The following is a 115,343-nucleotide window of genomic DNA, read 5'->3' as shown; positions in this document are numbered from 1 at the left end:
GATGGACTCTCAGGGGCTCGAACCCTGGACAAATAGATTAAGAGTCTACTGCTCTACCAACTGAGCTAAGAGTCCATATGAAATTTGGTGGAGCCAAGGGGGATCGAACCCCTGACCTCATCGCTGCCAGCGATGCGCTCTCCCAGCTGAGCTATGGCCCCATGTGGCTGATTTAGAACTACAACTATGTATTCTAAAATCCGGACTGAGCTGTTAGCTCCCATCGCTTCGTCATGTTTAAGTTCCGTAGGCGACTTCTATATAATATAAAAAATCGCCTTCGGTGTCAACACTTTTTCAAAAAAAGTTTTTGGGGGTGCAAATTGCTTCTACAACCCCTCAAACTCCTCGGTGTTTTTAGAGAGCAGTCCCTTCAGTTCCTTCATAAACATGTTGATATCCTTGAACTGGCGGTACACGGAGGCGAAGCGGACGTAAGCGACCTCATCGACAGGGTAGAGCTGCTCCATAACCAGCTCGCCAATCTGGCGGCTCTCCACTTCGGCTAAGGCGATGCCACGCAATGACTTCTCCACCTCGGAGACAATAGACTCCAGACGCTCTACGGAGACGGGACGTTTCTCGCAGGCACGGATAAGGCCGCGCAGGATTTTGTCGCGGCTGAATTCTTCGCGGCTGCCGTCTTTTTTGATCACGATCAGCGGAGTTTCTTCAATCATCTCAAAGGTTGTAAACCGCTTGCTGCAGCGCTCACATTCCCGCCTGCGCCGGATGGACTTATTCTCGTTGGCCGGACGCGAGTCAAGCACTTTCGTATTCGTGTGATCGCAGTAAGGGCATTTCATAAGCCTCAAGTCACTTCCTTTTGTATTAATGGTCGCTTTCCGGTCCGGCAATACGCCGGCTACCAGTAGCTCTTTTTTCCAGAAAACACCGTTTATTTGTTGTTATGAATATGCCATGTCCAGCACATAATACTGTTACCAACCGATAGGAGGTGAACAGCAATGAGCCAAAACAACAGCTCCAATAACCTGGTAGCTCCAAATTCACGCGGTGCCTTGGAACAACTGAAATATGAAGTTGCCCAAGAACTAGGTATCACGCTCTCCCCAGATGGATACCAAGGCAATAAAACTTCTTACGAAAACGGTTCGATCGGTGGTTACATCACTAAACGTCTTGTAACCCTGGCTGAGCAATCACTGGCAGGTCAATACAAATAACCTGTCCCCATAAGCTTGCCTAAAGAAGTATTAAACGGCCCTCAAGGCTGTTTAATGCTTCTTTTTCGTACAAATACAGTCTCAGTCTTCTCCCTTAGAACTCGCTGTAAATCTCCGTGTACTGGTCGTAGTAATAAATGACTCGCTGCACATAATGCCGGGTCTCGCCAAACGGGATATCCTTCACGGAAGCCGCTGTACCGTCCCAATTGCCTTTTTCCAGCCAGCTCTTCACTTTCCCGGGGCCTGCGTTATAGGCTGCGATCACAGCGGTACGGTTGCCATCAAACTGGCGGGAAAGTGATGACAAATACCAGGTTCCAAGCTCAATGTTGGCCGATGGCTCCCTCTTCAATTGTTGCAGCGAGACATCCGGAAGCTTGGCCTTTTCAAGTGCCCACTTCGCCGTATCCGGCATCAGCTGCATGAGTCCCAATGCGCCTTTTTTGGACTCCCGGCCGGTCTTATAGTTCGTTTCCACCCGGATGATGGCTGCCACAAGGAACGGGTCCATATCGTAGGTAATACTGTGCTCACGAATTTCTGCTTTATAATAAATCGGATAAAACCAGGACATCCAGTTGGTACTCAAGAACAGGATTGCAGTGAATCCAACGAATAACAGGAGCAGCACTCTTTTTTTACGCAGCCATTTCATCATAGGCCCAGCCTGTCCCACAATACGGCAACCTGCTGCTCAGTCTGGGCAAGAGTACCGCTGTTGTCGATGATGTAGTCCGCTCTGCGGCGCTTCAGTTCAATATCCAACTGGGCATCCAGTCTTCCTTGGGCCTGCTCCAGAGACAGCCCGTTGCGCTCCATCAGCCGGTCCAACTGGACCTCCCGGGGAACATAGACGACCACAATTTGCCCGAAAAGGTTGTCCAGCCCCGATTCATACAGCAGAGGGATATCTACAATAGTCAATCGCTGCGGGTCTTCTTGTTCCATTGTGTTCATACGTTTTTTGATTTCCTGGCGAATCGCCGGATGCGTCAACTGATTCAGTACCTGCAGGGCTTCCGGATCATGAAAAACGATCTCCCCCAGCTTGGTGCGGTTCAGTGTTCCATCCGGCAGCAAGATTCCTTCCCCAAAATGCAGCACAGCTGCAGCCAGCACCGGATGTCCCGGGAGCATGACTTCTCTGGCGATGGCATCAGCGTCCACGAGTCTTGCTCCCTTTTCCACAAACAGTGCGGACACGGTGCTTTTTCCGGAAGCAATGCCTCCGGTTAAGCCCATAATCATGTACTCACCTCATAATAGCTTCATTATTCCCATTGCAATTAACATTAACGCAGGCAGTACAGCAGCATGCTTCATCCAGTAACGACCAGACAGCTTAAGGCCTGTTCTCATGCCCAGCAGCAGAAAGGTTCCGCTGAACAGGGCGATCATAAGCGAGGTGGATACCGGACTGAATCCCAGCAGTGCAGCCCCGAGACCTGCTCCGAAAGCATCCAGCGACAGTGCTATTCCGAGCAGCATCGCTTCCATGGAGGAAATGCTCCCGGAGGCGTCCATATCGGCCGAAGACGGCGTACGGAGAATCTGGATGACCACCCCGAGATGGCGGAGCTCCAGTGAAAAGACTGCCAACTTCTGCGCATCTTTTTCGATCTCACTCACACAATCCGCAGTCGTATCTGCAAGGTCAGCAGTTGCAGCCTTCCCCATGGAAGCCACACCCGGCAGCAGTACCGCTCCTGTCTCCCGCCCTCGCGGATTGTGCTCCTTCTCCTTCTGGATCAACATCTGGACGAGGGACCAGCAGCCCATCAGGACCAGAATAATTGCGCCGATGCTTGAAGCGGCCTGCGGTGAAATCACCTTCGCCAGCAGCACACCGACCTGCATAGAGACACAAATGACTACCCCCGAGCAGAGCGAGATAATCATAATGGAGAGCAGCGGTATTTTCATTTTGCGGAGTCCATATGTAATGCCTACACCAAAACCGTCCAAGCTCAGGGCAAAAGCCAGCAGCAGCAATGAAAACAAGGGGCTGAGCACCCGCAATCCCTCCCGTGAAGAACCGGCAGCCCGTGCGGAACGTTCCGCGGGCTCCGTTCGCTTTATTGAGCATTCTTCACACAGTATATGGGCGGGACAGACTGTCGGTGCCTTACTTTTGCAGCAGCATGAACAGCAGAGGTGTATAATGCCTGTAAATCATCTCTTGCTCTAGTGCAATGCCCTACTTAACTGCCGCAGCCAAAAGGCTGGCAGCTTGGGCAAATATGAGTGCCCCGGCCGCCTACAACACTCTTCTCGATAAGAGTGCCGCAGGTCGCGCAGGGCTGGTCCTTACGTCCGTAAATGAGCAATTGCTGCTGGTAGCTGCCGCTTTCTCCCTGGCCGTTGACATACGACTTCACAGAGGAGCCTCCGGCATTCACCGCCTCAGTCAGCGTTGCCACAATCGCATGATGCAGCTTGTTCAACTGCTCTTCCGTAAGCGCCTTCGCGCTCACCTCAGGGTGAATTCCGGCGCGGTGCAGCGCCTCATCTACATAAATATTACCGATGCCGACCACATATTCCTGATTCAGCAGCAGCGGCTTGATTTTGGTGTTTCTGCCGGAGACAATTTCCTTGAACCTCTCCACTGTAAAGGAAGGATCAAGCGGCTCCTGCCCCAGCTTACTCAGCGGCTTAAGGAGAAGATCCTCACCCGGCTGGAACAAATGCATGGTACCAAATTGACGCACATCCGTGTAACGCAGCTCGGTGCCGTCGGTGAAATGGAAGATGACATGTGTATGCTTGTCCAGCGGCTCATCACCCTGGAAAAGACCGTACCGGCCCTCCATCCGCAGATGGGAGACCATTACCAAACCGTCAAATACAAAACGCAGAAACTTGCCTCTGCGCTCCACATGAACCACGCTATGGCCTGCCAGCATATGGGCAAAAGCCTGAGTATCGTCCGGACGCTGGATAATCCGCGGCAACCGGACGGTGACATTCTGTATCTGCTTGCCTTTAATTAATTCATTAAGTGTTCTCTTGACTGTTTCTACTTCCGGCAATTCCGGCATAATAGCTCACCTCTCCTCCATTATACCGGAATTGCCGGGGCTGCGGGGAGTCTATTTCGCCTCATACCAGTTACTTCCATAACTTACCTCTGCCTTCAGCGGCACAGAGAGCGTGAGCGCGCCGGCCATAACCTCGGGCAGCAGTTCCTTCATCAGCTCAAGCTCATCTTCCGGCACCTCGAAGACAAGTTCATCGTGCACCTGCAGCAGCATGCGGCTCTTCAGCCCGCGCTCATACAGCGCCTTATCCATATGGACCATGGCCAGCTTGATAATGTCCGCAGCCGTCCCTTGAATTGGGGTATTCATCGCCGTACGTTCGGCAAAGGAGCGCAGATTAAAGTTCTTCGCATTGATCTCCGGCAGATAGCGGCGGCGTTCCAGCAGCGTGGTTACATAACCCTGCTTGCGGGCATCAAGCACGATATCGTCCATGTAGCGGCGTACACCCTCATATACTTCAAAGTACTGCTCAATAAAATGTGATGCTTCCTTGCGGGAAATCCCCAGGTTCTGCGACAGTCCGTAGTCACTGATGCCGTACACAATGCCGAAGTTAACCGCCTTGGCGGACCGGCGCATGTTGCTGTCGACCTGGTCGGCCGTGACTCCGAACACATCCATCGCTGTCTTGGTGTGAATATCCATATCATGCAGAAAAGCTTCCTTCATCCGCTCGTCACCGGAAATATGTGCCAGCACGCGGAGTTCGATCTGCGAGTAATCTGCCGCCAGAATGGACCAGCCCGGTTCGGACGGTACAAAGACCTTGCGGATCTTGCGGCCTTCCTCCAGCCGGATCGGAATGTTCTGCAGGTTCGGAAATTGGCTGCTAAGCCTTCCAGTTGCGGCAATGGTCTGCCGGTAAAAGGTATGCACCTTGCCGGTCACCTCGGAGACTTCCTTGAGCAGCCCCTCAACATAGGTGGACTGGAGCTTGGCGATCGAGCGGTATTGCAGGATCAGACGCACCACATCATGATATGGGGCCAGTTTCTCCAGCACCTCGGCATCGGTGGAATATCCTGTTTTGGTCTTCTTGACGACAGGCAGGCCCAGCTTCACAAACAGAATTTCCCCGAGCTGCTTAGGCGAATTGAGGTTGAACTCGGTTCCGCATATCTCGTAGATTTCAGCAACCAGCTTGGAAATCTGGGCTTCGAATTCTTTCCCCAGCTCTTTAAGATCTTCTTTATTGACGGCAATTCCCTGTTTTTCCATATCGGCAAGAATGCGCGACAGCGGCATCTCGAGATCTTCGAACAGTCCGGTCATTGCTGTCTCGGTCAGCTCCTGCTGCTGCTTCTCGACGATACCAAGCACGGTAGCGCTTTTGCGCGCCACATGATTGCCGAGGATTTCAAGCTCCGGTATTTTATATTTGGCGCCTTTGCCGAACACCTCTTCATCTGGTGATAAGCGGGGCAGGCCGTATTTGGCGGTAAGATCATTCAAGTTCTGATTCGCTTCTGTCGGGTCCAGCAGATAAGCAGCAAGCTGCACATCATTGGCTGCTCCTGCAAAAGGAATCCCCTGCCAATGCAGCGCCAGATCGGCGCGGTGCAGATCGTAACCGCTCTTCGGTGCCTTGCTGTCTCCCAGCCAGGCCCGCAGCGGAGCTGCGGCATGGCTCTGCAGCAGTGCAAACGGCACGAAGTAATGCCGCTCCGGCGAAGACAACCCAAGGCCAATCACTTCTGCTCGGTGCGGGTTCTCACCGTTTGATTCCACATGCAGCGCGGAAATACCCGGGAGAGCGGAGATCAAGTCCTCCAGTTCACTTTCACCGACGATGGTAATATCCAGGACGGCAGCTTCAACCGCTTCTACAGCTCCATCACTGCTGGACGAATAAGCGCTCAGCGACAGACGCTCAAGCAGGGATTTGAATTCCAGCTTGGCGAGTGCCGGGCCGGCAGTATCCCCTTTAATTCCGGCGAACTCCATATCCTCCCAGGCATGCTCCAGCGGAACCTCGCGGTAAATCGTCGCCAGCTTCTTGCTCATCACGGCACTGTCCGCATGTTCCTCCAGCTTCTCTTTCATCTTGCCCTTCAGCTCGCCGGTTCCGGCCAACACACCTTCGACCGAACCGAACTGGTGCAGCAGCTTAAGTGCAGTCTTCTCGCCTACGCCAGGCACTCCGGGGATGTTATCACTGGCATCGCCCATCAGCCCCTTAAGGTCAATGATCTGCTCCGGCGTCAGATCGTATTTCTCGCGGATTTGCTGCGGTCCGTACAGCTCGACTTCTGTAACTCCCTTACGGACCAGTGCCACCGTCGTATACTCCGAGGCCAGCTGCAGCATGTCCTTGTCCCCGGACACGATCATTACCTGGCGTCCGGCTTCATCAGCCTCACGCGAGATGCTGCCGATAATATCGTCAGCTTCGTAACCGGAAATCTCAAACTGCGGCACCCCCATATCACGCAGCAGGTCCTTCAGCATCGGAAACTGCTCGGAGAGCTCCGGCGGTGTCTTTTGACGGCCGCCCTTATAATCTTCATACCCTTCATGCCGGAATGTAATCTTCCCGGCATCGAATGCAACGATCAGATGACTAGGCTTATGCTCCTCTATTAGACGCAGCAGCATCGTCGTAAATCCGTATACCGCATTTGTCTGCTGCCCCGCCGTATTCGTCAGCGGCGGCATGGCGAAAAATGCGCGATAAATGATGTTATTTCCATCGATTAGTATCAACTTGTCCACTATAGCACCTCGCCTTTATCTTGCTTACTCCCTACATAGTAACATATGCCCCGCTCAAAAAAGAACCAGGACATCTGAAATGAACTGCGGATTCTAACGGTAAAGCAAGTTCCTGCCCGCTAATTAGCGGAAGCGCCGTATTAATGTATTTAATGTAGGATTTCCATTCTTCCCCTTGCTAAAACCGCTTAGCTTCTAAATAAAAATGAAAAAAAGCAGCAAGCCTCCAGTACAGGAGCTTGCTGCTTAGTAGGTACACGCGAATTTCATCCGGGGCTGATGTACAAGGTCAGCCAGCACCGGATATATCGTGCCATCGTTATTGATTCAGATCCGGGCGCTTGCCTGTTACGAGATATACCACGCTTTCGCCGATGTTGGTGGCGTGATCGGCAATCCGCTCGATATAGCGTCCAACCAGCGTCAACAGCATCGCCTGATTCAGCGATTCCGGCTTTTCGACCATATAAGTGTACAGCTCATTAATCGTTGCGCTGTACAAATGATCGACCTGGTCATCATCCTGAGCCATCTTGTATGCCAGATCGGTGTTCTCATCCAGATAGGATTGAATCGCCTCGTCGATCATGACGGCCACAATTTCAGCCATCCGCGGGATATCCACCAGCGGTTTGATCAATTGCTGGCCCTGAATGCGCAGCGTAACCTTCGCTACATCCAGTGCCAAATCGCCCATACGCTCCAGATCGCTGGATATTTTGAACGCAACAATAATTCGGCGCAGGTCCTTGGCTACGGGCTGCTGGGTGATAATCAGCCGCGAACCGATTTCCATTATTCTGTCTTCCATGGCATTCAGCCGTAAATCGGCTTTGACGATTTCTTGTGCACGTACGATGTCAAGAGTCTGCAAAGCTACAATTGCACCTTCCAGAGCATCCGTTACATGCTCGCCCATCTGCTGCAGCAGACTGCGCAGCTCTTCCAGATCTTTATCGAATTCTTTTCTGCGAATCATAATAAAAGCGTTCCTCCTCAAAACGTATGGTCTGCTAGTCAGTTCCAAGAAACGGGTCCCTGCGGGGGATTAGCCGAAGCGGCCGGATATATAGTCTTCTGTGCGGGAGTCCTTTGGATTGGAGAACAACAGTTCCGTATCTGCAGCTTCTACAATTACACCATTCAGGAAAAACACGGTTTTGCCCGAAACCCGGGCCGCCTGATGCATATTATGTGTGACCATAACAATGGTGTACTTATCGCGCAGCTCCTGCACCAGTTCCTCAATCTTCAGTGTGGATACCGGGTCAAGCGCGGAGGTTGCCTCATCCATCAGCAGAATATCCGGTTGTACCGCAAGCGCTCTGGCAATGCAAAGACGCTGCTGCTGTCCACCGGACAGGCTAAGTGCAGATTTCTTCAGAAAATCCTTAACTTCCTCCCAAAGCGCGGATTGCCGCAGACTTTGTTCTACGAGTTCGTCCAGCTCCGCTTTGGCGCGGACACCATGGAGACGGGGGCCGTAGGCCACATTGTCGTAGATCGACTTGGGAAATGGATTAGGCTGCTGGAATACCATGCCGACCTGCTTTCGCAGGCTCTCCACCTCAACCTCGTCGCTGTAAATATTTTTGCCGCTGATGTTCACTTTACCTTCAATACGTGTTCCGGGAATCATGTCGTTCATACGGTTTAGTGTGCGCAGTAGTGTAGATTTACCACAGCCGGAGGGACCGATAAAAGCTGTCACCTGTTTCTCCGGAATCTGCAGATCCACAGCCTTCAGTGCATGAAAAGACTCATAGTAGAGATCAAGTTTCTCTATGTCAATGATGGATTTCATTAGTTTTTGCGTCTCCTTCTCATCATCTTCGTTCCCCATGATAAGCTTTCAGTGTAAATACAGTTGAAGAGAATTGTTAACGCAGTGTAAAATCGGTGGCGATCGTCCCGTGTTCACGAAATGCCGATGAGCTTATTATTTCAATTCTTTGTGTATTTTAAAAAAAGAACACCGTCATTTCAAATGACAGGCGCTCTTTTCTTGCTAACTACCAGTTTGTAACCTACACCGCGAATCGAATCAATATGGACCGATTCCGGATCAAGCTCCAGTTTCTTGCGCAGTGAGCTGACGTGGACATCCACCGTCCGCTGTCCGCCGATATAATCAAAGCCCCATACGGCATTCATCAAATCGTCGCGCGTCAGTACCACACCCGGCTTGCGAGCTAGATACAGCAGCACTTCAAATTCCTTCGGCCGCAGATTAATACTGACTCCGCCCAGAGAAACCTCATACCGTTCAGGGTAAATCTCCAGCTGTCCCAGAATAATCGTCGATGCCGATACAACAGCTTCCGGCTGGACTTCTTCGGCAAGTCCGGAGATCCGCCGGAGTACTGCGCTGACCCGGGCAAGCAATTCCGATACACCAAAAGGTTTGGTTATATAATCATCAGCACCGGATTTCAGGCCGCGGACTACATCCTCTTCGGCATTTTTGGCAGTCAGCACGATAACAGGCGTACGGATGCCTTGTCCGCGCAGTTTATCAAGAATATCAATCCCGTTCATTCCCGGAAGCATGAGGTCCAGTACGATCAGGTCAAAAGGTTCTCTAGTCGCACGGTCATATCCTGCCGTTCCATGATCCTCCACCGTCACTTCATAACCTTCCTGCGTCAAATTATAGGACAGCAGCCGTGCCAGCGTCGGTTCGTCTTCAATGACAAGCAATCGTTGTGCCATAGGTTCCCCCGTCTTCATATGTTTTTAAATTTACAAATCAGTTCGCAAGCCCATCATATCACCGGAATGTTAACTCGGTGTAAAATCTCAAAGACTTCTGAATTATTAAAAAGAATTCAATTCCATAGTAAACCTTGAAGGCCTCACTAGCAAATTTGAAAACGCACTTCCGGGAGTGTGTCCAGCTGTAAACGGGGCCTCATCCTATTCTGCCTGCTCCTGCAGCAACGGCAATTCCAGAATAAACGAGCTGCCGATGCCGAGATCACTCTCCACCGTAATCGAACCGCGATGCAGCTCCACCAGATGCTTCACGATTGACAATCCGAGGCCGGTTCCGCCGGAGCTTCTCGATCTTGCCTTATCCACCCGGTAAAAGCGTTCAAAAATCCGCGGCAAATCCTTGCGGGGAATGCCCATGCCGGTATCGCTGACGGTAAAGACAACCGTTTCCGTGCCGTCCGGTTTATGGCCGTTGACGACGGTTACTTTCACACTTCCCCCATCATGCGTGTAATTGATTGCATTGGAGAGCAGATTCATAAAGATCTGGCGCAGCTTGTCTTCGTCACCCTCCACGAACAGCTCATTCGGCACATTTGCACTGAGGCTGATTTTTTTCTTCTCTGCCACTTTGCTGAGCGTCCCCAGTACGGAATCAAAAAATTCAATTAAATGGACAGGAGAGCATTCGAGCTGCACGCGCTTTGATTCGATTTTGGACAATTCCAGAATATCTCCGATTAACCGGTTCAACCGTTCATTCTCATCATAAATAATCTGCAGGAAAGAACGTGCCGTCTTCTCATCCGTAACGCCGCCTCCAAGCAGGGTCTCGGCAAACCCTTTTACCGCAGCCACAGGTGTCTTCAGCTCATGTGAGACGTTGGCCACGAACTCACTGCGCATCTTCTCCAGACGGCGGATTTCCGTCACCTCCTGCAGCAGGAACAGCATGCCCCGGTAAGAGCCATCCTGCATCATCGGCACACCGTCAAGCCGGACGATCCGCTCAGCCGGGTTATAAATGCTCCGCTCCTCGTGGATCGCCTCCTTACGGGTAACTCCCTCGTCAATCAATCGGGTAAGCTCATAATGATGCTTAATTTCCTTGTAGGAATAACCGGCCATTTCACTGTTCTTCACATCCAGCAGACGTTCCGATGCCCGGTTCAGCAGCGCGATCTCGCCCTCCGCATTGATCATCACAATGCCGCCGGTCATATTATCCAGCACGCTCTGCAGCAAATCCTCGTTATCACGGATCGTCTTCAGCTGGGTCTGCAGGCTGTCGGCCATCGCATTGATTGCTGTAGCAAGCTGACCGATCTCATCCTTGCGCTTCATCGGCACCCGGGCATCATAATCCAGGTCGGTAATACGCCGGGCCACTCGCGTAATCTGCTCCAGCGGAGAGGTCATACTTGAAGCCACCTTATAGCTCACTAGGGTTGCTGCAATAAACAGCAGAACCAGCCCCCCTGCCATAATCAGCCAAGCCCGGCTGAGTCCTTCCGTCACAGCGTTCAGCTCCATAGAGAGCCGGATATAACCGTCGAACCCCTGATCAGAGACCACAGCTCCGGCTACATACAGCATTTGCCGGTCGAGTGTATCACTATAACGGATCGCCCGTCCGATTCCTTCCTTGGCGGCCAGCACTTCCTCCTCGCGGGTGGAGTGATTATCCATTTGCAGCGGATCCTTCTCCGAATCGCCGATAACCTTGCCGTCCTTGGTAATGAAGGTGATCCGGGAATTGGTCAGCTTAGAGATATGCTTGGCCTGGTCCGTATAGAAATTCAATGCGCCGGAGCTGTTCATATCGACAAACTGAAGAGTTCCGGAGAGCAGTTTTATTTCCCGGGACATGTTTTCCTCCAGGGCCGCAATATGGGAATCCTTAAACAATTGGGCCATGGTAAGTCCGGCACCGATCATGGAAATCCCGATCATAGTCATCAGTATAAAGGTAAGCCGGATACGAAACGGTTTCATGTAAAAATCCTCTTCCTTATCATTATGTCATTGAGAACATCCTACCTCCATTTTCGCTAAAACACCAGTTCTCCAGGCAATTATCAACGCAGTGTAAAAATAGGACAGCATGTGCTGCCAGCAGAGACGTAAAACATTAAGGCTCCACCCGATTTATGGTATTATCATTACAAAACCTGTTAAATTCGAAAGGGAAATCTAATGAAAGTAACGATTTCGGATGTTGCAAAAGCCGCCAATGTTGCCAAGTCCACTGTCTCCAAGGTACTGAACGATTCTCCCAAAATTTCGCAGGACACCAAACGCAGAGTCCGTGAAATTATGAAGCAAATGAACTATACCCCGAGCAGTATCGCCACCGGACTTGCCAGACAAAGCAGTAATACCGTGGGGCTGCTGGTTGACATGTCCAAAGGAAGTGAATTTCTGAATCAATTCTTCTATAACATTATAGGTGGAATAGAGAGCGTGATCGGTCCGCTGAAATATGAGCTGACTCTCTGCAATGTGCAGCATAATGATGAAGAGGGAGATTTCCTGAACAGACTGGTTTACAATCAGCGCGTCGACGGAATTATCGCCAACAATTCAGTGCTGACGGAAGAACTGTCCGCGCAGCTCGATCAGCTTGAATTTCCCTACATCTCCATAGGCGAAAGCAACGATCCGGCCAGCTGGGTCGATTTCGATAATGAAGCCGGCGGCAGAATACTGACACGCCACCTGCTGGAGCAGGGTTACTCCCAGCCCGCTTTCATTGGCGGAGAGCCGCATGAGCGAATCTTCACTTCCCGCTTAAACGGCTATCTTAAGGCTTTGAACCAGGCAGGCGGGTCCGCCCCGGAAAGATTAATTGTGAATGGGCAAGCCGACGAGTATGAAGGCTACCGCGCCGCCATGCAGCTTCTGCAGGGTAGTGACCGGCCCGACTGCATCGTATGTATGACCAATTATGTTGCCTTCGGCGTGCTAAGAGCCGCCCGCGAGCTGGACATCGAAATCCCCGCACAGCTCGGTGTGGCCGCTTTTGATGAATATCCTTTCTCCCGATACACTACACCTCCCCTGACCTCATTGAATATAGATACCTTCAAGCTTGGGGTAACCTCCGGCCAATGGCTGATGGATCTTATCCAGGGCAAAAATACGGGATCACGGCAGCTGCTGCTGGAGCCGGAGCTTATTGCCCGGGAATCCACGTTAAGACATGTTGTCCGGAATTAGCCTAGCCATGAACTGTTCTGAGCTTAAGTTTGCGGAACTTAAAACAAGGAGCGGCCTCCCGGGGAGCCGCTCCTTGTTTATAAACATCCATTTGGAAACCAATTAGTGTGGCACAGATTTAATGGCTGCTATTGATCCTTCCAGCGCTGCACAGTCAGCGTGACTGTCTGCGCTCCGCCTGCCGGTGTCAGTGTCCGGTTGGCGATGTCCGTACCGCCTGAGGCGGTTTCTACGGCCGCCCAGCTTCCGCGGGTCAGCTTATACTGCACAGCAGTTCCTGCAGGCAGGCTGAGCGTAATCGAATATACTCCGTCGCTTCCTTTGGTCAGCTGGTAAGCAGGGTCCGCCGCGTTCCAGCTGTTAAAGGAGCCGGTCAGATACACCGGTCCGCTTGCAGGCGTAGTACCCGGCACACTGACCCGGAACGTCACGCTGTCGGCCTGCGGTTCTCCGGCCGTCAGGCTGCCGTTCACCAGACTCGAGCTACCCGCACCAAAGTGATAATTGTTGCCGCCGTTGCTGTCCCATGTGCCGCTGCCATTATTAAAAGCAGCGGTCAGACCCGCCGCATTGCCCAGCGGAACCTCTAGTACTTTATAACCCGCATAGGAGGATGACTCCATCTGCACGCCTGGCGTGGTCGTCCAGGTCGTTGAACCGTCCAGCTTGTAATGGATATAGGAATTGCTGAAAGCTGCATTCTTGTAATAGATCGTTGCCGTATTGCCCACAGGTGTCGCTGTTGGTGTCACCGTTGCTGTTGGCGTTGCTGTTGCTGTTGCAGTCGGCGTTGGTGTTGGCGTCACCGTCGGTGTGGCTGTTGGTGTGGCTGTTGGTGTTGCTGTTGGTGTGGCTGTTGGTGTTGCTGTTGGCGTTCCTGTTGGTGTTGCTGTTGGCGTCACTGGTCCGCCGGATTGGATATTTCCGGTCGGCGTATAGGTCCAGGTGCCGGTGCCGAAGAAATAATTGCTGCCACCGTTGCTGTCCCATGTGCCGCTTCCGTTGTTGAAGACAGCCTCAAGCTGGGTGGCAGCGCCGATATTGACCGTTATTTTGTTGTAGCCTGCCACCTCGGCTGCTGGTATGGCTACACCAGGTGCCGTCGTCCAGGTCCCTCCGACCGGACGGTAATGGATATACGGTGTGGCATAGCCCTGCTTATAGTAGATCGTCACATTGTTCCCCGCAGGTGTAACAACAAGAGCGGCTAAGCTGAATCCCGAAAGGTTGGATGCGGCATCAAAAGCTTTTATTGTATAAGAATAGCTGGTATTACCCGCTAACCCGTTATCCGTATAAGAAGGGGTAGTAGTAGTCCCAACCTTGACCCCATTGCGGTAAACCTCATATCCGGCTACCCCAACATTGTCCGTGGACGCTGTCCAGCTTACCAGTACACTGGAAGCATTTTGCACAGTCGCTGTCACATTGGTTGGCACAGACGGAGGTTCGTTTTCTGAAACAGGCTGTGTTTTGGAGTAGACTTTGGCTGTATTTGCGCCCACAGTTACTGTGATTTGCTTGCCCGTTACTCCTCCCGCTTGCACTGTCACTTTGTCAGCCGTATTGAACTGGTTCAGCAGAACCGTTCCAGCAGTCAATGTGCTTTCAGCGCGCAGCGGGATAGTGATGGTCTGCGAACCGTTCGAGGCATTGCTGAATACAGAGATGACCTCCTGGCCGACATTGGCTCCGGTGTCAATGCGGCGCGAGAACGCGTACAGGTTCTGGGCAGACCACATTTCACGCTGGGTGCCGGTGCGCAGGGCCGGGTTATTTTTGCGGATTTCATTCAGCTTGGCGATATGCTTGAAGGTACTCGCGTCTTCATTAAAATAGTTCTGAATCACATTGCCGCCTGCATCCCGCTTCACCATCGACCAGCGGTTCCAGGTATCGGCGATTCCCCCGGTCATAATCTGGCCGTTGCCGTTGCCCTTATTCTGCTCTGTGCCCTGGAAGACCACCGGGGTTCCGCGAACAGTGAAAATAAAGGACAATGCATTTTGCAGCTTCTCGACGTTTCCTCCGGCTTCCGTCAGGAAACGGTTGCGGTCATGATTATCTATAAAGGTGACCATATGGTTGGCATTTCCATTGTAAAGGGAATCGAGCGCCAGCGTGCTTTTGATGTTGGACTCGAAAGACTGACCGTAGGCGAAGCTGTTCAGCACGGAGAAAAATAACGGGAAGTCGAGCATCCCCCATTCCTTGCTGCTGCCTACCCAGCGGGAGACAAATTCGGCATTGCCGTCAAAGTTCTCGCCGAAGGTATTGACGCCAAGCAAATCCTCCAGCTCTCCAATGTCCGTAGGCTTTATCAGCTTGGCTGCATCGACACGGGCGCCATCCGCTCCGGTATAATCAAACCAGCCCTTGATAGAATTGAACACAGCCTGCTTGGCCGCCGGAACATCGAAATCGATATCATCCAGCCCGCCGAGATCATGATTCTCCAGGTAGTCCTGAGCCCACTGATCATATCTTCCGTCGGCCAGCGACCAGTTGATATCCCCGTTATGATGATACCAGGATGTATTATTAAAAGGGGCGGCCGGCTGCAATGCCGGTATATCATAATACGCCTGACTGCCAAGCATGTAGTCCCCAATATGGTTCGGCACAACATCAATAATCACTTTTATTCCCAGAGCATGGGCACTGTCCACAAGCTCCTTAAGTTTTTCTTTAGTCCCGAAATACGGGTTGGCAGCATTCGGGTTTTTCACGTTGTATCCATGGTAGGCCGTGTTTTTCCCGGTGCCGTTGTTCTCGCGGTTCGTCATTTGTGGTTCAGCGACCGGAGAAATCCAGATTGCCGTATATCCCATGTTATGAATATAGGGAAGCTTGTCGATAACCCCCTGCCAGTCGCCCCCCTTCATGTATCGGAAATCTTCATCCGAGTTCTCCCCGTAACGGATTGCTGCACCGGTGGCATTATTGGATGTATCCCCATCATTAAAGCGGTCAACCATAATCTGATAAATCGTATCATTCTCGGTGACGGTGCCTATGCTTGCTGCTTCAACCTTCGACGGCGGGACCACAAATAAATTCATCGTGATCGAAAGAACAATGGACGTGATTAGAACGGGAATAAGCCATGGTTTACGTTTCATTCTCATCTCCCTCTCATAAAAGCGTTTACATACCTGTGTTAGACTGTAATTGCATTTCCATCACTTGCCTCACTGCAATGCAGTTTGGGAAACCGGTTTCCTCCTAGAAGAAATTACCATGCAAACGCATGCGTTGTCAAGAACTTTAAATTTCTTCGTTTTTTCTCCTTAATTCTTCTGAACATCGGCAAAAAAAGAAGCCTCGCTCCAGAGTGAAAATGAAGGTCGGCTTCTGTTATTGTGGCCTTTATCTCCTGATGACTTATTTGAACACAGGTTCGCGGAACTGGGCCAGCTTGGCTGCAGAATCCTTCTCCACATCAGCATGCAGGCTGTTGCCGTGCGAATCCATCGTTACGATTGCCGCAAAGCCGTCTACCTGCAAATGCCACATCGCCTCAGGGATTCCGAATTCCATAAAGTCAACTGCACTTACCTTCTTGATACATTCGGCATAATATTGCGCGGCTCCGCCGATAGCGTTGAGATATACGCCGCCATGCTCCTGCAGAGCCTTCAGCGTTTTGGGGCCCATTCCGCCTTTGCCGATCACGGCGCGGATGCCGAATTTCTTAATAATATCCCCTTGGTACGGTTCTTCGCGAATGCTTGTAGTCGGCCCTGCCGCTTTTACATGCCAGCCTTCCTCATCCTTCAGCATGACCGGACCGCAGTGATAAATGACTGCACCGTTCAGATCAACCGGCGTTTCGTGGTCCATCAGGTATTTATGCAGCGCATCGCGGCCGGTGTGCATTTCCCCGGACAGGATTACCACATCGCCAACCCGCAGGCTGCGGATATCCTCCTCGCTGATCGGCGTCGTCAGCCGGACCTCGCGCGATCCGCCGGCCGTTGCAGGTTGCCCTGCTCCTTCAGCAGCTTCAGCGGCCGGCAAAACAGCCGGAGCCCCTGGAATCGTGGCATCCTCGGGAACGACACCGGACCCGGCAGCTCCTGCGGCATGTACAGCTACCGGCTCGGGCGAAGGTACTCCAGCATCATCAACGGAAATCCCCGTGCCGCTCTCATACAGCCATTCCCTGATCTTGCCGGTCGCAGGATCAACCAACACGCCCTGGCGGCGAAAGGCCCAGCAATTATAGGCCACCGAGACAAAGAAGCTGGCCGGAAGCCGGTTCATTACTCCCACCTTGCAGCCCAGCAGCGTGACTTCGCCGCCGAAACCCATCGTGCCGATGCCCAGCTTGTTGGCATTCTCCATAATATAATTTTCCAGCTTGCCCAGATCCTCTACCGGGTTGATATCCTCCACCTTACGGAACAGCTGCTTCTTGGCCAGCTCATAGCCTGTCGTGCGGTCTCCTCCGATGCCCACACCGATGAAGCCCGCGCTGCAGCCCTGTCCCTGTGCCTGATAGACGGCATGGAGAATACATTTGCGGATGCCGTCGAGGTCACGGCCAGCTTTGCCCAGTCCTTCCAGCTCTGCCGGAAGGCTGTATTGGATATTCTTGTTCTCGCAGCCGCCGCCCTTCAGGATGAGCCGGACATCTACGCCCTCTTCTTCCCATTGTTCGAAATGGATTACCGGTGTCCCGGCGCCGAGATTGTCTCCGCTGTTTTCACCGGTAAGCGAATCTACCGAATTGGGACGCAGCTTGCCGTTTTGGGTCGCCCGGACAATGGCGCTGTGTATATCTTTTTTCATTTCTATCTGGTTAACGCCTACAGGTGTATGAATAATAAACGTCGGCATCCCCGTATCCTGACAGATCGGTGATACCTGAAGCTCAGCCATTCCGATATTCTGTGCAATCGTGGTCAAAGCAAGTCCCGAGCGGGTCGCCCTGTCTTCCAGCGCGCGCCCCTTCGCTACTGCCCTGCGCACATCGCCCGGCAAATTTGTGGAGGTCTCTACGATCAGATTATAAATGCTGTCTTCAAAATGCTGCATCTTCATTCAGGACTCCTCTCCATCAGTTCCAGGTTGTCTAAACTCTGTTACAATTAGTTATTATAATATCATATTAATCGGCTCATGAAAGGGGTTACTTAAAAATTGAACTACCATTTTTCAGCCTATTTGTATCGTCTTCAATATATTCAGCGCTGGAGCCTGATGCGCAGCACCGCCCCGGAGAACGTGGCGCAGCATTCATTCCAGGTAGCTTTGCTGGCCCATATGCTGTGCTCGATCGGCAACGCTCATTTCGGGCGGTCGCTAAATGCCGACCGTGCTGCCGTGATGGCGCTGTTCCACGACGCCTCCGAGGTATTCACCGGCGATATCGCTACGCCGGTGAAACATAACAACCCGCGGCTGCTGTCCAGCTTCCGCGACATGGAGCGGGTCGCCGCCGAACGTCTGGCGGCGATGATTCCGCCGGAGCTAAGTGCGGTCTACGCGCCGCTCCTGCAGCCGCAGGACAGCCCGCCCGGCTCAGAGGATGCCGGGCTGCTGCGCTATGTCAAAGCAGCGGACGTGCTGGACGCCTACCTGAAATGCGTCTGGGAGGTCGCTGCAGGCAACCGCGAGTTCGCTGCTGCCAAAGAGCAGACCGCGACGAAGCTGCGCGTACTGGAACTGCCGGAGATGGATTATTTCCTGGCCCATATGGCTCCAGGGTTTGAAATGTCGCTGGACGAGCTGTCCGCTGGCATGAGCAGTGAGACCGGGGCAGATTCGGCAGATTGAATGCAGCAATTTGATCGCTTTTTATTAATGCAGCGAGTCCACCTGATGGGGCAGTGTAATCTTTGGTGAATGGAGCGGCTCTGTCAGGATATCCCAGTCTTTGAATACCGGCTGCAGTCCCTTGGCATACAGCATTTCTGTAATTTCATGCACTTTGCGGCCATCCGAGATTTCAAACTGCGGGGTTCCGCCTTCAAGGGTATGCCCGCCTACCTCGGTGGATACTCCTGCGGACATTTTAGTGATGCCGAGATGGACCAGATGATCGCGCAAAGCTGCCGGTTCCCGCGTGGACAATGAAATGCCCGCACGGGGCAAAAACAGTCGGTAAGCCAGTATGATCTGCACCAGCGCACGGTCGGTTACATCACTTGCCGGATTGAATTCTCCGAGATACGGGCGAAAGCGGGGAATCGACAAGCCGATTTCGCACTCCGGGTACTTATCCTGCAAGTATCTCGCATGCAGGGCAGTGGCCAGAGCTTCCTGGCGCCAATCGTACATCCCCAGCAGGGCACCAATATTCACAGATCGAAACCCGGCGCGGCAGCCGCGTTCGGGCGCATCCAGACGGTTGCGGTAGACTCTCTTCGGACCCTTCACATGCAGCTTCCCATAGGTCTCCTGATGGTAGACCTCCTGATACAAGGTAAGACCGTCTACCCCTGCCAGCCTCAGTTCATTGTATTCTTCCGTAGAGAGCGGATTAACCTCAATGCTGACAGAAGAAAAATAGTCACGGAGCACCTTCACGCACTCCCTCACATAAGCGGCCGGACTTTCACTCCGGGATTCGCCAGTCAAAATAAGAATGTGGCGCAGGCCTGTATCGGCGATGGTTTCTGCTTCCTGCCTGACCTCCTCCAGTGTCAATTTTTTGCGCGGAAAGTCATAAATCGAGCTAAAGCTGCAATAAGTGCAATGATTCACGCAAAAATCGGCCAAATACATCGGCGTAAACAGCTGCATCACATGCCCGAAGTGCGTACGTGTCAATCTTTGCGCTTTCTGCGCCATTTCCTCCAGGTAAGGCTCCGCCGCCGGAGACAGCAGTGCCATCAGCCCGTCTTCGTCCAGATGCTCCAAACGAAGCGCCCGCTTCACATCCACGGCAGTATACTGCTTCCATAATGTCTCGTAAGGAAGCTGCTCCAGCCGGGTCAGCGTATCATAAAAGCTCATGCTCTTCCTCCCTCCTTCTCTCCATTGGCTAGAACAAAAAGCCGGTCAGCGGCGAAGAGGCCGTTGCCGCCTCCTCCACCGGCCCCAGTCCGGCCAGATAAGCCTTGCGCCCTGCCGATACCGCCTCACGGAATGCCTCCGCCATTAGAAGCGGATCACGCGCAGTAGCAATTGCCGTATTCAGCAGCACGGCGGATGCGCCCATTTCCATCGCCTCAGCAGCCTCGGAAGGTCTGCCAATACCGGCGTCAACAATCACCGGAAGATCCACTTCTGCGATCAGAATCCGCAGCAGCTCCTTGGTCTGCAGGCCGCGGTTCGAGCCGATGGGCGCACCCAGCGGCATAACAGCGGCAGCTCCGGCTGCCTTGAGCCGGATAGCTGCCGAAAGATCGGGGCTCATATACGGCAGTACAACGAAACCCTCTGCAGCCAATATTTCCGTGGCTTTAACCGTCTCCATATTGTCAGGCAGCAAATATTTCTGATCATTAATCACCTCGATCTTCACCCAATTGCCCAGCCCTGCCGCCCTGGCCAGTCTGGCAATACGCACCGCTTCTTCGGCTGTGCGCGCACCGGAGGTATTGGGCAGCAGCGTCATATGGGAGGGAATATGAGTAACAATGTTGTCGTTGCTCTCCGTATCAACCCGGCGCAGAGCCACAGTAATGACCTGTGAACCCGAGCGTGCAATCACTTCGGGAATAAGGGTATTGCGGCTGTATTTCCCGGTTCCGATAAACAGCCTGCTGGATAAAGGAATTCCGCCGATAACGAAAGAATCTTGCATACAATCGCCTCCTGAGATAGTGGCTCCGCTTAAATGCGGTGCTTCTGTTGCTGATACACTGAGTTTTGATCTTACCTCTTATGTCTTACCTTTAACTCTTGATTCTTACGTCTTACGTCTTACGTCTTACGTCTTACGTCTTACGTCTTACGTCTTACGTCTTACGTCTTACGTCTTACTTCCTACGTCTTACGTCTTACGTCTTACCTCTTGCTTCTTGCCTCTTACTGCTTTCATCCGGCAACACGCACCGGCTTCAGCCCCCGCCGACAAAATGGACCAGCTCTACGCGGTCACCTTCGCTCAGCAGCGTATCTTCGTAAACGTCCTTGCCGACGATCTCACCATTCAGCTCCACGATAACCAGTCTCCCGGCCCACTCTGACCGGCTTAGCAGATCAGCTACAGTCCGGCAGCTCTCTTCATAGGCCCCGCCTTTTCCATTCACGATCAAATTCATGCTTGCTCACCTCCTTTAACTGGTGCAGGAGCATTATTCATGGCTTCAGGCTTAGGGTACGGCCTGAACTGCTGATCTGTAGGCTGTAGCGGCGGCCACAGGATCTCCCGCACTGCATATTCCGGACATTACGGCAATTCCGGCAGCACCCGTTGCCAGAACCTTACCGGCATTACCCGGCTCAATTCCGCCTATGGCGATCAGCGGAATGCTGCTGCAGCGGACAGCCGCAGCCAGCTGCTGCAATCCGCGTTCCCGCTGCCCCGGCTTGCAGGCCGAGGGAAACACATGCCCGAACAGGCAGAAGTCCGCTCCCTGCCGGCCGGATTCGGCCGCCTCCTCCGGGGAATGCACCGACCTTCCCAATCGCAGGCCCGGTGCTATGCCGCGTGCTGCGGCAGGCGGCAGGCTGTGCCAAGCCAATTGGACCCCGCCCGTCCCTGCGGCCAGCGCAACGTCTACCCGGTCGTTGATCACCAGCTTGGAAGGCGGAACCCCTGCTATGATCAGCTGCTCCGTCAGAGCCATGAGCTCCCGTACAGACATTGCCTTTTCCCGGAGATGGATATAATCCACTATGAAATGCACAGCCGCAGCCAGTTGAACAAACTGCGCCGGATTTTGCTTTCCATCCGAGATCAAATGTATCTCTTTCAACATGTTCACCTTCTCCTGTTCTTTTGCATTACCGGCAAACACAAAAAAGACCACCCCCGTAAAGGAGGCAGTCTGGAATATATACAGGAATACCGGGCCATTCAGCCCCGCTGCAGTTATTCGTTCTCCACTTCCCTACGCTGGTATAAACCAGATCAGGTTCAAAGGGTCCGAACGGGTATGTTCGTCTCAGCCTTGCGGCACCCCTAGTGACAAATCCATATTCAATTACGCTTAACGTTTCATATACTAACATATTATTCCTTGAAGAGCCATCCTTTAAAAGAGGCCTGCATCAAAAAGAGCGGAACCCAAGATTCCGCTCCAGACTCTAATTATGCATAGCAATGGAATCAGCAACCGCATTTAGCCGTTTACGACCTCGCCGCCGTTCACATGCATTACCTGTCCGCTTACATAAGATGAATCGTCGGAAGCCAGATATACATAGGCTGGAGCCAGCTCCTCCGGTTGTCCCGGGCGTTTCATTGGCTGCGTGCCGCCGAATTCACTGACTTTCTTCGCGTCAAAGGTCGACGGAATAAGCGGTGTCCAGATTGGACCCGGCGCTACGGCATTAACCCGGATGCCTTTGTCCGCCAGGTTCATCGACAGAGAACGGGTAAAGCTGAGAATCGCCCCTTTGGTGGACGAATAGTCCAGCAGCTGCGGGCTGCCCCGGTAGGCTGTGATCGAAGTCGTGTTGATGATCGTGGACCCTTTTTTCAGGTGGGGCATGGCTGCCTTGGTCAAATAGAACATCGAAAAAATATTCGTGCGGAATGTCCGCTCTAACTGCTCAGAGGTAATATCCTCAATTTTCTCCTGCGGATGCTGCTCGGCCGCATTATTAATCAGGATGTCCAGCTTGCCGAGTCCTTCCACTGTCTTATTGATCAGATCCTGGCAGAACGCCTCCACGCCGATATCGCCGGCGATCAGAATGCACTTCCTTCCCTCTTGCTCTACCTGGCGTTTAGTCTCTTCGGCATCGGAATGCTCATTGAGGTAGGAAATAACGACATCCGCACCCTCCTTCGCAAAATGAACGGCAACCGCCCGGCCAATACCGCTGTCTCCTCCTGTAATCAGAGCCGCCTTGCCCAGCAGCTTGCCCGCCGCCTTATAGGCTGAGGTCTCGAATTCCGGCAGCGGATTCATTTCACTTTCAATTCCGGGCTGGCGGTCCTGCACCTGCGGAGGTAATGTTTTTTTGGTTTGCGTGTTGTCTGGCATGATCCATTCTCCTTTCGCTGTGTACCTGTTGGTTACTCATCGTTTTAGGGTTGGCTCAGGGTGTCTGGTTTATGCACCTGCAGATCATCTCTTTATTTGCTTTACGTTATGTTACTTACCACACCTTGGGCGCGGTCAAACTAAAATGTCAGTTGTTTTTGCCGGGGAAGGCGATATACTTTACAGAGAAAGCACTAATCCAGCAATGGAGTTGCAGATATATGCAGACTGTGACTGCGGCATGGCTGGGTGGTACCCGATAGACTTGTCCTGAAGTAATGTCTGCACCCAAAAGCCCGCTCTCCATGTCAATCCGGAGGCGGGCTTTCTGTAGTCTTTCTATGAAGGAAGTCTTAAATAATGCTGTTGTACACCATAAAAAACACCATCAGCACCAGCGCCACCATGAGCAGCAGGCTCAAGGTACGGATTTTGCCTGTCTCTGCGGATACGTCACGGTTCTCGCGCATGCCGGCTGCGGCAAGACGCAATGGTTTGCTGATGATGCCGCCGAGTGCAAACATAGCAAGCAGCAGAACAACCACCACGATCATCCACGGTACCGAATATTCACCCTTCGTCATCATATAGCCGCCAGTCAGCAGTTGGATGACCAGACCGTACTGGGCGAAGCGGTTGAAGCCGCCGATAGCGCTAAGCGTTCCTTCTCTCGCAGGGACGCTCAGCTTCTGGACACGCCCGAGAACAAACGGCAGCACCAGATAAAAGCCCAGCGCCAATGTACCGATCATATGTAGAAAAAACAAAAAGTGACCCATAACATACCTCCTCTAATGTTTTCAGTGATTTTAGTTACACTTCAATTATACCTAACCAACAAATAGAAGAAAAGAAAACCCCCATTATAATTTCTAAAATGGGGGCTCCCGCAGGTTACTGCTTAAATCCTAACTACCGAAGTAACGGCACGTACCGAATCTGCCGACTTATCCAAAGCCGCTTTCTCCTCTGCCGTAAGCTCCAGTTCATATACCTTCTCAATGCCGTCCGCACCCAGCAGCGCCGGAATGCCCATGAACAGCCCATCATAACCGTATTCACCTTCAAGCAGGGCGATTACCGGGATAATCCGCTTCTTGTCCTTCAGGATCGCTTCAGTCATCTGGACCAAGGAAGCCGCTGGCGCGTAATAAGCGCTGCCGTTGCCGAGCAGGCTGACAATCTCGCCGCCGCCGGCTCGTGTACGCTGTACAATCTCCGCAATTCGCTCTGCGGAAATCAGCGTATCAATCGGAATGCCGCCTACGCTGGAATAGCGTACGAGCGGTACCATATCATCGCCATGTCCACCCAGCACAAAGCCGCGTACATCTTCAACCGAAACGTTAAGCTCTTGGGCGATAAAAGTACAGTAGCGGGCCGTATCCAGCACACCGGATTGTCCGATTACCCGGTTTTTGGGGAAGCCTAGTGCATTGTAAGCCACATAAGTCATCGCATCTACCGGATTGCTCAATATAATTACGATGGATTCCGGAGCGACACGTTTCACATTTTCGCAGACCGATTTCACAATTCCCGCATTGGTATTCACCAGATCATCGCGGCTCATGCCAGGCTTGCGGGCGATGCCTGCCGTAATAATCACGATATCCGAATCCGCAGCATCCTCATAGCTTGAGGTTCCCGTAATCTGGCTGTCGAACTTCTGCACAGGACCGGCTTCCAGCATGTCAAGCGCCTTGCCTTTGGTCGGGTTCTCGAGCTGCGGAATATCCAGCAGCACCACGTTGCCGAGTTCCTTCTGGGCAAGCATAAGCGCCGTGGTAGCGCCAGTGAAGCCGGCACCCACGACTGTAATTTTATAACGTTTGATGGCCAAGAGATACCCTCCTACAAGACTACAGATTATTGATAATTTCGTCGGCAAACGCGGAGCATTTCAGCTCTGTTGCGCCTTCCATTTGACGGGCAAAATCATAAGTCACTGTTTTGTTGTTAATGGCGGTACTCATTCCTTTGTAGATAAGGTCAGCCGCTTCCTGCCAGCCCAAATGCTCCAGCAGCATTACTCCGGAAAGAATGACCGAACCCGGGTTCACAACGTCCTTATCGGCATATTTCGGAGCCGTACCATGTGTTGCTTCAAAGATAGCATGCCCTGTTAAATAGTTAATGTTCGCTCCCGGAGCGATGCCGATGCCGCCGATTTGAGCAGCAAGCGCGTCGGACAAGTAGTCACCGTTCAAGTTCAGCGTAGCAATCACGTCGAAATCGGTCGGACGGGTCAATACCTGCTGCAGAGCGATGTCGGCAATTGCATCCTTGATGATGATTTTTCCGGCAGCTTCCGCTTCCTTCTGGGCAGCATTGGCCGCAGCTTCACCATCACGTTCCTTGATGACATCATATTGGTTCCAGGTGAATACTTGGTCGCCGAACTCCTGCTCAGCCACTTCGTAACCCCAGTTCTTAAACGCACCTTCGGTAAATTTCATGATATTGCCCTTATGCACAAGCGTTACGCTCTTCCGTCCATGCTTGATCGCATATTCAACTGCAGCGCGCACCAGGCGCTTCGAGCCTTCGGAAGATACTGGCTTGATGCCGATTCCGGAGGTTTCCGGGAAGCGGATTTTGTTCACACCCATTTCCTTCTGCAGGAATTCAATTACTTTCTTGACAGCCTCGGAGCCTTCCTGGTACTCGATACCCGCATAAATGTCTTCTGTATTCTCACGGAAGATAACCATGTCCACCAGCTCCGGATGTTTCACCGGTGAAGGCACTCCATCGAAATAACGCACTGGACGCAAACATACATACAGGTCCAGTTCCTGGCGCAACGCCACATTCAAAGAACGGATTCCGCCGCCGATTGGAGTAGTAAGCGGGCCTTTAATAGCTACAATATATTCACGAATGGCTTCCAGCGTATCATTAGGCAGCCATTCACCATATGTATTGAAGGCCTTTTCGCCGGCAAATACTTCATACCAGGCAATTTTTTTTGCACCGCCGTAAGCTTTGGCTACAGCTTCATCAAGCACCCGTTTAGAGGCTTTCCAAATGTCGCGGCCAGTGCCGTCACCCTCAATAAAAGGAATAATCGGATGATTCGGAACCACCAGTTTGCCGTCTTCAATCGTGATTTGTTCGCCTTCTGTCGGCAGATCGTATTTTTCTAGTTTCAACATTTGTGGGGAATCCTCCTAAAAAGTTTAGTTTGGTTTGGTTAGCACATGCGTACATTCATTCTACTAGAGGGGTGGAGCGGCCCGCAAGGGCCGCCTTTATCTCTCGTCAACGGGAACGTATTTCTGTTCGGACATCCCAGTGTATTCTGCACGCGGGCGGATGATGCGGTTGTCTACATATTGCTCCAGAATATGCGCTGTCCATCCCGAAGCGCGGCTGATGGCAAAAATAGGCGTGAACAGCTCCCGCTCAATACCAAGCTGCGTGTATACCGAAGCCGAGTAGAAATCCACGTTTGGCTTCAGTCCCTTCTGCCCGGTGATCAGCTCCTCAATCTTGACGGACATCTCGTAGAGTGTGGTGTCATTCTTCATGGTGCCCAACTCACGGGACATCTTCATCAGATGTTTGGCACGCGGATCCCCATTCTTATAGACACGGTGTCCGAAGCCCATAATTTTCTCACGGCGCTCCAGCTTCCCGCGTATATAGGGCTCCACTGCATCCAGACTGCCGATCTCCTCCAGCATCTTCATTACGGCCTCATTCGCTCCGCCATGCAGCGGACCCTTAAGGGCACCAATCGCAGACGTCACACCGGAATACATATCGGAGAGCGTAGCCACAGTCACGCGGCTGGCAAATGTGGAGGCATTCAGCTCATGGTCCGCATGCAGCACCAGTGCAGCATCCAGCGCCTTGACGGATACGACATCCGGCTGTTTGCCCCATAGCATATAGAGAAAATTTTCCGCGATGGACAAGCCTTCTTTGGGTGCAATGGGCTCCAGACCTTTGCGGATACGCGCCAGCGCAGCGACTATGGTCGGAATCTGCGCCTGAAGCTTTACTGCCTTGATTTCATTAGCTTCACGGCTCATATCATCCGCCGCTTCATCATAGAGCGCGAGACTTGATACGGCGGAGCGCAGGGCAGCCATCGTGTTCGCTTCTTTGGGATACAGCTTCATTTGTGCAATGACCTGCTCCGGAATCGGTGCAAATGCGCTGAGATCACGTCGCAGAGCTTGCAGCTCAGGCGTAGTAGGTAGATTGCCAAACCACAGCAAATAAGCGGTTTCTTCAAAGGTGGCATTCTCCGCAAGATCGTCAATATCAAATCCGCGGTAAGTGAGGACGCCATCCACAATCGAGCTGATTGAGGAAGTCGTGGCGACGATGCCTTCCAGGCCTTTAGTAGCTGTCATAGTATCTCTCTCCTTTGCGAACAAGGGTTTAAAAGCCATTTCTAACATCGTGAAAACATTTACATTTTAAAGGTTTAAAAACATAAAAAGAAGGGCGATAAGACATCCTTAAAGATTGCAACCAACTTTCAGGGTAGAACCTTTAATAATCATACCGGATTTTGACGGTTATGTGAACAACGTGGAAGCTTTGACACGCATCAAATGATTTTATCGGAGAGATAGAAAAAAACTTCCGATCTTCCTGTTTCATGATTGCGCTTTCAGGTTATAGAGTCTGCCATGTTTTATGCTTTATGACTTTTGATAGTCTGTAAAATCAATCTATGAATATACATAAGACGAGCAGTTATTTTCTTGCGGGAGCAGCAATAGTGGGGGGATGAACGATGGACACGCTAGTGTTAAAAAGAGTGCTGCGCGGCCTTTGGGTTGTTCTCGCCGCTGCGGGGCTGATGTTCGCCATCTATGTATTGCTTCCGCTGCTCTATCCGCTCCTCCTGGCCTGGCTGCTCGCCTATATCATTCATCCGCTGGTGATGATCCTGAAAAGCTTTAAGCTTCCGGGCTGGCTCGCCGTCTCGCTCTCGCTGCTGTTCTATATCGGAGGTACGGCCCTTGTACTGACTGCGCTGATTACCCGGCTGGTGAAAGAGCTGATTGTGCTGCTGCAGACCTTAGATCTCCATACCGACCAATGGCGCGAGCTGCTGCTGTCACTGGGCCGCAATGCCAGCATTCAGAATATTATTAACCAAATCAACCAGTTTTACCACGACAACCCGGACTATCATGCCACTATCGACAGCAACATCAGCCGGACTACCGAAACCGTGGGCCACGCCATGACCCAACTCATCACCGGTTTTTTTAATATGATTCTGAAGCTGATTTCCGCGCTGCCAAGCATGGGAACCATCCTTATTGTGATCGTGCTGGCCGCCTTTTTCCTCAGCACCGGCTGGGATCACCATAATGCAAAATTAACTTCATTGCTGCCGGCGCCTCTGCTTAGACCGGTCTCCGAGATTTGGAGTGATTTGCGCAAAGCGCTGTCCGGCTATTTGCGGGCCCAGTTAGTGCTGATTTCTGTTACCGGGGTTATCGTCATTATCGGTCTCCTGCTGCTGGGCGTAGACTCCGCCTTTGCCATCGGTCTGACGGTCGGCATCGTTGATTTGGTCCCTTACCTTGGCGTCGGTGTTATATTGCTCCCTTGGGCGCTGTATTCCTATATGACCGGCAACCTGGCTTTGGCCATCGGATTGCTGGTGCTCTATGGGATCATTCTCGTGACCCGCCAGGTGCTTGAGCCCAAGGTGCTCGCCAGCAGCATCGGGCTGGACCCGCTTACCCTGCTGGTTGGCATGTTCGCCGGCCTGCAGCTGTTCGGCATGCTCGGTCTTCTACTGGGTCCTGTTATTCTGGTCATCCTTGACGCCTTCCACCGTGCCGGCGTGTTCCGGGCGCTGCACAGCTATATTGTGAGCGGACGCCTGCATTAGTCCAACTAGGTGTATGAAATACAGCGGGAAATGTAAAGCAGCCCCTTATAACGAAACAGAGCGGAATCCGTCTAAGTAGACAGCTTCCGCTCTGTTTTCGTTTCCTAGGTTCATGCTATTCGTCTGGTACACATAGCAGCGCATAGACAGGTTTCTGTTACCTCCGGTAAAAGGTGAAGGTGCCATTTTTCATTTTCTTCTCAATCCATCTAAGCAGAAAAACCCGGTACAGCGGCCGGGTCAGCGGAAACACCAAAGAAAAGCCGATTAAATCCGTTACAAAGCCGGGCAGAATCAGCAGCAGACCGCCGAAAAAAATGCACAAGCCGTCCAGCATCGTCCGTCCGGGCACTTTGCCTTCCTGCATTTGTATTTTGCTGTCCTGCAGTACCTTTTTGCCTTCGAACCGCATCATGAGCAGTCCGATCACTGAAGTTGCCAGAATGAGCAGCAGCGTTTTGGGCGCTCCAAGATAACCAGCGACATAGATGAACCCGAATAATTCCACGGCCGGGATAATAAACAAGGCAGCCCACAGCCATTTGTTCCTGATCATACTGCTCCTCCTTCTTCTTCCCTGAGCGCCCCGGTTATCGCTTGATACAGCTCCGGCAGCGCCCGGTCCAGCCTTACCGGCTTCCAGTCCTTGTTCAGCCAGACATGACTGGTAGAACCGCTAACCAGAAGCTCACCCGGAAGAGTCTGGGCAGCAGTCAGCGCTGAAAGCGCTCCATGTTCCGCAGAACCTTCGCCGCCACGTTCCCCATCCTTCTCAATCCGGCGCACCTCATATTCATATACAACTCTCAAAGCTGAAAAAACCTTAAGCCGCGCATACACGGCGATAAGATCATCATATCGCGCCGGACTTTTAAATTGCAAATCTGCCGCAGTCACAGGAAGAAGCACTCCCATGTTCTCCAGTGAACGGTAGGCGAAGCCGAGCTCGCGGAACATCTCGGTGCGCCCGCTCTCGAACCAGCTTAAATAATTGGCGTGGTACACCACACCCATTTGATCGGTTTCCTGGTAACGCACGCGGAAAGCCGTGCTGTGCCAGCAGCTGGAAAGCACCCGATTACGTGATTCCATAACTTATGCTCCTTTCTGTATTTACTTGAGGAAGCGGCAGCTATACGCCAATTCCGCCCGAGGACATCGTCTTCGGAACGCTGCTCCTTGAGCTTTTGGCTACATAGAAGAGCAGTACCGCCCCTACGGCAGAACTTATCATGCAAGACACATTCATCAGCCCGACACCGCCCTGACTAAGCAGAAATCCATTCAGCAAATTGCCCAGAATTCCCGCAAAACCGGAAAATACGATATTGAAGACACTTTGGCCTGTTGCCTGCATCTCGGATGAAGTAATCTGCGACACGTATTCAACAGCAGCAATATAAAAGAGCCCGAATGACAGACCGTGCAGCACCTGCACGCCGATCATCACCGAAGGATGGGGAAAGGCCACCTGAATCCCCCAGCGCAGCACATAGATCAGCGCACCCAGCAGCAGCGTGCGCTCCCGTCCCAGCTTACGGATAACTTTTGAGGCATACAGCATGGAGGGGACGTTCGTCACAGAGGCAAGAAAAAGCGCAATTCCGGCATACCCTGTGGAGCCGCCGACAGATTGAAAGGCCACTACAAAATAAGTGCCGAAAGCTGTCATCGTCTGGTTCACCAGGAAGCTGCCGCCCAGAAAGGCCAGGAAGATGCGGTTGCCGAGCAATTTTTTGACCCCTTGAGCCAGCGATTGGCTCATCATATGATTCTCTTCCGCCTGTCTGGGCAAGGTCAAGGCAAAAATAACGGCAACTGAATTTAAGAGCAGGAACGGAAGCCATATCGTAGAGACTGAAAATCTCTCAACATACTGGCCACCGGCATAGGCCCCTACAGCCGCTCCTATGCTCATCATCAGCCGGATGCTGCCATAGGTGGATCCGGCTCTGTTCGCCGCCGCAATGGCGTAAGAATCGGCGATAGGGGCCTGTGTGGACGAGAAGATCGTGGACACCGTGTATACCAGCAGAAGAACAATGAAATATTCCGAACGGTAGAATACGGCCAGCACCGCCGGTACAGCCACACTTAGAATAAGTACAAGGCGCGCCTGGTTATACCTGTCGGAGATAAGACCCCATACAGGCTGAATACATATGGCAATAAGTGTTCCTACCGCCATCATCATACCAATTTGACTGACATCCATTCCGTTATACTTCAGCAACAGCGTCAGATAGGAACCAAACGAGCCGCCGGCAAGTCCCAGGAAGAGATAAAAGCCGCGCAGCTTCAGTAGTTTTTCCATTTGTGCTATATTTCCTCTCCAATCCTTTTTAACAGAATACCCAACCTTTACAAGACTACGCCGCATTAAATAGAGCAGAACCTAATAGAGGCGGTGAACAAGTGAGCACAGTTTATAAATTAAAGCGCGGTCGGCCTTGTCTCACGGACAAAACCAACAAAGGAAGAGCTCAAAGCACAGGCTTCGGCTGGACCTCCAGCAACTGGAGCGGATATGCCATCACAGGTAAAAAAGGAGCCTTCCGGAGAATCTCCGGCGAGTGGGTTGTCCCTTATGTCAAACCCTCTTCCAAAGCTAGCTATTCCTCGGCCTGGATTGGAATCGACGGCTTCAAAAACAGCAATCTGATTCAGACCGGCACCGCACATGAATCTATAAATGGAGTCGTCCGCTACTATCCCTGGTGGGAAATACTGCCGGCAATGGAGACGGTTATACATCTCCCGGTCTCTCCCGGAGACCGCATGCGGGCAACGATCGCCAAGATCAGCCGCGGAAAATGGCGTATAACCCTGCGGAATCTCAGCAAGAACTGGATTTTCCGCACCATACAGCATTACACCGGCCCGGAGTCCTCCGCTGAATGGATCATGGAAGCCCCTCAAGTCGGCGGAACTATAGGCGCGCTAGCCCGGGTAACACCCACAAGGTTCAGCCGCTGCACGATCAACGGCAAAAGCCCTAAGCTCACTCCAGCCGATGGAGGTATTATGGTGCAGAACAAAACCGCAGTTGCCGTCCCTTCAAGCCCCAATTCCGCCGGAGATACTTTTGTAGTTAAACGTGTATATCATAAGGGCTCGCCTCTCGTTAACACAAGAAACCCTATTCTCATACGTTCCTAGTGTTCATTTTGCCCGAAACTCTCAATCCAATATATACATTTGACCCTCGTATATCAAGCAAAAAAAAGCAATGGTGGAATCCACCATTGCTTTTTATGAATAGAACGATCTGCGTTATAGAAGACTCCTAAGCTTAGTCAGCTGGAATGGTGTCTACTTTCACAAGGTTTGTAGAACCGGAACGTCCCAGTGGGATACCCGCTGTAATTACAACAAGATCGCCTGCTTTAACCAGACCGGAATCTTTACCGCCTTTAAGGGCAGTTTGCAGCAATTCGTCTGTCGACGTAGCTTCTTTACCGAATACAGGAGTTACGCCCCATACGAGTGCCAATTGACGCATAGTTCTTTCTTGAGTAGTCACGGCAATAATTTGCGATTTAGGACGGTATTTGGAAACCACGCGTGCAGTGTGGCCAGTTACAGTCGAAGAAATGATAGCTTTAGCGTTCAGGTCCAGAGCGGAAATCGCTACGGATTGGCTGATCGCTTCAGTAACCGTTGTTTCTTGAGCAATTTGTTGCTTCATGAAAATTTCACGGTGGTTCAGGGCAGATTCAGCTTTCTCAGCAATGCGGGACATTGTGAGAACGGACTCTACCGGATATTTCCCGGCAGCAGTTTCACCGGACAGCATGATTGCATCTGTTCCGTCGAAGATAGCGTTCGCAACGTCACTTGCTTCAGCGCGGGTAGGACGCGGGTTGCGCTGCATAGAATCCAGCATTTGGGTAGCTGTGATTACCGGTTTGCCAGCAATGTTACATTTTTCGATCATCAGCTTTTGAGCCAAAGGCACATCTTCAGCAGGGATTTCCACACCAAGGTCGCCGCGGGCAACCATCAGGCCGTCGGAAGCTGCCAAAATTTCATCAAGGTTGTCAACACCTTGTTGGTTTTCGATTTTGGAGATGATTTGAATATGGGAAGCATTGTGCTTCTCAAGCAGTGCACGGATTTCCAGAACGTCGCTAGCTTTGCGAACGAAGGAAGCGGCGATAAAATCGATGTCCTGTCCGATCCCAAAAACGATATCGTTGGTGTCTTTTTCCGTAATACCCGGCAGGGAGATGGCAACTCCTGGTACGTTAACGCCTTTCTTGCTCTTGATCGTACCGCCGTTAACAATACGGGTCTTGATTTCTGTGCCTTGAATGTCGACAACGGTAAGTCCGATAAGGCCGTCATCGATCAGGATGGTCGAGCCTACTTGAACATCATTAGGCAGGTCGCTGTAAGTGATGGAGATACGGTTTTGGTCGCCAAGGATCTCTTCCGTAGTCAATGTCAGATACTCGTCCTGAACCAGTTCAATCGGTTCTACTTCCAGCTTGCCTGTGCGAATCTCCGGTCCTTTGGTGTCGAGCAGGATGGCAACAGTTTTGCCCAGTTCTTTAGATGCCTGACGGATCGTCTTGATCCGGTTGCCGTGCTCTTCAAAATCGCCGTGGGAGAAGTTCAGACGGGCCACATTCATACCAGCCAAGATCAATTTTTTGATATTCTCCAACGATTCACTAGCAGGACCGATCGTACATACAATTTTACTTTTCCGCATTAGGTTTTCCTCCGTTTTTTCGTTCTCTCTGTCTCACTTTTTCCAACTACAAAATCTACTATAAGGCTCTCTGTTTGTATAGGAACTTTATCACATGTACCTTTTACTGCGCCCTAATGAATATTACTGCAACTTGGACACAAAATCAATGTTATAGCCTTCTTTTGCTGTAAATTTAAGTCGAATACATGAAGTTTCAGGGCAAAATAAAAATAACCCTGCGAATGCCGCAGGATTATTTCAATGGTAATAAATGTTTATTTAGGCCAGTCCATATTTTGGACCTGCTGATAGTACTATATGTCTGAAAGTGCAAATGAAACCGGGAGTTTTACTCCACGTTCTGCACTTCTTCTTCCGGGTTAACGGCTTCCTGCTGGGCTTCGGAAAATTCGCCGATTTTGCGGAATTTGCGGTAGCGGTCTTCTTTAAGTTCCGCAAAATCAAAGCTCGACAGCTCCTGCAAATGGCGCCATATGGCATCCTTGAGCGCAGCGGCAGTAGACTCGTAATCACGGTGTGCGCCGCCCCGCGGTTCAGGAACAATTTCCTCAATCACTTCCATCTCCAGCAGATCGGCGGCTGTGATCTTCATCGCTTCTGCGGCTTGTTCCGCCTTCGAGGCATCCTTCCAGAGTATGGACGCCGCGCCGTTCGGGGAGATCGCTGAATAGATGGCATGCTCCAGCATCAGAACACGGTTACCTACAGCCATCGCCAACGCTCCGCCGCTTCCGCCTTCACCAATGATGATGCAGATAACCGGCACGCCAAGCTGAGACATCTCATACAGGCTGCTGGCAATCGCTTCGGACTGGCCTCTCTCCTCCGCCGTATTGCCAGGGTAAGCCCCTTTGGTATCGACAAAGGTAACGATCGGACGGCCAAACTTCTCCGCCTGCTTCATCAGGCGTATCGCCTTGCGGAAGCCTTCGGGATGCGCGCTGCCGAAGAAACGCAGAATGTTCTCCTTCGTATCCTTGCCGCGCTGCTGGCCGATCACGGTAACCGGGACGCCGTTGAGCTTGCCGATTCCGCCTACTACAGCCAGATCGTCGCCGTACAGACGGTCACCGTGCAGCTCAATAAAATCAGTAAAGATCAGCCCTATAAGATCAAGCGAAGTTGGACGTCCATGATGCCGGGCCAGATGCATCTTCTGTGAAGCAGAAATATCGGTATAAATTTCTTCCTCAAGTACGCGGTAACGTTCCTCAAGCCGGGCAATCTCATCGCTGAAATCAATACCCTTCTCTTCACCGAACTGCTTCAGTTCGGCAATCTTCTTACGCATTTCTACCAGAGGCATTTCAAAAGGCAACTCTCCCGCCAACCTATAAGCCCCCTTTCACGTCGTGCAAATCCAAAAGCTTGGTTAGCGTGGACCGTAATTCCTTGCGGTGTACGACCAGATCAAGCTGACCATGCTGAAGGTTGAATTCAGCAGTCTGAAAATCATCCGGAAGCTTCTGCCGGATGGTCTGCTCAATGACGATTCTTCCGGCAAAACCGAATACTGCTCCAGGCTCGGCAATAATAATATCGCCAAGACTGGCAAAACTGGCGGATACTCCGCCCGTTGTCGGGTCTGTTATGACAGAGATATAGAGCCCTCCTGCTTCGCCAAACCGGGCCAGCGCTGCGCTCGTCTTCGCCATCTGCATCAGACTGAGGATACTCTCCTGCATCCGTGCTCCGCCCGAAGTCGAAAAGATCAGCATCGGAAGCTTCTTCTCCGTAGCTTCTTCTACAGCCCGGGTAATCTTCTCTCCTACAACCGAGCCCATACTGCCGGTGAAGAACTCAAAATTCATCACGGCAACAATCACCGGATGACCGCCAATGGTTCCCTGGCCTGTAAGCACGGCTTCAACCTGTCCAGTTTTGGACTGCTGTTGTTCCAGCTTGGAGGCATAGCCCGGAAACTGCAGCGGGTCTACGGATGCCATTTCACTGTCGAACTCGATAAAGCCTTCCGGATCAAGGATCATTGCGATCCGTTCCGACGCGTTTAGCCGCATATGATAACCACACGAAGGGCATACTTTCAGATTCTTCTCCAGCTCCTTGCTGTACTGGATCGTTCCGCATTTGCTGCATTTGCTCATTAAGCCCTCGGGAATCTCCCGTTTGGGGCGTTCGCCTTCTACCGGTCCGCCGCTCCGCTCCAGACGTTCTGAAGGAATAGTCGCGTACTTCCGTTTTTTCTGAAATAAATCTTTGAACAAGGGTCGCACCTCTTCAGCCGTTTATTTGCGCATATAGCAGCTTGCCGCTGTCATGAATGCCATCTTGATGTCTATTCAGGGATGTAAAATTAGATTAAGGACTTCCTGCACTTCCTCCAGTTCTCCCGAAGGAACCAGAATCTCGAACTGCTGCTTGGACATATTGACCGGACGGCACTTTACCATAAATCCTTCTTCCGTAAGCTTGCTCTGAATCATATCCGCCACTCTGGCGGTTGGCGCAATATAGATTACCGTCCACATGCCCTGCAAAGCCTCCCTAATCTCAATTCCCAGCCGTATCCCGTATAATGGAATCATGATAACACAGTTTTCTTTTTTCCCGCAACAGGAGTAAGGCGCAGAAAGCAAGACCAGGGAGCATTATTCACCAAATAATGGGGGTTAATTATTCCGTACCGCTGACATGGGGATACACCTTGGCCCCTTCATGCCGGTGCGCAATTCTGGCGGATGCCGCCGCCGCAATTCCCGCGACAAGATCGTCCAGAAATACATGAATCCCCTGCTCATCATCATTCAGCTTGCCGATGATGCCGAGCTTTATTTTATCCAGATAGCCGAAACCTGTCAGCCCGATCATTCCGTATACACCGGTGATGCCAAGCGCCAGAGTCTCGTCCGCTCCGTAGAGTGATTCATCCGCCTCCATCACCGCCTGCAGAGGCTGCGGCAGCAGGCCTTTTTCAGCCAATTCATCCAGCGCAACACCTGTCATCAGCGTGTACTGCACCTCTCTTTTACCCAGCACCGATTTAACGCTCGATAAACACTCTTCTTTGGTTAAATCCGGATAATACGCCGACTGCAAAATATATACGATCTCAGCGATGGACGTTAGCGTGACTCCCCTGCGCTCCAGCAGCTCTTTTGCCATTTGATAGGACATGATGTGATTCCCCTTTCCGCACGGGACAGTTCCCTGTGGTTTCCTAATGTATGCAGAAAAAGGCGGAAATGTTCTTATTTTATTCGAACTGTACCTGCTCCAAGCATCCCCTCGATCGCTGCGAACAGCTCCTCAGACGGCTTGATCCGGTAGCCGTCGCTGAGCGCGAGCAGCCTCTGGTCACGCTCGTAGAACAGCAGGGTGGCTGCAGGGCCGGGATGGGTCTGCAGCAGCGCCTGCAGGCGCGAGAGCAGCGCCGGGTTCTCGGAGTCCGGCGTGATCTTGATAAAGACACGCTGGCCGCTCCCCGCTGCGCCGGAACTCCGGCCAGCGGACTCCACAGCGTCTGCGGCTGCAGGACGCTGGCCTGCCGGTCCCGGCGCTGCGGAGCGCGGGGCTTCCTGTCGCGCCGCTGCTTGCGCGGCAGCGGGCCTTGCGGGCGCAGGCGCGGTAACGCCGCCTGCGGTGCTGCGGGCGGCGCCAGGGCCGCCTGCGCCCGCCCGGGAGGCAGACGCACCTCCGGGCGCGCCTGCCGTCTGGGTGCGGCCCGCGGCGGACGCGCGGGCGGCAGCTGCGCTGCGGCGCTGCAGCAGGCTGCGAATCGTGTCGGCGCCAAGCGGCGCGACCTCTTCGGCCAGCAGCTTGAAGCCCTCGTCCTCCTGCTGCACCTTGGCGCGCAGGGCCAAGAGCGCACCCTTCTCGATCAGGCTGCGGCTCCGCTTCCACACCTCAGGAAACAGCACGACCTCGCAGCGCTCGATCTGGTCCTCCCATTCGACAAAAGCCATCGCTTTGCCGGATTTTGTCGTAATTTCCTTGAGCGACACCACCATGCCTGCCGTCACGATCTGGCTCTCATCCTCAGCCTCGCCGAGATCCATCAGCCGCTGCATGCCCGGCTCCTCCAGCAGCTCCGCGCTGTCGTCCAGCGGATGGCCGGACAGATACAGCCCGAGCAGCTCGCGTTCCAGCTCCAGCTGCTGGCCGATGGTAAATTTCGGGATATCCGGATAGCGGATTTCCCAGTTCGGCATTTCTATCAGGTCGTCGAACAGCTGGATCTGCAGCTCGTCACGCTCCTTTCGCCATTTCAGCGCGGCATCGACTGTCTCATCCAGCATCGCAAGCAGCTGCGCCCGGTGGCCTTGCAGACGGTCGAAAGCGCCGGCCTGCAGCAGCGATTCTATCACGCGCTTGTTGCAGACCCGGAGATCAACGCGGCGGCAGAAATCCAGCAGGCTGTCGAACGGCCGCTCCTTGCGGACGGCGATGATGTTCTCCACAGCCAGTGTGCCGACATTCTTGACCGCAGCCAGGCCAAAACGGATATGGCCGCTGCCTTCTCCCGGCACAGGCGTAAACAACACGCCGCTCTCGTTGACATCCGGCGGCAATACGCCGATGCCCGTGCGGCGGCATTCCAGTACATATTCAGCCACCTTGCGGTGTGTACCCATTACTGCTGTCAGCATCGCCGACATAAACTGCACAGGATAATGTGCCTTCAGATAGGCTGTCTGGAAGGCCAGCACGCCGTAAGCTGCGGCATGGGCGCGCGGGAAGCCGTAATCGGCAAACCGCACAATCATATCATAGACAGCGTTGGCATCGGTCTCCAGATAGCCCAGTTTCAAGCTGCCCTCTACGAAGTGACTCCGCTCTTTATCCAGTGTCTCGCGTTTCTTCTTCGACACCGCGCGGCGCAGCAGATCGGCTTCACCGAGCGAGAACCCGGCCATCCGTGAAGCGATTTGCATAATCTGTTCCTGATATACGATGATCCCGTAAGTATCGGCAAGGATCGGCGTCAGGTCGGCATGAGGATACTCCACTTCAATTTCGCCGTGCTTACCAGCAATAAACTTAGGAATAAACTCCATCGGACCCGGGCGGTACAGCGCCACCACGGAGACAATGTCCTCGAACCCTGAAGGCTTCAGATCCTTCAACACGCGTCTTACCCCCGCCGACTCCAATTGAAAGACGCCGGTCGTTTCACCTGCACCAAGCATCTCATAGGTTAGCGGATCATCGTCGGGAATGCTGCGGAAATCGGGTGTACTGCCGCTCATTTCCTTGATCCAGTTCATGCAGCGTTCAATAATCGACAAGGTCCGCAGCCCCAGAAAGTCCATCTTGAGCAGTCCGACACTCTCCAGATGCTCCATGGAGTACTGGGTGAGCGCGGTGCTCTCGTTGCCGGCCTGAAGCGGCACCGCATCGGTCAGCGGACCTTTGGAGATGACGACCCCTGCAGCATGCGTGGAAGCATGCCGGGGCATTCCCTCGACCTTCATCGCCATGTCCAGCAGACCTCTGGTCTTCGGATTGCCTTCATACAGCGCCTTAAGATCAGGGCTGCTCTCCAGCGCCCGGGCAATGCTAATGCCGAGCTGGCCGGGAATCAGCTTCGCAGCCTTGTCCACCTCGTTATAGGGCAGGTTCAGTGCCCGGCCTACGTCACGCACCGCCGCCCGCGCCGCCATCGTTCCGAAGGTGATGATCTGCGCCACATGCTCCTGGCCGTATTTATCAACGACATAAGCGATGACCTCATCGCGCCGCTCGTCGCTGAAGTCGATATCAATATCCGGCATCGTGATCCGCTCGGGATTCAGGAAACGCTCGAAGAGCAGATTGTACTTCAGCGGATCAACATCGGTAATCCGCAGACTGTACGCGGTCAGGCTTCCTGCGGAAGATCCGCGGCCCGGTCCGGTGGCAATGCCCTGCCGGTGGCAATAAGCGATAAAGTCCCAGACGATCAGAAAGTAATCGCTGAAGCCCATGCTCTCAATGACTCCCAGCTCATAGTCAAGCCGGTTCTCGGCTGTTGCCTTTTGCTCCGGCGAAGCCCACAGCGGTGTATCCGCATAACGCTCCTCCAGCCCGCTGCGGCACAGCTCACGCAAGTAAGCTGCCGCATCCAGCCCTTCCGGCAGCGGGGAATATTCCGGCAGAATATGACCCCCGAACGTCAGCTCCAGATTGCATTTCCCGGCAATGGCCTCGGTGTTGAGGATGGCTTCCGGCACATGCGGGAACAGTGCCGCCATTTGCTCGCCGCTTTTGAAAAAGAGCTGGTCTGTCCCGATCTTGAGCCGTTCCTCATCATCCACCGTCTTGCCGGTGCCGATACAGATCAGCACATCCTGTACCTCGGCATCCTCCTTGGCCAGATAGTGCACATCGTTCGTGGCGACCAGCGGAATATCACATTCGGCGGCAAGGGCGATCAGCTTCGGGTTCACCCGCTTTTGCTCCGGAATGCCATGATCCTGCAGCTCCAGATAGAAGTCCCCGCCAAAAATCTCTTTATATCTCAGCGCCGCCCGGCGCGCTTCGTCATCCCGCCCATGCAGCAGATGCTGCGGCACCTCGCCCCCCAGGCAGGCGCTGAGGCAGATGATGCCTTCAGCATGCGCGGCCAGGGATTCCATATCAATGCGGGGCTTGTAATGCTGGCCTTCCAGATGGCCGATCGAGATCAGCTTCATCAAATTTTTGTAGCCGGTTTCATCCTTGGCAAGCAGGATCAGGTGGTAGATCGGCTGATCCTTGCGGCTGCCCCGCTCACGCCGCGAGCCCGCAGTCAAATAAGCTTCACAGCCGATGATCGGCTTAATGCCATTAGCCTTGCAAGCTTTATAGAAGGGGATTGCCCCGTACATCACGCCATGATCGGTCAGCGCCAGCGATTTCATGCCGTATTCGCCGGCCCGGCGCACGAGATCGGTAATGCGCGCCGCCCCGTCCAGTAAACTGTATTCGCTGTGCACATGCAAATGCACGTAAGGGCTCATATCCCCACTTCCCTTCAGTCAACAATCAAAACATAAGATGAAACTATTTTATCATATTAGAGGGGGAACCGCCCATAGAATGGAGTAAGAGCACAAGGACAGGCTGAGCTGACGAACAGGCCTGGTCCGGAAAGGGGCCTTGTATGAACGTGTTTTTGAGCAAAGCCGTCCTAGACTTCTTTATTGCCTGCGGCATCGTACTGGGTGGAGCCATGCTGGGCGGGATCGGTGCGGTAGTCTCCCTGCAGCCGCCTACACAGACTATGCTGGATATCGCGGACCGGATTAAAATCTGGGCGCTTGCCGCCGCTGTCGGCGGAACGATTGACCCGATGCGGGTCATTGAGAGCAACATGCTGGGAGGCAACCTCTCCCCAGCCATCAAGCAAATTCTCTATCTAGTATTTGCCTTCCTGGGCGCTCATATGGGCAGCGAGCTGGTCAAATGGGTGTGCGGCAAGGGGTGATGCCGGAATGAGAATCCCCCCGTTCCACCGCTACCGCCGCTTCTCGCAGATTTCCGCCGTCTTTGTACTCGGTATGGTCGCAGGAGCTGTCGCGTACAACGCTATTTTTCACATGGGGTATAATGTGCTCTGGCTGAACAATCAGGATCTTCGTGTGCAGATCGAGCAATACCGGAAGGATATCCAGACACTCAAAAAATACAACAACACCTCTACCGTCATCCGGGAGATCAAGCTGCGCACAGAGGATAGCAAGGTCAAGGACGGCGCTGCGGCTCTGGACCCAGTAACTACCAAAGAAATTATCAGCAAAATGGTCTCCGACCTTGAACCGATGCGCGGACGCAGCATGTTCGAAATCGACACGGACGGCAAGCTGGCCCGGCTGCTTCTGGACGGTAAAATATACATCGTGCGCGAAAAGGAATATGCGGTTAAAATCCGCACCATGCTCGTCATGGAGGGAGTACTGCAAATCTGGGTGGAAATTAATCCGTATAAGCGCAGCTGAGGCCAATCATGCTACAATAGTGGACAGGTGATATACGGATACATCAGAGGCAAAACTATCATTTTCCACTACGTTGATAAAGGAGCTGCCTATCCATGATTCTGCTCATCAAGTACGTGCTGTTTGTCCTGCTGGTGATTTGTATGACCGGTGCCGCCTTATACAGCTTATCCTCGCGCAGAGCGCCAGATCCGATGGAGAAAGGCCGCAAGCGCGCTATTATGAATGTGCTGCTCGGCGCCATGCTGGTGACGCTGTCGCTGATGTCGATGTTCCTCTTCCGCGGTTCCACGGTCAATGTCATTGTGGAGGCGGTTTTCCTGGTGATCGGCGCCTTCAACATCTTCTCCGGACTGCGCAGCCACGGATACTACAGCCGGAACAGGAATGAAAATCATTTTACCCGCCAGTAGTCTGGCTGCATTACCGGCATCCTCAGCATCCTTAAGTGAAACCGGTGCTATCAGAAGACAACCGCTGTATCGTATATGCGTAAAAGACTATCCCGGCGGGATAGTCTTTTTGGTAGGATAAGAAGGTTCAGCCGTGGTCGATCGACTGCAGCATCAGCACCGCTTTGGCAACTATTGTGTCATTGTGGGAGATCTCAATTTCCAGCTTGCAGGTCCGGCGGCTGATCTCCAGCAGCCTCGGCAAGACGATAACCGAATGCTCAATCTGCACCGGGCGGATAAAATATGTTGACATATTGTCCAGCACGTAGTCGTTCCCGGTAATGTCCTTAGCCGCCTTGAATGCGGAAAGCGTCATCAGCGTGGATAACACACCTTCGGAGATGGTACCCAGATCGGTCGCCATTTGCGGTGTGATGAAGCCGTGGAAGAACAGCTTTCCTTCCTCGTCCCGCTCTTCGGCAAAGCCGTTCCAAATCAAGTGGTCGAAAGTCTCCCCGAGCTGCGGCTGATTGCTGACATCACGCAGGCTCTGCAGTACCTCCCGGCGGGTCAGCGAGCCCACAAGCTTGCGGTTGCGGTCCACGATGGGCAGGAAGTCAATGCCCTCCCACATCATGATTTGCGCCGCCGAGGCCAGCGACGTCTGCAGGGCAGCTGTGACAGGGCTGCGGATCATCGCCTTCTCGATGCTCTGCTCCTCGCTGAACTCCTCAACATCCCTGCGGCCGATGATGCCGATAACCCGGTTCCATTCATCCGTAACCGGGAAACGCAGTTCGCCGCTGGTCTGTGACAACATCCGCAACTCCCCGACGGTGCTTGTGACTTTCAGGGTGTTCAGCCGCGGCTTGTTATCCACGATATCTTCAACCAGCATGATCTTTTTCTTAATCAGCCTGTCAAATATGGCCCGGTTAATCATGGAGGCCACAGTAAACGTATCATGCCTTGAAGAGATCACCGGCAGGTCCAGCTCATCAGCAAGCGCTTTGACCTCACGGCTCGTCCCGAAGCCCCCCGTCACAAGCACGCCTGCACCCTGCTCCAGCGCAAGCGAATGCACATCATCACGGTTACCCACGATCAGCAGGCTGTCAGCATCGATATAACGGATCATAGCATCAACCTTCATCGCGCCGATGACATATTTATGGAGATGCTTATTCAGGCCGTTCACTCCGCCGAGCACATGTCCTTCCACAATATCCACTACATCCCCGAAGGTAAGCTGATCGGAAATATTCCGCGGCTTCTTCTCAACGCGGACAGTACCGATGCGCTCCTTCGTAATGACAATTCCGAGATTCTCGGCCTCTTTCACTGCACGGTAAGCGGTACCTTCACTGACCGCCATCTCCTTAGCCAGCTTACGGACGGAAATTTTGGTGCCAACCTTAAGGCCTTCAATGTGCTGGAGCAGCTGTTCATGTTTTGTAATGTTATCGCCTTGACCCTCCAACTGTTACACCCCCATAGCCCGATCTGTACTATTCTGTACCTATTATACACGGAGGCAACAGTGGAGTACAACAGTAACGGAAGCTTAGATTTGGCTATATCTGTGAACATATTGCTATACCGGAGCAAGTATGAAACACACTGCACCTCAGGCTTAAGCAACTGCACAATAACCCCTGCCCCCACCAAAGCGGCGGATGCAGGGGTTGTCCTGACTGCGGAAGAAATTCGGGAACGGGACTACTTTCGGTGGAATTACATCATCTTTCTGCCACACGGGACTCCTCATTCCATTTGCCCTGCCACTGCTCCAGCTTATGCTTGCGGACAGACTCCAGGCGCTTCTGTTTCTCTTCATCCACACCGATGATAAAATGCAAATGTGACGCTATCACCAGAAAGGCAAAAATGCACCAGACCACGCCGAACCCCAGCACCCAGCCAGGCCCGTTCTGAAAGGACAGCTTCGGCAGTGCATAGAGCAGCATAGCCAGTGCCGCCAGCATATACACACCATGCTTGAACTTGTTTCTTTTCTTCATTACAGACAGCTCCTTCTCTCTTAAAAGGTTATTCCATGGAATCTATATCTCTACTCTATGAACATGCAGCCGGAATTATGAGACAAGTTGCAAAAAACTTCCGGGAAGTAATCTACACTATAGCCTGCACCGTTCCGATATGAGATGATGTTAGCATTACAGGGAGGCGATTCTACATTGAATAACGCATTCAATCATACCGAGTACATAATCCGCAAAAAGGTTTTTTCCATTATGGGCGCTAAGCTGCACATCTACAACAGTTCGGAAGAGCTTGTGCTCTATTCGCAAATGAAAGCCTTCAAACTGAAAGAGGACATTGCACTGTTTACGGACGAGAGTATGGAAAAGGAGCTGCTGCGCATTAAAGCCCGCAGTGTAATCGACTTCAGCGCGACCTACGATGTGCATGACTCGGAGACCGGCGAACATATCGGGGCGCTCCGCCGCAAGGGGCTCAAATCGATCCTGAAGGATGAATGGATCATCCTGGATCAGCGGGATACCGAAATCGGGCTAATCAAAGAAAACAGCACACTTATGGCTCTCCTGCGGCGCTTTATCACACTCATTCCGCAAAAATATAACATTGAGCTTGGGAACACCGTCATTCCCGCCTTCCGGCAAAATTTCAACCCCTTCGTTACCAAAATCATCGCCGACTTCTCCGAGGACCGCAGCAGCCAGCTGGACCGCCGTCTCGGCCTGGCTGCCGGGATTCTGCTCTGTGCAGTGGAAGGCAAGCAGGAGTAAGCTTCACCGCTATAAATAACCAACAGGAGGGTGTCCTCTAGCCATTAGGCTAGGAGACACCCTCCTGTTGTTCATACATTGCAGCCACCCCTGGCAGCAGTGTGATTAGATACAGAATTATTGACCGCCGTACATTTGCGACAGGCTGTCGGTGATGATTTTGTTCACGTCCTCGATAACGACACTGAGACGGCGTTCCGCATCAAATAGGCGACGGATGCCCAGATTCAGATTCAGCACCTCGAACAGCTTCTCCATCTTCTCCATTTCTTCCTGTGGAGGCATCTCCCCGCTCATCATGCGCTGCTGCAGCTCAATCTGGTTCTGACGGAAGCTGTCGAGCATCCGTTTGCTTTCCGGATCGGCCTCAATTACCTTCATAGCACTGGAAATATCCGAAAACTCCGTACTTTCCTTAATGGCTCTCGCCAGTTCATGCGCCTTGTCAATTACGTTCATTATAATTCCTCCTAAAAGTTTTGTAAGCATCGCTTCCTGATTCAGCTTCGTTCAAAACTCGCTTCGCAAGCATCTGCTTAAGTTTTGTGAGCATCGCTTCCTGATTCAGCTTCGTTCAAAACTCGCTTCGAAAGCATCTGCCTAAGTTTTGTAAGCATCGCATCCTGATTTGCCTCGTTCAAATCCGGCACGGCTTTTTAAAGAATAGGTCAATCACCAAGGGTCAGATGTCTCCATATGATGAATGATATGTAACCCTTAAGATTCATATTGCCGGCATCATGCTGCCTACTGGAAGGAGATCCACGATGTCCAAATTCAAGATCCCGGTCCACTCGGTCCACTCGGGCATCCTGCAGGAAAACGCTGTAATGCTGGGCGAAAAATCCATGAAAAAGCTCAAAATACCCGCACACGGAACGATCCGGCTCACGTTCGGCTCTTTCCGGCAGGAGGTCACCGTCATTCCGGTTCCCAAAGCCGACAGTCTGCGCGTAAATGAAGCGCTGGCACGGAAACTCGGACTGCGGCAACGGCTCTCACTGAATGCTTCATACAGCTCCGGCAGCCGCACCTTGCGGCTCGGACCGTTGATTGGAGTTCTGGTGAGCCGGGACCATCCGGACCATCCCGAAAGGGTATTCGGCCCGATCACCCTGTTCTGCCGGGAGCTTACCAATGCCTGCCATGCACAAGGCGCCTATGTATATTTCTTTACCCCGGAAGGGCTGGAAACACGCAGCTCCTCCATTGAGGGCTGGGTATACGACGAGGGATGGCGGAAGCTGAGTCTGCCCATTGCCGATGTCATTAACAATCGGCTTACGACTCGAAAGGTGGAGAATAAACCTAGCGTACAGCATTTTTTGGCGGATGTAAAATCCCGCTACGGAACTCATTTCTTCAATGAAAAGTTCCTTGACAAGACAGAGGTGTTCGAAGCACTGGCACAGGATGCCGCCCTGCAGCGGTATTTGCCGGAATCGCATGCCTTAACCGGCTTCGCCGTATTAAAAAGAATGTGCAGCAGCTATCCCAGCGTCTTCCTGAAGCCGGTACGCGGTAGCCTTGGAAAAGGCATTCTCCGCATTTCCAAAGATGAGGGGGGCGGCTACCGGCTGTTATCCACAACACCGCTTGGCACGCGTAAACAAGTCTATCCGACCCTGGCGAAGCTATTTCAATCCATTGCGCCCAAGATGAAAACCACCCGCTACCAGATTCAGCAGGGACTCCCTCTACTAGAGCTTGGACGGCGTCCGGTAGATTTCCGGGCACTTGTGCAGAAGAACGGCACCGGCAAGTGGGGCGTCACCTCTATAGTTGCCCGTACCGCCGGAAGCAACCATTTTGTCTCCAATCTGGCGCGGGGCGGCACGCTCAGCACTGTCCGCGAGGCCATCGGCAAGAGCAGCCTCTCGTCCGGGACCAAAGAAAGCACACAGCTGCAGCTTCCACGGGCAGCCCTGGCGATAGCCAGGGGTGTGGAAACCTATATTCCCGCGCATTTCGGGGAGCTCGGTATTGACCTTGCCCTGGATCAGTCGGGGAAAATCTGGCTGCTGGAGGTCAACTCCAAACCGTCCAAAAACGACAACACGCCCCTCAGTGATGTGAAAATCAGACCGTCCGTCAAACAGATGATTCTATATTGCCGCTACTTGGCCGGGTTATAAGGAGGGCATTATGACAGAGACAGCAATGGGGTTCCTTGGCATCATGACGGGCCGCCGCCGCGGGAATCCTCCCATCGCGGAACCGGAGTTCTGCAGTCAGTTATGCCGGGTAGCCCCGCTGTATGATCTGCAGGTGCTTATCTTTCACCCGGAGGGAGTTGCAAGAGACGGCCAATCCATACGCGGCTATATCTGGAATGACGGACAGTGGCAGCCTACCCTGGCAGCTCCGCCCGACATTCTGTATAACCGTTGTCTATACTCAAGCCTGCAGGAAAAAAGATCCGCCGCTTCCGCCCTGGCTGCCTTATCCCGGTCGCTTCCGTGGTCGCGTGGTTTGCCTGATAAATGGAGCGTCTATGAAATTTTACGGCGCAGCCGCAGAGCTTCAGCATGGCTGCCCGAGACCAGACTTTACACCGGTACCGGTGATTTGGACACGATGCTTGCAGAAAGAGAGGACGGCGTTTTTCTGAAGCCAAGGTCCGGCACCCATGGCAAACGCACAATCCATGCGAAGCGCCTAAGCAATAACGAGGGCGGGCGCATAAGCTTAAGAGGTCGTGATGAGGCAAATGTCCCCTTTGAGAAAGGTTTCCGAACGCTGGACGAAGGTCTGAGCTGGATCCATGACTTTATCGGCCCGCGCCGCTATATTATACAACCTTACCTTCATCTGACCGGCAGCGGAGGACAGCCGTTCGACGTGCGTGTACTCATGCAGAAGAACGGCAGAGGCGTCTGGACGCTTACCGGCATGGCCGTCCGGTTGGGCAGCCGCGGTTCGCTGACCTCGAACCTCCATGGCGGGGGAACAGCGGTTCCCGCCAAGCCCTTCCTGCTTGCAGAATACGGCAAGACGGGAATCGGGCTTATGGAGGAGCTTGCAGCAGCATCGGCTTTACTGCCGCCGCTGCTGGAGGAATCATGCGGCAGGCTGGGAGAACTCGGCCTAGACTACGGTATTGATGAAGGCGGCAGGATCTATCTGCTTGAAGCCAATTCCAAACCAGGGCGCACGGTGTTCCGGTTGACGGGCGACCGCCGGGCTGCTAAGCTCGCCGCCGAGAACCCCCTGCGCTATGCGCGTCATCTGCTGCTGAATTCAGCAGCAAACCGCAAGCCATCTACGCGGCAGTTCCGTTACAAACGGGAGAATGATATCAACGGTTCCTAAGGAGGATTCATAAATGGGTCTCACTTTTTGCAATGTGCATTTCACCAAGCAGCCCCAAAGAGTTGTCTACGTCTCGGGTGAACTGATGAAAAGCCTGAAACTAACCGGCAAGAAAAATATCCGCCTGCGGCTCGGAAAAGATGCCATCCCGGCAACGATCAAACCGATCAAACGTGCCGGCAAGCATCTGTTCCTCGCCACTGGAGTAAAGAGTGCAATCAAAGTCCCCAAATCAGGCGGCGTCTATTTGCGCAACCTGCAGGATGAAGTACAGCTTGGACCGCTGGTCGGTGTATTGTCCGACGGCCCCGGGTCCTCGACGAGCCCCTTCGGGTCCCGCACCGGCTTTATTAAGCAGCTCCTGCGGGAAGGCAGCAACAGATGTTATATTTTCGCCTTCATGCCGCGTGACATCGACTGGCAGCAGGAGCAGGTGAACGGCTTCTTCCTGAATGCAAACGGCAAATTCGAACGCAAAGTAGTACCGCTTCCGGATGTCGTGTATAACCGTCTGCCCAGCCGCAGAGCCGAGGTGTCCCCCTATATCAACCAGCTGCGTGAACGGTTTGCTCGCAAGAGAATCCCGTATTTCAACTGGAGCTTTTTCAATAAATCAGATATCTACCGGCTGCTGGAAAATGACGGGGCGGCAAACCGCTATGTACCGGAAACGCACAGCAATCCAAATCCGGATAAAATGCGGGAGATGCTCGAACGGCATCACTTTGTCTACTACAAACCTTCCGCAGGCAGTCTTGGCCATGGAATCTACCGGCTCACTTACCTGCCGAAGAAAGGCTACTTCGCCCGGTACCGCAAGAGCGGTAAAAATGTGCTGCTGCGGTTTACCAACTTCGAAAGCCTAATGCGCATGCTGCGCGCCCGCCATGGCCAAAGCCTCAGTAATTATGTAGTGCAGCAGGGCATCCGCCTGATCGAAATTGACTCCTGCCCCATTGATTTCCGCTTCCATATGCATAAGAACGGCAGCAATCAATGGGTGGTTGTAGGCATCGGAGCCAAAAAAGCCGGCAGGGGCAGTGTGACCACCCATTTGAAGAACGGGGGCGCCCTGCTCACACCGCAACAGGCCCTGGGCCGCGTATTCGGCGCCAGAGCGGATGAAGTGCTGCAGCGGGCGAAAACAACCGCCGTCAGGCTGGCCGAGTCGCTGGAGACCCAGCATCACCATCTGCTTGGCGAAATCGGCTTTGACCTTGGAATTGACCAGGATGAAGATATCTGGATGTTCGAGGCTAACGCCAAACCGGGACGCTCGATCTTCCGCCATCCTTCCCTGCGCGCTGAGGGCAAAGCTTCCATTGAGCACATCCTGGAGCATTGTCTCTATCTCAGCAAATTCCGCAGGAGGGATGATCTGTGAACAGCCGAATCCCTGACCCCAGCAAACCCGTAATAGCTATACTAACGACCAGTGACAGAGTAAAGCAATTTCGCGGCAACCGCAATAACTTCCGCGACATTATCCGCACCGGCAGAGAAATGGGCTTTCTTGTGTACGTTGTGACTACGCGTGATTTAAAGCTGGAGGAGCGGACGGTGAACGGCTACGTCCCTTCCCCCAGCGGCAAGCTGTGGTACAGCATTCCTGTCCCGCTGCCGCAAGTCATTTATAACCGGATATCCAATCGTGAAGAAGAAGAAAAAGCACCAGTCGCCCGCAAAATTGCCGAGTGCCTGGGGCATGACCATATCAAGCTCTACAACCCGAGTTTTTTTAATAAATGGGATTTGTTTGAATGGCTGAAGGCATCGCGCGCAACCTCGAAGCATGTGCCCAAAACGAGACGGCTGCGCAGCGCAAACACCCTTATCGCCATGCTGAGTACTCATGACAGTCTCTACCTGAAGCCGGAAAGCGGCAAAGCCGGCAAGGGAATTATGCGGCTAAAATACCGTGAGGATGTAAGCCTGCCCTATAGGCTGCAGATACAGAGCGGCAAAAAGAACGCGACCTACAAAGCGGCCTCCATGGACCGCTTGTGGGCACGGGTCAGCAAGGAGAAAAAACAATCCCGTTATATTGTGCAGCAGGCCATTCAGCTCGCAACACACCACGGGCGGCCTTTTGATTTGCGGGTGCTCCTGCAAAAGAATAGCCGGGGAGCCTGGGCAGTGACCGGAGTCGGTGCAAGACTGGCTGGTGCCCGGAGCATAACAACCCATGTGCCGCGCGGCGGCAGTATTGAAGAACCGGCAACCATGCTGGAAGGAACCTTCGGTCCAGAAAGAGCCGCAGCTATTCTCAAGAATGTCCCCACCACCGCGCTGCTGATTGCCCGCCAGATTGAACGGGCCTCCGAAATGTTGCTGGGTGAGATGTCTATGGATCTTGGTGTCGATGAGGCCGGCGACCTGTGGTTCTTCGAGGCCAACTCGCGGCCGATGAAATTCGACGAACCGGCCATCCGCAAGCTGTCCCTGGAGCGGATTTTTCAGTACAGCCAGCATTTGGCCCGCATGAATAAGTAGAAACCTGTAAAGGAAGTGACACGCCATGCAGATATCCTCTATCTATGACAGCAGTCCGGGCCAGTGGAATTCCAGGTTGGCCGGGCTGCTGGAATTTTTGAGGGAGTACGGGGAGCAGCGGATTACGCTTCGTGCATGCAGGATGCTGGCCCGTCTGACTCCGGAGCAGCTTGCCGAGCCGGGCGTCTCCCTGCTTGTCGCCACCGTACGCGGTCAAAGCGGCCGTCAGCTGGCAGGCGTGAGCTTCGTATCCGGCTACGGCAAAGAAGCCTGTCTTGTTGCCGTCCATCCTCTATACCGGAATAGACATACCGGTACAGCCCTGCTGTCCGGGCAGCTGGAGCGGCTCGGCCGCCTGGAATGCAACGTCGCTACCGACAATACGGCAAGCCTGAAGATGTGCTTTAACAGCGGGCTTGCCGCTGTGGCATTGAAGAGCGGACCTAACGGCAAGCCCACGCTGCTGCTGCGGTCGCCCCAGAGCAGAGGCAGCGTGGAAATTTACCCACAAGAAGGTGAGCTCCTGTGCCAGAACCCGTCTTAGGCATCCTTACACTATACCTGAACGACGCCAAACAGCTTGAAGAGAAGAGTGTATACAGGAGGATGATTATTGAAGGCAGCCGCATTGGATTGGATGTCTTTGTGTTTACTCCTTCCGATGTGCATGTCAGCAAAGAACAGATTCACGCGCTTGTCTACGATGTTAAAAGCGGCAAATGGTCACGCAAATGGCGGCCATTCCCGAACATGATCTATGACCGCTGCCGGATCCAGCGCAGCTCCCGCTTTCAGCAGCTGCTCAGATTCCGCTCCCGCTATAGTCATCTTACCTTTCTGAACCGGCCGCTGCGCAACAAATGGACGGTCCACCAGACCTTTTCGCAGAAAAGCCGCTTCCGCCAGCATATGCCGGAAACTTTGCTATATCAGTCTTCCGCCGATCTGCACCGGATGCTGAAATTCAGCCCTGTCGTCTACGTCAAACCGATCAACGGCACCGGTGGACGCGGCATCCTGCGGATTGAACGGCAGCGGGACGGCAAGCAACTCTACGATATCCAGGGACGCCGCCAGAACCGGCAAATTATTGCCCCCCGCAAGGTGTCGCTCACCCGTCTGGAGTCCATTGTGCGCCAATGGTGCCTCGGCGGACGCTTCCTGGTCCAGCAGGGCATCCCGCTGCGCCTGCCCAGCGGGCGCTACCACGACTACCGCATGCTAGTGCAAAAGAACGGCCAAGGCGTGTGGGAGCTGACCGGCATGGCCGGCCGGGTGGGAGCAGCCCGCAGCGTAACGTCTAACCTTCACGGCGGCGGACATGCGGTACGTGCGGAGGTCCTGCTGAAGAAATGGCTCGGCAGCGAAGAAAAAGCGTCCAAAACCATGAAAACGGCTGAAAAGCTTGGGCTTGAAGCCGCCGCCTTCCTTGAGGACAGCTTCGGCGCCCTATGCGAGCTGGCGCTGGACCTCGCCATCGACCGTGAGGGAAAGATTTACGTGCTGGAGGTCAATCCCAAGCCTGCCCGCGAAGTCTTCGCCCGCTCCGGGGACAGCGCCACTTACCGCAAAGCGATGCTGCGCCCGCTGGAATATGCGATGTGGGTGTATAAGAACAAGAACACGCCGAGTCCGGTAAAGACAACTGAAGAGTAAATCTGTTACTCAAAGCCAAACAACCGCCTCTTCTGAATCACTCAGAGAGGCGGTTGTTTGGCTACCGTGCTGTGTCATCAAAACTATAGTATATGTATTGTTTTTTAGTTGTTTTTTGGGAATTTAAATATCCATAGTGCTACAACTAGAGCTAATTGTATTAACAAGTACGAAAAAGGAAACAGAATCATCAATTCAACAAAACCATCGTCAAATTTAAAATCAATAAAACCAGATCCAGTAACATTATTCCCTTGAATTTTATTAAGGAAAAACAGAATACTAATACTAGGAATAGTACTTATGCAAAACCAAATTAAATTATATTTTAACTTTTTTGTTACTAATGACATCATGCAAGTTACGTACAGTAGAATTATTAGAACAGAATAAACTATAAATATATGCCTTATCCCTTCTTCCTCCCACTTTCCTACTTTTAAATCCATAATATGAATAACAAATAAATGCAAAATCACAATAAATACCACTTGTGAGATTGCTCTTATTCTAGTAATAAATTTGTTTTTCAATTATCTTTACCTTCTTTTCTTATTTTGATGAGATAATATAAAGCCAAAATAAATTGGATTACTAAAATACTCCCAGGAAGCAAAATGAGCATTTCCACCTGATATTTTGGGAATAATTCAATAGAAACGACAACTGCATCCTCACTATCTCCACTACTTTGTATTCCTTTGAAAAATAACAAAAGTAAAGAATTAGGGAGTGTAGTAAACAGAAACCAGGTGACATGGTACTTTATCCTCTGAGTCCTTATAAACAAAAAGGAATTAATGAAACATAGAAATAGCGGCACAAAGTATACCTTAAATGAGAATTCTAATAATCCTGCCCCCCACCCTTCTATTCTTAGCTCAAGGAAATAGATCAAAATTAGATGTAATCCAACAACTATTAGTACATAAAGAATGGCTTGGAGTAATGTCTTTATCAATTTCTCCATTTGTCTCCCCTTTTAGGACGAAATTACATACAGATCATCCTATTAATGTAATTATCGAAACAATAAAGGAAAATTGAAAGAACCTCCGTCAAGAGTTGCCACTGCCTTCGAAACTGCCTACCAATTGGCCTATGCCAAAGATAAACCCGCTGACGCAGCGAAAGTGCTTGACCTTGTATTCTCGAAAGTTGAAGAAGCAACATTAACACTACAGTACAAAGCTTTTGTATTACGAGCCGATATTGCTGCATCCATGGATGAAATCGAACTTATGAGTAGTTTTATTGAAAAAATCGACAGTTTATCTTTGACAGGTGCAGAGCTTGAAGAAGTGATGGAGGCAACCGAAAGATTAGATGAACTCAAAGCCAAACAACCGCTTATCTGAATGGGTCAGAAGGGGCGGCTGTTTTAGAAATAACAACAGGTCATTTATTTATTCTCTATTATTTCCATTTCATCACATTCATCATTTGGATAGCAGTATGTAATACCTTTCTTATATTTCATATATATTTCTATAGAGTTCGCTTTAGATTTATCATAAAATAATAAACTCACTTTTTTAAATTTTTTACTTTTAGCCTTCTCCGCAAAAAATCCGACCTCATCTTTAGTAATGGCTCCCTCACTTTGTTTCACTAGTACTGCAACATAATATGTTTTTAACTCCTTTACTCTTTTCTCACTTGTTTTCAAATCGATTAGATATGAAATATGTTGATTGTTAATATCCGCTTGGATTTTGTTTATGAATTTATCATTACTTTCTATACTCACTTTATGGAGATAATCGTCTATATTAGATATCCACCCTAAACCCCGAGGTCCAAAAAGAGAGAAGAATATAGTAATAATAAAACAGATTATCATCAGGTTTTGATTATTGTTTTTTATTGAGTGTATTATGAATAATAGATAGCAGATCACAATTACCAATAAGATGAGACTGGGAATTACAGCATTTTCATATTGAGGCTCAATAAAACCAGGCTCCTTATCCATAAGGAGCACTATATTCAATACTGACAACCAAATTCCCACTCCCGCAAAGACACTAAATATAAGAAACAATATGCTAACTAGAACAATCAGATATATCTCCTCCTTTCGATTTCCCCTTTTAGGTAATTATCGGTAGGCAATTACAATGGCTTCCACTCTCTTATCTCCGTCAACATCTGCTAACAAATATGATTTTGACCGAATTCCCGTATACAAGTTACATTCAATCTTAGTATAATTTAACAGGAAATTATTTCATTTACCATTGTTGAAAAATACTATGTGACTTAGAAAGGTGCTAAAAGAATGAAGCTTACAAAAAAAGTATGCTTGATATCGTCAATACTTGTGCTTCTTTGTAACTGGAGCCAAGTGTTCGCTGAAGTAGGCGATGTAGAGTCATTGAAGAATAACGCCAGCTATTATCAATACTCCAATGGGACCAGCAGATTGAATTATAAAATATCCCCCTCTGAAACAACTTATTACCTATACGACTCCAACGGGAATACGACTAAAAAAATCAGTTCAAAAAAACCTCCCATGTTTACCTCTTCTGAATATAGTGGTTTTGAAGCTTATAGATTAGGTGACAGCAGCTCTAGCACCTTTTGGTCAAGTAATGGTCACCCTGTAGAAACTGGACAGGAATGGGTTGCTACGGATTTAGGTGAAAATCATATGATTAGTGGAATCAGTTTAACTCCCAGAACCACATTAGGCTTTCCAAAAGATTTCAAAATCCAATCCAGTGATAACGCTGTAACATGGTCTGACGTCCCACATCAGTCTTATACCAACTATGTGAATAACGGTTCTGTGCAATCGTTTAAATTTGATAGTTCAGTGGTAGCCAGATATGTTCGGGTGTATGCAACAAAGTTGGGGAAAGATGATATGGGCAACTATTACTTTCAATTATCCGAGTTCAGTGCTGATCTTAGCAATATTGCAGCCTCATCTAGCTTGCAAGGCTGGTCTGTTAACAGATTAACTGACAATAATACCTCCACCCTTTGGTCTACTCCGGCTCATGGGGTTGAATCAGCTATAGAGTGGATTGCCTTCGATTTAGGCAACATGGAGACCGTAGGCAGTATTAGCTTAACTCCCCGAGGAACCTATAGCTTTCCAAAAGATTTCAAGATCCAGGCCAGCAATGATGCTTTAACTTGGTCTGATGTTCCAAACCAAAGCTATACCAATTATGTAAATAACGGGAGTGTGCAAACCTTTACTTTTGAGAGCTCAGTACTGGCTAAGTATATCCGGGTCCACGCCACTAAATTAAGTAAGGATGACATGGGCTCGTATTATTCGAATTCAAGGCTAACATCACCAATGTGGCTGCATCATCAAGCTTAATTGACTGGCCTGCCAGCAGATTATCAGATAATAATACTGCGACTTCGTGGTCAAGTGTGGCACATAGCAATGAGTCAAACACAGAGTGGGTTATTTTGAATTTAGGAAGTATAAAATCGGTTAGCGGAATTACGCTATCCCCGCGGGCAACCTTAAGCTTCCCAAAGGATTTCAGTATTCAAGCTAGCAATAACGCTATACTATGGACAGATATTCCAAATCAATCATATACCAATTATGCTAATAACGGATCTGCGAAGAATTTCAATTTCTCTACTCCCGTTTCAGCAAAGTTTATAAGGATTTATGCGACCAAACTTAATGTTGATGATAGGGGGAGTTATTATTTTCAACTGAATGAAATAAAGGCTGCTCTCAGTAGCCTAAAACTCTAATCATAGCTAAAACCCGCCTGAATCAGGTGGGTTTTTATCAAGGAGACTTTATTTAATGAAAAAGAAATGGTTTTTTTCTTCTTTCCTCATCTTTAATCTCTTGTTATTTAACTTTAGTACCTTCATCTTTGCTGATTCTTTTGAGCCGGCTCCGAATGAACAGATTAAAACAACTATACGAAATGAATTCAATTTAAAGTATCTTGATTCGTTGAGTTCAGTGAAATCAGAACACGGCCTCGAAGAAAAAGAAAATTTTGAAAATGCACAATTAAGTTCAGGAACTGCTTACTACAAAATATCTGATGATGCAAACAGTAGTGAGTTAGTTTTTGCAGGTTATATCTTTTCAATTAAATTGAATAACATTAATATTGGAACAATTTATTCAAACAATGACTCCGGTTCGTGGGAGATATTCAACATTACTAGTGATATAAATAATGAGCAATCATTTGTAGCAACACAATCATCCCTTAAAGAAGGAGAAGACGTAAAACTTGTTAGTGACGTTAGATATGGTATAGACGCTTTATACATCCATGGGATAGCAGGGGAACGAGTAATAGATCTGAACAGCAACAACCCTACATCAGGTAGCCTCCACGCAGAGAAAACAATATTCAAATCCGTTTTTGATGAAAAAATAAAAAGTATTAAGGAAAAACGGGCTGCTTCTCCTACTAAAAACGGAGTCCTTGAAATGGGGTCAGGACAAGTTAATTTCACTGAACCTGAGGCTACCTCTAATACCCTTCCAGTAATTTTATTTCTTTTTGGCGTTATCTTAGTTATTCCTGTCTTATTTGTCTTAACACTTATTCTAAAGACACGTTAGGATTCAAAGTAATCTCAAAAGCACGGCCCCAAATAAAATCCGGATCATCATGAAGGAGTTCTGCACTGACATATTCCGAAAATGACCAAGTGGTTCCACAAATCTGGCGGACGTTATAAGCCGTTCCAGAACCGCAGTTAAGGAATGCACTTTTCCCGGAAAGTGAGGTTGTATGCGTCTGCATCCGCTCCCTCAGCACGTCTTGTAAATGCAAATAGTCTGCTGGACTATTGAACAAAATCATATTCTGGTCTGCAATCGTAGCGATATTTGTATACAAAGAATTGGCTCTCGAGTACTCCCGGATTTCACCAATGGCTAACGTTTTGTAATAATAGTCTTTCAAGAATCGCTTGAACAAAAGCGTTCCGTGAGCGTTGACTGCTGAACTGAGTGCCTCAGCATCTTTTTCCGTAACCAAGTACGCATACCGCGCCTGACCCATACCCAGCGCAATCCCGATCTTGTTACCTGGCGTGTTCCAGCCACTGTATCCTAAAATACTCCCCGTATGCTCGCTACTCAGCAATGCTTCGGTTACAGTGGCATTCGCTGCGCCACCACCCACGAAATCAATGACTACAGTTGGAACGTGTTGGGTACTGTTGGCAGCAATCCGGCTGACCGCAGCCGTTACCTGATTCGCAGCAGTTATCGCGATAATTTCCACGGTAGGTGAAGTGCTCACAGACTTTCCGCCAACAATATCCACATGACGCAAAATATTTTGATGCACATCCATATATTCATATGGACTGGTGATGGTGGAGCCATGTGGTCCAAAGTATTGCACAGCATACCTTGGCTTTATTCCGCAGCGGTAGAGCTGATTCGCCATACGTGCCACTAGCGCCTGCCCCAATCCGTCTGCATCCGGAAGAATAATAGCCCGCTCTGGATTTTGACCATTCTTTCCGCCAAGACAAGCATTGATGCGCCCTTCCAGAAAGTTAATCTCATTGATCTGTACCCCCTGCGTATTGGCATCATCGACACCCACCGCAAGAAAATCAATGTATCCCGCTTGGACCAGCTTCTCTAGAATGTAACGATTACTCTTGAACTTGTGCTGTCTGGTATTGTAATACTGGTCTTTATTAAAATGGGCCGTACTGCCATAAGAACCGGTTGGCGACAAGTTATATCCGGTGAGAATATCAGCAAACTGTGAAAAGCTTTTCCGTGGCTGTAACATGAAACTGCGTGATTCTGTATAGGCTTCAAAGGTTAAACCTTCTGCAAAAATCGTTGTGGCCAGCCTCAAAATGGTATCCAGTACATAGACCGGCTTCTTAGGATAAGATTGTTTAACTAAACGAATCACGTCGAGCAAATTCGTGATAGTCGCATCATAATCCGGGTAAGCTCCGCCTGCACTCGTCCGAAGACGGCGACTTCCGATCAATCCCCCATAAGCTAGCATATCTGTTGAGATGATAAAGCCATCTACAGAGGCTGCATTATCAAGGATAAACTGCCGGATGTTTGCGGTATTCCCATAGGCGGGTGAAGAGGTCGCCAGTAAGGTTGTTCCCGATGCTGTCTTTTGTGAATCCAGCCGGTTTCTAAGATCCCCTACACTTGGCGTGATCACATTGATCCCCGCCGATCTCCCTTGGACAATAACATCATCCAGATTGACCGGTCTATCATCCAACGGTACATACAGTACATTTTTCATTTTTATCAAGCTCCCTCCTAAACCCATTTCGTTCTCCTTTATTTGTGCCTTCACTTATAGGGTAATTTAAGCGGACGTAATACAACCAGAAAAAATATTTTGTTTGTTGTGCGTCCAGCGTGATACTGGGAGGGCACCGGGGGGCAAAAAAAAGACCTTGAGGACTATTATATCCTCAAGGTCATACACCGAAAATCTATTATTGTATCTGCCTTTTTAACTCTTCAATATCATCTGTAGTTTTTAGCATGCACTTCTTTAAGTACTTTTTTCGAAGCTTTTGCAATTGGTTTTTTCAAAAATCAATTTCTGTATCTAGTGAAGCACCTACTTCCAAGCCAAACCTTATTTCTTCGCATAAAATGATGTTCTAACAGGTGAAGATTCATGTGATTTTATGCATTTATTCCACCCTGTCAAAATGAGGAACGAGTGCAAAGCAAACTAAACAAACTGACGCCAGTGGAGTACCGGCGCCGCTTTGCAGCCTAGGTGTTTTTTCAAAGTTTATTTTTGGGATCTTGACCGATAGTCCTAAGCATGGTTGTCCATCAGAAATTAGTGGTTTAAGTTTTAAAGTTGTCCTATAGGGTTCCAATTGGGATGAGATTTCCTACCCTTGGAAAACCATAAACATCCTCCATTAACCCATTTCTCGTTCCATATCTTGTATACAATTTTTTATCATCCATATCGTCGTCATCAAAGCCAAAGTGAAATCCACAACATCGACATATATTCGTCATGTTGATCTCCCCAAGGTAATCAAAAATCCCTACATTATCACCAGCTTGATCACCAGCTTGCCTTTGCAAAATGTTACAACCAAACATTACCTTGGTTTCAGAACCCCAAATTTTTGTGACCTACCCAAGCCTCGGTTCTTGAACGCAACTTATCTTACGCCAATATTATTTCTAGGATAAATACACAGCCTCATCAATAAAGTCTTCAACAATCGATAAGTTTAATAAGGGAATAAGTAATATCCTGTTACTCCTTCTTAGTACATCCGAACAATGGGCCAACCTTCCTCTTATTAAATTTTTCCACTCATCGTCCAACCACGGAAATCAAAAAACTTGCTTTCCATGCGCCAATCCAATAGCGGCTGAAGCATTCCATCGTTCGTTACTGATATACCTTATCTCCCGATCCAGTCGTGAAGGTGAAAGCTCAAAAGAATCAATTAATTCATCAACAGTATAATCAACTGATATTCCCCTCTCCAGTTGTTCTCGTACTGTCAATTGTCTTTTAAACAAGCCTCCTTTAAGACCCTCTCCAACGTACCAGCCTTTTGTATAAAGCAGGTTCCTCTCCACCAGCCGATCATTTATTAGGATGTCGCCTTGGAACTTCTTGCAATTACCTGAAAGTAAATAGGATAAAGCCCAGCCACCCTTGGTTGGTTGGCCTACAATACCATAGACTTTTCCTGAATCAAACCGACAGGAAAAGTGCTGAAGCTGATCTGTCCAAGAAACAAAATTCCACATAGTTGGTTTACATTTTACAGATATATCTTGCATTTCAAGAGAAGCGATTTGTTCCACTATTTAAACCTCACTTTCCTAATATTTGTGATATTAAGCGGCCCATTCGCAGCTCTTGCTATTTGTTGCAAATTTGAGGCTACGGTCCTATCAATACTCAGTACACCTCGCGGTATTTCGAATTCAATAACAGTCTCCAGTGAACGGGCCCCGGAATTCTTTGCTTGAGCCAATGTGGCTTCAAGGTCCTTTTTTTTCAAAGAATACAATATCCATACTTACTGTAAAAGCAATAAAATCTCTGCTGCCTCTTCGTCAACGTATTCTTGTCTTTCTCGTTCACTAGGATTAAAAGCTAACCTTTTAAGATCAGCCTCCATTTCCGATAATACAGTTGGTGGTAATTTGTTCACCAAATTCACAAGTATTGAGTATTTCCAACAATCATCATTAGAATCGAAAATCCCCCTTAGATAAGGTATTAATTCAGAGCCTAAGGGAACGAGTATATCTCCGATTTCCTGTGTAATTGGCCAATTTGAATCTTTAGTCCACTCTAGTAGATCAGAAATAATAGGTTTAATTATGTTTATATCCAATATTTTCAAAGTATTAACTGAATTGAAATCGAATTTATCCTTTGGGATTAATCTTTTGATATCCATTACTATTCCCCCTACTTAAAATAAACTAAAGTTAGATAAAAGGACTAACCTCGCATTCTCTCTTGATTCCATCCATAACTTATGTAATCTGGATCGTCTTTTAATGCATTCTGTTGAAGTGATTCTATAACATTGTTAATATCCATTTCACATCCTCATCGGTTATGTTCTTCCCTTATTTCCCACTATATATTTGAGTATAGTAGTGTAAACACTATCATATACATCCGAATTGAATTCATCATTCCACACCGGGTCTAATGCTAACCCATTCACCTAGAAGTTGATTTCTAGTTTAGTTTTACTCGGCACTGGGTGGAGGCTATGTAAAATAATACAAAAATAAACCACATGGAGTTGTTACACTCTTATGTGGTCGGTATAATTTTATCCTATTGCGAGTCCTTACTCCGGCTTCTATTATTCAAAATTGAAACATTTTTCACCAACTTGATTGCATTTCCATGCTCCGCGTCGATTTTCAGTACTTCATTCCCCCAGTAAATAGAGTTATCAAGATCTTTAAGTTTGTAATAACAATGGGCAATATCATACAGTATATCTGTATCATCCTTTAGATGTTTGTGGGCTTCAAGATAATAATTCAATGCATCTTTATAATTTCCTATTGCATAATAAGCTATTCCTTGATTATAAATTGCATTAATACAATCTGAGTCCAATAGGTAGGCTTGTTTAAATTCTATTATAGCTTTATCTATTACATCTAACCTAAGATAACAGAGACCCAGATTTAAATGAGTTTCTGATTGGTTATTATCAATAGACAAAGATTTTTCATAATATTCTTTTGCCTTCATAATGTTATTTTGTTGAAAATAGTATACTCCCAAATAATAGTAATCATCCTCACTATTAGGTTCAACTTTTGCTGCGCTCTCAAAGAACTCTAATGCTTTATCACGATCTCCCATCGCCAAATTCACTCTTCCAAGATTTATCAGTGGTTTCTCCCAATTAGGATTATTCAGAACTAAGCCTTGCAATATACTTTGAGCTTTGGTTAGTTTGCCTAATTTCAAATAACAACATGCTATATAATTAATACAGTCTTTAGAATATCTAATGGCTAGAGCCTTCTCAAAAAACTCTAGGGCAGTTTGATATTCTCCTTTTTCATAATTATTATTTTCTGCATCCTCAAATAACTTATCATAATTGCTCATAGGTTACCTCACTTTTAATAAATCAATAATTGATATTTATGAGCTATTCATCGACTTATATCATGGAATAGGAATAATATAGACCATACTGTTGGCCTAATTTAGCTCTTGAATCAAAAGAAGAAGGGGCCTGCTCTTCATTCCATAAAGAAGAGAATTACTATTCAATTCCTTTCACTGCAAAAGCGATAAAATCTCGGCTGCCTCTTCGTTGACTAATTCTTGTTTTTCACGTTCAGTAGGGTTTAAAGCTAACCTTTTAAGGTCAGCCTCCATTTCCGATAATACAGATTTCGGTAGATTTTTAACCAACTTCACTAGCATTGAATATTTCCAACAGTCATCATCAGAAGCGAAAATTTTCCTTAGATGAGGAATTAATTCACTCCCTAAGGGTAGCAGCAACTTCCCAATTTCTTTTGTAGTAGGCCAATTTGCATCTTCAGTCCACTCTAATAAATCAGGTATAATAGGTCTAATTAAATTAATATCCAATGTTTTCAATTTATTAACTGAATCGATATCCATTTTATCTTTCGGGATTAATCTTTTGATATCCATTTTTATCAGCCTACCTATGATCATATTGAAAGGTGATTACTTTCAAAACTAAAGTTAAATAATAAGGATTAGTATCAGCATTCACTCTTGGTTCCATCCATAACTTATATTCGTATAGATCAGCAGCTCTGATATTCACATGACCTGTTACAGGATTATCTACCTTTGCAGTCAAGACTCCTGTAGCGTTAATCCCTTCAATTGATGTAATCAACCTTTAGATTCATCTGGCGCAAGAAACGCGGATAATCCCTTTGTATCTTTAAGTCGAGGTGTATGATTTGTATTGGTCATTGAGCCACTATGATATATTGTCTGCTGTCACCACATTATGCCTGTCATGGATACAAGGCAGTATTGAGAAGTCCCTGAAAGTTCAAGTACTGTTTCTTTCCTCCCAGCCACTATTCTTCCTCAAGATAAGGTGATTGAAAAGGTTCAATAAAAAGACCAGAATTAACTATAGCTTTTAAAGAATTCTTACATTTTAATGCACTGCCAATATACATGTAATAATCAAACCCAAAGTGAACAAACATACCACTAGTCTGGAGTTTGCACCAAAGCTTTTCTCTTAGCACTAATTTACATAACAACACCAATTCATTCCCAGAAATAGAATCACCATTGTTAATATTACTATAGATTTTTTTCATTTCATCAGAATAAAGAGTATGGAATCTGTCGTTTAAAAATCCAAAATCATGCTTCTCAAGATTTGTCACTTGAAGTGAGTTTATTTTCATCTCATTCACAATTGAAATTAAAGCCATTATATATAACGATTCAGTTTGTAAATAATGTTCAATTAAAAACACTTCATTTGAGTATGATTTTCCAACATCACTTATAGAAGTCCATTCCTCTTTTGTATAGTCCCCATTAATACGGTTATTCGGGCTATATTTGGTAATTCTCCAATAATACATATTAGTCTCCAATCTTGGTTAAAAGTGCATCAAAAGTTCCTGACCGAGTATCTTTACTGTTTAATTCTTTTACTGATCTCGCCATTTTCCATGTTCCACCATTTAGCTATTATATCTGTTTATTTGTCATTGGCAATGTCTTACCTTTTTTGAGTTGCTAAAGGTTTGTTGCTCCTAGTACCTTGACCGATTTTAATTCTAGTTTTATGCTCTACCTATAAGAAAAATATGGGAGGGCTAGCAGATGAACAAAAAATACGAGATTCGACTTGAACCGAAAGAACGCGAATGGATCGAACAACTTCTCCATGCCGATTCGACGTCGCCCGGCATTCGCCGCCGCTGTCTCGTGCTGCTGCTTTCGGACGAAAATCAAGGTGTCATCCCCAAACAGACTGAAATTGCCAGTCGTTCAGGAGTCAGTAATGTGACAGTCTATTACACGGTAAAAGACTATTGAACCCGCGGGTTGGATCAGACGCTCCGTTACCGTCGACGCGATGAGCCGGCACGTCCTTCACCGATCACAGGTGAGGTGGAAGCCCGAATTATTGCGCTAGCTTGTTCCGAGCCTCCAAAGGGGTACGCTCGCTGGACCATTCGTTTGTTGACGCGTCGAGTCATCGAACTGAATATTTTGGAATCTGTCGGACGAGAAACCATTCGGACGACTTAAAAAAAACAAAACTTAAACCTCACCTGAAAAAACAATGGTGCATTCCCGCCAAATCGAGCAGTGAGTTCATCGCTCGGATGGAAGACGTCCTACAGACCTACGCCCTTGCGTATGACCCTGATATCCCCCTCATTTGTATGGATGAACAGCCGATCCAACTGCTCAATCATTCACGGCCTCCACAAACCATGAAGCCTGGACAGGTTCTACGAGAAGATTACGAATATGTTCGCAAAGGAAGCTGCAGCCTGTTTCTGTTCACGGAGCCGCTCGCCGGGTGGCGTCACGTGCAGGCTTCGGAAAGACGGACTAAATCCGATTGGGCTCTGCAGATCCAGGAGTTACTGGAGGTCCACTATCCAGAGGCGAAACGGGTTCGGCTAGTGATGGACAACTTGAATACTCATACGATCTCGTCCTTGTATGAAACCTTTGCACCTGAACACGCATTAGCCTTGGCAAAACGGCTCGAGATCCATTACACCCCTAAGCATGGCAGCTGGTTGAATATCGCAGAAATTGAACTCAGTGTTCTGACGATTCAATGCCTGAACCGCCGAATTGCCTCCATTGAAGAATTGCAAGTCGAGGTGTCCGCTTGGGAAACCGAACGCAACCGAATCCAGAAATCCGTCGATTGGCAATTTACCACTGAGCAGGCACGAGGCAAGTTAAAGCATTTATATCCTGAAATTTGATTTGGTCAAGGTACAAGGGCGTGTATGCAAACCTAGGCAAGCCATATCATAATGGCGGCTAGAGATAAAAAAGCCATGAAGGAACAAGCCAACTTATCATAGCGAGCCGCCAATCGATGATAATGTTTCACTTTATAAAAAAAACACTCAATAAGATGACGTTCCTTGTAAATTTCTTTATCTATTTTTCGTTGCGTTCTACGATTTTTTTTGCTGGGAATGACCGATACGGCGGAATTGTTCTTTCAGCAGCTGAAGAATTCGATCCGTATCATAAGCACGGTCGGCCAACACTTGTTTTCTTGTTAAATCCATCTGCTTTAGTATCTCGTAACCGGTGACCGAATCATGACACTGTCCTCCGGTCAACACAAAGCGAAGCGGATTACCCAAAGCGTCAACCACCGCATGAATTTTGGTGTTTAAGCCTCCAACCGATTCAGATCATTCGGCACTGGGGGGGGAGCTTGAAAAGACAAAAAGAAACCACATGGGAGTTCATATACCATGTGGTCGAAAAATAACTTATAAGTAATATACGATAAACAAAAGGTTTTAAACGAAAAAAAGTGATCACCAATCCTACTCAAAACAACAAGTGCTATCCCATAGCTTCATCATAAGAAAACACAATCAATTTTTAAAACTCAAGTAACTTTATCCCAAACATTGGTCGATACCTGTTTATAGTCCTTAAGACTATGATTACGACTTGTCATACAAGTTCCTAAAACCCATCTCACCACATTATAACTATTAAGATTTAACTTTTCAAAATCTTCGTAGTAGTCCACAATCACCTCTACGCCTATTGCAGAAACAAGTAAATCATTAACCATCTCAGGAGACAATAACATATTTGAGACTTCATCATAAATAGGCTGGTTAAGTTCATCAAGCATATTACTGTCTAAGTAATCAATATTTTTTGTGTCAAGGGAAATGCTTGTCTCATAGATGTTTTCTACCTTATTTAATATCACTACAAATTTACTGGAGTTAACCACCCCGCTAACAGAAATAATTCTTCCTTCTTCAAGGAGCCCTAAAATTTCATTAATATCACTTTCACACGCATGAATCTGTAAATCGTCGTATTCCCAATTCTCCACAGACTCAATTTCATTAAAAGAAGCGTTAAGGCTCCTGGCTTGCACGACTCCAAGTAGCCAATTCAAATCAATTATGTTTTTTGTAAATATGATTATATTGAATTTAGCGCTCATTTATATCACCTTCCTCCATTCGCCTCATTAATTGCCCTATTAACTCTTGTGGAATCTGCACCAGGATAAAGACTGATAAAATCGCCATTTTCTTTAACTCTCAACAAATCGTTTCCTCTAATATAATAAAACTCATTATAATTTGCGTCAAAAACAACTCTATCTGGATTCTTGAATATGTTATTAGCATAGTCTTTGTATTGTTGATGAGTCATTCCCGGATAATCAAGCTTATGCTCTCCATATTTTTTCCCCAACTGTTTATTGTCAAAATTAACAGAATTAAAATTGGCAATTTTAGCTGTGGTCTTAAGAACTATCTTTTCTCCCGCTTTAACACCATACTTCTCCATTATTCCTTTAGCTAGCCCATACTGTCCGTCACTTTCCATTAATAATACTAATGTGCCATCATCTGCGTATGTTACAAATGATAGCGTAAGCCGCATGACCATCATCTGATCTTTAGTGATACCTTTTCCTGAGTTCGCAAGCTTATCAAATGCTAGTCTGTCACTATTTCGCCATGCAAGATAAAAGTCCCATGCCACACTACCATTGTTGTTATAAAGAACGCCATTAGAACCTATTGTTTTACTTTCGAATGCTGAGCCTCCGATTTCTTGTCTATGTCCCGTCGGATCAGTATAAATCAACGGATTATTACTCACATACGTATAAAGATTCTGGCTCAGCGGATTATCAATCTGCCCTTCAACCGTATCCTCATTTAAAAACCGCCCGATACTCGGATCATAATACCGTGCACGCAGATAGTAAAGGCCCGTTTCTTCGTCGTAAATCTCACCTGCATATTTAAAGGAGTTTGGTATCCCTTCCGTCAGGCTGGTGATATTCCCCCATTCGTCATAGCTGTAGGTGTTAACCGATGTTCCGCTGGTATTGACGATTTGCACCACATCGCCATGACCATTGTACAAATAGTAGTAATCCTTTGCTGCCGTCTTGTCCTTTTTCACCAATACCCGGTCTCCACGGACAAAGGAGGATTTTTGTATTACAGTGCTGCCGTTTAATTTCTCCTCTGTGATAACTTGCCCACTAAAATCATAATTGACCTGAGTATGGGTCGTTCCAGTGCTCTTCAAATACCGAAGGCCGTCCGCATAGTAGGTGAAGATGGTCGTATTCCCATTTTTGGTTAATCCGGTCAAGGTATTTTGCAAATCATAGGTGTAGCTTGTATCGCTCAGATCCAGACTGGTGCTGACGCTCTCGCTTGAGGTTAGACGATTGCCACGCACATCATACGTGTACTGCGTACTTTGACCATTCGGCCGTTTGATGGACAGAAGACGATTTAAAGCATCGTATCCATAACTTGTCGTTTTTGCTGCTCCATTATTGAGGACTTCAGTTACCGCTGTAATATTCCCATTATGATCATAGCTGTAGGTGTATCCCGAAAGCACGGAGCTACCCTTTGTATTCTTCATGCTCTCTACCCAACCGAGTGCTTTGTTGTACGTGTACTCTGTTTTCAAGATACTTCCATCCGTCAACGGCGGATAAGTAATTGTCTTGACTCGGCCATTTGCATAGTAGCTATACTGTACATTGTCGGATGCGGCTTTGCTTAGGGACGCGCTACCATTGGTTTGAACGTTGATCAGCCGCTGACTGTCAAATTGGTAGTTTACATAAAACCCAAGATTGGAATCGTTTATTTGTGTCATTCGGCCCAGTACATCCAACTCGTTTAAGATGTACGACGAATGGCCACCCGCACCCGTAGTAGAATATCCAACGGAGTAGTCGTTACGTACTTGGTTCATGCTATCCAGGTAACACTTCTGCGTTGCCCTTAAGGCTCCATTCACATAACTATTGATCGTACGGTACTTTGGCGATCCATCTCCATAGATAACATCGATTTTTTGCGTCGCAGATGTATTATTGATTACTCCACTAACGGAACTACTCTTTAGTTGACCTCTCTGGCCACTAAAATGATTTCAATAGCTTATTAATAGCGTTCTATATAGCTAGGGGATCGATGATCTACATCTGATTTAGCTAACGCAGTTCCCACTCGTTCCACTTTAACTATTCTTTCTTCTGCTACGAGAGGACTTAAGAGTGTCCCCACTCCTCCACTCATGCCTGAAACCGCACCAACAACTGCATCGTTTATTGATATTTTTCAACACATTACATGTACGTACAGGACATGTACGTACAGGCATATTTAGAGGAATATCATACGGAAGTGATGAGCGTTAAGTTCTTTCAAGGTGTGCCACCCGATTCATTCAGTACTGGGTGGGGATAAAAGAAAGACCTTGAGGATTGCCGCCCTCAAGGTCTTTCTTTTATGCTTTCGGATTCAAATGTTTCTTTAATCCTTCATACCAATCCACATTTGTGCCATACTTGATGTGATTATGGCTTAACATTGATTCAAATTCCGTTAGCTCGTCTGTCCACCTAGGGTAGTTTCTTTTAAATTCATTAACGAAAATTGCACTCCCTCCCAACACGGCATGGTCTTCATGAGAAATGAGTACTCCCCAAGTTCCTTTTTTTGAATAAATTGCATTATTCAGAACCAAAGTCAATTCTCTGTACTCTTGATAAAATCCTGACGAAAGCGGGCCTTCCCAATGCGCCGGATGATAGATTTCACTGTCATCAGGCAATATAAAACTATCTGGCTCAGCCTCTACCTCAGAAATGTAGCACTGCATATCGCCTACTTTTTTTGCACTTTCCATTAATGCACTGAACTGAGCATCATCCAGATAAGTACCACAAGTCGGGTACAGTAATAGTCTTTCAGAAATTCTGCTTTGAAACATCTCTTCAAAGGGATTCCTACTTTTAAAAACTAAACTAAATGCTTTCCTGAACCGAACCATTTCCATTTCATTTTGAGGTCTTCGAATCATCGTATCTTCCCCTCAATCTGTAAACTTTATTTTTCTAATTCCACTAATTCCATTAACATTTATTGTGGGTTCATGGTTCCCGTAGGTTGATGTCGGACGATAAGTGAAAGTAATTCCATTTGCGTCCTTAGCTACAAACACCCCCGGGGAAACTTCCTTTATGGTAGACTGGTCTACTTGAGCCTTGAAGAAATTATAAGCATCATCTGCATTCCCCTTGATAGCCCTAATATCTTTTTGGTCTGCTTGCGTTCCAATCTTTTTCAAATCATCTGCGCTGAATTTACCCCAACAACTATTATGCGTCCAAATCCCAAAATTCGAGACAAAATAAGTATGGAAGTCCTTCACCTTAAAATTATATACCGTAGCATGTTCCTTCTTAACTTCAATCTTCTCAATGGCTAATTCTTTGCCATCCGAGGTTGTCAGAACATAGCCTACCACAAGATGCTGTGCTTCAACCCAACCTTTGCCGACAATCCAGAACGGATGCTCATCGGTTGTTGTAATGACTTCATCCCCAACAGTTATATTATACGTTTCTTCAACATCACGTTGGAAGAGCCATTCGACTTCTTTATAAGCTATCTCGCCTGTCTCATCATCCTTGGAAAGTACCTTATCCCCTACCTCAATTTCCTCGATAGGTTTCTCCCCTTCGTCTGTTTGGACCTTCGTTCCAGCAGTGAAGCAATTGCACGTCTTTAGTGCCCCTCTTATAAAATCGGTTCCCTTATTCGTTAATTTTGCTGTTTTACCTTGAGGAGTTAACTCTATAAATATCATTCCAGCAGATAGAAAATGCTCTAAAGACCACGGATTCTCCTGAGATATTTTATAATAGTCATTTAATTGAGACATAGTCCCCATTGACCAAAAGTCTATTGCCGAATACCACGTTGAATTTGCCTCTTTAAAAGAATTCCACTCTTTTTGCCAGAATCCAAAATCTTTACCTCCTGCTCCACCTGTGCCCCATTCTTGTCTATGTCCCGTCGGATCAATATAAATCAACGGATTATTACTTACATACGTATACAGATTCAAACTCAGCGGATTATCAATCTGCCCTTCAACCGTATCCTCATTTAAAAACCGCCCGATACTCGGATCATAATACCGTGCACGCAGATAGTAAAGGCCCGTTTCTTCGTCGTAAATCTCACCTGCATATTTAAAGGAGTTTGGTATCCCTTCCGTCTGGCTGGTGATATTCCCCCATTCGTCATAGCTGTAGGTGTTAACCGGTGTTCCGCTGGTATTGACGATTTGCACCACATCGCCATGACCATTGTACAAGTAGTAGTAATCCTTTGCTGCCGTTTTGTCCTTTTTCACCAATACCCGGTCTCCACGGACAAAGGAGGACTTTTGTATTACAGTGCTCCCGCTTAATTTCTCCTCTGCGATAACTTGGCCACTAAAATCATAATTGACCTGAGTATGGGTCGTTCCAGTGCTCTTCAAATACCGAAGGCCGTCCGCATAGTAGGTAAAGATGGTCGTATTCCCATTTTTGGTCAATCCGGTCAAGGTGTTTTGTAAATCATAGGTGTAGCTTGTATCGCTCAGATCCACACTGGTACTGACGCTCTCGCTTGAGGTTAGACGATTGCCACGTACATCATATGTGTACTGCGTGCTTTGACCATTCGGCCGTTTGATTGACAGAAGACGATTCAAAGCATCGTATCCGTAACTTGTCGTTTTTGCTGCTCCATTATTGAGGACTTCAGTTACCGCTGTAATATTCCCATTATGATCATAGCTGTAGTTGTATCCCGAAAGCACGGAGCTACCCTTTGTATTCTTCATGCTCTCTACCCAACCGAGTGCTTTGTTGTACGTGTACTCTGTTTTTAAGATACTTCCATCCGTCAACGGCGGGTACGTAATTGTCTTGACCCGGCCATTTGCATAGTAGCTGTACTGTACATTGTCGGATGCGGCTTTGCTTAGGGACGCGCTGCCATTGGTTTGAACGTTGACCAGGCGCTGACTGTCAAATTGGTAGTTTACATAAAACCCAAGATTGGAATCGTTTATTTGTGTCATTCGGCCCAGTACATCCAACTGGTTTAAGATGGACGACGAGTGGTTGCCCGCACCCGTAGTAGAATATCCAACGGAGTAATCGTTGCGTACTTGGTTCATGCTATCCAGGTAACGTTTCTGCGTTGCCCTTAAGGCTCCATTCACATAACTATTGATCGTGTGGTACTTTGGCGATCCATCTCCATAGATAACATCAATTTTTTGCGTCGCAGATGTATTATTGATTACTCCACTAACGGAACTGCTCTTTAGTTGACCTCTCTCGTCGTAGTTGTAACTGAACACACTGCCCATACGGTCCGTTTTACCGGTCTGTTGACCCAGATGATTATAGGACACACTTTCGCTTTTGGCGGCGGCGTCCTGCTTCGTTGTCATCAGTCCGATTTCGTTGTAACTCTTCGTGTTTAAGGTTTGTTCCGACTCACCCTTGCCCTGAACGGTCACCTTGGATATTTGTCCATTTCCGTCATAGCTGTACCGTGTGGTCTGATTTAGCGCATCCTTAACACCAGTTAACTGATTTAATGCGTTGTAACTGTAATGGGTTGTCACGCCAGCCTCATTGAGATGGTTCATCGGGTCGGTATATCCCGTAAGATTGCCGATAATATCGTAACTGTAGCGCTCAGTGATGGGCTGCGACTGATTCGGCCAATCTCTAAACGTCCGCTTCGAAATCACCCGGCCCCACGGATCATACGACTCCTCGATGTAATTCATCGTTTCGGAGGTGCCCGCCGCAGTCAGGTAGCTTACCGCTTTCCGCTGCTTCAAATTATAATTTGTCACGAAGACATTACGATAGGAATCCGTTAAACTTTTTTGTTGGCCCCAAGCATCATACCCCACCGTTATTTCATTGGATAGTGCATCTTTTTGATAGATGGGTCTGCCCATATCATCATAGTGATACTGGGTGAATACCCATTTTCCAGCGTTGTCATCAAAGTGTTCCTCTAAAAGGGCCAAACCCATTCCGTTATAAAGCACATTCGCATAGGTTTTGACCACGCTCTTATTCGATAACTGAGTGACAGTTCGGATAGAGTCCACTTTTAAGACCGGCATTCCCGTATTGACAGCATCAAAGTTTGCGGAACTTGTATTATAGTAGTTATACTCTACGACCTCACTGAACACTTCTCCGTTGGCGTTGGAGCGATTTGGATAGGTCTCTTTTTTCAGACGCCCTGCGGCATCATATTCATACCTCGTGGTCTTGCCATTCCCGTCGCTCTGACTTTTCAGCAATCCGTAACCCATCTCATAGCTCATCGTGGTTTTCACAATCTGCTGATTGGATGTACCAATGTTGAACCACTGCTGTTGTTCGGTAGGGTAGGCACGGCGGCCTTCGGGCCCGTACTGGGTCACGCTTTTGGCCACTAGTTGGCCTTGGGCGGTCTTCTCCGCCGTTGCCTGGGAGATCCCTCCCGTACTATTAAAATAATTATAACTGTATACCGTCCTGTCTCCTAACGCATTGGTTACCGTTACCGGCCGTCCCTCAGCAGTATAGGTATAACGTTCATTTTGCGGTGCTGCATCATTTTCATTGGTATACCAGGACTGCGTTTCCAGCAAATGATATTTAGGTTCATACTGGTAGGTAGTTGTATAATGCTGTTTGATTGCCGGATTATTAAACTGATCTCCAGTCAACGGCTTCGTTTGATTCTCAACCTGCCCCCAGCTGTTATACACGGTTTCGGTGTATAAATGATTTGCGGTTGCTTCAGTGTCTTGAGGAGCATACTCCGAGAGGGTAGTCCTTGTGGGATACCGGGTAAAGACTCCATGAAACGCCGTATTGTCAGTGATCTTCCGCTCGCCTCCAGCCTCACGGGTCTCCGTCCGAAGCACTCTGCCATCTTTATCAAATGTATGAGTGGTTTGGAGCCCATTACTGGCAGTCGTGCTAACCACAGTTGACGTCGTACTAAAGCGAAAATCCGCAGGCAAAACAGCGGGATATTGATCCGGGGTGTTCCCCGTATAATCACCTGTGTACGAATAGTTTATTTCCTGATACGTCTTGGATGCCGTCTTGTCCTTTCTAGATTTCGCCCGATACTCTATGACGGTGGAATTCGGGCCGGTATGACGATCGGCTTGTTCATATTCATATTCTGTAACAGAATTGGGATACGTAATTTTTTTCAGGAACGAATTAAATAGAAATCCGTCGTAAGAACCAACATAAGAAGAAAAGCCATTTTGGTACTCGAAATAGGTTTTCTCTCCGTTTTGATCGGTAATTGACGCAAGGTACGGAATATACTTTTGAAGTGGGGGTATGCCTATATTTCTTTGAATTTCCCCCAATACTCTCCCTTTCGTCAATACCACCTTCTGAACTTCTTGCGTTGCGTTCTCTTCGCTATAGACCCGAATATCTACGTTTTCCCCATCAAACACCTCGGAATCCAGGTCTTCCTCGTAATTAAATTTCACCACACGGCCAACAGTATCCGTTATCGAGAACAATCTTCTTGATTCGTCGTATTTAAATGTAATCGTATTGCCGAAGCGATCTACGATTCCAATTAAATCCCCATCATTGGTAAAGTATTCTCGTTTAAGATCTAAGTATTCAATGTAGGAACTTGATCTTTGTTGCCCATTACTGAATGCGCCATTGTTCCAGTTTTCATATACCAGTCGCTTGTCTTTGCCTTTATAATTGAGTAAATGTGTATAAAGTGAGAGCTCATCATTACTATTGTCATCACGAACTCTATACGCATTGCCTGTTCCATCGTGGTAGATGAACCCCGTATCACCAGCTCTTTGTAAGTATGGGAATTGATACGACCACCCACTGCCTAAGACCGGAAGACGATAATTGTAGCTATATTCCCAACTCTGAAAGTTGGGATCCCACCATGTACTAATAAGAAAGGGAATACTTTGGTTGGAATTGTACATAAGGCCAATATCTAAGTCCAGTCCATCCACACCAGGCAAGTGAATCAGGTTTTCTTTCCGGGTCACACTCCCTGACACCGGATCGACCATTTCACTGGAACTGTTGCGGTCATTAAACTGCGGTTTATAGGTTTGATTGATTTGAGCAAGGGCTAACTTGTTGATTACACCGGATACGGCTGCATCGAAGGTACTCATGGAGAGGGCTAATTCTGATCGATACCCTTTACCGGTACCCTCTTCTTGTCCATATACTGAGGAGGAAACTGTTTGCTTTCCGTTAAAAGAAAAATGGTTCAACATTTCAGTTGCATACACATTTTCCTGTACAGTGGGCTTACTGAATATTCCTGCTTCTTTTTCAAGTTCCTGCTGGATATCCTCCCAGGATCTTTTCTCATTCAGTTTCCATTTCCAAAGTTCCAGCGGGGTTCGCTTCTCCTGTAGCAAGCTCAGATAATTTACCCAATATACATCAACCTTGGAGGCTCCAGCCAGAACAAGCGGTTCAATTTCTGTTTGGGTTAAATCCAGGGACCTGGGTTCAGCCGCACGGGCAAGAGGCTTCTCTAAATTTTCCTTTGTTTTCCCAGGAACTAATTTCATACGCGTTTCATAGGTTTTCTCTTTTAACATTTGAATGGTTAACATGTTCGGATCGTAAACGTCTCCAGTTACGGATACAACCTCGTCTATAAGCTTTTTATTTTCAGCAAAGGCTGATTTCATCTGGACATTTCCGGGATTAAATGTAGGCTCAATTTGCTGTTCGGATATTGTATTCAATGGGGCTGGAGAAGGAGCAGGACTTTCCACCTTAGTTTCGGCCTTCACATATTCAGAGGAAAGGATCGGATTGCTCTCAGCAGCGGCTATACGTTCATTTGTAACTGGAAAACCGCCTACTAATATAGTAAAGGATAAAGCAACGTTGAGAAATGAATTCATCTTTTTTCTATTCTTCAAATAAATACTCCCCTATCATTCATTTTTAAAGTCATGTATAGCAAAGCACGAATCTAGTGCAAGAGCGGTCCACCCCCTAATTCAATTCACATAAGCTATTACCGGTCTCCAGATTGTTCCGTCATAGGCGGGTCAGCGCATTGCAGCACTATTCCGTTCGAGTCCCCTTCAGATTGCCATTCGAGTCATAATTATAGTAAGTCGTCTTATTGTTGGGTTGTTTGATCTGCACCAGCCTTCCATTATCATCGTAGGTATAAGTTGTCGCTTGCTTAATAATAATGTCATCAATGGAGAGAGCGCCTCCACCATAAATCCCCCAGAATAAATAGTAGTTTTCTTGATTTCCGGTAGTAAAGGTGACCGTTTCTACTCCTTTTGTTCCCGAGGGACTATTCCATGTACTCCAGCCTTTGGTTTCAATATCATCTAGACCACGTGCTGAGAAGTAAAAATAGCGGTTGGCATTGGTTGAATCCATATCAATAGATTTATAAGAAAAGGTCACTGAATAAGTCGTATTGCTCTGAAACTTCACTTGATCCAAATCTGTACTTGCGAAGTTCGCCCACTGCTGGGAAGCTGTGGAGCTTAAATAGGCAGAATATGACCCGCTGACGGTTTTTGAGGGTTCATTAGTAATCATTCCGGATACGGGTGAAAAGCCAGTCCCGCTATATGAGCCACCCTCAAAGGATTCACTTACTTTCGAGATTTCTATATCATCCAGCGAAAGAGCGCCACCTTGACGGATGCCCCAAACCAGATAGTAATTTTCCTTGCTCCCTGTCGTGAACGTAACGGTTTTGCTGCCCTTGCTGCCACTAGGATTCTGCCAGGTGGTCATTCCTTTCTCTTCTAGCTTGTCTGAACTTCGGGCCAGGAAATAGAAGTACCGGTTGGCGTTCGAGGAATCCATGTCAGCTGATTTATAGGAGAAAGTTACTGAATAAGTCGTATTGGGTTCGAATTTATACTTATTAAGATCTGTATTTACAAATTCCTTTGTTGGTTCGGTCGCCAGTGATTTAAGGTAAGCTGAATATTGTCCAGTAACCACTTTGGAAGATTCATTAGTAATGACTCCAGAGCCAGCATTGAAATTAGTATTGGTAAACGAACCACTCTCTAAGGATTCATTTACTTTTGTGATTTCTATGTCGTCAATGGACAGGGCGCCGCCTTTAAATATTCCCCAGATCAAATAGTAATTCTCTTTGTTTCCCGTTGTGAATGTTATCGACTTTCTTCCCCTATTCCCACTAGCGTCACTCCAGGCCGTCCAGCCTTTGTCCTCTGTATTATCCGTACTTCTGGCTAAAAAATAAAAACGGCGATCACTTCCGGTTGGCACCATATCGATAGTTTTATAGGAAAATGTAACTTTATAGGTCGTATTTTTTTCAAACTTCACTTTGTTCGTATCCGTATAGGAAAATGCTTTCCAATCCTCTGTGTTTAATGAAGAGAGATAAGCTGAATATTGACCGTTAACTATTTTTGCTGGGTCACTCGTAATAACACCGGATCCGGCAAGGAAATTAGTCTGATCAAATGAACCCTTTTCAAAAGATTCGCTCTGTGCGGATATTTTCTTAACGATTGTTATATCATCAATTGAAAGGGCACCCCCTGCGTGGATTCCCCAAATTAAGTAATAGTTAGCTTTATTTCCGGTTGTGAACGTCATCGTTTTTATGCCATTTCCCCCACTTGCATCATTCCAGGTTGTAAACAGCTTGTCTTCCAGGTTGTCAGTACTGCGAGCAAGGAAATAAAAAAAACGGTTCGCATCCAGCGGCTGCATATCCAATGATTTGTAGGAAAAAGTCACCGAGTAGGTAGTGTTTTTTTCGAATTTAATTTTACTTTGATCTGTATAGGAAAATTCCTTCCACTCCTCTGATGCTTGAGAACTCAAATAGGCGGAGTACCTTCCACTAACTATCTTTTGTGCATCACTGGTAATTGTCCCATTCACAGGGAGATAGCTGGTGCCATTAAAAGTACCACTTTCAAATGATTCTTTAGGAGCCACTACGTTCTCTGCAGCAAAAGCCTTGTTCTGAAAAATGCTGAATGCAACAATAATCATTAAAAATGGCAGTACATAGCTAGTAATTTTATTGGTTTTCATTCTTGCTCCAATCATCCTCTCCACTTTTCCAACTTCATTCTAATTACAGCTTCACGCTCGATATCTCTGCTATTCGTACCTCAGCTACCGGTTAACATTACATACTAAAGCCCCGGCATATTTATTATCAGCATAGATATGCGTGATATAGCTTCCCACCTCAGAGTTATGTCTTTGAAAGAGTACCGTGGCTTTCCAGACTCCAGGGGCAACCTTCACACCTTCAATCCACTCAAGGTCATCCTGCTCTTTATTAGAAGTCCAGGTAGGGAACTGAACACGTTTTATATTAGGGTCTAGTCCGTATATCAAAACATTGTATGAACCCGCCGAGATATTGGCTGTTTTCGGTCCTGATACACCTACACCTCCCTTAACAGCAACTGACGTTCCTCCGATATAGTTTGAATTGCCATACTTGTCATGGGCATAGATATGTGTGAAATAGTTACCTGCTTCATAATTGTGCTTACTGAAGGGTATCCGTATCTTCCACGTTGTATTGCCTATCCGCTCACCGATCACATAGGGCCGCTCAATATCATCCTGGTCATTCTTTTCTGTCCATGTCGGGAATTTCACTTCTTGTATGGTTCTGGACACGCCTTCTATAACTACCTCATAGTATTCAGCATCTAATCCGACCGTTTGAGGAGCTCTGACGGTTTGAGTATTCTTAATTTGAGTCGTAACACCCGCTACAGCATTGTTATCCGCATAAACATGAGTTACATATGCGCCAGTTTCCATCCCATGTTTGGACAGAACGACCGTACCTCTCCAGAGATTTGGAGCAACCTTTACACCATCAATCCATTCGAGATCATCTTGCTGATTGTAATCCGTCCATGTCGGAAAACGTACGGTTTTAACACTGTCAGGAACTCCTTTCAGGTAAATATCATAGGAGACTACTGAAGTGCTGAAGATATACGGTTCTGCGGGTGTGGCCTTACTGCGCTTAAGAAGGTTGCCATTCGCATCATAGGTATACTGAATCATTGAATTATCCGGAAGAATCTCCATCTCAAGCCGACTCTGATTGTAAATGCTGATCTTCTGCCGCTGTGGCGTGCCGTTCATGTCTTTGATTATATAATTGGAATCAACACCTTCTAATACCGCAGCCGCTGAAGTCTGAGAATTAAAGATAAAAAAAGTTAAAAAGACACTGGCTAGCAGGGTCACTATCATTGATTTCTTCAAGAACGTCCCTCCAAAATTCTGTTATTTTTTGATAAAAATATTAGATTGCAATTCCTAGAATCGATTTATTATAGCAAATCATTAATCCAGAAATTGTCGAACCTTGCTATAAATTCTGAGTATATTTATTTAATATAAACTTTATTGAATAATATACATTTAGTTGGAAATTAAGTAATATTATTGTTGATCACTCAAAATGTTGAATGCTACCTCATAAGAAAAAACCACATGGAGTCTGTGACTCACATGTGGTTAACATTACATTATTTACTGAAGCAGGTTTCCTATTCTACATTAGATCGGGCATCCGTTAACGATTAACGTTGCACGTCCAGACTCCGGCATATTGATTATCAGCATAGATATGCGTAATATAGCTTCCCACCTCAGAGTTATGCCTTTGAAAGACTACCGTGGCTTTCCAGACTCCAGGAGCAACCTTTACACCTTCAATCCACTCAATGTCATCCTGATTCTTATTAGAAGTCCATGTAGGGAACTGAACACGTTTTACATTAGGATCTAGTCCGTATATCAAAACATCGTATGAATCCGCCGAGATATTGGCTGTTTTCGGTCCTGATACACCTACGCCACCCTTAACAGCAACTGACGTTCCTCCGACTCCAAGCATGTTACCAGATTGATCAAAAAAATAAAGGTGTGTTGAATAGTTTCCTGTTTCGTAATTTATTCGCTGAAGGGTATACGAATTTTCCATGTCGTGTCGTTTACCTTTTCTCCGATGATCCATGGATCCTTAATGTCATCTTGACCTTTATACTCTGTCCATGTGGGAAACCGTACTTCTTTAATTGTTCGTGCGACTCCTTCCACATAAACTTCGTAATATCCGTCAGTTAATGACACTGTTTGAGGAGAGATGATTTTTGTAGTATCTTGGATGTTAGTATTAAGACCTTTCACTAACTGATTGTCTGCATAGATATGTGTATTGTACTTACCTCTTTGCCCCCCGTGTTTCGACAGGATAACCTTACCTTTCCAGAGATTTGGGGCAACTTTCACACCAGCAATCCATTCGATATCATCTTGCCCTTTGTCTTCCGTCCATGTTGGAAAATGTACATTTTGAACACTGTCAGGAACCCCTTTAAGATAGATATCATAAGAGACTGCTGAAGTGCTGAAGATGTACGGTTCTGCAGGTGTAACCTTATTTCGCTTAAGAAGATTTCCATTTGCATCATAGCTATACCGGATCATTGAGTTATCCGCAAGAATCTCTGTCTCTAGTTGATTGTGATTGTAAATGTTGATCTTCTGCCGCTGTGGCGTACCGTTCATATCTACAATCAGATAATTGGAAACGATCTCCTCCGGTCCCACAGCCGCTGAAGTCTGAGCATTAAAGCTAAAAAGAGTTAAAAGCACACTGGCTAGCATAGTCACTATTGTTGATTTCTTCAAGAAAGTTCCTCCAAGATTCGATGATTGGTTGCTGGTGATTAAGGTAAGGAATAAACGGCTAAGTTAAGACTATTGCTTTTCATTTTACTAGCTTCCATTTTTGAGAGGATGTCCCGTTGTCTGTGTATATCTGCAAGCGTGTTCCATCCGCACTGCTTCCTCCAGGTATGTCCAGCACCTTGTTGCTGTTTACATTCTTCAGTGTACAAGAACCATCTTCATTCTCATTTATTGTCCAATGTTGAGAAGCCGTTCCATTATCTGTCCATACCTGTACAGCTGATCCATTGTTTGTGCCTCCCCCGGACACTTCAAGCGCCTTCCCACTGTTTACATTAATCAGTTTATACTTATTGCCTCCCGCATCGAACACCTGCCATCGTTGAGAGGCAGTACTATTATCTGTCCAAATTTGTACCGGGGTGCCATCAGCAGTGTTTCCTCCAGTGACATCTAACGCTTTTTGATTTCCATAATTCAACACTTTGAATTCAGCTCCATTAGAAATTGCCTTGACCAGTCTCCACTTCTGTGCCGATGTTCCATTAGATGTCCATATCCGAACAGCTGATCCGTTGCTCACGCTCCCGTCTGCTACATCAAGCACTTTATTACTGTGCACATTTAGAAGTGTATAAGAACTATCACCGTTATCCACCATACGCCATGCTTGAGCCTCGGTTCCATTATCATCCCAAAGTTGAACTGATGTACCCTCAGCCGTTTTCCCTCCTGTAATATCAAGCGCTTTTCCACTATTCACATTAATTAATTTATAGGTTTCATTTGGTGCATTACAAATCAGCCAGCGCTGCGCATCAGTCCCATTATCTTCCTCAATCTGTATTTTCGTACCGTTGCTTGTGTTCCCCGCAAAAACATCCAAAGCTTTATTACTATTTACATTGATTAGTTTGAACTCAGAATTTTTGCAGGTTAAGCTTTTCCTTCCGATCATATTTCCATTGTTGTCGTACTGAAAATCCATATATTTACCTTCATAAATGCTGATAAGACCTAGCTGTCCTGTTTTTAGATAGGTATACTTCATCGCAGTAGTGGTATTGGGATAAATCAAGATACACATACAAACTGCTATAAAGAATATGTACTTTTTCATTAATAACATCTTCCTATCCTTTTGATAATGTAAGTATATGAGTAATATATTTCCCTGTCTCATTATTGTATTTAGAAAATGGAATCTTAACTTTCCATGTTATTTGATTAATTCTTTCTCCTTTAACCCACGGAATCTTTAAATCGTCATGATCGTTGGCTTCTGTCCATGTTGGAAAAGGGGGATTTTAATGAGAATCGTTTTATTATAGCAAATCACTTATACAGAAATTGTCGAACCTTGCTATAAAATTCTGTGAATATTTGTTGAATCCAAATGTGATTAAGTCATTTCCCGACATATTAGCGTCCCATACTTTTATCACCAGTTGCTAAGCACGCCTTTTCGCCCACCTACCCTATAGTCTTGCTAAAATGTCTTATCACACCGAAGGCGAGGCTATTCGATATAGCAGCATAAGGAAAGGAAGCGTTTTCAAAGGCATCTACCGGGCTACTCAACCCTTTTGCTTTCATGCGCAGCCAGGAACGCTTCTCCACTGGTTGACAGAACGGTATTGTTTGTACGCTTCTGGCTCGAAAGGCCGGCTCTATATTGGCCATATTCACCATCTCCCTTGGCCTTTACAGGAGGCTGAGCTTCATATTGCTCACAATACTTCAATGAGAGCACTGGGTCTCGCTCATGATGATACTCCCTCACTTCTTACCTTTACTAAACGTCTTGAGGTTCTCTTTTGGTCAATAAAAAAAATCGGTGCTATATCTGATCAACCGTTTGCTAAAATTGCTGAGTTGTGTCTGTAAATAGCAAAAAGGCATGACCTATTCGGTCATGCCATGTGCTTGGCGGCGTCCTACTCTCCCAGGACCCTTCGGTCCAAGTACCATCGGCGCTGGAGGGCTTAACGGTCGTGTTCGGGATGGGTACGCGTGGAACCCCTCCGCTATCGCCACCAAACGGGCATTTGCGGTACAAATGCTAAATTCAGGTCTCAGCATCGCCAAATGCTGAAAACAAATCTTCATCACTTGGCCACTTGGGCCTCATGAATCAGAACTTGATTCCTGAAAACTGAATCCGAAACAAATCTGCGTCTTACTTGTTGGATAAGCCCTCGACCGATTAGTATTGGTCAGCTCCATGCATTGCTGCACTTCCACCTCCAACCTATCTACCTCGTCGTCTTCAAGGGGTCTTACTGATTGGGAAATCTCATCTTGAGGGGGGCTTCACGCTTAGATGCTTTCAGCGCTTATCCCGTCCGTACGTAGCTACTCAGCCATGCTCCTGGCGGAACAACTGATGCACCAGCGGTACGTCCATCCCGGTCCTCTCGTACTAAGGACAGCTCCTCTCAAATTTCCTGCGCCCACGACAGATAGGGACCGAACTGTCTCACGACGTTCTGAACCCAGCTCGCGTACCGCTTTAATGGGCGAACAGCCCAACCCTTGGGACCTACTTCAGCCCCAGGATGCGATGAGCCGACATCGAGGTGCCAAACCTCCCCGTCGATGTGGACTCTTGGGGGAGATAAGCCTGTTATCCCCAGGGTAGCTTTTATCCGTTGAGCGATGGCCCTTCCATGCGGTACCACCGGATCACTAAGTCCGACTTTCGTCCCTGCTCGACTTGTAGGTCTCGCAGTCAAGCTCCCTTATGCCTTTGCACTCTTCGAATGATTTCCAACCATTCTGAGGGAACCTTTGAACGCCTCCGTTACTCTTTAGGAGGCGACCGCCCCAGTCAAACTGCCCGCCTGACACGGTCCCCGTACCCGATTAGGGTACCAGGTTAGAACCTAGATACGATCAGGGTGGTATCCCAACGGCGCCTCCGCAGAAGCTTGCGCTCCTGCCTCTACGGCTCCCACCTATCCTGTACAGATCGTACCCAAATTCAATATCAAGCTGCAGTAAAGCTCCATGGGGTCTTTCCGTCTTGTCGCGGGTAACCTGCATCTTCACAGGTATTAAAATTTCACCGGATCTCTCGTTGAGACAGCGCCCAAGTCGTTACGCCATTCGTGCGGGTCAGAATTTACCTGACAAGGAATTTCGCTACCTTAGGACCGTTATAGTTACGGCCGCCGTTTACTGGGGCTTCGGTTCACAGCTTCGGATTACTCCTAACCGCTCCCCTTAACCTTCCAGCACCGGGCAGGCGTCAGCCCGTATACTTCGCCTTGCGGCTTCGCACAGACCTGTGTTTTTGCTAAACAGTCGCTTGGGCCTTTTCACTGCGGCCCCCTCGGGCTATTCACCCTACCGAGGCACCCCTTCTCCCGAAGTTACGGGGTCATTTTGCCGAGTTCCTTAACGAGAGTTCTTCCGCGCGCCTTAGAATTCTCTTCTCGCCTACCTGTGTCGGTTTGCGGTACGGGCACCTTCTCCTGGCTAGAGGCTTTTCTTGGCAGTGTGAGATCATGACCTTCGCTACTATAATTTTCGCTCCCCATCACAGCCCAGCCTTAACGATGTGCGGATTTGCCTACACACCAGCCTCACTGCTTAGACGGACATCCATCAGTCCGCGTCACTACCCTCCTGCGTCACCCCATCGCTCATAGCGGATTACGGTGGTACAGTAATTTCAAACTGTTGTCCTTCGACTACGCCTTTCGGCCTCGCCTTAGGTCCCGACTTACCCTGAGCGGACGAGCCTTCCTCAGGAAACCTTGGGCTTTCGGCGGATCAGATTCTCACTGATCTTTTCGTTACTCATACCGGCATTCTCACTTGTATGCTGTCCAGCGCTCCTTACGGTACACCTTCAACCCACATACAACGCTCCCCTACCCCTGGATCGACTTCACTCCAGCTTCGAAGTCCGTGTTTATCCCCTGGAAGCATTTAGCCGTTCATCCCTTCGGATGATTTCCGGCATCAATGTCTAGTCGGATAAACACGCCTCAAAGGCGCAGTGAAGTCGATCCAAGCCATAGCTTCGGTGGTGTGTTTAGCCCCGTTACATTTTCGGCGCAGAGTCACTCGACCAGTGAGCTATTACGCACTCTTTCAATGGTGGCTGCTTCTAAGCCAACATCCTGGTTGTCTGTGCAACTCCACATCCTTTCCCACTTAACACACACTTGGGGACCTTAGCTGATGGTCTGGGCTGTTTCCCTTTTGACAATGGATCTTAGCACTCACTGTCTGACTCCCGGCAAGAAGTTAATGGCATTCGGAGTTTGACTGAGCTTGGTAACCCTTGCGGGCCCCGCACCCAATCAGTGCTCTACCTCCACCACTCCATTCACCGAGGCTAGCCCTAAAGCTATTTCGGGGAGAACCAGCTATCTCCGAGTTCGATTGGAATTTCTCCGCTACCCCCACCTCATCCCCGCATTTTTCAACATACGTGGGTTCGGGCCTCCAGTGCGTGTTACCGCACCTTCACCCTGGACAGGGGTAGATCACACGGTTTCGGGTCTACGTCCACATACTAAATCGCCCTATTCAGACTCGCTTTCGCTGCGGCTCCGGCTTCTCACCTTAACCTTGCATGTTAAACGTAACTCGCCGGTTCATTCTACAAAAGGCACGCCATCACCCCTAGATCGGGCTCTGACTTTTTGTAAGCACACGGTTTCAGGTTCTATTTCACTCCCCTTCCGGGGTGCTTTTCACCTTTCCCTCACGGTACTGTTTCACTATCGGTCGCCAGGTAGTATTTAGCCTTAGCAGATGGTCCTGCTGGATTCATACGGGGTTTCACGTGCCCCGCACTACTCGGGATCCGTCTCGGAGAGAACACAGTTTAGGTTACAGGGCTTTTACCTCTATCGCGGGCCTTTCCAGACCTCTTCGCCTACCATATTCCTTTGTAACTCCATGTGAGACGTCCCACAACCCCAAGGGGCAAGCCCCTTGGTTTAGGCTGTTCCGCGTTCGCTCGCCGCTACTGACGGAATCACTATTGTTTTCTCTTCCTCAGGGTACTTAGATGTTTCAGTTCCCCTGGTCTGCCTCTATCTCTCCTATGTATTCAGAGAGAAGTAACTGCGAATTACCACAGCTGGGTTTCCCCATTCGGACACCCCCGGATCAAAGCTTGCTTACAGCTCCCCGAGGCAGTTTCGTTGTTCGCCACGTCCTTCGTCGGCTCCTGGCGCCTAGGCATCCTCCGTGTGCTCTTATTAGCTTAACCAATGCGTTTTCCCAGAAGGAAAATCGCTAGCATCGCTATAATTAAAACTTGTTTACACAAGTTTCAGCTAAAAGATGTTCTAAAACGCAAATTCGTTTCGGTATCCAGTTTTCAAGGATCAAGGTACTTCTTGAGAGCTTAAACTCTCAAAACTGACCAACGAGTGAGTAACAGGCCTAAACCTGAGTTTTGGAAGCTAAGCTTCCGATTTGAATGTTTCCGTTGCAGGAAACGATTCTCCATAGAAAGGAGGTGATCCAGCCGCACCTTCCGATACGGCTACCTTGTTACGACTTCACCCCAATCATCTACCCCACCTTCGGCGGCTGGCTCCCTTGCGGGTTACCCCACCGACTTCGGGTGTTGTAAACTCTCGTGGTGTGACGGGCGGTGTGTACAAGACCCGGGAACGTATTCACCGCGGCATGCTGATCCGCGATTACTAGCAATTCCGACTTCATGCAGGCGAGTTGCAGCCTGCAATCCGAACTGAGACCGGCTTTGCTGGGATTGGCTCCACCTCGCGGCTTCGCTTCCCGTTGTACCGGCCATTGTAGTACGTGTGTAGCCCAGGTCATAAGGGGCATGATGATTTGACGTCATCCCCACCTTCCTCCGGTTTGTCACCGGCAGTCACTCTAGAGTGCCCAGCCTTACCTGCTGGCAACTAAAGTCAAGGGTTGCGCTCGTTGCGGGACTTAACCCAACATCTCACGACACGAGCTGACGACAACCATGCACCACCTGTCTCCTCTGTCCCGAAGGCCGCCACTATCTCTAGTGGATTCAGAGGGATGTCAAGACCTGGTAAGGTTCTTCGCGTTGCTTCGAATTAAACCACATACTCCACTGCTTGTGCGGGTCCCCGTCAATTCCTTTGAGTTTCAGTCTTGCGACCGTACTCCCCAGGCGGAGTGCTTACTGTGTTAACTTCGGCACCAAGGGTATCGAAACCCCTAACACCTAGCACTCATCGTTTACGGCGTGGACTACCAGGGTATCTAATCCTGTTTGCTCCCCACGCTTTCGCGCCTCAGCGTCAGTTACAGCCCAGAAAGTCGCCTTCGCCACTGGTGTTCCTCCACATATCTACGCATTTCACCGCTACACGTGGAATTCCACTTTCCTCTTCTGTACTCAAGCCACCCAGTTTCCAGTGCGACCTCAGGTTGAGCCCAAGGTTTAAACACCAGACTTAAATAGCCGCCTGCGCGCGCTTTACGCCCAATAATTCCGGACAACGCTTGCCCCCTACGTATTACCGCGGCTGCTGGCACGTAGTTAGCCGGGGCTTTCTTCTCAGGTACCGTCACTCCGGTAGCAGTTACTCTACCGGACGTTCTTCCCTGGCAACAGAGCTTTACGATCCGAAAACCTTCATCACTCACGCGGCGTTGCTCCGTCAGGCTTTCGCCCATTGCGGAAGATTCCCTACTGCTGCCTCCCGTAGGAGTCTGGGCCGTGTCTCAGTCCCAGTGTGGCCGTTCACCCTCTCAGGTCGGCTACGCATCGTCGCCTTGGTGAGCCGTTACCCCACCAACTAGCTAATGCGCCGCAGGCCCATCTCCTTGTAGCAGATTGCTCCGCCTTTCATCCTTCGTCCATGTGAACAAAGGAATTATCCGGTATTAGCTACCGTTTCCGGTAGTTATCCCAGTCAAAGAGGTAGGTTGCCTACGTGTTACTCACCCGTCCGCCGCTAAGTTATTCCAGAGCAAGCTCCTTCATAACTCCGCTCGACTTGCATGTATTAGGCACGCCGCCAGCGTTCGTCCTGAGCCAGGATCAAACTCTCCAAATTGGTTTTTTCGAGCGGTTACTTCACCCGAATTACTTCGAGAAAATAACCATCCGAAAAAGATATTGAAAAGAGCGATTGCTCAATTTGAAACATCTGACGAGAATTTACATTCTCACGATGAAATTTCTAAAGCGTATAAATACGCTGTGAAACTCATCAGTTTTGGATTTCACTTGCATGATTTCCATACTCACTCGTTGTTCAGTTTTCAAAGATCAAGCAGCCAACTAACTGGCCGGATTAATAATATATCACGTTTTATACCTCTGGGCAAATTGTAATATTTTCCACACCTTTTATCATACAACAGCCTATAGCTTTCCTGGACAAAAACACCGCCAAGATCTCTTGACGGTGTTCTCTCTACTATAGATGGCCAAATATTATCGAACATTTGGCAGAGACAATGCCTTGTCTGCATTCTGAATATCCATTTGCAGCTGCTGAGCGGGATCGTAGGCATTATAGTACCCGTTATCTCTCATATAATTAAACACATGCTCATGCAAGGTGACTGCTTTGGAAAATTGAGTGCTCAGTGTATTTCTAACTTCTGGGCTCGCTGACTCAGAGATAGCGCCAGCATAGTTTTTCAAACCGCTTTTACATGCAAGCAGCAAATCTGTAGCAATTACCTGATCCGTCATTACATTCATTCCAGTTAGATTTTCAACAATCGGGTTCATCTTATGCCTCCTTTATTATACAAGCAAATTACGGATTTGTTGAATATCCTCTATACCTGCCTGGATATCTTCTTGGAGAATTCCTTTTAGATTGTTATCCGTTACCATCGGCAGCATGGTTTGACTTTTGGTCAGACAGTTAGTTTTAAATGTAAGCAACTCGTGCAATTCCATCGTTTCATGCACACCTAATTGTTGTTTTGGCATGTGTTTCGCCTCCTTCCTTCCCTTATGTTATCTCCTGAAGGAGCTATAATATTCAGACAAATCTTCACATCACCGGGAATGAGATAGATCACACACATTTCTTTTACCGCCATACGCAAATCATTTAGTTTATCCCCGGCTTGGGCTATAATAATAGGTAAATAAGCTTATGAGGTGTATTAGTGAAAGAAGACAGGTATGAACATGTGGATGAATTATTGGGGGCTTTTCAGCAATTCTCCAAGATGAATTGGCAGAAGCTAACGATGTTTGGGCTAAAGCCCAGTGAAATACGGGTGCTGATCACGATCAGACTCCGCAATACAAAAGCAGACAAGCAGGTGCTGACAGTCTCCGAGATCAGCAAGCTGCTTAAGGTAACTTCCCCTACGATTACACAGATGGTGAACAGCCTGCTAGCACAAGGTTTTGTTGTGCGCACCAGCGACTCACAGGACCGGAGAATCAGCAGCATTGTCTTGACGGAAAAAGGCGAGCTGCTCGCAGATAAAGCCGTCGCCAAGATCCGTGAGATGTTTAAAGGCATGGTTGATTATTTGGGCCAGGAGCAAAGTGAAACTTTAATTGAACTCCTGAACAGGGTACATGCCTATTTTGAACAAATACAGAATCAGCCGGATGTCGACTAGAGTGTACAAAAAAAGCACAAAGCGTAGGTTGGAAACCTATACTTTGTGCTTTTGGTTATTGTTCCAGGTCCGGCAGCTGCAAAATATAGCTGTTGGACAGATGCAGCAGACGTTGTACAGCATCAAATTGCGCTTCTGTAGATCCGCCCTCAAGACTGGAGTTATCCAGCTGGCTGTAGTTGGTACCGTCCCCGTAGGCATCCCCTGTTACATAAATGCTCTTGTCATTAATGAAGGAGCCTGTCGGCAGGAAATGTCTGACCGGCAGCAGGTTGGTCTGCTGATTAAACAGATCTTCACCAAAATGCAGCTGATTCTGAACCGATACTCCCAGCAGATTGGCCACCGTCGGCAAGATGTCGACCTGGCCGCCTGTGTGATCCATTACCGCAGGCAGTTTAGCACCTGGCGAATGGACGATGAACGGAATGTTGAACATATCGGTGTAGCCATATTCATGGCCGACCAGTCCATTGATTAATTCCTTCTCATCACTGCCAAGCGTGTACATCGGCAGTCCCTGGTGATCGCCATAGAAGACGACAAGGCTGTCATCCCACAGGCCGCTTGTCTTCAGTTTCTCAAGAAATTGCCCCATCGCATAATCCGCATAATTCTGGGCACGAATATAATTGCCCAGCAGCGTTCCCTCAAAGCGCTCCGGCAACTCTATCTTATATTTATCTTCCGGCATATGGTATGGATGATGGGCGGTCATCGAAATCACCATCGCATAAAACGGCTTTTCCCCGGAATCCATCCGGGAGAGCTGCGGCACTGTTTTGGCAAACAGCACTTCATCCGATGCGCCAAAGGCAATATGGTCATCGTCGCCAAAAAAGGACTGGTCATAATAGGTGTCGAAGCCTACCGCTTTGTATAACTCCTTGCGGTTCCAGAAATCCACACTATTGGTGTGGAATGTTGCCGTGTCATAGCCATTCGAGGCTAGCAGCTTCGGCAAACTCGGCACAGATTTCTCCATATACGCCGAAGAGGTAGCCGGCTCATTCTTGGGAACGTAGAAAGAGGTGTTCACCACAAATTCCGCATCCGAAGTTGTCCCTTGGCCCGCATTCGTATAAAAATTATTGAAATACGTATTTTCTTGTACCAGCTTATTTAGATTTGGAGTGATCTCCTGGCCGTCAATGGTTAGTCCGAGCAGGAAGCTCTGGAACGACTCCATTTGCACCACAATAAGGTTTTTGCCTTTATCAGCCCCATAAAATTGCGGTGCTGCCGGCTCCTGGATTCCTTTCAGCTCATTGACCGCCTGCTGGGTAATCTCCTTGCTGTCAATAAGCGCCTCGTCCTCAGTGGTATCCGCAAATAGGGTATACAGCTCGTAATTGAGAATCCCCATACTCTCCGCTTTTTTTATCTCATTCATGCTCGCATGATTTGGCCAGATGCTAAAGAAGCAGAGTCCGATGGAAACGGCCGTGATGACCAGCAGAACTGCCCGGTTCATGCGCTTCAAACCTCGTTCCTTCCATTTGGCAATATATTTGGGACGGAACATAAAGAAGAGGAAGAAAATAATATCCACAAAGATAAACAGGTAATAGGGGGCGATCAGAGAATACGTGCTTTCTCCTACCTTAGTGACTTTATCTGCTTGCTGCAAAGCATGATATGTAGCGATCACCCCGTAATATTTGTAATACATCAGAACGGAAAAATAAATAACCGTAATCAGCAGATTGGCGATCATGTAGTACAATATCTTCCGCTTCGAGGCCAGCCATTCAATCAGACTGAACACAATGATGAAAAAGGGGATTTCCGTTAACACCATGCTCCAGTTGGGACCGTCGTTAAAGACAACAAACCAGGCTACTGCACTCTTTATAAGCAAAACTAAGCTAAATAATACAATAGGCTTGTATAATTTATTTTTAATATCGAATTTGTTCATAATGACTCTATCCCTTTCCTTAAAAACTTGGCCAGCCGCCGCACCCCCTCCCGATTTCAGAAAGCTTCTCGTTAATCCAGATTAGGGATAGATCTGATGCGGTACCGGATGACCCTTTTTTTTAGCCAACCGATGACAGCAGCGTCTACGAACCCTGTAATTGCCGGACTCAGCACACCATATTTGGAATGTCCGTGTTTTCGCTCCTGATGCGTTACTGTAACCTCGATGACTGTAAATCCGTTCATTTTGGCCAGTGTAGGCAAAAAACGGTGCATGCCATTGTATAAAAAGAAGCTGTCCGCCACTTCCCGTCTCATAAGTTTTAAGGGAGATACCGAATCCCGGATCCTTTCGCCCGTAAGCCAATTTCTTACTCCGCTGCCGATCCATGAGGATATCCTTTTCAAAAAAATATCCTTCCGGTTCTCCCGTTTGCCGTTTACAAAATCCACTCTGCCGATAAAGGGCATCAGCCTGAATATATCGCGCGGGTCGCTTTGCAGATCGGCATCCATGAGCGCGACCAGTTCTCCCCTGGACTGCCTTATGCCCGCCCAGACAGCAGCCGTCTGACCGCAATGTTTCTCGAAATGAATGACCTTCACCGACTTATCAGACCGTGCAACCTCATCCAGAATCAAGGCGGTCCGGTCCTTGCTGCCATCGTCGACTAGCACAATTTCATAGCTGTCCACCTTGTCTTGCACCGCATCCGTTATGCTCTTGTGAAGCTCCCGGATATTGCCTTCTTCATTATAAATCGGTACGACCACAGACAATCTAACCAAACAGATTCACCTCAGTACCAATTAATATATTCATGCTGCACCCGAAGGGTACGGGACAGTAAAAAAACGCAGGTTAGTGCGTTCCGGTCCGATCCAAAAGATTTAACAGTACTACTGCATTAAATCACAAAATAGATAGGTTATCAACCTATTTTTCCAGACGTTTTGTCCGGCAAACCGCCGAAGAACTTATTATTTTCCGGAGCATAAAAATAACCCCCCTTGTCCGCAGCACCGCGAAGCAAGGGGTGTTTGTAGGCAGGCTTGAACTGCAGGTGTACCAGGATTGGCGCATCCCGCTTCTATCCGTTACTCGGCCCGGTCGTACAATCCGATTAATTCATCGAAAGAAGTAATAATAACGTCTGAGCCCTTCAACTCATCCTGACGTCCGAAGCCTGCATAGGCACAGCCGATTACGGTCTGTCCGTTTCCTTTGCCGGCCTCCACATCGGAGGAACGGTCCCCAACCATCCACGCGCTGCTGATCCCGTGATTGTCCAGCAGAATACGCAGCAGCTCGGTTTTGGTCGCAGTACCTTGTCCACCAGCACTGTACAAGCCCTCGAACAAATCCTTCAGCTCATGCACAACAACGATGCTATGGATGTAATCCTCCAACCCGTTGCTGGCCACGAACAGCTTGACTCCACGTTCATGAAGTGCGGTAAGGGTCTCCTTAACCATCGGATAGAGCTGGGTGCCGCCTGCTTCCAATCCCTCAACCTCCATCTGCAGCAGCAGCTCATCCGCCCGGCGGTGTACAGCTTCATCGGCATCCGGCATGACATTCTTCCAAATTTGCTCCAGCAGCATGCCAAGACTGCCCAGAATAAGTTCCTCGGGCGGAGTCGGCCCGGTATGAAGCCCTTCTTCCCGCAGGATGTCAAACATTTTATGGTAAGCAGGCAATAACAGGCTTTCTGTCTGGAACAATGTTCCATCCATATCAAATACAATTGCTTCCGGTTTCTTTAGCATCAGGTTACTCATCCCTTCCAAATTGTTCTGCGAGTGATCTCTGCTCTGCACATGCAGCTCTAAGTTACATTCCTTTATGATATAGGAAAGCAGCGTGTATTGTCTATGAGCCGAGATTAACAAAAGGGACCGGTGACGGACACTGCAACGTGTCTGCCACCGGTCCCCCGCTGTCATTGTAATCTGTGAGGTTAGGTTAAGAAATTAGATATGGTCAAAGCTCGAAATCAATTCATCAAGAACATCTTTGCTTACCATTTTACCTTTGAAGTTAATCAGGTTTTCCGCACTTCCAGAGAAGATGCAGGTAGGCTCATATTTTCTGAGAATGATTTTTTCACCATCAACGAAGATCTCCAGTGGGTCTTTTATGTCAATTCCCATTGTTCTGCGAAGCTCAATCGGAATCACGATACGTCCCAGTTCATCTACTTTTCTTACAATACCTGTTGCTTTCATCATTATGCATCCTCCCTTGAAATAAACACTTTATTTAATCATTTGTGTTAAAAGCTATCATAGCTTCTAAATAGTAGGAATGATCACGCTATAATTGCATTTTAAAGTGCTATTTCTTTCCTGTCAATTTAATTTTCTACAACTTTTGATATTTATCGACAAAATATTCGTTATAATCTAGAGTCAATTCGACAAAATATTCGATGTTTATAAATTATAATAGCCGAAAACGTCTGCCATTGACAGTTTTTTGTAGATTTATAGGTGACAATTAATGGGGGGATTAGCAGAATGAAGATCGGGTTACGGAATGATCTGGAGCTGAGGGTCAAGACAATAAACGAACTATTGAATCATATAAGCTGCCTATAAAGCTTTCATCAATCTGTTTGATATGGATAATACGATCCTTAAAGGAGCCATCTGCAGAATAAGTTGCTTCAAAGCAATCGTTTATTCGTTCAATATCTATTTTTATATCCGTTTCCATCTTCTCCGGACCTTCATAGCCAAATAAGACATATATAGCGATATCGTAGAATTTCTTGTTCAGAATCAAGGAAAAATAAGAATATATATTCGTTGTGTTTGTTTCAGGAACAACGTCTATACCGTATAAAACTCCGAGGGGGTGATTCGTTGCGAAATAACTGTTATAGTTATTATTTTTGAATTGCGCTTTTAACCATAAAACAACTTCAAAACCAGTGTCAGCAGGGAAGTAAATGGACACCATAGGCTCCTCGATTAGCATGGGGCTGCTGTTAAGGGTACATATGTTGTGCAGCTTAAATAAACTATGCCATAACTTAATGTTAGTACACGGTTTGTTAACTATCCTATTCATATCTTTTCCTTGGTAATTGTCAATAAACACTACATTTTTATTGTATTTCGAAACAACTCTATGTAATTCAAAATAATCACCGGGACAAAAATCTCTACCGATCACAACGAGCGTGTCAATATTATCAGCATAAGCCGATAGAGCTGTATCAAGAGCCTCTGAAGCCGAATCAGCAGGAACGACAATTTCATCGTGCATGTTAACGCTCAGATGCGAATAATCTATTCTACATTTTTTATTCACGTGGCAAATTAATACGTTACTCATCCAATCTGGATCAGCATAGTAAAATCCCCATTGTTTGTCGTCCATATAATTAGTTGCCATCTTCAGCAATCCGATTTTTATTTGCTGCAGATCAGTTAGGCGGAATTCTCCAATAAGCTGGCATACTTTGGCTGCGATCATGGGCGCAGCGAAACTGCTTGAGTTGCTGCACACTTTTCCATTCCATTTGTGTTTTGCAAAAGCCGTAAATTCTATACCGTCGATGATATTATCATTAACATAAAACCCACTTTCGCGCAAAGTGTTGCTCTCTTCTCTCTTAACACCTATAACGTTTGAAAAGGAGGCAGGATACGTAATATATCCATGATTACTTGCAGCACTTACAATAACCAGGCCTTGACCGGCAACCTTATTTATGACTTTTTGTGTTGCGGATAAGTCTGCTGAGGAATGGCTTCCCAAGCTGACATTTGCAACCTGGATACGATTTTGGACGCACCATTCTAGTGCGCTGTACAGCTTCTGAATGTTTCCGCTTAAGGTATCTGACAATATCTTCAAGCTATATATTTGAATATCAGGATAATAGAGCTTTATTATGCCTGCACAGACAGTGCCGTGGGTTATTCTTTCAGGACTATCTATTGTATAAGTTTCTGTCGTAAAATCATCATTGAAGATCAACTGCTGAACAACAGATTCACCAAGTAAATATTCATTGACTCCGTCATCAATCACGGCAATTTTCACTTTAGCTTTGATGTTCATCGTCTCCTTTTGCCATACGGCAAAAATAAAACCGCCTTATTGGTCACAAACACTTTGACCCAGGCGGTAGACATGATCCAAGAAGGTATTAATCATTTAAATTAAACAAATCCTTTTTCCGCAGCCTTGAATCCAGACTGGCTTGATGCACACTATTTATATACAGGCTATTTGCTTCTTCACCGCTACTTGAGGCCTCTGTAATTGACCCGAATTGTGAGAGGAGCGTGCTGCTGCTTAACTTACTCAACATATCCATCTGCTCCGCCTTCTTTTTTTGGTCTGCCTCTACTTCTTTTTGAATTTTTTCCCGCTCGGCAGGTGTCAAATAATCACCAATAACCCAAAACGTAGCTGTTCCATCCGGATGTATAATTACCCCGCTGGCATCACCCGGTTTATCATTAGCGCTGGATGCAAAATGGTCCTGTATGATCGCTTCTACCTTTTTATACATTTGCGGATCTGTTGCCGACTGATTTAATATATTGGGAGCAATTGCAACATTTCCTTTACCAACACCATGGGAGTACACACGCTTTACGGCTTCTTCGGTCTTGGGTATGGCTTGCACATTGATCTTAATGCCAAATTTTTCCTCCAATCCCGTCAAAACTTCTTCCGAATTCGTTGTCGATAACGCCTCTTGAAAAGAAACCCCCGAATTCTGATTTTTCTGGCTTACCCTTGTTGCCTCCGAACGATTCAGGCTATTGAGTGAAGCTACATTCAACAAATTAAACCAACTCCTTTATTCTTTTTTCCTGTATAATGCGGCAAACCGTATGATATATTCGGTCTAAGCTGTGGAAGCATCCATTTAATATATCGGTTTCCGGAATTTGTATTTTTAGGGTTTCCTCAATATGAACAAAAAGAACCAACAAATCCCGTGGAGAAAACTGCATCGTCCCGCCCAATAAATCCTCATAAAAGTAGTTTTCGTTAAGCTTGTTCTTGTCCATTCCCATTACGCCGAATAATATTTCGTTCATCTGTTCACGCACTTGGTCCAGGTCCATAAATATCACCCTTCCTTTATACGATTTGCATGTTTTCATGCAATAAAAGAGCTTCACAGAATTCTGATAATTTCAAAGTGTCTGTCCCATTTAACGAATTAAAGAAAGGTACTTTGGATTCCAGCGATATTTGTGCCTTTTTTTCATCGACCAGCTTAGAATCAACCGTAAAAAACCTCAATTCTTTATCCTGTTTGCTTCGGCCCGTATCGAATTTATGATTGGACATATTAAAACAGTCAATATCAAAACCTAATTTATGCTTTGTAGACACACAGATTTTATCCAGGAACTCTCCATTAAATTCATCATAGGTCAGGTTCATAATGCCGACATCCGGATGAATCGCGCTAGCCGCCTCGAATGCAGTAATGCCAAATCTATTAGTAAACAGATTATTATATACCATGGTCCCGCCTGGAATTCCGATGATCATAACATCAGGTTGCTCGCTCAATTCAATATGTTTACAGAAATGATTAAAAAGAAATATTTTATCCATTTCATCTTCCTGATGATTAAACATAAATTCGGGAAAGGAATGGAATCCCATAATCTCACAATAAGATTTTGTCCCTATCTGGCTTACTTTGTAGCCTTCATTCAAGAAATAGTTCCTTAGACTGAGCTGAACATCAAATTTATTGGATTTTTCCATCAGACTCGCTACACAGATGATCGGCACATTGATATCGAGCAGTATTTTCTCAACAAGTTCTACTTTAGTTCTGTCAATGTCAATTCCAAAAAAACATGTGAGCTTCACATTGTTTTCCAGACATATCGTCTTTACCATTTCCACTTCATGATCCGGACATCTGTTCAACAGAACAATGTCTTTTCCCAGCCCTGCAGCACTGACAATTGCCGGGAACACAACTTTTTCAAAACTGCATTCAAACTCACAAATTATTAACACATCAAATTCATCATCCGAAAAAGAATCTTTAACTTCTATCCCTACATCCTCACCACAATAGCTGTACGCCGCATCTTTTCCATTCAATCCAAAGCCCAAGGGTGCCATCAAAGAAACAAGTTCATAGTTGTCCAATAAATTGGAGAATCTGACCACCGGACCGAATTCCGCATGATATGGATAAACAACTGCTCTTTTTTTCACCATTGTCCCCCCATTACACTTTTTCTTTGTCAAAGTCGTAGCCCAGCTCTCTTAGAACACAATAATCCTTAAACAAATTCTCAGTGTTTTCTTTAACCCTGTTGCAAATGCTTAATTTTTTGGCAGCAGAAAACTCACTGATATCATCCGCGGCCATTGCACAAGAAGTACAATATCTAAATGCCCAGCATTGCTTGCATTCTTTCTCCGTTATAGCTCCAATATTTAATATGTTCCGGATATTATCCAATTCAAAACCTGTATCGATATGCCCAATTCTCATTACACTTGATGCTTCACTAACTCTTTCACATGGGTATAAAGCGCCGTCTGCGTTGACGAATAATCGTTGTACTCCTGGAACACACGGTCCGGAGTGGTGATCTTTTTTCACATCATAAAAGGAGATTCTTAGCCTGTTGTGAACATTCTCCTGGATTTGATCGAAACTTTCCATCACCAGCTTCGATACCTCTTTTTTCTTAAGCCTATCAAACTTATAGAGGAATAATTTGAAAACTTCGTAATTATACATCTTGATAAAGCTGTCATTGATAGAGGACTCGCTCTTTTTATAGCTGCTTGCTATATCACTTGCCATAACAGCAAAGTCTTTTACGGTCTCATAGTCTGAAAAGAAGTTTGTGGAACAGCTGAAATCCGAATTCGGATCAATGACCGCATTGAACATCACTTTATTCACATAGTCCGGGGTTTGGTTTTTGATAGTTTCAATATTTTTCATAATAGTCTGGAAGGTGCCTTTATGATTTACCGCAAAAACGCGGTTTCTATCATGTGCGACTTCATCCCCGTCCAAGCTGATGGTTAAATTAAAATCATTAGAAGATAAGAACTCCAAGGTTTCATCAGTAATCAGGGTTGCATTTGTAGTGAGGTTAAACGTTAGTTCTTTGCCTGCACTTTGTTCTCTGGCATAGGCAACACAAGCTTTTATCAAGTCCATTTCCAGTAATGGCTCTCCGCCATAAAATCCAATATTAATGCGTGGAGAGTCTACAGAGTGCTCAATTAGAAACTTAATTGCTTTTAATGCGACCTCTTTTTTCATTCTCTTATTGGTATGTACTCTGTGTAAATAACTCCCGGAATAGGCGCAATAGCTACATCTCAAATTGCAGTTTTGCGTGACTTGCAGAGTGATCGAGCCAACATTTCTGGTTAAATTGTGCTGCAAGGAGTCGCTCATGGGATGAATCATCTCAAAATCCTGTTTCTCCGCCAAAAAACCGGAATCCATTAAGGTTTGAATTTCCGGTTCTACATGTTCAAAGTTTGAAGCTCTATAGCTCAACAAGGCTTCATAGGATCTTCCCTTTAATTTGAGAAATGTATTTGCGTTGGCATCGAACATATATTTCCCCGTTACCGTTTCAAACAAATGAAATATTGGCACCTGAACTCCCCCCACTCTAAAAGTGAAGCAGGACAGCCTTTTTATAAAGCCATTAAGCCATCCTGCTCTTAGTTATACTTAAGATTGCGTTTACCCGATTCCAATCGCTGTCATCTGCATGGAATTTCCAGTATAGGTTACTTGTTTCATGGCTGTTTTGTTTGATCCGCTGGAATTACATGTACATGCATAGCAGGGGCATGCACTGCAAGCTGCGTACGCCTCCAGAGTTTCATAATTTGCATTTGTTCTTTTTACAAGTTGTTTCATATGCCTGTTCCTCCTTTCGCATCAGATTTATCTAAATATCAATATTTGATATTTAAATCACTTGAAGGGTCAAGCTATTCAACGAATTGATGCTGTTGTGTGATGAGCCGGTACCTCTCATTTGTGTTAGACAACTCCTCATGAAGTCCAAAACCGGTCACCTGCCCTTGCTCTAAAAAGATCACCTTGTCCACGTGCTGTAGAATGTCTGGCCTGTGGGTGACTATAATTACTGTATTGTTCTGGAGTGCTGTATCTAATAGATGGTTTATGGCTTGTTCGGAGTGAAGATCAAGGCTGGAGGTCGCTTCATCAAAAATCACCAAGGGTCTGTTTTTCACTAATGCTCTGGCTATGGCGATTTTTTGTTTTTGCCCTCCGGAAAGTCTGTTGCCGTTGGGGCCTACGACATAATCGTCAAACAGGTTTGTATTCGTCTCTGCTAATTGGGTAACCTCAATAGCTTGTCTATACTGCTGATTCCCGATTTCACTGTACAGTTTTATGTTATTTTCGATTGTTGTGTCAAATAGATACACCTCTTGACTTACAGTCGAAATCAATTCCCGATATTCATTCAAATTAATATCCCTAATATCCATTCCATCCAATAGTATTTGCCCTGCAAGCGGTTCGTAAAATCTTAATATTAAACTTAGGATTGTCGACTTACCCGACCCATTCATTCCTACAATCGCCACCTTCTCATGGCTGCCAATCGTGAAGTTCACATCCGACAAGACCCGTTCAGCATTATAGGAAAAACTCACATTTTTAAACTGAATGCTACCAAACGGGTTGACCAGCTTCACATTGACGTTGCCAGCCTCTAAATCACAGGTTTCTATTTCTTCCTGCAGCAACAAATAATACCTTTGAGCAGAAGGAATTATTCCCGATATCAGGTAGCCGATATTTAACATCGATGAGATAGGAGTGGTCACATACGCGCTATAGGTAATGAAAGCAAATATGCTTCCTACCGAAAGCTTTGATTCAAATACCATTGTTGATCCGGAAGCATATATAAGAAGAACCAGTCCACCGATTAGAAATCTCTCCACAGTAATACGCCAGTTATCCAACAAGCTAATGCCCATCTGTGAGGTTATTACCTGATTCTGCTTGTCCGCAAATTCTTTTTCTTTGAAAAAGAATAAATTAAAAAGCCGTGTTTCCTTCACGCCGTTCAAGCTGTCCTCAAACCAATGCGAATATTCACCATCCTTCGTGATGTAATGTTCTGTAAGTGACTTTCTTTTTTTAGCAAACGATTTCAAAATCAAATATTCAACAGGTATTAAAATAAGCACAAGAATTGTAAGTTCCCAGCTTATGACAAAAAGTCCAATTAGTCCTCCCGCCAAACTAAAGCACTGACTCACAATAAAAAGCATGCTGCCATCCGTAATTTGCGAGATATTCGATATATCTGAGCTAACACGATTTAATAGTTCACTGCAATTTTTATCGGTGAAAAATTTCACTTTCACTTTCATGAGCCGGTTAAAAGCATCTTTATGCAAGGTGTAGATGATGTGTGAAGATATTCTTATCCTTTGTTTTTCTTTGAGTAAATCTAAAAAGCTGCTGAACGTGGACAACAAAAAGATGAATATTGCCGTTATGATGATGGTTTTGACGTCTGATTTCATAAAACCGTCGTCAATAATGATTTTGTTGAACATCGGCAAGACCGAACTAACTAAAGTTGAAAATATTAATAACAGAAGAATAATGCATAAATTCTTTTTATGCGGTTTGAATAATCTGATAAGTTTTTTAAGGGTATCCTTATCATTCATAACATGTATCCTCTTCTACTATTCAGCTTGGGTTTGACATTGATAGCGCTATCAATATATCATATAAATGAATATTTGGGGTATTTTGGTAGCTAATGGCTGGAAAACGAGGCTGAATGACGTTTCATGTCAGGTTCTGATCTTAAAAAAATCACAAATATAAAAGCGGGAGGAATGGCTTTGTTCCACATGGCTGTATGCGATGACGAGAAAAAGGAACTCATTCTACTAAAGGAATATCTCCCAAGATTTACGAAAAGAACAGCTTACTCCTTTGAGACTCAATATTTTTGTAGTGGCGAGGAATTGCTTCACTCTTACCATGAACAGATGAGTTATCCTTTTCATATTCTCTTATTGGATGTTGAGCTGAAAGGATTAAATGGAATCGAGGTTGCCAAAAAAATCAGGGCGCTTCCGGATCGAGATGTCCAAATCATATTCTTGACCAACTATCCGCAGTATGTAATGGACAGCTTTGATGTGCAAGCCTTCCATTATCTGATTAAACCTGTGGCCTATGAGTTATTCGAGGCAAAGATGAGCAAGCTGTGCAACTATATCGTTTCTTCTGTAAACCGGTTCTTATTGATTAAAACTGAAGATGGACATGTGGTTATCAAAAAGTCCGACATTATTGCGATTGTTAAAATCAAACATTCCTTGGCCAAAAACCGGCTAAAGATCATTACCTCGACGCAGCATTACATCATTTCAGGTACACTTTCTGAATATATAGGCAAGCTAAACCGCCCGTTTATGCTTATTCATCGTTCCGTTATTGTTAATCTGGAACATGTCCACAAGTTCACCGCTACTTCTGTATTCATGCACAATCAAGAGCAGTTTCCTATTGGACGCACTCTGGCAAAAGAGGTTAAAGAAGCCTACGCCTATTATATGATTGCGCAATTCAAAGAAAGATGATGACCTTATATTATTTTATTGTCATCCTGTTGCTGCTTATTCTGATCATGTGGGAAACCCTTCTCCTATTCGGTAAATTCAACAGAAACACCAAACTGATTGAAGAGAATTTACTATTGCAGAAACAGCTGGATTACCAGCACAGCAGCTATGAACAAACCGTACATTCCATTACTAACATCAAACAAGTTATCCATGATACGAACAAGCAATTGGTATATGTCCGGACTTGCATTCAAAACAATGAAATTCAGGAATCCATTCATCACATCAATCAAATGCTCGGTCAAATTCATCAACCTGCTCCAAAGCTATCAACAGGCAATTTGGCCATTGATGCTTTAATTGACAACGCACTAAATATTGCCTGTGAACACTGCATTGCCATGAACAATGATATTCGGATACACACCGGAGCTATTGAAATTGAACGGCTTGACTTGTGCACCGTGATCGGGAACGTGCTGGACAATGCTCTGGAAGCCGCTGCAAGGGTTCCTAAAAAAGAAGATAGATTTATTCATCTTCTGATATTCACGACTGATACTGCATTATTTATCCAAGTCACCAACTCGCGGAGCGAATCCAGCGCCATGGTGCGGTGTAATCGCAAAACAAATGCCGGCTTCCACGGATTCGGCTTAACGAATATTCAAAGAGTGGCTAAAAAATATGGAGGTAATCTTGTTACCAAGGCTCAAAACTATGAATTTGAAACTATCATTGTACTGCCTTTTTCTAATGGAGGCATAGTGAGAAGTCCCGGCTTTCCTTGCAAGCACAAGTAGCCGCTCCCCAAGAATCGCGTTCAAGGGGACCGGCCCTGGCTGCAGGCTTTACGAACTTTACGAAGTAATCTCAAACAATCTCGCTGTTTTTCCTGGTGGGAGGGCCACTGTCAATACTCCTGCTGATTTATCCCAATTCCAGGCCAAGTTATGCTGCTGCGGATAGGCACAGGCGATGGCTGGTTCAAGCCCCCTCAGCTCTTCTATCGGCAATTGGACATTATCGGCTTCTCCGGCAATCCGCCATACCGCCACGTACCTGCGTTCCCCGCGCCGCAGCCCGAGGCTAACCCATTCGCCCCCGCTATCCGGCAGGCCGAGCGGCCAGAAAGGCGTGGCATGCGGGATATCGCTGCGGATGGTTTTGTAATAATCCAGAGCTTCCTTCACCAGTTTTCTGCGGCGGGGCTCAAGCTCCGCCAAATGTCCGCTCTGGTGCACACGCAGCAGCAGCGCATTGACCATATTGAAGATGACTTCCTCATCATCGCCTTCGCGCAGCGGATACGACCAGACCGCGGACTGCTCCGGTGTCAGTGCCGCCGGTGAGCCTGCGGCTATGGCCGCGTACTGTACATAATCCTCCTGGTCGCTGGTCGACTGGATGCTGTGCCGGCTGAGCATCGCATAATCCATACGCATGCCGCCGCTGGAACAGTTCTCGATCACAAGATTTGGATAACGCACAAAGATGCTGTCCAGCCAAGCCAGATAGGCACGGTTATGCTGCAGCAGCCCGTCGCCGAAGCTGTCCGCAGCTGTCTCTGTTCCAATGCCTGCATTGATGTTGTAATCCATCTTAATGTATCCTACGCCGTACTGCTCAACCAGACGGGCAATAACACCGTTTGCATGTTCAATCACTTTCGGGCTGCGGTAATCGAGCTGGTAGCGGCTGCGGTCCTTAACCCGTTTGCCATGCCGCATGAAAAACCAGCTGTCATCGGTCTCCGCCAGCTTCGGACTGTTGATGCCCATAACCTCCAGCTCCAGCCATAGTCCGGGAATCATTCCTTTGCTGCGGATATAGTCCAGCACATATTTAATCCCTTCCGGGAACCGCTCACTGGAAGGCTCCCACTGTCCTACGCCATCCCACCACTCTCCAGGCGCATACCATCCGGCATCGATGCAGAAATATTCACAGCCGACATCGGCAGCGGCGTCGATTAAGGGCAGCAGCTTCTCCGTCGTCGGGCTTCCCCACAGGCAGTTCATATAGTCATTAAAAATAATCCGCAGCAGCTCATTATCCTCATTGGGTCTGCGGATCATCCGGCGGTACGCCGTAAGCTGTTCCGCTGCACCCTGGAATCCTCCCTGTACAGCACCCACAGCTACAGGCACCGAGGTGAACTCCTCACCCGGGGCCAGCTTCAGCCACCAGTGGTTGTCATGCTCTGTAGGCCCGCTGGCCAGCAGTGTAAGCTGATCATACTGATCCGTCAGCTCCCAATGCCAGGAGCCGTTATGCTCAATCTGCCAGAACAGGCTTGTCCCGCTCTCCTTGTTGTGCAGCACAGCCATGGGAAGCAATTCTGCCGCCGACCAGGAGCCTGTATTGCTTGCGGCAATCCGTTTCGAGCCGCGGTCGGCCAGATGGGACATCCCCAGCTCAGGCAGCCGGTAGGTCCGCCACTGCAGCTCACTCTGCCACCCGCTATGCGCGAGGGTTACCTCGATCTTGTCGTTGCGGTCTCCGCTTCCCTCCTTGTCGACACCTGTAAGAGCAAACGACGAGATGTATTCCACAGCCGCCTCGGCTTCCCCGGCATTCTTCAGCACTGTCCAGCTGCGTACAATCTGCACGCCCTTATAGAACTGAAAATGCTGTACTGCCTGAATTCCAGTGAGATGATCGGTCAGGGTCAGCTCCAGCTTGCGTCCCAGCGCATTCCCCGTGTCGCTGTGCCCGGCATATACCATCCGGAGCCCCGGATAGGAGGCCCGGTGTGTGCGCCCGTGATATTCGGCGCGGTCTTCACCCGACAATTGCAGCTCCAGCAGCCGGAAGCCCGGTTTATTCTTGTCGGCGATAGCCCCGGCTTCCAAAGGTGACGCTCCGAAGTGCAGCAGCCGGACATCCTGCTCCGCTGTAATTTCAATCGTAAGATAAAGTCCATTTTCGGCGATTTCAATGATCTTGCTGTCCATATTTAATTTAGCCTCCTGCCATATGTTGGTGTCTTATATGATTATAATTTGTTTCACCGGAAATCCAAACATTCACCGCAGTTACGGCATTCACCGCCTCCCGCCAACAATAAAGGGACGGCCCCCCGGTAAATGAATCTTACCTTCGAGACCGTCCCACATCGAAATGTTTTATTGAGCCGATCCAAATTGGATCCAGGCTTTCTGAATTTCGTTGATCGCTTGATCCTTAGTTTTGCTGCCGCCGATGTAAGCCTGCATCAATTCACCGAATTTCTGGTGGAAGGTATCCAGGGAGTAGTTGACCGACAGGTCGCCGGATTTCTCCGTCTTCAGGATTTCTTCCATTTCCTTAGGCATTTGCAGGTCTGGCATTGGGGCATCCTTGATTGGCGGGATTACCTTAGCCACGCTGGAGAACCAGTTTTTCCCGTATTCGGAAGTATACAGCCAGTTGAAGAACTCAATAGTTTCTTTAACTACAGCAGAATCCTTGTTGATACGCAGCGCCTGGTCAGCACCAGTAATAATCTGGGACTGTTCCGCTTTGTCGCTGACAGGGTAGCCGGCGATGCCAAGGTCAAAATCTGGTGTGATTTTCTTAATGGCTTCTTCATCCCATGCGCCCTTACCGTTCATAAATGCAGTTTTGCCAAGAGCGAAGTCGCTGACTTGAGCATTGCTGTCGCGCTCCAGCGGCTTGTCCGTACCGTGCTTAACTGTAGTGTCAATGTAATTAAAGAAGTTATTGTACAGCACCGGATGATCCTTGATGGTCGTCTTGCCGGCGATGAAATCTGCTACAAGCGTTTTGGCATCCGTACCGGCATCAATTGCAGCCGCATCCACAAAGTGTTGGAAGATATGCTTCCATACCCACCACTCTTTGTAGGCATTGGCGAACGGTGTAATCCCTTTTGCCTCCAGCTTGGTGATCGCATCATCCAGCTGGGCGGTTGTCTTTGGAATTTCTGTAATGCCGGCATCAGACAGCAGCTTTTTGTTGTACATCAGTACGAACAGGTTGCCTTTCACCGGAAGTCCCAGCACCTTACCGTCGGTAGAGCTCATATTGGAGCGGACCGCATCGGTCATCGCTGCCGCAAGCGGCTCATTCGTAAGATCGGCACTGTATTCAGCAAAGGTATCAATATCTCCACCAGCTGTCGTCTGGAACACGTCCGGAGTGCTGCCGGCAGCAATTTTCGATTTAAGTACCGTATTGTAGTCAGCCTGCATAATTTCCAGGTTAATGGTTACGTTTGGTTTAACCTTTTTGTATTCTGCAATGTAGGCATTGAACGCATCGGTGTACTCCGGTGATGCGGTAAACATATTAATCGTTACGGGCTTGGAGGAATCCGTTGTGGCAGCATTATCCGTCCCGTTTGTACCAGCCGTATTATTAGTAGCGGCATTATTGTTGTTCCCGCCGCAACCGGCCAGCAGACCGCCGACGAGCAGCAGACTTGCAGATAGTCCCATAAATCGTTTTAACATGATGTTGCCCCCTTTTTCTTATGCATCTTGTGTGGTCTTGTTGCTATTCTAAATAAAAAGAAAAAGGATAAGAATGTACATAAGTGAACTTATGAGGGTAAAAAAGTGGGCTAATGTAACCGTTTCACTTTTCTACCCCGGGCAGAAGGAGCCTGAATTCAGAAGGTGAACAGTCGTAATAATTGCGGAACGCCTTGCTGAAATAGTTTTTGTCCTTATAGCCCAGCATCTCGGAGATATCCTGGATTTTGAGGGCAGGATCAGACAGCAGGTCCTTGGCCTTGTCCATTCTTACCTTTTGTACATACTCATGAATGCCGTAACTGTATTGGGCCTTGAACAGCTTCATCAAGTATTCTCTGCTCAGGAAATATTTATCCGTGAACAACGATATTTTAATATTCTCGAAATAGTGGTTATCAATGTATGCTTTAATATTTTCCAGCACATTGCCGCGGTTACCGGCAAGGGATCTGCCGATTTCACCGGCATAGACATCCAGAATATGATTAAGCACGCCTTCAAACTGCTCAAAGGAGGCGAAGTCACCGGCGATCCCCAGCCCGCGCAATCCCTTGTCTTTGCCGCCTCGCAGCCGTTCAGGACCTGCATTCAGTTCCTTGGCGATATCGTTCAGCAGAATAATGAACTCCTGAATCGTCCGGTCAGCTGCCCCGAGGCTGAAATGCCCGGAGGTCTGCCATTGTCCGGTGAATTCGCCGAGAATGCTTTTGGCATGATTCACATTTCCGCTCTCCAGAATATTGCGGATAAGCGGCATCCGGGCAGTCAGCGAAGGGCTGTCCTTAACTGGAGGTTTGGCACCTGCACCGGCAGCAACGATGCCGCTCTTTAGATTCAGCAGATCAATGGCGTCCAGCGACGCTTTGGCGGCGTCATACGACTGTGCGATATCCATACAATCACTATAAGGCTCTCCAATGCCTCCTGCACAAGCAATTCCGAACAGCTCCTTCAAAGTCGAAGCGGCCTTTTTCATATGATGCAGGGACAGAAAGGCCGCATCTTGCCCGTAACCGCCCTTCATGGTAAAGATAGCGATAAATTCACGTTCTGCCCGGGGGCTGACGAAGCTGAACGCTTCAAAATCCCCGCCGCTGTTCTCATTAATGACATTCGTTACGGCAAAATGCATCAGATCCCGGTCTTCATGAAATCTTCCCTTGCGGACCTGCTCCAGATTGAGCAGCCGGACAATCCCGACAGCAAAAAAATGGCCGGGTTTATCTGCACCGATCAGCGGCAAAAAGGCTTCATTGGACTGGTTCTTGAAGCTGCGCTCGATAATCGACAGATACATCTTCTCCTTCAGCTTCGGAATGGACATGTTAAGCGTGATGTTCCGGCTGATAAATTCGCTTTCTTTCTTGCGTTTCGCCTCCAGCAGGTCGACGGCCTTGCGCAGCGCGCTGTTCAGATCACTCCGGTTAACCGGCTTCAGCAAATAGTCGACAACCTTGGAACGGATAGCCTGCCGGGTATATTCGAAATCATTGTAACCACTGATGACAATCAGCAGCAGATCCGGAAATTCATGCTCGGCGATTTGTAGCAGCTGGCTGCCGTTCAGCTCCGGCATCTTCATATCGACAAGTGCGATATCAATTTTGTGCTGCCGCAGCATGGCCAGTCCAACGTTGCCGTCCGTAGCCTCCAGCACCTGATCTACCCCTAGTCCCTTCCAGTCCCCCAGAATGTTGATGGCTTCGCGCAGCGGCTCTTCATCATCTATGATGAGTACTTTATACATGTTGTCCCATTCCTCCCCGCGGTAATTGCATTTCCATTGCCGTTCCGTGCTCATTACTACTGATCGCCAGACCCGCTTCTTCTCCATATAGAAGCTTCAGCCGTGTATTCAAATTTTTCAGTCCGATGCTTTCATTCCCGTCTTCGGACAAGTCTCCTCCAAATTCCTCCCACTGGATCTGCAGCGTGCTCAGCACTTCCGCAAGCCGTTCTCCGCTAATGCCAGGCCCGTCATCCAGTACAGAAATCACATTGTAGTCTGGAGTAATCCGCGCCTCAATCCTGATCGTGACTGTAGTGGATACCTTCTCCAGCGCATGCTTGATGCAGTTCTCCACCAGCGTCTGAATGGACAGCTTGGGAATACTCAGCTCCAGCAAGGTCTCGTCCCAATCGTAGACAACCTGCATCCGACCCCCGAACCGGGCCTTCTGCAGCGCCAAATAGCGTTCAATATGCCTCAGCTCTTCCCTGGCAGCAACAACATCACGGCCGCTGATGCAGTATCGCAACGTCAAAGCCAGATTATCGACCATCTCGACGATATCGTCATTGTTGTTCTTCAATGCCTTCGTAGAAATCGCCTGCAGAGCATTATATAAGAAATGCGGGTTAATCTCCGCCTCCAGCGCTTTGAGCACCGCGTTTTTCTCGACGATTTTCATTTTATACCGCTCATTGATCAGTTCATTGGTTTTTTCAACCATCTTATTGAAATGGCGCGACAGATACGCGATCTCATCGTTTCCCTCCACCTGTGCTTCGGCATCAAAGCTGCCGGTGCTGAACCGCTTCATTTGCAGCGACAGATTTTTCAGCGGATTTGTGATCCTGTTGGAGATGAAGCTGACAAGGACCACCGAGACGATCAGAAACAGCAGGCCAATGAAGTAGTTTAATTTACGTGTCGTTGTCGCCGCTTCGTAAATTTCTTTGTAGGGAATCGGCTTGATCAGCTTCCAGCCCTCTTTTTTATTAATGTCATAGATCACCAGATATTTTTGTTCATCAGCCGACCACGTAAGTCGTCCGCCTTGGGCTGGGGTCAGCTGGTCCAGCAGGCCTGCCGCTTCACTTTTGGCATAAAATTCACGGTCATCCACCACAAACGCCTCATTATCCGGGCTGACATACATCAAATGCTCTCCGCTGCTGAACGGAATATCCTTCATGATCTCATCGGTGACGCTCGAGTTGAAGTACAAGGACAATACCGCCTGCGGTTCTCTGGACGCGATCGAACGGAGCAGCCTGTGGTAGCCCATGAAACTTTTGTCTTTATTAATAGGATAGTCATCCTGTTCCGAAGTGTCCTGCACAAAGGATTGATATGAACGGTTAAACGGGCTTGCCAGCGCACGCTTATACCAGGTGAGATTCTCAATCGGGGGGTGCTGGGCGACCCGGATCGTAATATTATAGTTCTCTTTGGTGACATAATAATACTTCTGCTCTTTGATCACGTAGAGGGTTATAGCCTCCAGGTCGTTGCGTGAAAAATAGAGATTCTTCAGGTAATCCTCCACATACATCTTGGAGGCGTAATCCTCCGATTCATGCATGATGGCATAAGTAATCTCATCATAGGAGATTTGCGGCAGGGACAGCTGCTCGATCCCGTCAAGGTAACTTTCCAGATTACGGCCAACCAGCAGCAGGTTGTTGCTTGTGCTCGTTATTCTGCTGTTCACTGATTCCTTGCGCAGCATTCCATATGAAATGAACGTCAGCGAAGTAACCACCAGGATAATAATGGTCGTGAACAGCAGAATCAGCTTATTCGCCAGACGGCGTGAAATCCGCTCCAGTAAAGGCTCAAACAGCTTATGCAGAATTGATCTAATGATGTGCAGCGGCCTCCTTTGCTTGCAGGTACAATACCCGGAAATGATGGCCTCCGCGAAATGCCAGGACCCTTTTCTCCAGCTTCAGAAATTTTTCGGTGTTCTTTTCAGTTCACCTTTTTACCCCTAACTGTACTCTTAAATCCATTTTTGAGAATAGGGGTCTGCTCTATAATACACAATATAGACTAACCGGAATGGTTATGTGTGGCAAGCCAGGCACATTGCTCCCACCCTATAAATACAAGAAGAGGTGCTTCCATGTTAAAAACACTCGGCAGAAAATGGCGTGAGAAAATAGAATTCGGAATTTTCACGCTTCCTGTTCTGATCTGTATCGCTGTAGCATTCTACATTCCTTTTGCCATGACCATCCGTTATTCGATGACCAAATGGAACGGGATATCCAAACATCCCAAATTTGTCGGACTGGATAACTTCAAGCAGATCTTCACGGGAGATACCAACTTCTCCGATTCAGCGTGGTTCACCATCAAATATGCGGTGCTCTACATCATACTTGTTAATGTGCTGGCCATCCTGCTGGCCGTGCTTCTGGACATGAAGCTGAAGACGACTTCCTGGCTGAGAGCGGCGTTCTTTATCCCTTATATCCTCAGTCTTGTTATCGTCGGCTTCATCTGGAAATTCATCTTCATGCAAGGCTTCAACTCCCTCGGAGAAAGTACAGGCTGGGACATATTCGGCCTAAGCTGGCTAGGGACGCCTGGACTGGCCTTCATTTCGATCTTAGGAGTCTCCATATGGCAATCGGTCGGCTTCTATCTAGTCATCTATATTGCCGGTCTGCAATCTGTACCTGAAGACCTGAAGGAAGCAGCCACCGTGGACGGTGCCGGACCGCTGAGAAGATTCTTCAGCATCACCCTGCCGCTGCTCGCTCCATCTATCACCATTTCAGTATTCATGGCCCTGACCAACTCGATCAAGGTGTTCGACGTTATCCTGTCGCTGACCGGCGGCGGCCCTGGCGGAACTACCTACAGTATCGCTTATGATATTTACCGGGATACCTTCCAGAACAATCTGTACGGATATGGTACGGCAAAAGCGCTCATCCTCTTCCTGGCTGTGCTTGTCGTGACAATCATCCAGCTTACGTTCTTCAAGAGAAGAGAGGTTGAGGCATAATGAAAACAAACAACAGCAAAGCGGGCAAGATCATTCTGGAAGTTGTTCTGGTCCTCCTATCTCTTTTGTTCTTGTATCCGCTGTTCCTGACCGTAATCAACTCTCTGAAAAGCTTCAGTGAGGTCATGACTGACGTTATTGCCCTGCCGAAGAAGCTGACCTTCAGCAACTACTCCTATGTGTGGGAGTTCATCAATTATCCAAGATTGTTCCTGAACAATTTCATTATTACCGGCGTCGGCCTGCTGGGAATCGTGTTCATTTCATCCATTGCGGCTTATAAGCTTGCACGGACGAAATCCAAATGGAGCGGAGTGATCTACTTCCTCTGCATTATGCCGATGCTCATTCCGTTCCAGTCGATCATGCTGACCGTACTGCAGACTGCCAAGAACCTGAACCTGTCCGAAAGCACTTGGGGACTGGGTCTGCTGTACTGGGGCTTCGGAGCTCCGCTGGCCGTATTCATCTATCACGGCTTCGTCAAAGGCATTCCGCTGGAAATCGATGAAAGCGCCACGATCGACGGGGCTTCCGGCTTCCGCCTGTTCTTCAGTGTAATCTTCCCGCTGCTGAAATCGGTAACGACGACCATCGTCATCATCGACGTCATGTGGATCTGGAATGACTTCCTGCTTCCGCTGCTTATGGTCAACGGCTCTCCGGATACGAAGACACTTACACTTGCAGCTTATACATTCGTGGGCCAATACACTTCGGACTGGCAATATGCGATGACGGCCATGGTAATGGCTGTACTGCCGTCCATCGTCGTATTCATCTTCCTGCAGAAGTATATTGTTAAAGGCGTTGTCGCCGGGGCAGTGAAGGGCTGATTTCAATACAGTGTTACACTTCATATGACAAAAAAGAGCATGTGATTAGCCATTAGGCTAGGGTCACATGCTCTTTATATTATTGAGGTCAAAGATCCTCTGTAACTGTACCATCTGCCGCTACGACAGCATTGAACGACAGCTTGTTCATTCGCTTGATGGTCTCCTGATTATAGGCGTTGCCCATAAAATTCGGCTGTCCGCCGATAATCTTAACCGGCGTAATTTTGCCGGTTACACCACTATCGCTGATTGTGAAGTTGACCAGCATCGAATGCAGGGTCTTCTCTCCGCCGCGCGTAGAACGGTTGAATACAAAATTACCGAGCGAATAGTAGATCGGCTTATGCTTGTAATATTCGATCCCCATCAGGTTGTGGCTGTGCGCACCAAGGATAATATCCGCGCCGCAGTCGATCATTTGCTTGGCCAGCGTCCGGGCGTAGTCCTCCGGATAGTCCTTGAACTCCTGGTTCCAATGGATATACACAATGGTATAATCATTGTCCTTAGCTGACTTCTTAATCGCACCCATCAGCGGCTCCGCAGTGTAGGCTGAAGCAGCTCCGGGATTGTTTTTCCCGGCATACCAGGAGGTGCCGGATAACACGCGGCTTGTGCCCAGCACAGCTATCCGTTTGCCTTTGACAGTCTTAATATACGGTTTAAAGGCTTCCTCAATATTGTTGCCTGCACCTGTATGGCCAATCTTGTGCCGGTCCAGATGCACCAACGTATCCAGCATGGCATTCTGCCCGTAATCCAGGATATGATTGTTGGCCACGGTCACGCCATCAATTCCCGCATAGCTGAGTCCACCCAATGTTTCCGGCTTGGAGCGGAAGGCAAAGGTCTTCTCGGCCGCCTTCCCTCTGACCGATACCGGTGTCTCCAGATTCGCAAACGCAAGATCAGCTTTCTGCAGGACCGGTGCCACTTTGGTGAATGGAAAATGAACCCCGTATTTTGCAATCTGCTCGCCCACAAAACCGTCCAGCAGAATATCTCCGGCAAAAGCAAGTGTGATGTTCTCCTGCGCCGCTGCCCCTTTGCTAAATACAGCAGAAGAGGGTACAAGCAGGCATAATATAACTGTAATGATTGCCAATCTTTTCAATACTCTAGCCCCTTTTTATAAGATATTGTTCTACTATACTGAAAGCAGATTCTTAAAAGAAGGGTATAAAGTCCTGCTAGATTTGCGCTTTTTTGAGCACAGCTCTGAAACAGTTCAGTCCGCCCCACAAATCTGTACGCACAGCATCCTCAGGAAGATTGAAATCTGTCTCCCCCCAATACTGGAATCCGGACTGCAGCAGCACGTCGTTCATCAGCGGCAGATTGACTGTAGGATAATCAAAGGTCAGTACCAGCAGGCCCTCTCCGTTCAGCGTTCTGTGGAACTCCTGCACCGCACGCACAGAATCCTCCAGCGACAGATGCTCCAGTACCGAGATGCAAAAAATCGTATCAAAGCTCTCATCGTCATACGGCAGCTTGGTGAGATCGGCCTGGGCCAGATGTAGATTTGTTGTCCGTCTCGCCTCCACCTGCCGTGCCGCTTCGGCTCCGATATCACCGGCAATGTTCTGGAGGATCGCTTCCCTTGACAGGATGCGGGCATCAAGATCACAGGCATAGACCTCGTCGCTGAATCCGGCGAGATAGAACTTCAGCGGATGGGAAATGCCGCAAGCGGCATCCAGCACCACATCATGGGGCGAAATAAAGTTTGTACACCACTCGTATTCATAAGGGCGGCTCCACCAGGATTCCGGCAGATCGTAAATCAGCTTCTCACGGCGTGCATCGGAATTTACAAAAAAACGGGAGACATACGGATGTGTCGGCATGGCCAGGACTCCTTTTAAGGGGATTTCGGTAGTGAGAGTATATTCAAGATTCCCCGTTTCATGCCACGCCCTCACATCAGCACGTATAAGCAACAAAATTCCCCACAAAAAGACGGTGATCCTTATTAGGAATCACCGTCTTTTTGAGCTTATGTGCAGCCTATGAGCTTAAGCTTAGACGTAATAAGAAAGCAGCTTGGGATCGATGCCATGTTTGCTGATCAGATTGTCCACCATCTTCGACCATTCCTGGTCCATCAAGCACAGCTTAGGATGACGCTCAAACCACGCTACCGAGAGCTTCACTCCTTCTGCGAACGGAACTGTAGCCTTATAATCCGGCACAAGCCGTTTGATTTTACTGTTGTCGAACACACTGCTTACCGCCTGGTCCCCGATCAGGCCATCCGCTGTGCCCGCCGGTGTATGGGCTGCGATGAAATCCGTGGAGATATGCACAACCTTCGGCTCTCTGCCTGCAGCCTCCCCAATGGCAGCATAAATCTGATTCCAGCTCAGCACTTCATCAGAAGTGATATGGACAGCCTCTCCAATGGCTTCAGCATGTCCCAGCAGGCCGACAAACCCTTTGGCAAAATCGGTATTGTGGGTCAGCGTCCAAAGTGAGGTTCCGTCCCCATGAATCACGAGGGGCTGGCCTTTGCGGATGCGCTCTACCAGTGACCAGGGATGCTGCCAGCTCGTCAAAGCTGCAGGAATCGCTGTAACGCCATAAGTATGCGACGGACGGACAATCGTAACCGGGAAGCCGTTGCTGCGATGGGCTTCCAGCAGCAGTTCCTCACAGGCGATTTTATCGCGTGAATACTGCCAGTATGGATTGACAAGCGGCGTCTCTTCCGTGATCCGGTAATGCCGCTGCGGCTTCTGGTAAGCCGATGCCGAGCTGATAAAGATATATTGCTTCGTCCTGCCGGTGAACAGTTCGATGTCGAGCTGCACCTGCTCAGGAGTGAACGCGATCCAGTCTACCACAGCATCAAATTCATACCCCTTCAGCACTTCACGGGCTTCCGCCCCCTTGCGGATATCTCCCTGGATCACCTTCGCACCTTCCGGCACGAATTCGCCCCGCTCTCCGCGATTAAACAGATACAGCTCTATCCCGCGCTGAACAGCCAGTCTGGAGACGGCCTCGCTGATTAATCCTGTCCCTCCGATAAATAGTACCTTCATCTCTGTCTGCTCCTTTCTTTAGCCCAGAATCTCTTCAATCTTGCTCACAATATCCCCGGAGAGCTCTATGCCTGAGGCCAGAACATTCTCCTCGACCTGCTCCGGACGGCTTGCACCGACCAGCGCGCTTGCCACATTAGGCTGACGCAGAATCCAGGCCAGTGCCAAATTGCCGACAGAAATGTCCAGTTCAGCCGCAACACCCTCAAGCTGACGCACTTTGACAATCTTCTCATCCGTTATCCCTTTGCGCATCCAGTCCAGCTTAGCTGCCCGGCTGTCCTCAGGAATATCAGAGACGGAGCTGTATTTACCCGTCAGCAGACCTTGGGCAAGCGGGGAAAAGACAACTTGTCCGATTCCTTTGCGCTGGCCTAGCGGAATGATTTCTTTCTCAATATAACGTTCGAACATATTATAAATAGGCTGGTTAACAACGATATGATCCAGCAGGTAACGGTCGGCGACCGCGAGTGCTTCCGCCATTTGCGCTGCCGTCCATTCACTTACACCCACATAGAGCACCTTGCCCTGACGGACCAGATCATCCAGTGTCCGCAGTGTTTCTTCAATAGGAGTTTCCGGATCATAGCGGTGGCAGTACATAATGTCCACATATTCAGCCCCAAGCCGTTTCAGACTGGCATGGCACTGCTCGGTAATATGCTTGCGGGACAATCCGCGGTCATTGGGCCCCTCCCCCATAACGCCGAAAACCTTGGTCGCCAGAACATAGGACTCGCGGGGAAATCCGCGTAAAGTTTCGCCCAGCACTTTCTCCGCCGCTCCTTTTTCATATACATTGGCCGTATCAAAAAAATTAATACCCAATCCGTAAGCGGTTTCAATGGCTTTAACGGCATTCTCACGTTCCACGTAACCGCCGTAAGTCAGCCAGCTTCCCAAGCTGATTTCACTGACCTTAAGCCCTGTTCCACCCAATCTGCGATACTTCATTTCACACTGCTCCTCTCCATAGATCCGGCTCTAATGGCTCCGGTTGTTTTGTACACAACTTTTATTTTAGATCAGTTCACCTGTAAATTCCATCCTATTTGAATAAAATAGAAATCGTATGGTAAAATTTAAAGGTCTATTTTACCAATTTGCTAAGGGAGCATCCGGCAATCCCTGCCGGGTCATCCGTGAAATTATAGAAGCAGACCGGGATAAATACCGGCGGGAATAGCCGTTAGAGTCCATTTGGTGTTGAGATCTTAAGACAGCAGTCCTGGTGAGGGCTGCTTTTTTCTTTGGCTCACTGGACAATTGCAAAAACTCAGGGTATGTTATTTATAATACTTTTAATAACCAATATCGAAAGTGTCAAAGGTATGGAGGATGCACCCAATGAATCAGATCGCAAACAATTCCATTCGCGTCAAAAGGATCAATCAGGAGCTGATCAAGGAAGCCTTAAAAGCGATGAAGCAAGGCACAAAGGCTGCGGTAGCCAGCGTTACAGGATTAAGTATAGCGACCTGCGGAAACATCCTCAATGAGCTGGTCGAAACCGGCGAGGTTATTGAAACCGAGCTGGAAGCTTCCAGCGGAGGACGTCCGGCAAGGCGTTTCCTGTACAATGCCGATTTCTCCTATATTGCCTGCATCTATGCCAAAACGGAGGACGGCTCGTTATCCTTAACTTTT

General features: G+C 48.0%; 103 protein-coding genes, 2 tRNA genes, 3 rRNA genes, 2 pseudogenes and 1 riboswitch (1 of these 111 running past the window's edge). Of the genes and pseudogenes, 29 read left to right on the top strand and 81 right to left on the bottom strand.

The features are described from left to right. Positions 1-2: 2 nt before the first annotated feature. The 3 genes from NST99_RS10515 to nrdR all read right to left on the bottom strand — a co-directional run bounded on the left by NST99_RS10515 (position 3) and on the right by nrdR (position 806). A tRNA-Lys gene (locus tag NST99_RS10515) sits at positions 3-75 on the bottom strand. A gap of 10 nt (positions 76-85) precedes the next feature. Further along, a tRNA-Ala gene (locus NST99_RS10510) sits at positions 86-161 on the bottom strand. A gap of 168 nt (positions 162-329) precedes the next feature. After that, positions 330-806 carry a transcriptional regulator NrdR gene (nrdR, locus tag NST99_RS10505; RefSeq protein WP_038599232.1) on the bottom strand — a complete coding sequence of 159 codons (477 nt, stop codon included), beginning with the start codon at positions 804-806 and terminating at the stop codon, positions 330-332. Between the two features lie 162 nt (positions 807-968). On the opposite strand from nrdR, the gene NST99_RS10500 reads away from it, so the two are divergent. Further along, on the top strand, positions 969-1,187 hold the full coding sequence (locus NST99_RS10500; protein ID WP_038588982.1) for an alpha/beta-type small acid-soluble spore protein: 219 nt from the start codon (positions 969-971) through the stop codon (positions 1,185-1,187). Positions 1,188-1,281: 94 nt separating this feature from the next. Here the strand turns inward: NST99_RS10500 and NST99_RS10495 are convergent, their stop codons facing one another. The 9 genes from NST99_RS10495 to pnpS form a co-directional block, all read right to left on the bottom strand. Further along, entirely contained in the window at positions 1,282-1,845 is a 564-nt protein-coding gene (locus NST99_RS10495) for a lytic transglycosylase domain-containing protein (RefSeq protein WP_340899886.1), read from the bottom strand. After that, positions 1,845-2,438: a dephospho-CoA kinase gene (gene coaE, locus NST99_RS10490; RefSeq protein ID WP_341091481.1), complete on the bottom strand. Its 594-nt coding sequence runs from the start codon at positions 2,436-2,438 to the stop codon at positions 1,845-1,847. Before coaE ends, NST99_RS10495 begins: the two co-directional genes overlap by 1 nt. Positions 2,439-2,447: 9 nt before the next feature. Next, entirely contained in the window at positions 2,448-3,203 is a 756-nt protein-coding gene (locus NST99_RS10485; RefSeq protein ID WP_341091480.1) for a manganese efflux pump, read from the bottom strand. A 188-nt stretch (positions 3,204-3,391) separates the two neighbouring features. Further along, entirely contained in the window at positions 3,392-4,231 is an 840-nt protein-coding gene (mutM, locus tag NST99_RS10480; protein ID WP_341091479.1) for a DNA-formamidopyrimidine glycosylase, read from the bottom strand. Between the two features lie 51 nt (positions 4,232-4,282). Next, the gene (polA, locus tag NST99_RS10475; protein ID WP_341091478.1) at positions 4,283-6,946 is read right to left on the bottom strand and encodes a DNA polymerase I; all 2,664 of its coding nucleotides are present in this window, start codon (positions 6,944-6,946) and stop codon (positions 4,283-4,285) included. Between the two features lie 319 nt (positions 6,947-7,265). Then, positions 7,266-7,925, bottom strand: a complete 660-nt coding sequence (gene phoU, locus NST99_RS10470; RefSeq protein WP_341091477.1) for a phosphate signaling complex protein PhoU — start codon at positions 7,923-7,925, stop codon at positions 7,266-7,268. 69 nt (positions 7,926-7,994) lie between these two features. Then, on the bottom strand, positions 7,995-8,750 hold the full coding sequence (gene pstB, locus NST99_RS10465; protein WP_038588967.1) for a phosphate ABC transporter ATP-binding protein PstB: 756 nt from the start codon (positions 8,748-8,750) through the stop codon (positions 7,995-7,997). 179 nt (positions 8,751-8,929) lie between these two features. Beyond that, on the bottom strand, positions 8,930-9,658 hold the full coding sequence (locus tag NST99_RS10460) for a response regulator transcription factor (protein WP_038588964.1): 729 nt from the start codon (positions 9,656-9,658) through the stop codon (positions 8,930-8,932). Between the two features lie 204 nt (positions 9,659-9,862). Beyond that, positions 9,863-11,656, bottom strand: coding sequence for a two-component system histidine kinase PnpS (gene pnpS / locus NST99_RS10455; RefSeq protein ID WP_341091476.1), 1,794 nt, complete (start codon positions 11,654-11,656; stop codon positions 9,863-9,865). Positions 11,657-11,857: 201 nt separating this feature from the next. Here pnpS and NST99_RS10450 point away from each other — a divergent pair, with 201 nt between their 5' ends. Next, entirely contained in the window at positions 11,858-12,880 is a 1,023-nt protein-coding gene (locus NST99_RS10450; RefSeq protein WP_341091475.1) for a LacI family DNA-binding transcriptional regulator, read from the top strand. Between the two features lie 128 nt (positions 12,881-13,008). Here the strand turns inward: NST99_RS10450 and NST99_RS10445 are convergent, their stop codons facing one another. Together NST99_RS10445 and NST99_RS10440 are read right to left on the bottom strand one after the other, a co-directional pair. Continuing rightward, positions 13,009-16,002 (bottom strand): carbohydrate binding domain-containing protein, encoded by a 2,994-nt coding sequence (locus NST99_RS10445; RefSeq protein WP_341091472.1) that lies wholly within the window; start codon positions 16,000-16,002, stop codon positions 13,009-13,011. A 262-nt stretch (positions 16,003-16,264) separates the two neighbouring features. Beyond that, positions 16,265-17,920: a fumarate hydratase gene (locus tag NST99_RS10440; protein ID WP_341097612.1), complete on the bottom strand. Its 1,656-nt coding sequence runs from the start codon at positions 17,918-17,920 to the stop codon at positions 16,265-16,267. A 105-nt stretch (positions 17,921-18,025) separates the two neighbouring features. On the opposite strand from NST99_RS10440, the gene yfbR reads away from it, so the two are divergent. Beyond that, positions 18,026-18,661, top strand: coding sequence for a 5'-deoxynucleotidase (gene yfbR / locus NST99_RS10435; RefSeq protein ID WP_341091471.1), 636 nt, complete (start codon positions 18,026-18,028; stop codon positions 18,659-18,661). Between the two features lie 24 nt (positions 18,662-18,685). Here yfbR and thiH read toward each other — a convergent pair whose 3' ends face one another. The 9 genes from thiH to NST99_RS10390 form a co-directional block, all read right to left on the bottom strand. Then, positions 18,686-19,843, bottom strand: a complete 1,158-nt coding sequence (thiH, locus tag NST99_RS10430) for a 2-iminoacetate synthase ThiH (RefSeq protein ID WP_341091470.1) — start codon at positions 19,841-19,843, stop codon at positions 18,686-18,688. Positions 19,844-19,871: 28 nt separating this feature from the next. Next, on the bottom strand, positions 19,872-20,636 hold the full coding sequence (locus tag NST99_RS10425; protein ID WP_341091469.1) for a thiazole synthase: 765 nt from the start codon (positions 20,634-20,636) through the stop codon (positions 19,872-19,874). 256 nt (positions 20,637-20,892) lie between these two features. Beyond that, positions 20,893-21,096 carry a sulfur carrier protein ThiS gene (gene thiS, locus NST99_RS10420; protein WP_341091468.1) on the bottom strand — a complete coding sequence of 68 codons (204 nt, stop codon included), beginning with the start codon at positions 21,094-21,096 and terminating at the stop codon, positions 20,893-20,895. A gap of 51 nt (positions 21,097-21,147) precedes the next feature. Beyond that, on the bottom strand, positions 21,148-21,756 hold the full coding sequence (locus NST99_RS10415) for a thiamine phosphate synthase (protein ID WP_341091467.1): 609 nt from the start codon (positions 21,754-21,756) through the stop codon (positions 21,148-21,150). Positions 21,757-21,868: 112 nt separating this feature from the next. Further along, positions 21,869-21,971: riboswitch (TPP riboswitch) on the bottom strand. A 148-nt stretch (positions 21,972-22,119) separates the two neighbouring features. Beyond that, positions 22,120-22,989, bottom strand: a complete 870-nt coding sequence (locus NST99_RS10410; protein WP_076110654.1) for an SDR family oxidoreductase — start codon at positions 22,987-22,989, stop codon at positions 22,120-22,122. 353 nt (positions 22,990-23,342) lie between these two features. Beyond that, a complete protein-coding gene (locus NST99_RS10405; RefSeq protein WP_038588945.1) occupies positions 23,343-23,768 on the bottom strand; it encodes a hypothetical protein in 426 nt (141 codons plus the stop codon). Between the two features lie 122 nt (positions 23,769-23,890). Next, the gene (mdh, locus tag NST99_RS10400; RefSeq protein ID WP_341091466.1) at positions 23,891-24,832 is read right to left on the bottom strand and encodes a malate dehydrogenase; all 942 of its coding nucleotides are present in this window, start codon (positions 24,830-24,832) and stop codon (positions 23,891-23,893) included. 19 nt (positions 24,833-24,851) lie between these two features. Then, positions 24,852-26,147: an NADP-dependent isocitrate dehydrogenase gene (gene icd, locus NST99_RS10395; RefSeq protein ID WP_341091465.1), complete on the bottom strand. Its 1,296-nt coding sequence runs from the start codon at positions 26,145-26,147 to the stop codon at positions 24,852-24,854. A 96-nt stretch (positions 26,148-26,243) separates the two neighbouring features. Then, positions 26,244-27,356 (bottom strand): citrate/2-methylcitrate synthase, encoded by a 1,113-nt coding sequence (locus NST99_RS10390; protein ID WP_341091464.1) that lies wholly within the window; start codon positions 27,354-27,356, stop codon positions 26,244-26,246. Between the two features lie 389 nt (positions 27,357-27,745). On the opposite strand from NST99_RS10390, the gene ytvI reads away from it, so the two are divergent. Beyond that, positions 27,746-28,861: a sporulation integral membrane protein YtvI gene (ytvI, locus tag NST99_RS10385; RefSeq protein WP_341091463.1), complete on the top strand. Its 1,116-nt coding sequence runs from the start codon at positions 27,746-27,748 to the stop codon at positions 28,859-28,861. A 157-nt stretch (positions 28,862-29,018) separates the two neighbouring features. Here the strand turns inward: ytvI and NST99_RS10380 are convergent, their stop codons facing one another. From NST99_RS10380 to NST99_RS10370, 3 genes are read right to left on the bottom strand one after another with little or no spacing between them, the layout of a single operon-like run. Then, complete coding sequence (locus NST99_RS10380; RefSeq protein WP_341091462.1) at positions 29,019-29,417, bottom strand: FxsA family protein; 399 nt, start codon at positions 29,415-29,417, stop codon at positions 29,019-29,021. Beyond that, positions 29,414-29,953 carry an acyl-CoA thioesterase gene (locus tag NST99_RS10375; RefSeq protein WP_341091461.1) on the bottom strand — a complete coding sequence of 180 codons (540 nt, stop codon included), beginning with the start codon at positions 29,951-29,953 and terminating at the stop codon, positions 29,414-29,416. The genes NST99_RS10380 and NST99_RS10375 overlap by 4 nt, the downstream gene beginning before the upstream one ends. A 40-nt stretch (positions 29,954-29,993) precedes the next feature. Beyond that, positions 29,994-31,175, bottom strand: a complete 1,182-nt coding sequence (locus tag NST99_RS10370; RefSeq protein WP_341091460.1) for an MFS transporter — start codon at positions 31,173-31,175, stop codon at positions 29,994-29,996. Between the two features lie 101 nt (positions 31,176-31,276). Between NST99_RS10370 and NST99_RS10365 the strand changes: the two genes are divergently transcribed. Next, positions 31,277-32,020, top strand: coding sequence for a G1 family glutamic endopeptidase (locus NST99_RS10365; protein ID WP_341091459.1), 744 nt, complete (start codon positions 31,277-31,279; stop codon positions 32,018-32,020). 133 nt (positions 32,021-32,153) lie between these two features. Here NST99_RS10365 and pyk read toward each other — a convergent pair whose 3' ends face one another. The 6 genes from pyk to NST99_RS10335 form a co-directional block, all read right to left on the bottom strand. Then, positions 32,154-33,578, bottom strand: coding sequence for a pyruvate kinase (gene pyk, locus NST99_RS10360; protein WP_038588922.1), 1,425 nt, complete (start codon positions 33,576-33,578; stop codon positions 32,154-32,156). Positions 33,579-33,909: 331 nt separating this feature from the next. Beyond that, positions 33,910-34,911, bottom strand: a complete 1,002-nt coding sequence (locus NST99_RS10355) for an acetyl-CoA carboxylase carboxyltransferase subunit alpha (RefSeq protein ID WP_341091458.1) — start codon at positions 34,909-34,911, stop codon at positions 33,910-33,912. 1 nt (position 34,912) lies between these two features. Beyond that, on the bottom strand, positions 34,913-35,806 hold the full coding sequence (gene accD, locus NST99_RS10350) for an acetyl-CoA carboxylase, carboxyltransferase subunit beta (RefSeq protein WP_076110665.1): 894 nt from the start codon (positions 35,804-35,806) through the stop codon (positions 34,913-34,915). Between the two features lie 75 nt (positions 35,807-35,881). Further along, on the bottom strand, positions 35,882-36,070 hold the full coding sequence (locus NST99_RS10345; protein ID WP_038588919.1) for a hypothetical protein: 189 nt from the start codon (positions 36,068-36,070) through the stop codon (positions 35,882-35,884). 145 nt (positions 36,071-36,215) lie between these two features. After that, positions 36,216-36,716 carry a phosphatidylglycerophosphatase A family protein gene (locus NST99_RS10340; protein WP_341091457.1) on the bottom strand — a complete coding sequence of 167 codons (501 nt, stop codon included), beginning with the start codon at positions 36,714-36,716 and terminating at the stop codon, positions 36,216-36,218. Positions 36,717-36,790: 74 nt separating this feature from the next. After that, positions 36,791-40,519: a DNA polymerase III subunit alpha gene (locus NST99_RS10335; RefSeq protein WP_341091456.1), complete on the bottom strand. Its 3,729-nt coding sequence runs from the start codon at positions 40,517-40,519 to the stop codon at positions 36,791-36,793. 143 nt (positions 40,520-40,662) lie between these two features. Here NST99_RS10335 and NST99_RS10330 point away from each other — a divergent pair, with 143 nt between their 5' ends. The 3 genes from NST99_RS10330 to NST99_RS10320 all read left to right on the top strand — a co-directional run bounded on the left by NST99_RS10330 (position 40,663) and on the right by NST99_RS10320 (position 41,910). Beyond that, positions 40,663-40,986 carry a YtrH family sporulation protein gene (locus NST99_RS10330; RefSeq protein WP_038588909.1) on the top strand — a complete coding sequence of 108 codons (324 nt, stop codon included), beginning with the start codon at positions 40,663-40,665 and terminating at the stop codon, positions 40,984-40,986. 7 nt (positions 40,987-40,993) lie between these two features. Then, positions 40,994-41,497, top strand: a complete 504-nt coding sequence (locus tag NST99_RS10325) for a hypothetical protein (RefSeq protein WP_038588905.1) — start codon at positions 40,994-40,996, stop codon at positions 41,495-41,497. A gap of 95 nt (positions 41,498-41,592) precedes the next feature. Beyond that, complete coding sequence (locus NST99_RS10320; RefSeq protein ID WP_341091454.1) at positions 41,593-41,910, top strand: YtpI family protein; 318 nt, start codon at positions 41,593-41,595, stop codon at positions 41,908-41,910. A 127-nt stretch (positions 41,911-42,037) separates the two neighbouring features. Here the strand turns inward: NST99_RS10320 and NST99_RS10315 are convergent, their stop codons facing one another. Next, positions 42,038-43,372: a DRTGG domain-containing protein gene (locus tag NST99_RS10315; RefSeq protein WP_341091452.1), complete on the bottom strand. Its 1,335-nt coding sequence runs from the start codon at positions 43,370-43,372 to the stop codon at positions 42,038-42,040. 259 nt (positions 43,373-43,631) lie between these two features. Then, positions 43,632-43,913 carry a hypothetical protein gene (locus NST99_RS10310; protein WP_038588896.1) on the bottom strand — a complete coding sequence of 94 codons (282 nt, stop codon included), beginning with the start codon at positions 43,911-43,913 and terminating at the stop codon, positions 43,632-43,634. Positions 43,914-44,090: 177 nt separating this feature from the next. On the opposite strand from NST99_RS10310, the gene NST99_RS10305 reads away from it, so the two are divergent. Then, complete coding sequence (locus tag NST99_RS10305) at positions 44,091-44,666, top strand: hypothetical protein (protein ID WP_341091451.1); 576 nt, start codon at positions 44,091-44,093, stop codon at positions 44,664-44,666. A 117-nt stretch (positions 44,667-44,783) separates the two neighbouring features. Here the strand turns inward: NST99_RS10305 and NST99_RS10300 are convergent, their stop codons facing one another. Further along, positions 44,784-45,125 (bottom strand): YlbF family regulator, encoded by a 342-nt coding sequence (locus tag NST99_RS10300; protein WP_340899474.1) that lies wholly within the window; start codon positions 45,123-45,125, stop codon positions 44,784-44,786. A gap of 308 nt (positions 45,126-45,433) precedes the next feature. Between NST99_RS10300 and NST99_RS10295 the strand changes: the two genes are divergently transcribed. The 6 genes from NST99_RS10295 to NST99_RS10270 are packed head-to-tail and all read left to right on the top strand — an operon-like array spanning position 45,434 to position 52,127. After that, positions 45,434-46,801 (top strand): YheC/YheD family endospore coat-associated protein, encoded by a 1,368-nt coding sequence (locus tag NST99_RS10295; RefSeq protein WP_341091450.1) that lies wholly within the window; start codon positions 45,434-45,436, stop codon positions 46,799-46,801. 10 nt (positions 46,802-46,811) lie between these two features. Beyond that, complete coding sequence (locus NST99_RS10290; RefSeq protein WP_341091449.1) at positions 46,812-47,978, top strand: YheC/YheD family endospore coat-associated protein; 1,167 nt, start codon at positions 46,812-46,814, stop codon at positions 47,976-47,978. Between the two features lie 13 nt (positions 47,979-47,991). Further along, positions 47,992-49,362, top strand: a complete 1,371-nt coding sequence (locus NST99_RS10285) for a YheC/YheD family endospore coat-associated protein (RefSeq protein ID WP_341091448.1) — start codon at positions 47,992-47,994, stop codon at positions 49,360-49,362. Next, entirely contained in the window at positions 49,359-50,471 is a 1,113-nt protein-coding gene (locus tag NST99_RS10280) for a YheC/YheD family endospore coat-associated protein (RefSeq protein WP_341091447.1), read from the top strand. The genes NST99_RS10285 and NST99_RS10280 overlap by 4 nt, the downstream gene beginning before the upstream one ends. 25 nt (positions 50,472-50,496) lie before the next feature. After that, positions 50,497-51,015 carry an N-acetyltransferase gene (locus NST99_RS10275; protein WP_341091445.1) on the top strand — a complete coding sequence of 173 codons (519 nt, stop codon included), beginning with the start codon at positions 50,497-50,499 and terminating at the stop codon, positions 51,013-51,015. Next, positions 50,997-52,127, top strand: a complete 1,131-nt coding sequence (locus tag NST99_RS10270; protein WP_341091443.1) for a YheC/YheD family endospore coat-associated protein — start codon at positions 50,997-50,999, stop codon at positions 52,125-52,127. The genes NST99_RS10275 and NST99_RS10270 overlap by 19 nt, the downstream gene beginning before the upstream one ends. A 104-nt stretch (positions 52,128-52,231) precedes the next feature. Here the strand turns inward: NST99_RS10270 and NST99_RS10265 are convergent, their stop codons facing one another. After that, complete coding sequence (locus NST99_RS10265; protein WP_341091442.1) at positions 52,232-52,660, bottom strand: hypothetical protein; 429 nt, start codon at positions 52,658-52,660, stop codon at positions 52,232-52,234. After that, complete coding sequence (locus tag NST99_RS10260; RefSeq protein ID WP_341091441.1) at positions 52,657-53,097, bottom strand: hypothetical protein; 441 nt, start codon at positions 53,095-53,097, stop codon at positions 52,657-52,659. The genes NST99_RS10265 and NST99_RS10260 overlap by 4 nt, the downstream gene beginning before the upstream one ends. A gap of 124 nt (positions 53,098-53,221) precedes the next feature. On the opposite strand from NST99_RS10260, the gene NST99_RS10255 reads away from it, so the two are divergent. Then, a complete protein-coding gene (locus NST99_RS10255; protein WP_341091440.1) occupies positions 53,222-53,485 on the top strand; it encodes a hypothetical protein in 264 nt (87 codons plus the stop codon). Positions 53,486-53,529: 44 nt separating this feature from the next. Here the strand turns inward: NST99_RS10255 and NST99_RS10250 are convergent, their stop codons facing one another. Continuing rightward, a complete protein-coding gene (locus tag NST99_RS10250; RefSeq protein WP_341091438.1) occupies positions 53,530-53,877 on the bottom strand; it encodes a hypothetical protein in 348 nt (115 codons plus the stop codon). Between the two features lie 531 nt (positions 53,878-54,408). Between NST99_RS10250 and NST99_RS10245 the strand changes: the two genes are divergently transcribed. From NST99_RS10245 to NST99_RS10240, 3 genes are read left to right on the top strand one after another with little or no spacing between them, the layout of a single operon-like run. Further along, positions 54,409-55,467 (top strand): discoidin domain-containing protein, encoded by a 1,059-nt coding sequence (locus NST99_RS10245; RefSeq protein WP_341091437.1) that lies wholly within the window; start codon positions 54,409-54,411, stop codon positions 55,465-55,467. Next, positions 55,446-55,862: a discoidin domain-containing protein gene (locus tag NST99_RS33690; RefSeq protein WP_445744960.1), complete on the top strand. Its 417-nt coding sequence runs from the start codon at positions 55,446-55,448 to the stop codon at positions 55,860-55,862. The genes NST99_RS10245 and NST99_RS33690 overlap by 22 nt, the downstream gene beginning before the upstream one ends. A 55-nt stretch (positions 55,863-55,917) precedes the next feature. Further along, positions 55,918-56,700 (top strand): hypothetical protein, encoded by a 783-nt coding sequence (locus NST99_RS10240; RefSeq protein ID WP_341091436.1) that lies wholly within the window; start codon positions 55,918-55,920, stop codon positions 56,698-56,700. Here the strand turns inward: NST99_RS10240 and NST99_RS10235 are convergent. The 7 genes from NST99_RS10235 to NST99_RS10205 all read right to left on the bottom strand — a co-directional run bounded on the left by NST99_RS10235 (position 56,681) and on the right by NST99_RS10205 (position 63,304). Further along, positions 56,681-58,381, bottom strand: coding sequence for a DUF4127 family protein (locus tag NST99_RS10235; RefSeq protein WP_341091433.1), 1,701 nt, complete (start codon positions 58,379-58,381; stop codon positions 56,681-56,683). The two genes, NST99_RS10240 and NST99_RS10235, sit on opposite strands and share 20 nt — an antisense overlap. 1,073 nt (positions 58,382-59,454) lie before the next feature. Continuing rightward, the gene (locus NST99_RS10230; protein WP_341091432.1) at positions 59,455-59,937 is read right to left on the bottom strand and encodes a hypothetical protein; all 483 of its coding nucleotides are present in this window, start codon (positions 59,935-59,937) and stop codon (positions 59,455-59,457) included. A 218-nt stretch (positions 59,938-60,155) separates the two neighbouring features. Then, positions 60,156-60,542, bottom strand: coding sequence for a DUF5071 domain-containing protein (locus NST99_RS10225; protein WP_341091431.1), 387 nt, complete (start codon positions 60,540-60,542; stop codon positions 60,156-60,158). Positions 60,543-60,934: 392 nt separating this feature from the next. Continuing rightward, positions 60,935-61,729, bottom strand: a complete 795-nt coding sequence (locus NST99_RS10220; RefSeq protein ID WP_341091430.1) for a tetratricopeptide repeat protein — start codon at positions 61,727-61,729, stop codon at positions 60,935-60,937. 174 nt (positions 61,730-61,903) lie between these two features. Next, the gene (locus tag NST99_RS10215) at positions 61,904-62,290 is read right to left on the bottom strand and encodes a DUF5071 domain-containing protein (protein ID WP_341091429.1); all 387 of its coding nucleotides are present in this window, start codon (positions 62,288-62,290) and stop codon (positions 61,904-61,906) included. 404 nt (positions 62,291-62,694) lie between these two features. After that, on the bottom strand, positions 62,695-63,231 hold the full coding sequence (locus tag NST99_RS10210) for a hypothetical protein (protein WP_341091427.1): 537 nt from the start codon (positions 63,229-63,231) through the stop codon (positions 62,695-62,697). Next, the gene (locus tag NST99_RS10205) at positions 63,221-63,304 is read right to left on the bottom strand and encodes a toxin C-terminal domain-containing protein (protein WP_445745024.1); all 84 of its coding nucleotides are present in this window, start codon (positions 63,302-63,304) and stop codon (positions 63,221-63,223) included. Before NST99_RS10205 ends, NST99_RS10210 begins: the two co-directional genes overlap by 11 nt. A gap of 159 nt (positions 63,305-63,463) precedes the next feature. On the opposite strand from NST99_RS10205, the gene NST99_RS10200 reads away from it, so the two are divergent. Genes NST99_RS10200 through NST99_RS10190 form a run of 3 tightly spaced genes read left to right on the top strand, consistent with a single transcriptional unit; the run spans position 63,464 to position 64,593 of the window. After that, positions 63,464-63,679, top strand: coding sequence for a hypothetical protein (locus NST99_RS10200; RefSeq protein WP_341091426.1), 216 nt, complete (start codon positions 63,464-63,466; stop codon positions 63,677-63,679). A 9-nt stretch (positions 63,680-63,688) separates the two neighbouring features. Further along, positions 63,689-63,895, top strand: a complete 207-nt coding sequence (locus tag NST99_RS10195; RefSeq protein WP_341091425.1) for a helix-turn-helix domain-containing protein — start codon at positions 63,689-63,691, stop codon at positions 63,893-63,895. Then, entirely contained in the window at positions 63,811-64,593 is a 783-nt protein-coding gene (locus tag NST99_RS10190; RefSeq protein ID WP_341097610.1) for an IS630 family transposase, read from the top strand. Before NST99_RS10195 ends, NST99_RS10190 begins: the two co-directional genes overlap by 85 nt. Positions 64,594-64,625: 32 nt before the next feature. Here the strand turns inward: NST99_RS10190 and NST99_RS33685 are convergent, their stop codons facing one another. The 12 genes and pseudogenes from NST99_RS33685 to NST99_RS10135 form a co-directional block, all read right to left on the bottom strand. Further along, positions 64,626-64,766 (bottom strand): hypothetical protein, encoded by a 141-nt coding sequence (locus NST99_RS33685; RefSeq protein ID WP_445745023.1) that lies wholly within the window; start codon positions 64,764-64,766, stop codon positions 64,626-64,628. Between the two features lie 25 nt (positions 64,767-64,791). Then, positions 64,792-65,007, bottom strand: coding sequence for a transposase (locus NST99_RS10185; RefSeq protein WP_341097609.1), 216 nt, complete (start codon positions 65,005-65,007; stop codon positions 64,792-64,794). A gap of 233 nt (positions 65,008-65,240) precedes the next feature. Further along, a complete protein-coding gene (locus NST99_RS10180) occupies positions 65,241-65,819 on the bottom strand; it encodes a hypothetical protein (RefSeq protein WP_341091424.1) in 579 nt (192 codons plus the stop codon). A gap of 5 nt (positions 65,820-65,824) precedes the next feature. After that, on the bottom strand, positions 65,825-67,615 hold the full coding sequence (locus NST99_RS10175; RefSeq protein WP_341091423.1) for an RHS repeat-associated core domain-containing protein: 1,791 nt from the start codon (positions 67,613-67,615) through the stop codon (positions 65,825-65,827). A gap of 537 nt (positions 67,616-68,152) precedes the next feature. After that, positions 68,153-68,728, bottom strand: coding sequence for a hypothetical protein (locus NST99_RS10170; protein WP_341091422.1), 576 nt, complete (start codon positions 68,726-68,728; stop codon positions 68,153-68,155). A 12-nt stretch (positions 68,729-68,740) separates the two neighbouring features. After that, positions 68,741-74,683: a polymorphic toxin-type HINT domain-containing protein gene (locus NST99_RS10165; protein ID WP_341091421.1), complete on the bottom strand. Its 5,943-nt coding sequence runs from the start codon at positions 74,681-74,683 to the stop codon at positions 68,741-68,743. A gap of 148 nt (positions 74,684-74,831) precedes the next feature. Next, complete coding sequence (locus NST99_RS10160; protein WP_341091420.1) at positions 74,832-76,820, bottom strand: RHS repeat domain-containing protein; 1,989 nt, start codon at positions 76,818-76,820, stop codon at positions 74,832-74,834. An 84-nt stretch (positions 76,821-76,904) separates the two neighbouring features. After that, on the bottom strand, positions 76,905-78,026 hold the full coding sequence (locus NST99_RS10155; RefSeq protein ID WP_341091419.1) for a GBS Bsp-like repeat-containing protein: 1,122 nt from the start codon (positions 78,024-78,026) through the stop codon (positions 76,905-76,907). Positions 78,027-78,339: 313 nt separating this feature from the next. Further along, positions 78,340-78,663 (bottom strand): GBS Bsp-like repeat-containing protein, encoded by a 324-nt coding sequence (locus tag NST99_RS10150; protein ID WP_341091417.1) that lies wholly within the window; start codon positions 78,661-78,663, stop codon positions 78,340-78,342. Positions 78,664-78,719: 56 nt separating this feature from the next. Beyond that, positions 78,720-79,460: a GBS Bsp-like repeat-containing protein gene (locus NST99_RS10145; RefSeq protein WP_341091415.1), complete on the bottom strand. Its 741-nt coding sequence runs from the start codon at positions 79,458-79,460 to the stop codon at positions 78,720-78,722. Positions 79,461-79,539: 79 nt separating this feature from the next. Further along, on the bottom strand, positions 79,540-80,580 hold the full coding sequence (locus NST99_RS10140; RefSeq protein ID WP_341091414.1) for an RICIN domain-containing protein: 1,041 nt from the start codon (positions 80,578-80,580) through the stop codon (positions 79,540-79,542). Between the two features lie 13 nt (positions 80,581-80,593). Beyond that, positions 80,594-80,746 (bottom strand): annotated as a pseudogene (locus NST99_RS10135) (GBS Bsp-like repeat-containing protein); the annotation flags it as partial. Between the two features lie 181 nt (positions 80,747-80,927). Between NST99_RS10135 and NST99_RS33680 the strand changes: the two are divergent. Next, a pseudogene (locus NST99_RS33680) lies at positions 80,928-81,347 on the top strand (DUF2071 domain-containing protein); the annotation flags it as partial. A gap of 37 nt (positions 81,348-81,384) precedes the next feature. Here NST99_RS33680 and rrf read toward each other — a convergent pair. From rrf to NST99_RS10110, 5 genes are all read right to left on the bottom strand, one after another. Next, positions 81,385-81,501 (bottom strand): 5S ribosomal RNA (gene rrf / locus NST99_RS10130). Between the two features lie 145 nt (positions 81,502-81,646). Next, positions 81,647-84,693: ribosomal RNA gene (locus NST99_RS10125) — 23S ribosomal RNA — on the bottom strand. Positions 84,694-84,938: 245 nt separating this feature from the next. Beyond that, positions 84,939-86,494: ribosomal RNA gene (locus tag NST99_RS10120) — 16S ribosomal RNA — on the bottom strand. Together the 16S, 23S and 5S rRNA genes form the textbook arrangement of a ribosomal RNA operon. A gap of 383 nt (positions 86,495-86,877) precedes the next feature. Next, positions 86,878-87,180, bottom strand: a complete 303-nt coding sequence (locus tag NST99_RS10115) for a spore coat protein (RefSeq protein ID WP_341091413.1) — start codon at positions 87,178-87,180, stop codon at positions 86,878-86,880. 15 nt (positions 87,181-87,195) lie between these two features. Continuing rightward, entirely contained in the window at positions 87,196-87,387 is a 192-nt protein-coding gene (locus tag NST99_RS10110) for a hypothetical protein (protein ID WP_341091412.1), read from the bottom strand. 182 nt (positions 87,388-87,569) lie between these two features. On the opposite strand from NST99_RS10110, the gene NST99_RS10105 reads away from it, so the two are divergent. After that, a complete protein-coding gene (locus NST99_RS10105; protein ID WP_341091411.1) occupies positions 87,570-88,037 on the top strand; it encodes a MarR family winged helix-turn-helix transcriptional regulator in 468 nt (155 codons plus the stop codon). Positions 88,038-88,092: 55 nt separating this feature from the next. On the opposite strand, the gene NST99_RS10100 is transcribed toward NST99_RS10105, so the two are convergent. From NST99_RS10100 to NST99_RS10055, 11 genes are all read right to left on the bottom strand, one after another. Continuing rightward, positions 88,093-89,958, bottom strand: coding sequence for an LTA synthase family protein (locus tag NST99_RS10100; RefSeq protein WP_341091410.1), 1,866 nt, complete (start codon positions 89,956-89,958; stop codon positions 88,093-88,095). A gap of 71 nt (positions 89,959-90,029) precedes the next feature. Continuing rightward, on the bottom strand, positions 90,030-90,749 hold the full coding sequence (locus NST99_RS10095; protein WP_341091409.1) for a glycosyltransferase family 2 protein: 720 nt from the start codon (positions 90,747-90,749) through the stop codon (positions 90,030-90,032). 309 nt (positions 90,750-91,058) lie between these two features. Next, the gene (locus tag NST99_RS10090; protein WP_445744959.1) at positions 91,059-91,730 is read right to left on the bottom strand and encodes an HAD family hydrolase; all 672 of its coding nucleotides are present in this window, start codon (positions 91,728-91,730) and stop codon (positions 91,059-91,061) included. A gap of 204 nt (positions 91,731-91,934) precedes the next feature. Next, positions 91,935-92,192, bottom strand: a complete 258-nt coding sequence (locus NST99_RS10085) for an AbrB/MazE/SpoVT family DNA-binding domain-containing protein (RefSeq protein ID WP_038588784.1) — start codon at positions 92,190-92,192, stop codon at positions 91,935-91,937. A gap of 325 nt (positions 92,193-92,517) precedes the next feature. Beyond that, positions 92,518-94,035 carry a S8 family serine peptidase gene (locus tag NST99_RS10080; protein ID WP_341091407.1) on the bottom strand — a complete coding sequence of 506 codons (1,518 nt, stop codon included), beginning with the start codon at positions 94,033-94,035 and terminating at the stop codon, positions 92,518-92,520. A gap of 88 nt (positions 94,036-94,123) precedes the next feature. After that, entirely contained in the window at positions 94,124-94,771 is a 648-nt protein-coding gene (locus NST99_RS10075) for a DUF6033 family protein (RefSeq protein WP_341091406.1), read from the bottom strand. Between the two features lies 1 nt (position 94,772). Beyond that, on the bottom strand, positions 94,773-95,057 hold the full coding sequence (locus NST99_RS10070) for a peptide maturation system acyl carrier-related protein (RefSeq protein WP_341091405.1): 285 nt from the start codon (positions 95,055-95,057) through the stop codon (positions 94,773-94,775). 16 nt (positions 95,058-95,073) lie between these two features. Next, entirely contained in the window at positions 95,074-96,180 is a 1,107-nt protein-coding gene (locus tag NST99_RS10065) for a TIGR04066 family peptide maturation system protein (protein ID WP_341091404.1), read from the bottom strand. A gap of 13 nt (positions 96,181-96,193) precedes the next feature. Beyond that, positions 96,194-97,597: a Cys-rich peptide radical SAM maturase CcpM gene (ccpM, locus tag NST99_RS10060; RefSeq protein ID WP_341091402.1), complete on the bottom strand. Its 1,404-nt coding sequence runs from the start codon at positions 97,595-97,597 to the stop codon at positions 96,194-96,196. Between the two features lie 90 nt (positions 97,598-97,687). Further along, positions 97,688-97,867, bottom strand: a complete 180-nt coding sequence (locus tag NST99_RS33675) for a CLI_3235 family bacteriocin precursor (RefSeq protein WP_342481444.1) — start codon at positions 97,865-97,867, stop codon at positions 97,688-97,690. Positions 97,868-97,941: 74 nt separating this feature from the next. Further along, positions 97,942-99,672, bottom strand: a complete 1,731-nt coding sequence (locus NST99_RS10055) for an ABC transporter ATP-binding protein (RefSeq protein WP_341091401.1) — start codon at positions 99,670-99,672, stop codon at positions 97,942-97,944. Positions 99,673-99,798: 126 nt separating this feature from the next. On the opposite strand from NST99_RS10055, the gene NST99_RS10050 reads away from it, so the two are divergent. Further along, entirely contained in the window at positions 99,799-100,599 is an 801-nt protein-coding gene (locus tag NST99_RS10050; RefSeq protein WP_341091400.1) for a LytR/AlgR family response regulator transcription factor, read from the top strand. Then, complete coding sequence (locus NST99_RS10045) at positions 100,596-101,387, top strand: ATP-binding protein (RefSeq protein WP_341091399.1); 792 nt, start codon at positions 100,596-100,598, stop codon at positions 101,385-101,387. The genes NST99_RS10050 and NST99_RS10045 overlap by 4 nt, the downstream gene beginning before the upstream one ends. A gap of 57 nt (positions 101,388-101,444) precedes the next feature. Here NST99_RS10045 and NST99_RS10040 read toward each other — a convergent pair whose 3' ends face one another. The 4 genes from NST99_RS10040 to NST99_RS10025 form a co-directional block, all read right to left on the bottom strand. Next, complete coding sequence (locus NST99_RS10040; RefSeq protein WP_341091397.1) at positions 101,445-103,541, bottom strand: glycoside hydrolase family 36 protein; 2,097 nt, start codon at positions 103,539-103,541, stop codon at positions 101,445-101,447. 171 nt (positions 103,542-103,712) lie between these two features. After that, complete coding sequence (locus NST99_RS10035) at positions 103,713-105,041, bottom strand: ABC transporter substrate-binding protein (protein WP_341091396.1); 1,329 nt, start codon at positions 105,039-105,041, stop codon at positions 103,713-103,715. 124 nt (positions 105,042-105,165) lie between these two features. Beyond that, complete coding sequence (locus NST99_RS10030) at positions 105,166-106,812, bottom strand: response regulator transcription factor (RefSeq protein ID WP_341091395.1); 1,647 nt, start codon at positions 106,810-106,812, stop codon at positions 105,166-105,168. Beyond that, complete coding sequence (locus tag NST99_RS10025) at positions 106,805-108,553, bottom strand: sensor histidine kinase (protein WP_341091394.1); 1,749 nt, start codon at positions 108,551-108,553, stop codon at positions 106,805-106,807. The genes NST99_RS10030 and NST99_RS10025 overlap by 8 nt, the downstream gene beginning before the upstream one ends. A gap of 363 nt (positions 108,554-108,916) precedes the next feature. Between NST99_RS10025 and NST99_RS10020 the strand changes: the two genes are divergently transcribed. After that, entirely contained in the window at positions 108,917-109,807 is an 891-nt protein-coding gene (locus tag NST99_RS10020; RefSeq protein WP_341091393.1) for a carbohydrate ABC transporter permease, read from the top strand. Then, positions 109,807-110,643, top strand: a complete 837-nt coding sequence (locus tag NST99_RS10015) for a carbohydrate ABC transporter permease (protein ID WP_341091392.1) — start codon at positions 109,807-109,809, stop codon at positions 110,641-110,643. Before NST99_RS10020 ends, NST99_RS10015 begins: the two co-directional genes overlap by 1 nt. Before the next feature lie 88 nt (positions 110,644-110,731). On the opposite strand, the gene NST99_RS10010 is transcribed toward NST99_RS10015, so the two are convergent. The 4 genes from NST99_RS10010 to NST99_RS09995 form a co-directional block, all read right to left on the bottom strand. After that, entirely contained in the window at positions 110,732-111,760 is a 1,029-nt protein-coding gene (locus tag NST99_RS10010; protein ID WP_341091391.1) for a CapA family protein, read from the bottom strand. 76 nt (positions 111,761-111,836) lie between these two features. After that, on the bottom strand, positions 111,837-112,496 hold the full coding sequence (locus tag NST99_RS10005; protein ID WP_341091390.1) for a class I SAM-dependent methyltransferase: 660 nt from the start codon (positions 112,494-112,496) through the stop codon (positions 111,837-111,839). Positions 112,497-112,670: 174 nt separating this feature from the next. Further along, positions 112,671-113,693, bottom strand: a complete 1,023-nt coding sequence (locus tag NST99_RS10000) for an SDR family oxidoreductase (RefSeq protein WP_341091388.1) — start codon at positions 113,691-113,693, stop codon at positions 112,671-112,673. An 18-nt stretch (positions 113,694-113,711) separates the two neighbouring features. Then, entirely contained in the window at positions 113,712-114,650 is a 939-nt protein-coding gene (locus NST99_RS09995; RefSeq protein ID WP_341091387.1) for an aldo/keto reductase family protein, read from the bottom strand. A 393-nt stretch (positions 114,651-115,043) separates the two neighbouring features. Here NST99_RS09995 and NST99_RS09990 point away from each other — a divergent pair, with 393 nt between their 5' ends. Next, on the top strand, positions 115,044-115,343 hold the 5' end (the start) of the coding sequence (locus NST99_RS09990) for an ROK family protein (protein WP_341091386.1). Its footprint extends 732 nt past the window's final position; only the first 300 of its 1,032 coding nucleotides appear in the window; the start codon lies at positions 115,044-115,046; the stop codon falls past the right edge of the window.

It is taken from the genome of Paenibacillus sp. FSL L8-0470 (genome assembly GCF_038008625.1).
In the GTDB taxonomy this organism is placed as follows: Bacteria; Bacillota; Bacilli; order Paenibacillales; family Paenibacillaceae; genus Paenibacillus_AQ.
The sequence above is the reverse complement of the archived record's forward strand: the minus strand, read 5'-3'. Positions and strand labels throughout refer to the sequence as shown.

What these genes read in the sequence shown, in the direction of transcription:
- nrdR (WP_038599232.1), bottom strand. Translation starts at nt 806, where the DNA reads ATGAAATGCCCTTACTGCGATCACACGAATACGAAAGTGCTTGACTCG.
- NST99_RS10500 (WP_038588982.1), top strand. Translation starts at nt 969, where the DNA reads ATGAGCCAAAACAACAGCTCCAATAACCTGGTAGCTCCAAATTCACGC.
- NST99_RS10495 (WP_340899886.1), bottom strand. Translation starts at nt 1,845, where the DNA reads ATGAAATGGCTGCGTAAAAAAAGAGTGCTGCTCCTGTTATTCGTTGGA.
- coaE (WP_341091481.1), bottom strand. Translation starts at nt 2,438, where the DNA reads ATGATTATGGGCTTAACCGGAGGCATTGCTTCCGGAAAAAGCACCGTG.
- mutM (WP_341091479.1), bottom strand. Translation starts at nt 4,231, where the DNA reads ATGCCGGAATTGCCGGAAGTAGAAACAGTCAAGAGAACACTTAATGAA.
- phoU (WP_341091477.1), bottom strand. Translation starts at nt 7,925, where the DNA reads ATGATTCGCAGAAAAGAATTCGATAAAGATCTGGAAGAGCTGCGCAGT.
- pstB (WP_038588967.1), bottom strand. Translation starts at nt 8,750, where the DNA reads ATGAAATCCATCATTGACATAGAGAAACTTGATCTCTACTATGAGTCT.
- NST99_RS10460 (WP_038588964.1), bottom strand. Translation starts at nt 9,658, where the DNA reads ATGGCACAACGATTGCTTGTCATTGAAGACGAACCGACGCTGGCACGG.
- pnpS (WP_341091476.1), bottom strand. Translation starts at nt 11,656, where the DNA reads ATGAAACCGTTTCGTATCCGGCTTACCTTTATACTGATGACTATGATC.
- NST99_RS10450 (WP_341091475.1), top strand. Translation starts at nt 11,858, where the DNA reads ATGAAAGTAACGATTTCGGATGTTGCAAAAGCCGCCAATGTTGCCAAG.
- NST99_RS10445 (WP_341091472.1), bottom strand. Translation starts at nt 16,002, where the DNA reads ATGAAACGTAAACCATGGCTTATTCCCGTTCTAATCACGTCCATTGTT.
- NST99_RS10440 (WP_341097612.1), bottom strand. Translation starts at nt 17,920, where the DNA reads ATGCAGCATTTTGAAGACAGCATTTATAATCTGATCGTAGAGACCTCC.
- thiH (WP_341091470.1), bottom strand. Translation starts at nt 19,843, where the DNA reads ATGAGCTTTTATGATACGCTGACCCGGCTGGAGCAGCTTCCTTACGAG.
- NST99_RS10425 (WP_341091469.1), bottom strand. Translation starts at nt 20,636, where the DNA reads ATGCAAGATTCTTTCGTTATCGGCGGAATTCCTTTATCCAGCAGGCTG.
- thiS (WP_341091468.1), bottom strand. Translation starts at nt 21,096, where the DNA reads ATGAATTTGATCGTGAATGGAAAAGGCGGGGCCTATGAAGAGAGCTGC.
- NST99_RS10415 (WP_341091467.1), bottom strand. Translation starts at nt 21,756, where the DNA reads ATGTTGAAAGAGATACATTTGATCTCGGATGGAAAGCAAAATCCGGCG.
- NST99_RS10410 (WP_076110654.1), bottom strand. Translation starts at nt 22,989, where the DNA reads ATGCCAGACAACACGCAAACCAAAAAAACATTACCTCCGCAGGTGCAG.
- NST99_RS10405 (WP_038588945.1), bottom strand. Translation starts at nt 23,768, where the DNA reads ATGGGTCACTTTTTGTTTTTTCTACATATGATCGGTACATTGGCGCTG.
- icd (WP_341091465.1), bottom strand. Translation starts at nt 26,147, where the DNA reads ATGTTGAAACTAGAAAAATACGATCTGCCGACAGAAGGCGAACAAATC.
- NST99_RS10390 (WP_341091464.1), bottom strand. Translation starts at nt 27,356, where the DNA reads ATGACAGCTACTAAAGGCCTGGAAGGCATCGTCGCCACGACTTCCTCA.
- ytvI (WP_341091463.1), top strand. Translation starts at nt 27,746, where the DNA reads ATGGACACGCTAGTGTTAAAAAGAGTGCTGCGCGGCCTTTGGGTTGTT.
- NST99_RS10380 (WP_341091462.1), bottom strand. Translation starts at nt 29,417, where the DNA reads ATGATCAGGAACAAATGGCTGTGGGCTGCCTTGTTTATTATCCCGGCC.
- NST99_RS10375 (WP_341091461.1), bottom strand. Translation starts at nt 29,953, where the DNA reads ATGGAATCACGTAATCGGGTGCTTTCCAGCTGCTGGCACAGCACGGCT.
- NST99_RS10370 (WP_341091460.1), bottom strand. Translation starts at nt 31,175, where the DNA reads ATGGAAAAACTACTGAAGCTGCGCGGCTTTTATCTCTTCCTGGGACTT.
- pyk (WP_038588922.1), bottom strand. Translation starts at nt 33,578, where the DNA reads ATGCGGAAAAGTAAAATTGTATGTACGATCGGTCCTGCTAGTGAATCG.
- NST99_RS10345 (WP_038588919.1), bottom strand. Translation starts at nt 36,070, where the DNA reads ATGTGGACGGTAATCTATATTGCGCCAACCGCCAGAGTGGCGGATATG.
- NST99_RS10340 (WP_341091457.1), bottom strand. Translation starts at nt 36,716, where the DNA reads ATGTCCTATCAAATGGCAAAAGAGCTGCTGGAGCGCAGGGGAGTCACG.
- NST99_RS10335 (WP_341091456.1), bottom strand. Translation starts at nt 40,519, where the DNA reads ATGAGCCCTTACGTGCATTTGCATGTGCACAGCGAATACAGTTTACTG.
- NST99_RS10330 (WP_038588909.1), top strand. Translation starts at nt 40,663, where the DNA reads ATGAACGTGTTTTTGAGCAAAGCCGTCCTAGACTTCTTTATTGCCTGC.
- NST99_RS10325 (WP_038588905.1), top strand. Translation starts at nt 40,994, where the DNA reads ATGAGAATCCCCCCGTTCCACCGCTACCGCCGCTTCTCGCAGATTTCC.
- NST99_RS10320 (WP_341091454.1), top strand. Translation starts at nt 41,593, where the DNA reads ATGATTCTGCTCATCAAGTACGTGCTGTTTGTCCTGCTGGTGATTTGT.
- NST99_RS10310 (WP_038588896.1), bottom strand. Translation starts at nt 43,913, where the DNA reads ATGAAGAAAAGAAACAAGTTCAAGCATGGTGTGTATATGCTGGCGGCA.
- NST99_RS10300 (WP_340899474.1), bottom strand. Translation starts at nt 45,125, where the DNA reads ATGAACGTAATTGACAAGGCGCATGAACTGGCGAGAGCCATTAAGGAA.
- NST99_RS10295 (WP_341091450.1), top strand. Translation starts at nt 45,434, where the DNA reads ATGTCCAAATTCAAGATCCCGGTCCACTCGGTCCACTCGGGCATCCTG.
- NST99_RS10290 (WP_341091449.1), top strand. Translation starts at nt 46,812, where the DNA reads ATGACAGAGACAGCAATGGGGTTCCTTGGCATCATGACGGGCCGCCGC.
- NST99_RS10285 (WP_341091448.1), top strand. Translation starts at nt 47,992, where the DNA reads ATGGGTCTCACTTTTTGCAATGTGCATTTCACCAAGCAGCCCCAAAGA.
- NST99_RS10275 (WP_341091445.1), top strand. Translation starts at nt 50,497, where the DNA reads ATGCAGATATCCTCTATCTATGACAGCAGTCCGGGCCAGTGGAATTCC.
- NST99_RS10260 (WP_341091441.1), bottom strand. Translation starts at nt 53,097, where the DNA reads ATGGAGAAATTGATAAAGACATTACTCCAAGCCATTCTTTATGTACTA.
- NST99_RS10245 (WP_341091437.1), top strand. Translation starts at nt 54,409, where the DNA reads ATGAAGCTTACAAAAAAAGTATGCTTGATATCGTCAATACTTGTGCTT.
- NST99_RS10240 (WP_341091436.1), top strand. Translation starts at nt 55,918, where the DNA reads ATGAAAAAGAAATGGTTTTTTTCTTCTTTCCTCATCTTTAATCTCTTG.
- NST99_RS10235 (WP_341091433.1), bottom strand. Translation starts at nt 58,381, where the DNA reads ATGAAAAATGTACTGTATGTACCGTTGGATGATAGACCGGTCAATCTG.
- NST99_RS10225 (WP_341091431.1), bottom strand. Translation starts at nt 60,542, where the DNA reads ATGGATATCAAAAGATTAATCCCAAAGGATAAATTCGATTTCAATTCA.
- NST99_RS10220 (WP_341091430.1), bottom strand. Translation starts at nt 61,729, where the DNA reads ATGAGCAATTATGATAAGTTATTTGAGGATGCAGAAAATAATAATTAT.
- NST99_RS10215 (WP_341091429.1), bottom strand. Translation starts at nt 62,290, where the DNA reads ATGGATATCAAAAGATTAATCCCGAAAGATAAAATGGATATCGATTCA.
- NST99_RS10205 (WP_445745024.1), bottom strand. Translation starts at nt 63,304, where the DNA reads ATGGCGAGATCAGTAAAAGAATTAAACAGTAAAGATACTCGGTCAGGA.
- NST99_RS10200 (WP_341091426.1), top strand. Translation starts at nt 63,464, where the DNA reads ATGAACAAAAAATACGAGATTCGACTTGAACCGAAAGAACGCGAATGG.
- NST99_RS10180 (WP_341091424.1), bottom strand. Translation starts at nt 65,819, where the DNA reads ATGAGCGCTAAATTCAATATAATCATATTTACAAAAAACATAATTGAT.
- NST99_RS10175 (WP_341091423.1), bottom strand. Translation starts at nt 67,615, where the DNA reads ATGAACCAAGTACGTAACGACTACTCCGTTGGATATTCTACTACGGGT.
- NST99_RS10170 (WP_341091422.1), bottom strand. Translation starts at nt 68,728, where the DNA reads ATGATTCGAAGACCTCAAAATGAAATGGAAATGGTTCGGTTCAGGAAA.
- NST99_RS10160 (WP_341091420.1), bottom strand. Translation starts at nt 76,820, where the DNA reads ATGAAAACCAATAAAATTACTAGCTATGTACTGCCATTTTTAATGATT.
- NST99_RS10150 (WP_341091417.1), bottom strand. Translation starts at nt 78,663, where the DNA reads ATGCTTGGAGTCGGAGGAACGTCAGTTGCTGTTAAGGGTGGCGTAGGT.
- NST99_RS10140 (WP_341091414.1), bottom strand. Translation starts at nt 80,580, where the DNA reads ATGAAAAAGTACATATTCTTTATAGCAGTTTGTATGTGTATCTTGATT.
- NST99_RS10115 (WP_341091413.1), bottom strand. Translation starts at nt 87,180, where the DNA reads ATGAACCCGATTGTTGAAAATCTAACTGGAATGAATGTAATGACGGAT.
- NST99_RS10110 (WP_341091412.1), bottom strand. Translation starts at nt 87,387, where the DNA reads ATGCCAAAACAACAATTAGGTGTGCATGAAACGATGGAATTGCACGAG.
- NST99_RS10100 (WP_341091410.1), bottom strand. Translation starts at nt 89,958, where the DNA reads ATGAACAAATTCGATATTAAAAATAAATTATACAAGCCTATTGTATTA.
- NST99_RS10090 (WP_445744959.1), bottom strand. Translation starts at nt 91,730, where the DNA reads ATGCTAAAGAAACCGGAAGCAATTGTATTTGATATGGATGGAACATTG.
- NST99_RS10085 (WP_038588784.1), bottom strand. Translation starts at nt 92,192, where the DNA reads ATGATGAAAGCAACAGGTATTGTAAGAAAAGTAGATGAACTGGGACGT.
- NST99_RS10080 (WP_341091407.1), bottom strand. Translation starts at nt 94,035, where the DNA reads ATGAACATCAAAGCTAAAGTGAAAATTGCCGTGATTGATGACGGAGTC.
- NST99_RS10070 (WP_341091405.1), bottom strand. Translation starts at nt 95,057, where the DNA reads ATGGACCTGGACCAAGTGCGTGAACAGATGAACGAAATATTATTCGGC.
- NST99_RS33675 (WP_342481444.1), bottom strand. Translation starts at nt 97,867, where the DNA reads ATGAAACAACTTGTAAAAAGAACAAATGCAAATTATGAAACTCTGGAG.
- NST99_RS10055 (WP_341091401.1), bottom strand. Translation starts at nt 99,672, where the DNA reads ATGAATGATAAGGATACCCTTAAAAAACTTATCAGATTATTCAAACCG.
- NST99_RS10050 (WP_341091400.1), top strand. Translation starts at nt 99,799, where the DNA reads ATGTCAGGTTCTGATCTTAAAAAAATCACAAATATAAAAGCGGGAGGA.
- NST99_RS10045 (WP_341091399.1), top strand. Translation starts at nt 100,596, where the DNA reads ATGATGACCTTATATTATTTTATTGTCATCCTGTTGCTGCTTATTCTG.
- NST99_RS10040 (WP_341091397.1), bottom strand. Translation starts at nt 103,541, where the DNA reads ATGGACAGCAAGATCATTGAAATCGCCGAAAATGGACTTTATCTTACG.
- NST99_RS10035 (WP_341091396.1), bottom strand. Translation starts at nt 105,041, where the DNA reads ATGTTAAAACGATTTATGGGACTATCTGCAAGTCTGCTGCTCGTCGGC.
- NST99_RS10030 (WP_341091395.1), bottom strand. Translation starts at nt 106,812, where the DNA reads ATGTATAAAGTACTCATCATAGATGATGAAGAGCCGCTGCGCGAAGCC.
- NST99_RS10020 (WP_341091393.1), top strand. Translation starts at nt 108,917, where the DNA reads ATGTTAAAAACACTCGGCAGAAAATGGCGTGAGAAAATAGAATTCGGA.
- NST99_RS10015 (WP_341091392.1), top strand. Translation starts at nt 109,807, where the DNA reads ATGAAAACAAACAACAGCAAAGCGGGCAAGATCATTCTGGAAGTTGTT.
- NST99_RS10005 (WP_341091390.1), bottom strand. Translation starts at nt 112,496, where the DNA reads ATGCCGACACATCCGTATGTCTCCCGTTTTTTTGTAAATTCCGATGCA.
- NST99_RS10000 (WP_341091388.1), bottom strand. Translation starts at nt 113,693, where the DNA reads ATGAAGGTACTATTTATCGGAGGGACAGGATTAATCAGCGAGGCCGTC.
- NST99_RS09995 (WP_341091387.1), bottom strand. Translation starts at nt 114,650, where the DNA reads ATGAAGTATCGCAGATTGGGTGGAACAGGGCTTAAGGTCAGTGAAATC.